Origin of the sequence: Kribbella sp. NPDC050470, assembly GCF_044458365.1 — a bacterium.
GTDB lineage: Bacteria > Actinomycetota > Actinomycetes > Propionibacteriales > Kribbellaceae > Kribbella.
In genome coordinates, this window is the sequence record NZ_JBITHV010000010.1 from 111,125 (window position 1) to 226,110 (window position 114,986).

Annotated in this window: 104 protein-coding genes and 2 pseudogenes (2 of these 106 running past the window's edge); 45 read left to right on the forward strand and 61 right to left on the reverse strand. The window is 69.4% G+C overall.

Annotation, left to right across the window (positions count from 1 at the left end; translation table 11 throughout):
• The 3 genes in view from mnmA to ACIBGM_RS29765 are tightly spaced (at most 48 nt apart) and all read right to left on the reverse strand, a layout consistent with a single transcriptional unit that may run on beyond the window.
• Positions 1-869 carry the 5' portion of a tRNA 2-thiouridine(34) synthase MnmA gene (mnmA, locus tag ACIBGM_RS29755; protein WP_360523953.1) on the reverse strand. The gene continues 226 nt to the left of window position 1, outside the view, so the window shows 869 of its 1,095 coding nt (coding positions 1-869); it begins with the start codon at positions 867-869; the stop codon falls past the left edge of the window.
• Complete coding sequence (locus tag ACIBGM_RS29760; RefSeq protein ID WP_360523956.1) at positions 869-2,071, reverse strand: cysteine desulfurase family protein; 1,203 nt, start codon at positions 2,069-2,071, stop codon at positions 869-871. The genes mnmA and ACIBGM_RS29760 overlap by 1 nt, the downstream gene beginning before the upstream one ends.
• A 48-nt stretch (positions 2,072-2,119) precedes the next feature.
• Entirely contained in the window at positions 2,120-4,708 is a 2,589-nt protein-coding gene (locus tag ACIBGM_RS29765) for an ATP-binding protein (protein WP_396387381.1), read from the reverse strand.
• A gap of 112 nt (positions 4,709-4,820) precedes the next feature.
• Between ACIBGM_RS29765 and ACIBGM_RS29770 the strand changes: the two genes are divergently transcribed.
• The gene (locus ACIBGM_RS29770; RefSeq protein ID WP_396387382.1) at positions 4,821-5,297 is read left to right on the forward strand and encodes a pyridoxamine 5'-phosphate oxidase family protein; all 477 of its coding nucleotides are present in this window, start codon (positions 4,821-4,823) and stop codon (positions 5,295-5,297) included.
• Positions 5,298-5,307: 10 nt separating this feature from the next.
• On the opposite strand, the gene ACIBGM_RS29775 is transcribed toward ACIBGM_RS29770, so the two are convergent.
• The 3 genes from ACIBGM_RS29775 to ACIBGM_RS29785 all read right to left on the reverse strand — a co-directional run bounded on the left by ACIBGM_RS29775 (position 5,308) and on the right by ACIBGM_RS29785 (position 8,066).
• Entirely contained in the window at positions 5,308-6,135 is an 828-nt protein-coding gene (locus tag ACIBGM_RS29775; RefSeq protein ID WP_396387383.1) for an NAD-dependent epimerase/dehydratase family protein, read from the reverse strand.
• Between the two features lie 177 nt (positions 6,136-6,312).
• A complete protein-coding gene (locus ACIBGM_RS29780) occupies positions 6,313-7,269 on the reverse strand; it encodes an electron transfer flavoprotein subunit alpha/FixB family protein (RefSeq protein ID WP_396387384.1) in 957 nt (318 codons plus the stop codon).
• Positions 7,270-7,283: 14 nt separating this feature from the next.
• The gene (locus ACIBGM_RS29785; protein WP_396387385.1) at positions 7,284-8,066 is read right to left on the reverse strand and encodes an electron transfer flavoprotein subunit beta/FixA family protein; all 783 of its coding nucleotides are present in this window, start codon (positions 8,064-8,066) and stop codon (positions 7,284-7,286) included.
• A 192-nt stretch (positions 8,067-8,258) separates the two neighbouring features.
• Between ACIBGM_RS29785 and ACIBGM_RS29790 the strand changes: the two genes are divergently transcribed.
• On the forward strand, positions 8,259-9,005 hold the full coding sequence (locus tag ACIBGM_RS29790; RefSeq protein ID WP_396387386.1) for a class I SAM-dependent methyltransferase: 747 nt from the start codon (positions 8,259-8,261) through the stop codon (positions 9,003-9,005).
• Here the strand turns inward: ACIBGM_RS29790 and ACIBGM_RS29795 are convergent.
• The 9 genes from ACIBGM_RS29795 to ACIBGM_RS29835 all read right to left on the reverse strand — a co-directional run bounded on the left by ACIBGM_RS29795 (position 8,980) and on the right by ACIBGM_RS29835 (position 17,859).
• Complete coding sequence (locus ACIBGM_RS29795) at positions 8,980-10,020, reverse strand: hypothetical protein (RefSeq protein WP_396387387.1); 1,041 nt, start codon at positions 10,018-10,020, stop codon at positions 8,980-8,982. The genes ACIBGM_RS29790 and ACIBGM_RS29795 overlap by 26 nt on opposite strands.
• A complete protein-coding gene (locus tag ACIBGM_RS29800; protein WP_396387388.1) occupies positions 10,013-10,873 on the reverse strand; it encodes an acyltransferase in 861 nt (286 codons plus the stop codon). The genes ACIBGM_RS29795 and ACIBGM_RS29800 overlap by 8 nt, the downstream gene beginning before the upstream one ends.
• 9 nt (positions 10,874-10,882) lie before the next feature.
• The gene (locus ACIBGM_RS29805) at positions 10,883-11,830 is read right to left on the reverse strand and encodes a methyltransferase domain-containing protein (RefSeq protein ID WP_360523983.1); all 948 of its coding nucleotides are present in this window, start codon (positions 11,828-11,830) and stop codon (positions 10,883-10,885) included.
• Complete coding sequence (locus tag ACIBGM_RS29810) at positions 11,830-12,609, reverse strand: enoyl-CoA hydratase/isomerase family protein (RefSeq protein ID WP_396387389.1); 780 nt, start codon at positions 12,607-12,609, stop codon at positions 11,830-11,832. Before ACIBGM_RS29810 ends, ACIBGM_RS29805 begins: the two co-directional genes overlap by 1 nt.
• A 92-nt stretch (positions 12,610-12,701) precedes the next feature.
• Complete coding sequence (locus ACIBGM_RS29815; RefSeq protein ID WP_396387390.1) at positions 12,702-13,739, reverse strand: Gfo/Idh/MocA family protein; 1,038 nt, start codon at positions 13,737-13,739, stop codon at positions 12,702-12,704.
• Positions 13,736-14,758, reverse strand: coding sequence for a Gfo/Idh/MocA family protein (locus tag ACIBGM_RS29820; protein WP_396387391.1), 1,023 nt, complete (start codon positions 14,756-14,758; stop codon positions 13,736-13,738). The genes ACIBGM_RS29815 and ACIBGM_RS29820 overlap by 4 nt, the downstream gene beginning before the upstream one ends.
• 8 nt (positions 14,759-14,766) lie before the next feature.
• Entirely contained in the window at positions 14,767-15,606 is an 840-nt protein-coding gene (locus tag ACIBGM_RS29825; RefSeq protein WP_396387392.1) for a carbohydrate ABC transporter permease, read from the reverse strand.
• Positions 15,599-16,489, reverse strand: coding sequence for a carbohydrate ABC transporter permease (locus ACIBGM_RS29830; RefSeq protein WP_396387393.1), 891 nt, complete (start codon positions 16,487-16,489; stop codon positions 15,599-15,601). The genes ACIBGM_RS29825 and ACIBGM_RS29830 overlap by 8 nt, the downstream gene beginning before the upstream one ends.
• Positions 16,490-16,542: 53 nt before the next feature.
• Entirely contained in the window at positions 16,543-17,859 is a 1,317-nt protein-coding gene (locus ACIBGM_RS29835) for an ABC transporter substrate-binding protein (protein ID WP_396387394.1), read from the reverse strand.
• A 248-nt stretch (positions 17,860-18,107) separates the two neighbouring features.
• Between ACIBGM_RS29835 and glgX the strand changes: the two genes are divergently transcribed.
• The 8 genes from glgX to ACIBGM_RS29875 all read left to right on the forward strand — a co-directional run bounded on the left by glgX (position 18,108) and on the right by ACIBGM_RS29875 (position 25,355).
• On the forward strand, positions 18,108-20,195 hold the full coding sequence (gene glgX / locus ACIBGM_RS29840; RefSeq protein ID WP_396387395.1) for a glycogen debranching protein GlgX: 2,088 nt from the start codon (positions 18,108-18,110) through the stop codon (positions 20,193-20,195).
• Positions 20,196-20,257: 62 nt separating this feature from the next.
• On the forward strand, positions 20,258-21,028 hold the full coding sequence (locus tag ACIBGM_RS29845; protein WP_360524008.1) for an SGNH/GDSL hydrolase family protein: 771 nt from the start codon (positions 20,258-20,260) through the stop codon (positions 21,026-21,028).
• Between the two features lie 27 nt (positions 21,029-21,055).
• Positions 21,056-21,466, forward strand: a complete 411-nt coding sequence (locus ACIBGM_RS29850) for a MarR family transcriptional regulator (RefSeq protein WP_360524011.1) — start codon at positions 21,056-21,058, stop codon at positions 21,464-21,466.
• Positions 21,463-21,858, forward strand: coding sequence for a hypothetical protein (locus ACIBGM_RS29855; protein ID WP_396387396.1), 396 nt, complete (start codon positions 21,463-21,465; stop codon positions 21,856-21,858). The genes ACIBGM_RS29850 and ACIBGM_RS29855 overlap by 4 nt, the downstream gene beginning before the upstream one ends.
• Before the next feature lie 62 nt (positions 21,859-21,920).
• Positions 21,921-22,733: a MerR family transcriptional regulator gene (locus ACIBGM_RS29860; protein ID WP_396387397.1), complete on the forward strand. Its 813-nt coding sequence runs from the start codon at positions 21,921-21,923 to the stop codon at positions 22,731-22,733.
• 12 nt (positions 22,734-22,745) lie between these two features.
• Positions 22,746-23,639 carry a transglutaminase domain-containing protein gene (locus ACIBGM_RS29865; protein ID WP_396387398.1) on the forward strand — a complete coding sequence of 298 codons (894 nt, stop codon included), beginning with the start codon at positions 22,746-22,748 and terminating at the stop codon, positions 23,637-23,639.
• Between the two features lie 817 nt (positions 23,640-24,456).
• On the forward strand, positions 24,457-24,630 hold the full coding sequence (locus tag ACIBGM_RS29870) for a hypothetical protein (protein ID WP_396387399.1): 174 nt from the start codon (positions 24,457-24,459) through the stop codon (positions 24,628-24,630).
• A gap of 194 nt (positions 24,631-24,824) precedes the next feature.
• Complete coding sequence (locus ACIBGM_RS29875; RefSeq protein ID WP_396387400.1) at positions 24,825-25,355, forward strand: hypothetical protein; 531 nt, start codon at positions 24,825-24,827, stop codon at positions 25,353-25,355.
• 220 nt (positions 25,356-25,575) lie between these two features.
• On the opposite strand, the gene glgP is transcribed toward ACIBGM_RS29875, so the two are convergent.
• Positions 25,576-28,173: an alpha-glucan family phosphorylase gene (glgP, locus tag ACIBGM_RS29880; protein ID WP_396387401.1), complete on the reverse strand. Its 2,598-nt coding sequence runs from the start codon at positions 28,171-28,173 to the stop codon at positions 25,576-25,578.
• A 261-nt stretch (positions 28,174-28,434) separates the two neighbouring features.
• On the opposite strand from glgP, the gene ACIBGM_RS29885 reads away from it, so the two are divergent.
• A complete protein-coding gene (locus ACIBGM_RS29885; RefSeq protein WP_360524029.1) occupies positions 28,435-30,423 on the forward strand; it encodes an alpha-1,4-glucan--maltose-1-phosphate maltosyltransferase in 1,989 nt (662 codons plus the stop codon).
• Positions 30,424-30,741: 318 nt separating this feature from the next.
• On the opposite strand, the gene ACIBGM_RS29890 is transcribed toward ACIBGM_RS29885, so the two are convergent.
• Both ACIBGM_RS29890 and ACIBGM_RS29895 read right to left on the reverse strand, forming a co-directional pair.
• Positions 30,742-31,899: a threonine synthase gene (locus ACIBGM_RS29890; protein WP_360524032.1), complete on the reverse strand. Its 1,158-nt coding sequence runs from the start codon at positions 31,897-31,899 to the stop codon at positions 30,742-30,744.
• 11 nt (positions 31,900-31,910) lie between these two features.
• Entirely contained in the window at positions 31,911-32,516 is a 606-nt protein-coding gene (locus ACIBGM_RS29895; RefSeq protein WP_360524035.1) for a winged helix-turn-helix domain-containing protein, read from the reverse strand.
• Between the two features lie 292 nt (positions 32,517-32,808).
• On the opposite strand from ACIBGM_RS29895, the gene ACIBGM_RS29900 reads away from it, so the two are divergent.
• Entirely contained in the window at positions 32,809-37,218 is a 4,410-nt protein-coding gene (locus ACIBGM_RS29900) for a S8 family serine peptidase (protein WP_396387402.1), read from the forward strand.
• A 50-nt stretch (positions 37,219-37,268) separates the two neighbouring features.
• Here the strand turns inward: ACIBGM_RS29900 and ACIBGM_RS29905 are convergent, their stop codons facing one another.
• The 3 genes and pseudogenes from ACIBGM_RS29905 to ACIBGM_RS29915 all read right to left on the reverse strand — a co-directional run.
• Positions 37,269-37,838, reverse strand: coding sequence for a winged helix-turn-helix domain-containing protein (locus ACIBGM_RS29905; protein ID WP_360524041.1), 570 nt, complete (start codon positions 37,836-37,838; stop codon positions 37,269-37,271).
• A 181-nt stretch (positions 37,839-38,019) separates the two neighbouring features.
• Positions 38,020-38,424: a glycosyl hydrolase family 18 protein gene (locus ACIBGM_RS29910; RefSeq protein ID WP_396387583.1), complete on the reverse strand. Its 405-nt coding sequence runs from the start codon at positions 38,422-38,424 to the stop codon at positions 38,020-38,022.
• Between the two features lie 67 nt (positions 38,425-38,491).
• A pseudogene (locus ACIBGM_RS29915) lies at positions 38,492-38,683 on the reverse strand (glycosyl hydrolase family 18 protein); the annotation flags it as partial.
• A 193-nt stretch (positions 38,684-38,876) separates the two neighbouring features.
• On the opposite strand from ACIBGM_RS29915, the gene ACIBGM_RS29920 reads away from it, so the two are divergent.
• From ACIBGM_RS29920 to ACIBGM_RS29955, 8 genes are all read left to right on the forward strand, one after another.
• The gene (locus tag ACIBGM_RS29920) at positions 38,877-39,965 is read left to right on the forward strand and encodes an OmpA family protein (protein ID WP_396387403.1); all 1,089 of its coding nucleotides are present in this window, start codon (positions 38,877-38,879) and stop codon (positions 39,963-39,965) included.
• A gap of 103 nt (positions 39,966-40,068) precedes the next feature.
• On the forward strand, positions 40,069-40,683 hold the full coding sequence (locus ACIBGM_RS29925; RefSeq protein WP_396387404.1) for a hypothetical protein: 615 nt from the start codon (positions 40,069-40,071) through the stop codon (positions 40,681-40,683).
• Between the two features lie 25 nt (positions 40,684-40,708).
• Positions 40,709-40,918 carry a type II toxin-antitoxin system HicB family antitoxin gene (locus ACIBGM_RS29930; RefSeq protein WP_396387405.1) on the forward strand — a complete coding sequence of 70 codons (210 nt, stop codon included), beginning with the start codon at positions 40,709-40,711 and terminating at the stop codon, positions 40,916-40,918.
• Complete coding sequence (locus ACIBGM_RS29935) at positions 40,918-41,307, forward strand: type II toxin-antitoxin system HicA family toxin (protein WP_396387406.1); 390 nt, start codon at positions 40,918-40,920, stop codon at positions 41,305-41,307. Before ACIBGM_RS29930 ends, ACIBGM_RS29935 begins: the two co-directional genes overlap by 1 nt.
• 276 nt (positions 41,308-41,583) lie before the next feature.
• On the forward strand, positions 41,584-43,305 hold the full coding sequence (gene treS, locus ACIBGM_RS29940; protein ID WP_396387407.1) for a maltose alpha-D-glucosyltransferase: 1,722 nt from the start codon (positions 41,584-41,586) through the stop codon (positions 43,303-43,305).
• Positions 43,305-44,717, forward strand: coding sequence for an aminoglycoside phosphotransferase (locus ACIBGM_RS29945; RefSeq protein WP_396387408.1), 1,413 nt, complete (start codon positions 43,305-43,307; stop codon positions 44,715-44,717). The genes treS and ACIBGM_RS29945 overlap by 1 nt, the downstream gene beginning before the upstream one ends.
• 119 nt (positions 44,718-44,836) lie before the next feature.
• On the forward strand, positions 44,837-47,089 hold the full coding sequence (gene glgB / locus ACIBGM_RS29950) for a 1,4-alpha-glucan branching protein GlgB (RefSeq protein ID WP_360524055.1): 2,253 nt from the start codon (positions 44,837-44,839) through the stop codon (positions 47,087-47,089).
• Positions 47,090-47,099: 10 nt separating this feature from the next.
• A complete protein-coding gene (locus ACIBGM_RS29955) occupies positions 47,100-47,975 on the forward strand; it encodes a GNAT family N-acetyltransferase (RefSeq protein WP_360524058.1) in 876 nt (291 codons plus the stop codon).
• Positions 47,976-47,982: 7 nt separating this feature from the next.
• Here ACIBGM_RS29955 and ACIBGM_RS29960 read toward each other — a convergent pair whose 3' ends face one another.
• From ACIBGM_RS29960 to ACIBGM_RS29970, 3 genes are all read right to left on the reverse strand, one after another.
• Positions 47,983-48,810 carry an aminoglycoside phosphotransferase family protein gene (locus ACIBGM_RS29960; protein ID WP_360524061.1) on the reverse strand — a complete coding sequence of 276 codons (828 nt, stop codon included), beginning with the start codon at positions 48,808-48,810 and terminating at the stop codon, positions 47,983-47,985.
• A 42-nt stretch (positions 48,811-48,852) separates the two neighbouring features.
• On the reverse strand, positions 48,853-49,236 hold the full coding sequence (locus ACIBGM_RS29965) for a DUF4870 domain-containing protein (RefSeq protein ID WP_360524064.1): 384 nt from the start codon (positions 49,234-49,236) through the stop codon (positions 48,853-48,855).
• A gap of 274 nt (positions 49,237-49,510) precedes the next feature.
• Positions 49,511-50,650: an MFS transporter gene (locus ACIBGM_RS29970; protein WP_396387409.1), complete on the reverse strand. Its 1,140-nt coding sequence runs from the start codon at positions 50,648-50,650 to the stop codon at positions 49,511-49,513.
• A 169-nt stretch (positions 50,651-50,819) separates the two neighbouring features.
• Here ACIBGM_RS29970 and ACIBGM_RS29975 point away from each other — a divergent pair, with 169 nt between their 5' ends.
• The gene (locus tag ACIBGM_RS29975) at positions 50,820-51,272 is read left to right on the forward strand and encodes a MerR family transcriptional regulator (RefSeq protein WP_396387410.1); all 453 of its coding nucleotides are present in this window, start codon (positions 50,820-50,822) and stop codon (positions 51,270-51,272) included.
• On the opposite strand, the gene ACIBGM_RS29980 is transcribed toward ACIBGM_RS29975, so the two are convergent.
• The 3 genes from ACIBGM_RS29980 to ACIBGM_RS29990 all read right to left on the reverse strand — a co-directional run bounded on the left by ACIBGM_RS29980 (position 51,241) and on the right by ACIBGM_RS29990 (position 53,385).
• Positions 51,241-52,515 (reverse strand): RNA polymerase sigma factor, encoded by a 1,275-nt coding sequence (locus ACIBGM_RS29980; protein ID WP_396387411.1) that lies wholly within the window; start codon positions 52,513-52,515, stop codon positions 51,241-51,243. The two genes, ACIBGM_RS29975 and ACIBGM_RS29980, sit on opposite strands and share 32 nt — an antisense overlap.
• Before the next feature lie 15 nt (positions 52,516-52,530).
• On the reverse strand, positions 52,531-52,902 hold the full coding sequence (locus tag ACIBGM_RS29985) for a YciI family protein (protein ID WP_360524076.1): 372 nt from the start codon (positions 52,900-52,902) through the stop codon (positions 52,531-52,533).
• A gap of 114 nt (positions 52,903-53,016) precedes the next feature.
• Positions 53,017-53,385: an alpha-isopropylmalate synthase regulatory domain-containing protein gene (locus ACIBGM_RS29990; RefSeq protein WP_396387412.1), complete on the reverse strand. Its 369-nt coding sequence runs from the start codon at positions 53,383-53,385 to the stop codon at positions 53,017-53,019.
• 88 nt (positions 53,386-53,473) lie between these two features.
• On the opposite strand from ACIBGM_RS29990, the gene ACIBGM_RS29995 reads away from it, so the two are divergent.
• On the forward strand, positions 53,474-54,913 hold the full coding sequence (locus ACIBGM_RS29995; RefSeq protein ID WP_396387414.1) for a flavin-containing monooxygenase: 1,440 nt from the start codon (positions 53,474-53,476) through the stop codon (positions 54,911-54,913).
• Here the strand turns inward: ACIBGM_RS29995 and ACIBGM_RS30000 are convergent.
• Entirely contained in the window at positions 54,900-56,045 is a 1,146-nt protein-coding gene (locus ACIBGM_RS30000; protein ID WP_396387415.1) for a citrate/2-methylcitrate synthase, read from the reverse strand. The two genes, ACIBGM_RS29995 and ACIBGM_RS30000, sit on opposite strands and share 14 nt — an antisense overlap.
• Before the next feature lie 73 nt (positions 56,046-56,118).
• Here ACIBGM_RS30000 and ACIBGM_RS30005 point away from each other — a divergent pair, with 73 nt between their 5' ends.
• The gene (locus ACIBGM_RS30005; RefSeq protein ID WP_396387416.1) at positions 56,119-57,297 is read left to right on the forward strand and encodes a citrate/2-methylcitrate synthase; all 1,179 of its coding nucleotides are present in this window, start codon (positions 56,119-56,121) and stop codon (positions 57,295-57,297) included.
• Here the strand turns inward: ACIBGM_RS30005 and ACIBGM_RS30010 are convergent.
• The 13 genes from ACIBGM_RS30010 to ACIBGM_RS30070 form a co-directional block, all read right to left on the reverse strand.
• Positions 57,278-58,651, reverse strand: a complete 1,374-nt coding sequence (locus ACIBGM_RS30010; RefSeq protein WP_396387417.1) for a hypothetical protein — start codon at positions 58,649-58,651, stop codon at positions 57,278-57,280. The genes ACIBGM_RS30005 and ACIBGM_RS30010 overlap by 20 nt on opposite strands.
• A 31-nt stretch (positions 58,652-58,682) precedes the next feature.
• Positions 58,683-59,567, reverse strand: coding sequence for a MurR/RpiR family transcriptional regulator (locus ACIBGM_RS30015; RefSeq protein ID WP_360524091.1), 885 nt, complete (start codon positions 59,565-59,567; stop codon positions 58,683-58,685).
• Between the two features lie 120 nt (positions 59,568-59,687).
• Positions 59,688-60,635 carry a tetratricopeptide repeat protein gene (locus ACIBGM_RS30020; RefSeq protein WP_396387418.1) on the reverse strand — a complete coding sequence of 316 codons (948 nt, stop codon included), beginning with the start codon at positions 60,633-60,635 and terminating at the stop codon, positions 59,688-59,690.
• A 25-nt stretch (positions 60,636-60,660) separates the two neighbouring features.
• Positions 60,661-62,334, reverse strand: a complete 1,674-nt coding sequence (locus ACIBGM_RS30025; protein ID WP_396387419.1) for an NAD-binding protein — start codon at positions 62,332-62,334, stop codon at positions 60,661-60,663.
• 76 nt (positions 62,335-62,410) lie between these two features.
• Positions 62,411-64,084, reverse strand: a complete 1,674-nt coding sequence (locus ACIBGM_RS30030; RefSeq protein ID WP_360524100.1) for a methylmalonyl-CoA mutase family protein — start codon at positions 64,082-64,084, stop codon at positions 62,411-62,413.
• A 158-nt stretch (positions 64,085-64,242) separates the two neighbouring features.
• A complete protein-coding gene (locus tag ACIBGM_RS30035; protein WP_360524103.1) occupies positions 64,243-65,871 on the reverse strand; it encodes an ABC transporter ATP-binding protein in 1,629 nt (542 codons plus the stop codon).
• Between the two features lie 115 nt (positions 65,872-65,986).
• Positions 65,987-66,490: a GbsR/MarR family transcriptional regulator gene (locus ACIBGM_RS30040; protein ID WP_396387420.1), complete on the reverse strand. Its 504-nt coding sequence runs from the start codon at positions 66,488-66,490 to the stop codon at positions 65,987-65,989.
• Positions 66,490-67,944: a serine hydrolase domain-containing protein gene (locus tag ACIBGM_RS30045; RefSeq protein WP_396387421.1), complete on the reverse strand. Its 1,455-nt coding sequence runs from the start codon at positions 67,942-67,944 to the stop codon at positions 66,490-66,492. The genes ACIBGM_RS30040 and ACIBGM_RS30045 overlap by 1 nt, the downstream gene beginning before the upstream one ends.
• Positions 67,945-68,826: an ABC transporter permease gene (locus tag ACIBGM_RS30050; RefSeq protein ID WP_396387422.1), complete on the reverse strand. Its 882-nt coding sequence runs from the start codon at positions 68,824-68,826 to the stop codon at positions 67,945-67,947.
• Positions 68,819-69,745 carry an ABC transporter permease gene (locus tag ACIBGM_RS30055; RefSeq protein WP_396387423.1) on the reverse strand — a complete coding sequence of 309 codons (927 nt, stop codon included), beginning with the start codon at positions 69,743-69,745 and terminating at the stop codon, positions 68,819-68,821. The genes ACIBGM_RS30050 and ACIBGM_RS30055 overlap by 8 nt, the downstream gene beginning before the upstream one ends.
• Positions 69,745-71,121 carry a M14 family zinc carboxypeptidase gene (locus tag ACIBGM_RS30060; RefSeq protein WP_360524118.1) on the reverse strand — a complete coding sequence of 459 codons (1,377 nt, stop codon included), beginning with the start codon at positions 71,119-71,121 and terminating at the stop codon, positions 69,745-69,747. Before ACIBGM_RS30060 ends, ACIBGM_RS30055 begins: the two co-directional genes overlap by 1 nt.
• Positions 71,121-72,707, reverse strand: a complete 1,587-nt coding sequence (locus ACIBGM_RS30065; protein WP_360524122.1) for an ABC transporter substrate-binding protein — start codon at positions 72,705-72,707, stop codon at positions 71,121-71,123. Before ACIBGM_RS30065 ends, ACIBGM_RS30060 begins: the two co-directional genes overlap by 1 nt.
• 160 nt (positions 72,708-72,867) lie before the next feature.
• Positions 72,868-73,371, reverse strand: a complete 504-nt coding sequence (locus ACIBGM_RS30070; RefSeq protein ID WP_360524125.1) for a MarR family transcriptional regulator — start codon at positions 73,369-73,371, stop codon at positions 72,868-72,870.
• 32 nt (positions 73,372-73,403) lie between these two features.
• On the opposite strand from ACIBGM_RS30070, the gene ACIBGM_RS30075 reads away from it, so the two are divergent.
• The 4 genes from ACIBGM_RS30075 (at position 73,404) to ACIBGM_RS30090 (ending at position 76,302) form a co-directional block, all read left to right on the forward strand.
• Positions 73,404-73,862 (forward strand): DUF4231 domain-containing protein, encoded by a 459-nt coding sequence (locus ACIBGM_RS30075; protein WP_360524128.1) that lies wholly within the window; start codon positions 73,404-73,406, stop codon positions 73,860-73,862.
• Between the two features lie 33 nt (positions 73,863-73,895).
• Positions 73,896-74,630, forward strand: coding sequence for a maleylpyruvate isomerase family mycothiol-dependent enzyme (locus tag ACIBGM_RS30080; protein ID WP_360524130.1), 735 nt, complete (start codon positions 73,896-73,898; stop codon positions 74,628-74,630).
• Between the two features lie 76 nt (positions 74,631-74,706).
• Complete coding sequence (locus ACIBGM_RS30085) at positions 74,707-75,054, forward strand: YciI family protein (protein ID WP_360524134.1); 348 nt, start codon at positions 74,707-74,709, stop codon at positions 75,052-75,054.
• An 18-nt stretch (positions 75,055-75,072) separates the two neighbouring features.
• Entirely contained in the window at positions 75,073-76,302 is a 1,230-nt protein-coding gene (locus ACIBGM_RS30090) for an RNA polymerase sigma factor (RefSeq protein WP_396387424.1), read from the forward strand.
• Here the strand turns inward: ACIBGM_RS30090 and ACIBGM_RS30095 are convergent.
• From ACIBGM_RS30095 to ACIBGM_RS30115, 5 genes are all read right to left on the reverse strand, one after another.
• Positions 76,299-77,018, reverse strand: coding sequence for a PH domain-containing protein (locus ACIBGM_RS30095; RefSeq protein WP_396387425.1), 720 nt, complete (start codon positions 77,016-77,018; stop codon positions 76,299-76,301). The genes ACIBGM_RS30090 and ACIBGM_RS30095 overlap by 4 nt on opposite strands.
• Positions 77,019-77,106: 88 nt before the next feature.
• Positions 77,107-77,265, reverse strand: a complete 159-nt coding sequence (locus ACIBGM_RS30100) for a hypothetical protein (protein WP_360536758.1) — start codon at positions 77,263-77,265, stop codon at positions 77,107-77,109.
• A gap of 296 nt (positions 77,266-77,561) precedes the next feature.
• On the reverse strand, positions 77,562-78,518 hold the full coding sequence (gene meaB, locus ACIBGM_RS30105) for a methylmalonyl Co-A mutase-associated GTPase MeaB (protein ID WP_360536756.1): 957 nt from the start codon (positions 78,516-78,518) through the stop codon (positions 77,562-77,564).
• A gap of 14 nt (positions 78,519-78,532) precedes the next feature.
• Positions 78,533-79,735, reverse strand: coding sequence for an acetyl-CoA C-acetyltransferase (locus tag ACIBGM_RS30110; RefSeq protein ID WP_396387426.1), 1,203 nt, complete (start codon positions 79,733-79,735; stop codon positions 78,533-78,535).
• Positions 79,736-79,788: 53 nt separating this feature from the next.
• The gene (locus ACIBGM_RS30115; RefSeq protein ID WP_396387427.1) at positions 79,789-81,093 is read right to left on the reverse strand and encodes an AMP-binding protein; all 1,305 of its coding nucleotides are present in this window, start codon (positions 81,091-81,093) and stop codon (positions 79,789-79,791) included.
• 65 nt (positions 81,094-81,158) lie between these two features.
• Between ACIBGM_RS30115 and mce the strand changes: the two genes are divergently transcribed.
• From mce to ACIBGM_RS30140, 5 genes are all read left to right on the forward strand, one after another.
• Complete coding sequence (gene mce / locus ACIBGM_RS30120) at positions 81,159-81,593, forward strand: methylmalonyl-CoA epimerase (RefSeq protein WP_360536750.1); 435 nt, start codon at positions 81,159-81,161, stop codon at positions 81,591-81,593.
• A 138-nt stretch (positions 81,594-81,731) separates the two neighbouring features.
• Positions 81,732-82,634: an anti-sigma factor RsbA family regulatory protein gene (locus tag ACIBGM_RS30125; protein ID WP_396387428.1), complete on the forward strand. Its 903-nt coding sequence runs from the start codon at positions 81,732-81,734 to the stop codon at positions 82,632-82,634.
• A 125-nt stretch (positions 82,635-82,759) separates the two neighbouring features.
• Positions 82,760-84,091, forward strand: a complete 1,332-nt coding sequence (gene ccrA, locus ACIBGM_RS30130; protein ID WP_360536746.1) for a crotonyl-CoA carboxylase/reductase — start codon at positions 82,760-82,762, stop codon at positions 84,089-84,091.
• A gap of 95 nt (positions 84,092-84,186) precedes the next feature.
• On the forward strand, positions 84,187-85,908 hold the full coding sequence (locus ACIBGM_RS30135; protein WP_396387429.1) for a transposase: 1,722 nt from the start codon (positions 84,187-84,189) through the stop codon (positions 85,906-85,908).
• A complete protein-coding gene (locus ACIBGM_RS30140) occupies positions 85,905-87,407 on the forward strand; it encodes an AI-2E family transporter (RefSeq protein WP_396387430.1) in 1,503 nt (500 codons plus the stop codon). Before ACIBGM_RS30135 ends, ACIBGM_RS30140 begins: the two co-directional genes overlap by 4 nt.
• Before the next feature lie 25 nt (positions 87,408-87,432).
• Here ACIBGM_RS30140 and ACIBGM_RS30145 read toward each other — a convergent pair whose 3' ends face one another.
• The 3 genes from ACIBGM_RS30145 to ACIBGM_RS30155 form a co-directional block, all read right to left on the reverse strand.
• Positions 87,433-91,677: a BTAD domain-containing putative transcriptional regulator gene (locus ACIBGM_RS30145; RefSeq protein WP_396387431.1), complete on the reverse strand. Its 4,245-nt coding sequence runs from the start codon at positions 91,675-91,677 to the stop codon at positions 87,433-87,435.
• A 78-nt stretch (positions 91,678-91,755) separates the two neighbouring features.
• On the reverse strand, positions 91,756-92,886 hold the full coding sequence (locus ACIBGM_RS30150) for a HAMP domain-containing sensor histidine kinase (protein WP_360536738.1): 1,131 nt from the start codon (positions 92,884-92,886) through the stop codon (positions 91,756-91,758).
• The gene (locus tag ACIBGM_RS30155; RefSeq protein ID WP_360536736.1) at positions 92,879-93,553 is read right to left on the reverse strand and encodes a response regulator transcription factor; all 675 of its coding nucleotides are present in this window, start codon (positions 93,551-93,553) and stop codon (positions 92,879-92,881) included. The genes ACIBGM_RS30150 and ACIBGM_RS30155 overlap by 8 nt, the downstream gene beginning before the upstream one ends.
• Positions 93,554-93,640: 87 nt before the next feature.
• Here ACIBGM_RS30155 and ACIBGM_RS30160 point away from each other — a divergent pair, with 87 nt between their 5' ends.
• Both ACIBGM_RS30160 and ACIBGM_RS30165 read left to right on the forward strand, forming a co-directional pair.
• Positions 93,641-94,342 carry an ABC transporter ATP-binding protein gene (locus tag ACIBGM_RS30160; protein WP_396387432.1) on the forward strand — a complete coding sequence of 234 codons (702 nt, stop codon included), beginning with the start codon at positions 93,641-93,643 and terminating at the stop codon, positions 94,340-94,342.
• Positions 94,342-96,738: an ABC transporter permease gene (locus tag ACIBGM_RS30165; protein ID WP_396387433.1), complete on the forward strand. Its 2,397-nt coding sequence runs from the start codon at positions 94,342-94,344 to the stop codon at positions 96,736-96,738. Before ACIBGM_RS30160 ends, ACIBGM_RS30165 begins: the two co-directional genes overlap by 1 nt.
• Here ACIBGM_RS30165 and ACIBGM_RS30170 read toward each other — a convergent pair.
• Positions 96,727-97,125, reverse strand: coding sequence for a nuclear transport factor 2 family protein (locus ACIBGM_RS30170; protein WP_360536730.1), 399 nt, complete (start codon positions 97,123-97,125; stop codon positions 96,727-96,729). The genes ACIBGM_RS30165 and ACIBGM_RS30170 overlap by 12 nt on opposite strands.
• Positions 97,126-97,211: 86 nt before the next feature.
• Between ACIBGM_RS30170 and ACIBGM_RS30175 the strand changes: the two genes are divergently transcribed.
• From ACIBGM_RS30175 to ACIBGM_RS30195, 5 genes are all read left to right on the forward strand, one after another.
• Positions 97,212-97,790 carry a TetR/AcrR family transcriptional regulator gene (locus ACIBGM_RS30175; RefSeq protein WP_360536728.1) on the forward strand — a complete coding sequence of 193 codons (579 nt, stop codon included), beginning with the start codon at positions 97,212-97,214 and terminating at the stop codon, positions 97,788-97,790.
• Between the two features lie 34 nt (positions 97,791-97,824).
• The gene (locus tag ACIBGM_RS30180) at positions 97,825-98,163 is read left to right on the forward strand and encodes a YciI family protein (RefSeq protein WP_360536726.1); all 339 of its coding nucleotides are present in this window, start codon (positions 97,825-97,827) and stop codon (positions 98,161-98,163) included.
• A gap of 38 nt (positions 98,164-98,201) precedes the next feature.
• A complete protein-coding gene (locus ACIBGM_RS30185; protein WP_396387434.1) occupies positions 98,202-99,323 on the forward strand; it encodes an RNA polymerase sigma factor in 1,122 nt (373 codons plus the stop codon).
• 72 nt (positions 99,324-99,395) lie between these two features.
• On the forward strand, positions 99,396-99,950 hold the full coding sequence (locus ACIBGM_RS30190) for a YceI family protein (RefSeq protein ID WP_396387435.1): 555 nt from the start codon (positions 99,396-99,398) through the stop codon (positions 99,948-99,950).
• A gap of 11 nt (positions 99,951-99,961) precedes the next feature.
• Positions 99,962-100,390, forward strand: a complete 429-nt coding sequence (locus ACIBGM_RS30195) for an ester cyclase (protein ID WP_396387436.1) — start codon at positions 99,962-99,964, stop codon at positions 100,388-100,390.
• A 212-nt stretch (positions 100,391-100,602) separates the two neighbouring features.
• Here ACIBGM_RS30195 and ACIBGM_RS30200 read toward each other — a convergent pair whose 3' ends face one another.
• The 4 genes from ACIBGM_RS30200 to ACIBGM_RS30215 all read right to left on the reverse strand — a co-directional run bounded on the left by ACIBGM_RS30200 (position 100,603) and on the right by ACIBGM_RS30215 (position 103,702).
• Positions 100,603-101,184, reverse strand: a complete 582-nt coding sequence (locus ACIBGM_RS30200) for a dihydrofolate reductase family protein (RefSeq protein ID WP_396387437.1) — start codon at positions 101,182-101,184, stop codon at positions 100,603-100,605.
• Between the two features lie 66 nt (positions 101,185-101,250).
• Positions 101,251-102,090, reverse strand: a complete 840-nt coding sequence (locus tag ACIBGM_RS30205) for a helix-turn-helix domain-containing protein (protein ID WP_360536716.1) — start codon at positions 102,088-102,090, stop codon at positions 101,251-101,253.
• A gap of 110 nt (positions 102,091-102,200) precedes the next feature.
• Positions 102,201-102,953: a class I SAM-dependent methyltransferase gene (locus ACIBGM_RS30210; protein ID WP_360536714.1), complete on the reverse strand. Its 753-nt coding sequence runs from the start codon at positions 102,951-102,953 to the stop codon at positions 102,201-102,203.
• Between the two features lie 47 nt (positions 102,954-103,000).
• Positions 103,001-103,702 (reverse strand): PIG-L deacetylase family protein, encoded by a 702-nt coding sequence (locus tag ACIBGM_RS30215; RefSeq protein WP_360536713.1) that lies wholly within the window; start codon positions 103,700-103,702, stop codon positions 103,001-103,003.
• 121 nt (positions 103,703-103,823) lie between these two features.
• On the opposite strand from ACIBGM_RS30215, the pseudogene ACIBGM_RS30220 reads away from it, so the two are divergent.
• A pseudogene (locus tag ACIBGM_RS30220) lies at positions 103,824-103,922 on the forward strand (helix-turn-helix domain-containing protein); the annotation flags it as partial.
• A 143-nt stretch (positions 103,923-104,065) separates the two neighbouring features.
• On the opposite strand, the gene ACIBGM_RS30225 reads toward ACIBGM_RS30220, so the two are convergent.
• From ACIBGM_RS30225 to ACIBGM_RS30245, 5 genes are all read right to left on the reverse strand, one after another.
• Positions 104,066-105,031 (reverse strand): GNAT family N-acetyltransferase, encoded by a 966-nt coding sequence (locus ACIBGM_RS30225; RefSeq protein ID WP_396387438.1) that lies wholly within the window; start codon positions 105,029-105,031, stop codon positions 104,066-104,068.
• The gene (locus ACIBGM_RS30230) at positions 105,028-105,402 is read right to left on the reverse strand and encodes a hypothetical protein (RefSeq protein WP_396387585.1); all 375 of its coding nucleotides are present in this window, start codon (positions 105,400-105,402) and stop codon (positions 105,028-105,030) included. Before ACIBGM_RS30230 ends, ACIBGM_RS30225 begins: the two co-directional genes overlap by 4 nt.
• Positions 105,287-105,739, reverse strand: a complete 453-nt coding sequence (locus ACIBGM_RS30235; protein WP_396387439.1) for an exo-beta-N-acetylmuramidase NamZ domain-containing protein — start codon at positions 105,737-105,739, stop codon at positions 105,287-105,289. The genes ACIBGM_RS30230 and ACIBGM_RS30235 overlap by 116 nt, the downstream gene beginning before the upstream one ends.
• 163 nt (positions 105,740-105,902) lie before the next feature.
• Entirely contained in the window at positions 105,903-106,550 is a 648-nt protein-coding gene (locus ACIBGM_RS30240; RefSeq protein ID WP_360536707.1) for a response regulator transcription factor, read from the reverse strand.
• Entirely contained in the window at positions 106,502-107,797 is a 1,296-nt protein-coding gene (locus tag ACIBGM_RS30245) for a sensor histidine kinase (RefSeq protein WP_396387440.1), read from the reverse strand. The genes ACIBGM_RS30240 and ACIBGM_RS30245 overlap by 49 nt, the downstream gene beginning before the upstream one ends.
• 219 nt (positions 107,798-108,016) lie before the next feature.
• Between ACIBGM_RS30245 and ACIBGM_RS30250 the strand changes: the two genes are divergently transcribed.
• The 4 genes from ACIBGM_RS30250 to ACIBGM_RS30265 all read left to right on the forward strand — a co-directional run bounded on the left by ACIBGM_RS30250 (position 108,017) and on the right by ACIBGM_RS30265 (position 111,610).
• Positions 108,017-109,018 (forward strand): fatty acid desaturase family protein, encoded by a 1,002-nt coding sequence (locus ACIBGM_RS30250; RefSeq protein ID WP_396387441.1) that lies wholly within the window; start codon positions 108,017-108,019, stop codon positions 109,016-109,018.
• Between the two features lie 77 nt (positions 109,019-109,095).
• Positions 109,096-110,490 carry a M28 family metallopeptidase gene (locus tag ACIBGM_RS30255; protein WP_396387442.1) on the forward strand — a complete coding sequence of 465 codons (1,395 nt, stop codon included), beginning with the start codon at positions 109,096-109,098 and terminating at the stop codon, positions 110,488-110,490.
• Between the two features lie 48 nt (positions 110,491-110,538).
• Complete coding sequence (locus tag ACIBGM_RS30260; RefSeq protein WP_396387443.1) at positions 110,539-110,832, forward strand: hypothetical protein; 294 nt, start codon at positions 110,539-110,541, stop codon at positions 110,830-110,832.
• A gap of 10 nt (positions 110,833-110,842) precedes the next feature.
• On the forward strand, positions 110,843-111,610 hold the full coding sequence (locus ACIBGM_RS30265; RefSeq protein ID WP_396387444.1) for an alpha/beta fold hydrolase: 768 nt from the start codon (positions 110,843-110,845) through the stop codon (positions 111,608-111,610).
• Between the two features lie 3 nt (positions 111,611-111,613).
• On the opposite strand, the gene ACIBGM_RS30270 is transcribed toward ACIBGM_RS30265, so the two are convergent.
• Positions 111,614-112,600 (reverse strand): hypothetical protein, encoded by a 987-nt coding sequence (locus ACIBGM_RS30270; RefSeq protein ID WP_360533088.1) that lies wholly within the window; start codon positions 112,598-112,600, stop codon positions 111,614-111,616.
• Positions 112,600-113,742 (reverse strand): hypothetical protein, encoded by a 1,143-nt coding sequence (locus ACIBGM_RS30275; protein WP_396387446.1) that lies wholly within the window; start codon positions 113,740-113,742, stop codon positions 112,600-112,602. The genes ACIBGM_RS30270 and ACIBGM_RS30275 overlap by 1 nt, the downstream gene beginning before the upstream one ends.
• 123 nt (positions 113,743-113,865) lie before the next feature.
• Here ACIBGM_RS30275 and ACIBGM_RS30280 point away from each other — a divergent pair, with 123 nt between their 5' ends.
• Positions 113,866-114,986, forward strand: the 5' portion of a protein-coding gene (locus ACIBGM_RS30280) for an Nramp family divalent metal transporter (RefSeq protein ID WP_360533082.1). Its footprint extends 385 nt past the window's final position; only the first 1,121 of its 1,506 coding nucleotides appear in the window; it begins with the start codon at positions 113,866-113,868; its stop codon lies beyond the right edge, outside the window.

Below are 114,986 nucleotides of genomic sequence, written 5' to 3' on the forward strand. Positions count from 1 at the left end.
CACCAGCGCGGCTTGGAGGCGATCAGCCGGGAGGCCGCGAGCTCCTCGCGCGATCCGACGGTCACCGTGCGGTCGACCGGGCTGATGTCCAGGACGAACCGCGGCTTGCCGTCGGCGGCCGGCGTACCGATCTTCAGGCCCTTGCGCTGCCCGACGGTGAACCCGTGTGTGCCCTTGTGCTCGCCCAGCTTGTTGCCCTGCGCGTCGACGATGTCACCGGGCGCCTCGCCGAGGTGCTTGCTGAGGAAGCCCGGAGTGTTGCCGTCGGCAATGAAGCAGATGTCGTGGCTGTCCGGCTTGGCCGCCACCGACAGTCCCAGTCGCTCGGCCTCCGCCCGGACCTCGGTCTTCGGAGTGTCCCCCAGCGGGAAGAACGCGTGCTGCAGCTGCTGCTGCGTGAGGACGCCGAGCACGTACGACTGGTCCTTGGCCGGGTCCACTGCCCGGTGCAGCTCCCGACCTCCGTCCGGCGTGTCCACGATCCGCGCGTAGTGCCCGGTCGCGACCGCGTCGAAGTCCAGCGCCAGCGCCCGCTCCAGTACGGCGCTGAACTTCACCTTCTCGTTGCAGCGCAGGCACGGGTTCGGCGTGCGACCGGCGGCGTACTCGCTGACGAAGTCCTCGACCACGTCGGCGTGGAACCGCTCGGCCAGGTCCCAGACGTAGAACGGGATGCCGATCACGTCCGCGGCCCGGCGGGCGTCACGGGAGTCCTCGATCGTGCAGCAGCCGCGGGCGCCGCTGCGGTACGACTGCGGGTTCCGGCTCAGTGCGAGGTGCACGCCGACCACGTCGTGCCCGGCCTCGGCCATCCGCGCCGCCGCGACGGCGGAGTCGACTCCGCCGGACATGGCTGCGAGTACCCGCATCAGGTGTTCCTTCCCACGTTCTGCAAGCCGGCGGACTTGGCCCGCTCCACCACCGGCACGATGTTGTCCAGGACGGCGTCGATGTCGGCCCGGGTGCTGGTGTGCCCCAGGGTGAACCGGAGCGACCCGCGCGCCCGCTGGTCGTCGTACCCCATGGCCAGGAGGACGTGACTCGGCTCGGCGACGCCGGCGTTGCACGCGGACCCGGTGGAGACCTCGATCCCACGCGCGTCGAGCAGCAGCAACAGCGAGTCACCCTCGCAGCCGCTGAAGGACAAGTGTGCATTGTTGGGCAAGCGGTCCGCCGGGTCCCCGGACAGCTGCGCGCCCTCGACGGTGCTCACGACTCCGCCGATCAGCGCGTCCCGGAGCTCGGTCAGCCTGCGGGCCTCGTCGGCCTGGTGCTTGATTGCGTGCTCCGCCGCGACCGCGAACCCGGCCGTCGCGGGCGCGTCGAGCGTACCGGAGCGTACGTCGCGCTCCTGGCCGCCACCGTGCAGCACCGGCGTCAGCTTGGTCTCCTTGTGGACGACGAGCGCGCCGATGCCGTACGGACCGCCCAGCTTGTGGGCGGACACGGTCAACGCGTCGACGCCGAGCTCGGCGAAGTCCACCGGCACCTGCCCGATCGCCTGCACCGCGTCGGTGTGCACGGGGATCTCGTACTCACGGGCCAGTGCGGCGATCTCGCGGACCGGCTGGATCGTCCCGACCTCGTTGTTCGCCATCATCAACGTGACGAACGACACGCTCTCCGGGTCCTGCTCGACGGCCCGCCGTACGTCGTCCGGCTGCACCCGGCCCAGCTCGTCGACCGGCAGCCACTCGATCTGGGCGCCCTCGTGCTGCGCCAGCCAGACGGCCGGATCGAGTACGGCGTGGTGCTCGATGCCGCTGAGCAGGATCCGGCGGCGGCGCGGGTCCTCGGCCAGGCGGGCCCACCACAGGCCCTTCAGGGCCAGGTTGTCGGCCTCCGTGCCGCCCGAGGTGAACACGACCTCGCTGGGCTGCGCGCCGAGCGCGGCGGCGATCGTCTCGCGGGACTCCTCGACCGTCCGGCGGGCGGCGCGACCGGAGCCGTGCAGGGACGACGCATTGCCGGTCCGCGCGAGGTGATGGCTCATCGCCTCGATCGCCGCCGGCAACATCGGAGTCGTCGCCGCGTGGTCCAGGTACACCGTGCGACGGTCGGAAGCAGTCATATCGGATTCAAGGGTATGTCCGCCGCGGTTGTTCCCGCTCCTCGGGCCTCAGCGGTGGGACAGCAGCCGGAGCGTGTCGGCGTGCTCGAACTGCGCCCCGATCCGCTCGAACTGCTCGGCCGCCTGCTCCAGCGGGGCCCGCTCACCGGTCAGCCGCCCCCTGGCTCGCAGCAGTACGGCATCCGACCAGGCGTTCTCGCTCACGGCACGCTGGAGATACTGCTCGGCGTCCGGGTACCGGAGCGCCGCCGCCAGTTCGGCACCGGAGGCCCACGCGTACGGCGCCCACCACGGCTCGGGGAACTCCTCGAAGGCCTGCTCAACCGATCTGGCCAACGTTGCCGACAGCTGCCCGCTGTCGAGGCGGTGCAGGGCCAGGCGGGCGTCGACGAAGGCTGCACTCGCCATCAGGCCTGGGGAGTCGGCTGCGGTGGAGACCTGGGCGATCTGCAGCGCACGGCCCTGCCAGACGGCGTCCTGACCAGTGCCGAGCAGTCCGTGGGTCAAGGCTGCGCACGAGGCGGCTGAGGCCATCCAGGACCGAGGCGGGCGGCCCGCCGTGGTCCAGCCGTTCCACATGACGTCCGCCGCCTGCACTGCTTCGTCGAACAGCCCGCTGAGGGCGAACGCACGGATCTTGCGCGGGGCCGTGATGTACGGGTGCCCGTGCACCGGGTCGTCCGTCAGCCGTGCGAGTCGGACGGCCTCTGGAAGGTCGCCGACCGACACGGCCGTCGTGGACGCGACATGGAAGGCGTCGGTGATCTCCGCGACTGCCCGCGGCTCGTGATCCGGCAGTGTGGCGGCTAGCTCGAGCCTCTCCTCGGCGGACCGCCGTGCATCGTTGAGTCGGCCGGCGCTGGCGACTGCTACGCCGTACGCGTCCAGAGCGTTCATCAGGTCGAGCGGATCGCCGGCCTTGCGTGCTGCATCGAGCGCTGCCTCCGCTGGGCCGACCTCCTGCCGCGATGCCCAGGCTCGTGCGATCAGGACTGGCACAGTGTCCACGTCCTTGGGGAGCAGGCTGGCGCCGTGGTCCGGCGGGGGCGGCATTGCCTCGTAGCGGTTGAGGATGGTGACCGCATAGGCCAATGCGTCCTGGTGGTTGTTCTCCGCGGCCGATCGCATCATCAGTTGGTAGGCGTGTGCACCGTCCGAGACAGCCAGCGCGGCGTCGGCTGCGTCGCGGAGGTCGTCGTACAGCTGGGTGGCGTCCGAGGCGTGCGCTGCAGCGGTCAGGTAGTGCTCGCGGGCCTCGACGAACCGCTTCCGGGCAAAGGTCAGGTGCGCGAGTCTGCGCGCCAACCGCCGTACGTCGGTGTCGGACCGGCTCACCGCTGCCCGCAGGTCGGCTGTCACCTGGTCGAACTCGCTCTGCCAGTCCTCGTGATGCTCCAGCCGCTCCTCCAGCCGGGCGGCGGTGCTGTCGGCCCAGGCAAGGTGCAGTACGGCGACAGCGTCGTACTCACCGCGTCCCTTGCGTTCGTCCAGCGCGTAGGCGCGGACCGTCTCCAGCATGCGCCACCTGCTCGTGCCGGCGAGCTGAGTCCGGTGCAGCAGGCTCTTGTCGGTCAGTCGGCCGAGCAGATCGCTCACCTCACCGCGACTGCTCGCTGGACTGATCGCTTCTGCTGCGCTCAGGTCGAAGCCGCCGACGAAGACGCCTAGGCGCCGGAAGAGGGCTCGTTCAGCATCGTCGAGGAGGTCGTAGCTCCATCCGATGACCTGCGCCAGCGAGTGGTGTCGCTCGTTGGGCCCGCGTCCGCCGGCGGCGAGCCGCAGTCGATCGTCCAGCGCGGCGAGCAACCCGTCCGGACCCAGCGAGTCGGCGCGGGCGGCAGCAAGCTCGATAGCCAGCGGTACGCCGTCCAGACCGGCGCACAGCTGTGCAGCCACTTCGTCGTCGGCGGCGAACTCTGGTGCCACCCGGTCCCGGAACAGCTGCTCTGCCTCGGACCCGAGCGCCAGCGGCCCCAACTGCACCGATCGCTCCCCCGTCACCCCGATCCGCTCCCGACTGGTCACCAGTACGGCGGTCTGCGGTGCCTGAGCGAGGATGCGGGCAACCAGATCGCCGACGTCCAGCACCAGGTGCTCGCAGTTGTCGAGCACGAGCAGAGTCCGCCCGCGCTGCAGTCGGGCGAACAGTGCGTCGAGGAGCGTGTGCGGGGGCTGCTCGCGTACGCCGAGGGCCTCGGCGACCGCGGCCACGACGAAGCCCGGCCGGACCGGGACCAGGTCGACGACGGCACCGCCGTACGGATAGTTGCCGGCGGCCTCGGCTGCGACGCGTAGGGCCAGCCGCGTCTTGCCGACGCCACCTGGGCCTAGCAGGCTGACCAATCTGTTGGTTTCGAGCGCGGCCAGGAGCTCGGTCTGCTCGTGCTCGCGGCCGACGAACGTCGTACCTGGGCCGGCCAGGGTGGTGAACTCGCGGCTCTCCTGCGTCAGCTCGGCAAGGCCCGCGAGCTCGTGGCGATCGGAGACGCCGTACTTGCGGAGCAGCGAGGAGACGTGGCTCTCGACGGTGCGGACGCTGATGTGGAGCTGCCGCGCGATCTGGGCGTTCGAGCGGCCGCCGGCGAGCGCGGCCAGCACCTCGGCCTCGCGGGCGGACACCTCTGGCGCACCGGTCACGGGCCCATCATGCCCGCTGGTCAGGCCGGTCAGTGGTGGTTCCGTGGCGAGCACGGATGACTTTCGGTGCCGGGGGCTCGCAGGCTGGACGACGTACCCGAAAGGAGCCGACATGGCACAGGAGATCCTCGACCAGCGGGCGACCGCGGTCATCGAGGCGAACAAGTACATGACGCTGGCCACCGTCGACGGCGACGGCCTGCCGTGGGCCACACCGGTCTACTTCACGCCCGATGGGCACGCCGACTTCTACTGGGTCTCGTCACCGGAGGCTGCGCATTCGGTCAACCTCACCCGGAACCCGGACGTCAGCATCGCGATCTTCGACTCCAGCGTCGCCGTCGGCCAGGCCTCGGCCGTCTACCTGCGCGCCCGCGCCGGGCTCGTGCCGGACGACGAGCTCGAACGCTGTGCGGCGTTCTACTCCGCCCGCCTGGCCGGCCTGCGCCACTTCACCGTCGACGAGCTTCGCGCGCCCGCCGACCTCCGCCTCTACCGCGCCCGCGCCACCGAGCACTGGATCCTGGTCCGCGGCCGCGACCCCGAATACGGCACCGGCATCGACTCCCGCCGCCCCGTCTGGACCTGAACCCTGCCAGCTACTCGCGCCAGCGACTGCGGTGCGTCCAGCCGATCACATCGGCGGCCCGGCGGCAGTCGTAGAGGGATGCGGTGGCGGGGAGGTCGGTGCGGATGTCGGTGTCAGGGAGGTACTGGGCGAGGAGCTCGTTGGTGGGTTGGAGCATGCCGGTGTCCTCGGCTGCGATCAGCAGTGCGGCGTAGCGGTCGGACTCCGGGCGCGGGTTGAGGGACAACACGCAGGCACGGGCCGCCTCGGCGAGGTCGACGTACCCCCAGAGGTTGCGGCGGTTGTCCTCGGGCGGCGCCTCGGTGATGTAGCGGCGTACTTCGCCGGGCGTGAGGATCCAGTGGAAGCGCAAGGCGGTGACCTGCATGGCGCGGCGTGCGTACATCTCGCCGGTCCGCTCCAGGACGTCCTTCGTCAGCGCGTAGGGATCGACGTACCGCGGCGGGGTCTCCTCGTCGATCGGCACCTCTGGTACGGCGAGCTCCTCCGGCGACCAGGCCGTCCCGTAGATCGACCCGCTGGACGCAAGCACCGCAGTCCGAATCCCCTGCTTCCACGCCTCCTCGAGCGCGTTGAACGTCGTCATCGAGTTGATGTGCACGAGGTCCGCCGGCGCAATGTTCTCCGGACTGGGAATCGCAGCACAGTGCACGATCGCCTCAACCCCACCCAACGACCGAGCCACCGCCTCCCGATCCAGCAGATCAATCGAGTCCCCGACCGCACCAAGTGCCGGGGAGACGAGGTCGGCCTCGACCACGTCGTGTCCGGCGGCGGACAGTTGGCGGCAGACTTCGCTGCCGAGTTTGCCTCGTGCACCACTCACCCAGATCCGCATCCAGCAGATGCTAGAGGACGTGGTGTCTGGAAATGCGGCGGCCCGGCTCGGGAGGGGACCGGGCCGGGCCGTCGCGGGGGGTCGGAGGTCGAGGGGTTACCTCCGGGTGACCGGCTCCCAGGAGGAAGGCTCCGGTCGGGGTGGCTGGGTCCCGGGGCGGGGACCCAGCGCGGGGGGTCAGGACTTGCGGGCGGTGATCTCCTGGGTGGCGGCCGGGAGGACCTTGTGGAGATCGCCGACCACGCCGAAGTCGACCAGCTCGAAGATCGGGGCTTCCTCGTCCTTGTTGACGGCGACGATGGTCTTCGAGGTCTGCATGCCGGCGCGGTGCTGGATGGCGCCGGAGATGCCGGCCGCGACATACAACTGCGGCGACACCGTCTTGCCGGTCTGGCCGACCTGGTAGGCGTGCGGGTACCAGCCGGAGTCGACGGCGGCGCGGGAGGCGCCGACGGCGGCGCCGAGGGAGTCGGCGAACGCCTCGACCGGGCCGAAGTCACCGCCGGTGCCACGGCCGCCGGACACGATGATCGCGGCCTCGGTCAGCTCCGGGCGGCCGGTCGCCTCGCGCGGCTTGGAGTCGGTGACGCGGGCAGTTTTCGCCACGTCGGAGACCGACACGTCGAACTCCTCCACCTCCGGCGAGGTCTCGGCCGCCTCCGGGGTGGCGGCGTTCGGCTTGACGGTGATGATCGGCGTGCCGTGGGTGACCTTGGCCTGGACCGTGTAGTTGCCGGCGAACACCGACTGCGTGGTGACCGGGCCGCCGTCGCCGGCGGTGACGTCGACGGCGTCGGTGATCAGGCCGGACTCCAGCTTGACCGCCAGCCGGGCGGCGATCTCCTTGCCCTCGGCGTTCGACGAGATCAGGATCGCGGACGGCTCGATCTTGGCCGCGACCTGCTGCAGCGCCTCGGCCTTCGGGGCCACCAGGAACTGGGTCAGCTCCGGGTTGGACAGCGCGATCACCTTGGTCGCGCCGTACTGTCCCAGCGCCGGCAGCGCGTCCTGCACGCCGTCGCCGACGAAGACCGCGACCGGCTCGCCGAGGCGGCGGGCGATGGTGAGGAGCTCAGCGGTGGTCTTGCGGACCTTGCCGGCGGTGTGGTCGACGAGAACCAGAACGTTGGACATGAACTGATCGCCCCTCAGAGGAACTTGTTGGTGGACAGGAACTCGACGAGCTGGGTAGCGCCGCTACCGTCCTCGTCGGTGACGATCGTGCCGGCGGTGCGCGGCGGACGGGCGGTCACCTCGACCACCTCGGTCCACGCCGCGGAGCCGCCCACCTGGTCGGCCGAGAGCTCCAGGTCGGCCAGCGACCAGGTCTGCACCGGCTTCTTCTTCGCGGCCATGATGCCCTTGAACGAGGGGTACCGCGGCTCGTTGGCCTGGTCCGAGACCGAAAGGACCAGCGGCAGCGTGCCCTCGATCGTGTCGCTCGCGGTGTCGCCGTCGCGGCGGATCCGCACGGTCTGACCGTCGACGGTGACCTCGGAGCCCAGCGTCACGGCCGCCAGCCCGAGCCGCTCCGACACCATCGCCGGCACCACACCCATCGAACCGTCGGTCGAGCCCATCCCGAACACGACCAGGTCGGCCTCGAGCTTGGCCAGCGCCTTGGACAGGATCAGCGAGGTGGCCACCGCGTCCGAACCGTGGATCGCGTCGTCGAGCACGTGGACACCGGCGTCGGCGCCCATCTGCAGCCCCTTCTTGACCGCGTCGGCGGCCTGCTCCGGCCCGACGGTCAGCACGGTCACCTCGGCGTCGCCGGCCTCCTTCACGGTCAGCGCGGTCTCGACGGCATATTCGTCCAGCTCGGACAGCAGCCCGTCGACACCGGCGCGGTCCACCGTGTTGTCCTCCGGGCGGAAGCGGCGGTCCGCGGTGGCATCCGGCACGAACTTCGCGCAGACGACGATCTTCATAACGTGTGGGACCCCTTCTGGTTAACGGTCTCTCCCAAGCCTGCCACGGATGTTACTCACGAGAAACATTCTCCCGTGCGAGTCCCATCACACCGTGCTTATCCGAGCCGCGGGGCACAGGACAAGTGGACACGGGTGTGATGTCGGAACACACACCGAACACACTCTGAACCGCGCACTAGGCTGACTCACGTGACCGAGACGTTACCGCTCACCGGCGAGAGAACAGCGCCCGGGATCTGGCACGAGAACTACTGGTTCGCGCGCCACGACGCCGCCTACCGCTGGATCACGGCCAACCTGTCATCGAACAGGACCGGCCGGGTCCTCGACGCCGGCTGCGGCGAGGGGTACGGCGCGGAGCTGCTCCGCCTGGCGGGCGCGGACTCCGTGACCGGTCTCGACTATGAAGATACGACCCTTCGGCACGTCCGCCGGGTTTATCCACAGATCAATGTGGTGCAGGGCAACCTCGTCCAGACCGGCTTCGCCGACACGACCTTCGGCTTCATCACGTCCCTGCAGACGATCGAGCATCTGTGGGAGCAGCCGCGGTTCATCGCGGAGTGCGCGCGCATCCTCCAGCCGGACGGCGTCTTGGTGCTCAGTACGCCGAATCGCCTGACGTTCCCGAGCGGGAACTGGTACCACACCCGCGAACTGACGGCCGCAGAGTTCACCGAACTGCTCGAGCCGCACTTCGAGATCACGCACGCGCTCGGACTTCACCACGGCGCCACGTTGCGCGAGTGGGAGCAGCAGCACGGCCCGTGCGTCGACGCGCAACTGGCCACCGAGCACGACGACTGGGCACCAGAGCTGCGGCAACTGGTGACCGGCACGCGGCACGAAGACTTCGAGATTCGCCCAGGAGACCTGGACGAATCTCTCGATCTGATCCTCGTCGCGAACCCTAGGGGCGAACGAACCGTTCGATGATCTTGCCGGCGATCAGGTAGACCAGCGCCGCGATCCCCCAGTTCACCAGCAGAGTGTTCTTCGCGGTCTCGAGCCGGAACAGGTCCTTGAACGGGCCCACCAGGTCGTGCCCGCGCTCCAGCACCCAGCGCACGATCTCGTTGCTCTGGTTCGTCTGGTCCAGGGCCGTGAACAGCGCACCGAGCGCCAGTACGGCGGCCGCCAGCACCGCGACCAGCCAGATCAGTGAGGCGATCAGGTTCCGCAGCCTCCGCACTCCGGAGCCCACCGAGCTCAGCGCCTGCTTGCCCTTACCCGAAGGGGAAGCCGCTTTGTTGCCCGCCGCACCGGTCTTGGCCGGAGCCGAAGCAGACGAAGCGGCGGACGTGGCCGGAACCTTCGTCACCGGCTTGGTCACCGCGGTCCCCGCCGGATCGTTGGCCCCGGCATCCTTCTCGGCGGCGGCCGAGGCCGCGGCCTTCTCCCGGGCCCGCTGCTCGGCGACGATCTCCGCCGCGGTCTTCGGCCGGGCCGGCTTGGTCACCGTCGCGGTCGACCCGCGGCCGCTCGCCTCGCCCGCGTCGCCACTGCTGCCCTTTGCGTCCGCCGGCGGCTTCACCGCCTTCTCCGCGTCCGCTGCCTTCTCGTCGTGCGTACCCACGTCGTCCATCTCCTCAGCCGGGGTCGGTTCCTCGTCCGCCGCCGTCGCGGTCGTGGCCGGCGGTCTCCTGCGCCGGCTGACCGGGACCGGGCGGGGCGACAGCCTGCGCCGGGCGCCCGCAAGCGGTGCCGGTGCCGCCGTCCTGCCGTCCACTGCCTGCACCTCCGGGTCCAGCCTTCGGTTCACGCCCACGTCCCGAACCGCCGCCGGCGGCTCGGGGCTCTCAAGCGCTTGTTCCAACGTAGCGCTGCCGGGTTCCGTCACGATCGGCACCGGGTCGACCGCGCGGGTCCGCGCCCGGGTGATCGAGTCGTCGGCGGCCGCCTGGTCGAGCAGCGACGGCGCCGGCTGCCCGCTCCCGGTCTGGTCAGCCACGCTGGATCTCCTCTCCGACGGTCAACCGGTCGGCCTCCGGCCGAACGTGGGGGACATAGTGCCCGACTGGTGAGTAACTTGAGAACCCCTCGTCGTCAACTCCCTCACCAGCCGCACTGTCGCCATCACCCTCAGCTTCCCCCGGTACGCCGTTCCTGCTCGGCGGCACCGGATCGCCGCCGGCGAGCAACCGGGCCGCGGTGCGGTCGTTCGCCGCGGCCAGCCCGACCAGGTAGGCCCGGCGGGCCGCGTCGGCGGCGTACCGGGCGGTGCGGTCGGCGACCACCACGGCCGGCACCCCGGCGGCGACGGCGTACGAAGGAATGTTGCCACGGGCAACACTGTTCGCGCCGATCACCACGCCGCGGCCGATGTCGGTTCCGCGGGTGACGGTGACCTTCGTGGCCAGCCAGCAGTCCGGGCCGATCCGGACCGGCGACTTCACCAGGCCCTGGTCCTTGATCGGCAGGTGCAGGTCCTCGGTCTTGTGGTCGAAGTCGCAGATGTAGGTCCAGTCCGCGATTAGCGTGGAGGCGCCGATCTCGACGTCCAGGTAGCAGTTCACCGTGACGTCGCGGGCGAACACCACCTTGTCGCCGATCCGCAGCGTGCCCTCGTGCGCGCGCAGCCGGGTCTCGTCACCGAGATGCACCCACTTGCCGAGCACGATCCGGCCGTGCCCGGGCCGCGCCACGATCTCCAGCTTCTTGCCCAGGAAGACGAATCCCTCGGTGATCACGCCGGGGTGACGCAGCTTGAACCAGGCGAACCGCCAGTAGCGCTTCAGGTAGTACGGCGTCCAAGCCCGATGGCGCACCACCCAGCGCAGATTCGCCGCGGTCAGCAACCGCATCAGAACACCCTACTGCGCGACACCTGTGATCGAGACGTTGTAGTACAGCTCGTCGGGCACGACGGCCGACAGCGCCTTGTCCACCTTCGACAGCTGCAGCCACGACTTGTAGGCGAACATCCGCCACCCGAACCCGAGCTTCTGCTCCGGTACGGCGGCCTCGAACGTCCGGATCGGCCACCCGACCCACGCCGCCAACAGCTCCTCGGTGACCGTTCGTACGTCGGCAGCACCCGCACGGGTCGCCATCCGGGCCAGCGTGTCCGGGTCGAACGTGTGCAGGTCGACCACAGCCTCCAGCGCGGCGGCCCGGGACGACTCGTCGAGCTCCGACTGCGGCCGGCGCCACTCGGCCAGGGCCGGCAGCTTGGTCAGGTTCGTGGTGGCCCACCAGGTGAACCGTGACAACCGCCGGGCCACGTAGTCGCCGTACCGGGTGGGTTCTCCGCAGATGACGAAGCGGCCGCCGGGCTTGAGCACGCGCAGCATCTCGCGGAAGGCGAGCTCGACGTCAGGGATGTGGTGGATGACCGCGTGCCCGATGACGAGGTCGAAGGTGTCGTCGTCGTACGGCAGCTTCTCGGCGTCGGCGACCTTGCCCTCGATCGCGAACCCGAGCGTCTTCGCGTTCTTCTTGGCCGCCTCGACCATGCCCGGGGACAGGTCGGTGACGTGCGCCTCGTCGAGAACGCCCGCCAGCTTGAGGTTCAGCGTGAAGAAGCCGGTGCCGGCGCCGATCTCGAGGGTCTTGCCGTACGGCCAGCCGTCACGTCCGGCGATCGCGACGAACCGGTCGCGGGCGTAGGTGACACAGCGTTCGTCGTACGAGATCGACCACTTCTCGTCGTACGTCGACGCCTCCCAGTCGTGGTAGAGCACCTGGGCGAGCTTGTTGTCGTTCCAGGCCGCCTCCACCTCTTCGGCGGTGGCGGCGGGCTTCTCAGCGGAGGTGGTCATCAGATTCCCTTGAACTCGGCCTTGCCCGGGCCGTTCTCGACGAAGGACTTCATCCCGATGGCGCGGTCCTCGGTCGCGAACAGCGCGGCGAACTGCTGCCGCTCGATCTCCAGCCCGCTGTGCAGGTCGACCCCGAGCCCGGCGTCGATCGCCTCCTTGGCGGCCCGCAGCGCGAGCGCGGCGCCCTTGGCGAACTGCGACGCCCACGCGACCGCTGCGTCGTACACCTCGGCCGCCGGGACGACCTTGTCGACCAGGCCGATCGACAGCGACTCGGCAGCGTCGACGAACCGGCCGGTGTAGATCAGGTCCTTGGCCTTGGACGCGCCGACCAGCCGGGACAGCCGCTGCGTCCCGCCGGCGCCGGGGATGATGCCGAGCAGGATCTCCGGCTGGCCGAGCTTGGCGTCGTCCGCGGCGATCCGGTAGTCCGCGCACAGCGCCAGCTCGCAGCCACCACCCAGGGCGTACCCGGTGATGGCCGCGACCGTCGGCTTCGGGATCGCGGCGACCGCGGACAGCGAGGACTGCAGCGGACCGGAGCGCTTGACCATGTCGGCGTACGACATGTCGGCCATCTCCTTGATGTCCGCGCCGGCCGCGAACACCCGCTCGCCGCCGTAGATCACCACCGCGCGGACCTCGTCGGAGGCCGTCGCCTCCAGCGCGGCGGCCCGGATCTCCTCCTGGACCTGGACGTTCAGCGCGTTCATCTTCGGCCGGTCCAGCCGGATCGTGCCGACACCGTCACTCACGGTGAGGTTGACGAACTCGCCCATCGTCTCGCTCCTAACAGCCTGAGGGGTCCTACCCGCCGGTCACATCCCCGGAACCGTACCGGACCACCATGCGCACTTGTACTGCGGGGAGGCTACAGATCGACCGGTTGACCCGAGACCGCGGACCGCCGCGCCGCGTCCACGATCTGCAGCGTCCGCAGGCCGACCGCACCATCGGGCTGCGGTACGACGGCCGGCGTCGCACCCCGGAGTGCCGGGCCCGACTCGCGGACCGCGTGCAGGAACGTGTGCAGCATCGACTCGTCGAGGTTGCCCCCGATCGCCAGGTACACCTCGCCCGACGCGTCTGTCCCGCCGACATGCGGCAGGAAAGGCTCGATCTCCACCGACCCGTTGGTCCCGGTCACCTGCAACGACACGCCACCCCAGGTCGGACCGTTGTCCGGCACGCTCCAGGAGCAGTCGATGGTTGCCAGCAGCCCGTTGTCGTAGGTGATCGTGACCAGGCCACCGGTCTCCACCTTGACGCCCTTGTCCTGGTGCAGGACGTGGTTCGCAGCCGCATAGACCCGCGTGGCGGAGGCACCACCGGTCAGCCCGTCGATCAGGTCGGCACAGTGCACGGTGTGGTCGACCAGCGCTCCCCCACCGGCCAGCTCGGCGTCGGTGAACCACTGCCGCTGGTCGTACGGGATCTTCCCGTTGTTCGTCCCCAGTACGGCGAACACGTCGCCGAGCCTCCCGGCCTCGACCGAAGCCCGCAGCCGCAGGTACGACGGCGCGAAGCGGACGGGGTAGGCGATCATCAGGATCGCCCCGGCCTCGGCGCACGCGGCCAGCATCGCTTCACCGTCGGCGACCTCGGTGGCCAGTGGCTTCTCGCAGAGCACGTGCGCGCCGACGGCCGCGGCCAGCTCGACCAGCTCGCGGTGGTAGGCGTTCTCGCTGGTCACCACGACGGCATCGGGTCCCCAGTCGAACAGTTCGTCGTACGAGTCGACGTACGCGACACCGTGCTTCTCGGCGAACTCCGCGCCACGTGCTCCGGCGTCCGGTGCGGACGCGCCGTCCGGGTCGGCCGTCAGTACGTCGACGTCCGGCATCGCGCCGAGCAAGGACGCGTACGACGAGGCGTGCGTGTGCGCGAACGAGGCGATCGCGACCTTCATGCCGCTGCTCCCGAGGGGTCGAAGGTGGTCATGTCGATGGTGCGGCCGGTCGCCATGGACGAGCGGGCCGCCTCGGCCAGATAGACCGCGGTTGCGCCGTCGGACGCGAGCACCCGGGGCTCCGGCCCACCGCGCAGCCCCACCGCGAGCTCACGAAGCTGCGTCAGGTACGGGCTCTCCCCCAGCGTCGACGCGGGGATCAGCAGGTCGCCGCCGACGGCGCCGTCCTGCAGTTCCTCGGCGTACCCGGAGTCGGCGTCCGACGAGTACTTCAGCACGCCGGTCGACCCCGCGACCTGGAAGCCGGACTGGAACTTGGTCCCGGTCGCACCCCAGGTCGCGCGACAGTGGCTGATCGCTCCGCTCTCGTGGGTCAGCGTGACGTGCGCGGCCACGTTGACCGGGCTGATCCCGTCCACGGTCGGCGGGTTCTGTACGGCGTACACGCTGGTGACCTCGCCGCACAGCCAACGGGCCTGGTCGAGGTCGTGGACCATCAGGTCCATGATCACGCCGCCGGAGCGGCCCACGTCGCGGTACCACCCGGCACCGGCCGGCGACGACGCCTGGCGGAAGAACCGGGCCACCGCGACGGCACCGATCCGGCCGGCGCCGATCGCGTCGTACGCCGCGCTGTAGGCCGGGAAGTACCGCACGACGTGGGCCGGGTAGACCTTGACGCCGGCCGCAGCGGCGGCAGCGATCACCTCGTGCGAGTCCGCCGCGGTCAGCGTCAGCGGCTTCTCGCAGATCACGTTCCGGCCCGCCTTGATCGCGGCCAGCGCGATCTCCTTGTGCGTCGGCGACGGCGTCACGATGTCAACGAAATCGACGTGCTGCAGCACGCTGTCGAGCGACGGCGCCACCTCCAGCCCGTACTGCTCGGCGAGGTCAGCCGCACCGGCCTCGGAGTGCACCAGGACGCGGGCGCCGAGTGCCTTCCAGGCCGACACGTGCACGTGCGCGATGTTGCCCGCGCCGATCAGGCCGACGGTCAGATCGGCCAACTGTTCCGACATGAGGTCCCTTACTTGAGTCCGGAGAATGCGATGCCTTCGACCACGCGACGCTGCAGCAGCACGAAGATGATCAGGACGGGTGCCATCGCCATCAGCGCCGCTGCCATCATCACACCGGGCGAGATGCTGCCCTGGTAGCCGCTGAGCGTAGCCAGGCCGACCGCGAGCGGCATCTCCTCGGGCGCGGAGGTGACCACCAGCGGCCAGAGCAGGTCCGCCCACGAGGTCAGCACGGTGATGATCGCCAGTGAGATCAGGCCTGGCTTGGCCACCGGCAGCACGACCTTCCAGAAGGTCTGCCACGGGTTGCAGCCGTCCAGCCGGGCGGCCTCCTCGAGCTCGACCGGGATCGACCGGAAGAACTGCATCATCAGGAACGTACCGAACGCGCTGAAGATGCCGGGGGCAACGATGCCGTGGATGCTGTTCAGCCAGCCGAGCTGCTGGATGATCTGGTACTGCGGGATCAGGTAGACCTGGCTGGGCACCATCAGGATGGACAGGATCAGCGCCAGCAGCACGCCCTTGCCCGGGAACCGCATCCGGGCGAACGCGTACCCGGCCATCGAGCACAGCACCAGCTGCCCGACGGTCCGGCCGACGGTGACCGCCACCGACACCCAGAACTGGTCCAGGAACGGCAGCCGCTGGAACACCTCGGTGAAGTTGCGCCACTCCAGGCCCTTCGGCAGCAGGTCCGGCGGGATCGCCTGGATCTCGGCCTGCGTGGAGACGGCCATCTTGAGCTGCCACAGGAACGGGAACATCATCACCAGGCTGCCCAGCGCCAGCAGCACGTGCGCGACCTTGTTGCTGCCCAGCCGCTCGTCCTTCACACCCTTAGTCATAGTTCACCCACCGGCGCTGCAGTCGGAACTGGACGACGGTCAGCAGGCCGACGATCGCGAGGATCAGGATCGCGATGGCGGCGCCGTACCCGCGCTCGTTGTCGACGAACGCGGCGTCGTAGAACAGGAAGACCAGCGACTGCGTCTTCGGCATCACCGGGTTCGTCGGGCCGAGCAGCGCGTACAACTGGTCGAACAGCTGGAACCCGGCGATGGTGGTGATCACCGACAGGAAGAAGATCGACGGCGTCAGCAGCGGCACCGTGATCGAGCGGAACTGCTGCACCGAGCCGGCCCCGTCCAGCGACGCCGCCTCGTACAGCTCGCCCGGAATGCCCTTCAGACCGGCCGACAGCACGATCATGTTGAAGCCGATCGACATCCACAGGCCGAGCAGCGCCACCGCGACCAGCGCGAACCACGGCTCGGTGATCCACGACGGGCCGTCGATCCCGATCACGCCGAGCGCCTGGTTCAGGACGCCGTAGTCCTTGTTGTAGATCAGCCGCCAGACCAGCGAGATCGCGGTCGGCATCGCGACGTACGGCAGGAAGAACAGCGTCCGGTAGACCATCGCGCCGCGCAGGCCGGGGCGGTTCAGCAGGCTGGCGAACAGCACCGCGAGCGGGATGCCGAGCAGCACGATCGCGGTGTAGACGACGGTGTTCAGGATCGCCCGGTAGACATCACCGTCCCCGACCAGGGTGCTGTAGTTCTCCGCGCCGACCCAGGTGCTGCCCCCGAACGGGCCGGTCTCGGTGAAGCTGTCGTACAGCGTCTTGACCAGCGGCCACAGGTAGAAGACCAACACGCCGAGGAACGTCGGCAGCACGAACACCCAGGGCCAGCCGCCCTCACCCGACCGGCGCCGCCGCGGGCGCACCGCCGGCTCGGGACTCCTGGTCCCGGGCCGGCGATCCGTTGTGGTCGCCGAGCTCACTGCTCTTTGCCCAGCGCCTCGTCCATCTTGGTCGCGACGTCCTTGGCGACGTCCGCGATCGGTTTGTCACCGCCGATCGCCGGGGTGAGCTCGTTGATCTCGAGGTTGTTCCAGACCGCGGTGTCCTTGGACACCGGGTACGGCTCGGAGTACTGCTCGGCCGCCTCGATGTAGGTCTTCAGGTTGTACTGCGGCGCCGAGTTCACGAAGTCGGTCTGGGTGCCGGTGAAGGCCGGGTTGGCCGCCCCGAGCTTGGCCTGGACCAGCGCGGCGTCCTTGGTGCCGAGGAAGGCCAGGAACGCGGCCGCTGCCTGCGGGTTCTTCGACTTGGCGCTCATCACGTTGCCGATGCCGTGGATCACCGTCCTGCGCTCGCCGGTCGGCGCCTTCGGGATCGGCACCACGGTGAAGTCGTTCTTGTACGGCGACTTCAGCGCCGCCGACACCACCCAGTTGCCGTTCCACATCATCGCGGCCTTGCCGTCGAAGAACCGGTCCTGGCTCTTGGTCTCGGCGTTCTGCGCGGCCGTCGGGGTGTAGCCGTTCTTCACCATGTCGGACCAGAACTGCAGCGCCTCGACCGACTTCGGGTCGCCGTACCCGGACTTGCCGTCCTTGACCACGAAGCCGCCGTTGCTGAGCATCGCCGGGTAGAAGTCGGCCTGGGTGCCGAGGGTGTCGCCGCTGGCCCAGATGTTCTTCGGGCCGAGCGCGGCCTTCAGCTTGACCGCGGCGGCCTTGTAGTCGTCCCAGGTCCAGTCCGCGGTCGGCGGGGCCACCTTGGCCTCGGCGAACAGGCGCTTGTTGTACCACAGCGCGATCGTGTCGAAGTCCTTCGGAATCCCGTACTGCTTGCCGTCCAGCGAGTACAGCTCGTTCAGCGCCTTCGGGTAGTTGGCCGGGTCGACCTGCTTGGCCCCGTCTTTGTCAGAGGTCAGGCCCTCCAGGGTCGCAAGCTGCTTGTTGGCGGCGAACAGCTGGAAGTTCGGGCCGTTCATCCAGAACACGTCGGGCAGGTTGTCCGAGGAGCCCTGCGTCTTCAGCTTGGTGAAGTACTGGTCGAAGGTGGCCAGCGAGATCGAGACCTTGACGTTCGGGTACTTCTGGTTGAACGCCTTGACGATCTCCTGCATCGCGGGTTGCTGGTTGACGTCCCAGATCGCGTAGGTGATGTCCCCCTTCACCTGCGCCGGGTCGTCGGGGACTTTCGCGTCGGACCCGCCACCGGATCCTCCGTTGTCCCCACAGGCGGCCAGCGAGATGGCCAGTACGGCAGCGGCCAGCACACCGGCCAGCCTGGACGAAAATCGCATTCGGGTGTCTCTCCTCGGCTCCGGCTCGAGAGCGGGAACATGTCGGGGGCAACGACGCCGGCCAGGAGTTGGGCCGGCCACCGAGTCACCTGCAGGGGGTGGGTTCAGGTAACTTAATAACGGTTCGTGCGTTTGTATCATTGCGCAGAGCCGTTCGCAACTACCCTCTCATGAGCACAACCAACATTGTTATCGATAACTCACCCCACACCCGCGCCGTTTTGAGAGGTCTTGTGCAGAATGTGCCGGTGACCGAAGCGACCGCCGCCCCGAGTGCTCTCGACACCGGGCTCCACCTGGGGGCAGTGGTCCAGACCGATGGCACGACCTTCACGCTGTGGGCTCCCGCCGCGGAGCGCGTCGAGCTGGCGCTGATCGCCGACGACGGCAGCCAGCGGAACCTTGATCTGGCCCATACCGGTGAGTTCTGGACCGGCTTCGCGCCCGGAGTGGGCCATGGGCAACGGTACGGCTACCGCGTGCACGGACCGTTCGATCCGTCCCACGGCCTGCGGTTCAACCCGTCCAAGCTGCTGCTCGACCCGTACGCGCGAGCCATCGACGGATCGCTCGACTACTCCAGTCCGCTCATCTACGACTCCTCCGACGGAGACTCCGCCGGCCACGTCCCGGTCGGCGTGGTCGTCGCCGAGTCGGAGCCGCCGCCCCCGATCAGCCGCCCGGTGCACTGGGGCGAGACGGTCATCTACGAACTGCACACCAAGGGGTTCACCAAGCGGCATCCCGACGTACCCGAGCATCAACGCGGGACGTACGCCGGGCTCGCACACCCGTCCGTGATCGCGTACCTCACCGACCTCGGCGTCACCTCGGTCGAGTTGCTGCCGATCCACCACTTCCTCACCGAGCCGGCGATCGCGGCTCGCGGACTGCCGAACTACTGGGGTTACAACAGCCTGGGGTACTTCGCGCCGCACGCGCCGTACGCGTCGTCGGGCTCCCGCGGTGAGCAGGTCGCGGAGTTCAAGGCGATGGTGGCCGCGTTCCATGCCGCGGGCATCGAAGTGATCCTGGACGTGGTCTACAACCACACCGCCGAGGGCGGCTTCGACGGGCCGACGCTGAGCTTCCGCGGGATCGACAACCGGGCGTACTACCGGTTGGGGCACGGCGGGACGACGTACGACGTCACCGGCACCGGCAACTCGGTCGACACCTCGCACCCGCAGGTCCGGCGGCTGATGATGGACTCACTGCGGTACTGGGTCGAGGAGATGGGCGTCGACGGGTTCCGGTTCGACCTGGCGGTGACGCTGATCCGGAACGAACGGCACGAGGTGGACACCGTCGACCACCCGTTTCTGGCCGAGGTCGCGGCGGATCCGGTGCTCGGCCGGGTCAAGCTGATCTCCGAGCCGTGGGACATCGGACCGTTCGGCTACCAGGTCGGCAACTTCGGCACCCCGTGGTCGGAGTGGAACGGCAAGTTCCGCGACAGCGTGCGCGACGTCTGGCGGAACACCTCCGACGGTGTCAAGGACCTCGCCTACCGGCTGTCCGGGTCCAGCGACCTGTACGGCGACGACGGGCGCTACCCGTACGCGTCGATCAACTTCGTCACCGCCCACGACGGGTTCACGCTGCGCGACCTGGTCAGCTACGACCACAAGCACAACGAGGCCAACCACGAGGACAACCGGGACGGCACCGACGACAACCGGTCCTGGAACTGCGGCGTCGAGGGCGAGACCGCCGACCCGGCCGTGATCGCGTTGCGGAAACGGCAGATGGCGAACCTGATGTCCACGCTGATCCTGTCCACCGGCGTGCCGATGCTCACCGCCGGCGACGAGTGCGGCCGGACGCAGCACGGCAACAACAACGCGTACTGCCAGGACAACGAGCTCTCCTGGTTCGACTGGTCGTTGCCCGAGGCCTGGTTCGACCATCTCGAGCTGACGAAGAAGCTGATCGCGTTGCGGGCGGCGCATCCGGTGCTGCGGCAGTGGCACTACTTCTCCGGGCAGCCGGTGATGGAGGGTGGCGGCCGCAAGGACCTGTCCTGGATCGCACCGCACGGCGGCGAGATGACCGAGGCCGACTGGTACGACGGCAACCTCCGGACGATCGGGATGTTCCTGGCCGGTGATGCCCTCCGCGCCACCGACGCCGCCGGCAACGCGCTGACCGACAGCTCGTTCCTCCTCGCCCTGAACGCGACCCCGGAGACCCGTCAGGTCGTCGTACCGGACGCCTCCTGGGCCCCGGCGTACGAGGTGGTCCTCGACACCAGCAACTCGATGGTGACCGAGGTCGAAGCCGGCGCCACCGTCCCGCTCGCCCCTCGCTGCCTGGTGCTGCTGCGCGCGCTCTGAGGGTCGTTAACCTTCCTCCAGTACATTCGTTGGTCACCTTCTGTTCATGTCTGGGGGGACCGATGTTTTTTCTGCGACGTGGGCCGGTTCGCGAACGGACGACGCCGATCGGCGTGCTGCACCGAGCCGTGACCCGCTGGGGTGAGGCTGAGCGGACTCGCTCGCGTTATGCGTTTCAGAAGTGGGTCGACGGGGTGGCGCTGCTTGATGTGCAGGCGCGGACCTACGCGGACTTCTGGCGGCGGCAGAACGAGCAGGCGCTCGCGGCCGAAGGGCCGCTCTGGGTCGTGCTTGGGGACTCGACTGCGCAGGGGCTCGGGGCGTCGTCGCCTTTACATGGGTACGTCGGGCAGGTGCTGAACGCACTGCGTCGGACGGGCAGTCCGTGGCGGGTCGTCAATCTGTCGCGGTCGGGTGCGCAGACTCGGCATGTGCTGGAAGACCAACTGCCGCTGATCGAAGGACTCCGGGCCGATCTGGTCACGTGTGGGATCGGGAACAACGACATCCTCGCCACGCCGCCGCGACGCTTCCGGACGCATCTGCGGTCGGTGATCGACCGGCTCCCGTCGTCGTCGGTGATGATGGACCTGACGGTGCCGGACCGGTTCTGGCGGGTGGGTGGCGTCTGCAGCCCGTACGTCACCGGTATCAACCAGTTCATCAGCACGACCGCAACCGGCCGCGGGCTGACCGTTGCGGAGGTGTCCCGGCATGCTCGTCCGCCGTGGCGCGGCATGCTTGCCCCGGACAGCTTCCACCCCAACAACCTCGGCTACCGCCGGCACGCCGACGCCTTGCTCGCTGCTCTGCCGGCAAACACGCTTGGCTGATACTACGGATCCGGATAATCTGGATCCGTGGAAGATGAGTTGTTGCTGGTCTTGCTGCAGCGGGCCACGCATGTGACGTTGCAGGTGCTGGGGACGGAGCTGGCCGACCTGGGGCTGACGGCTTCCGAGACGAACGTGCTGGCGAACCTGGCCGACGGTCGCGGGCGGACCGTGACGGAGCTGGGGGCTGCGGCGGGCGTGCGGCCGACGACGCTGACCGGCGTATTGGATCGGCTGGAGCAGAAGGGGCAGATCAGGCGAGCGCCGCGGCCGGGTGATCGGCGGGCGGTGGAGATCTCGCTGACCCGGGTTGGTGTGGAGAGCGCGGGGCGGGTGCAGCAGGCCTCCGCGGAGTTGGAAGAGCGGGCGCTGGCTGGGGTTCCGGCTGGTTCGGTGAAGCAGGCACGACGGGTGCTGACGGCGTTGGGGGCGGTATGAGCGAGTTCGACGAGTTGATGGGTGAGGTGATGGCCCGCGCGGACCGGTTCGGTCACCGGGAGCACGTGCAGCTGACGTGGCTCGCCGTACGGCGGTGTGGGACTGCTGCTGCGGTCTCGCTGATCAGCGACGGGATCCAGCAGACGGCGCGGTACGCCGGGGCGCCGCAGAAGTACAACGCAACGGTCAGCCGCGCGTGGGTCGAGCTGACGGCGTACCACATGGGCGAGTCCCCCGGTGAGTCCTTCGACGAGTTGTTGACCCGCAACCCGGGGTTACTCGACAAACGCCTCCTGACCCGCTTCTACAACTCCCGCACGCTCGCCTCCCCCGCTGCCCGACACGGCTGGGTAGAGCCGGACCTGCACGCCTTCCCCACCAGACCGCACTAGCCCCATCCCCACGGGGTGGGATTTCTTTACTTTGCCCCTGGGGCAGGGGGTTTGATGGGCGCGTGTTGACGATCAGCGAGTTCGGCCGCCGTACCGGGCTGTCTCACAAGGCCCTGCGGTTGTACGACGTGTCCGGGCTGCTGCCACCCGCGCAGGTCGACCCGTCCAACGGGTACCGGCTGTACGGCGAGGAGCAGCTCGAGCGGGCGCGTCGGATCAGCGTGCTGCGGCAGCTGGACATGCCGCTCACCACGATCGCCGAAGTACTGGCGGGATCGGACGAGGAGGGCCTCATCCGCCTGGACCGGTGGTGGGCGGCCGAGGAGGCGACGACCGCGGCCCGGCGGGCGACGCTCGAGTACCTCCGGGACCGCCTCTCACGATCGGGTACGCCCGGTCTGTCACCCCGGCCGGTGCTGACACGCGCCGTACCGGAGACGAAGATCGCGACGATCCGGGACGACACCGACCAGCAGTCGCTGATCGGCGTGATCGTGACCTCGACCGACACCATCCGCCGGTACCTCACCGACGCCGGCGCGACGCTGACCGGCGAGTCGTGGGTGATCTACCACGGCCCGGTAACGCCGGAGTCCGAGGCGACCGTCGAGGTGTGCGTGCCGTTCGAGGGGCTGGTGGATCCGTCCGGGCCGATCGCGATCCGGGTCGAGCCGGCGCACCGGGAGGCGTACTGCACGATCACGATGGACGAGTGCGCGTACCCCCGGATCATGCTCGCCTACGACCTGGTCACCGACTGGGTCCGTACGTCGCGCGCCGCAACCGCCGGCCCACCGCGTGAGGTCTATCGGCCCGACTGTCACCTGATTCCACGCGACCAGCCGGCCGTCGACATCGCCCAGCCCATTCTCTGAGGGAGTTTTTTGATGGACTACGCCGTACAGACCCCGTACAGCGACCCGGGTGCACACGCGCACCTGTACGACGCTTTGCCGGACGACGTCGCCGGGATCGCCGCGGTGGTCCGCAACCTGGTGATCCACTACCGCGGCGGCGGGATCGAGTTCACCGGCGAGCGGCTCGCCGAGATCGACCACCGGTGGGTCTCGTCGATGCTGACCACCGACCAGAACCGCAACGGCACCGCGCTCGCCGAACCCCGCGAGCCGTTCGACCGGATCGTCGGCTGCTGCCGCGACTTCACCCTGCTGACCGTGTCGGCCCTTCGGCACAAAGGGATTCCGGCCCGCAGCCGGATCGGGTTCGGCGACTACTTCCGCGACGGCTACCACCACGACCACGTCGTCGCCGAGTACTGGAACGGCGACCGCTGGGTGATGATCGACGCCCAGCTCGACCCCGCCGGCGACCACAAGTTCGACCTGCAGGACATGCCGCGCGGCCCGTTCCTGAAGGCGCCACGCGGGCCGTTCCTGTCGGCGGCAGAGGTCTGGCTCGGGGTGCGCTCCGGCGACCTCGACGAGTCTCTCTTCGGCATCGGAGCCGAGTCGCCCATCGGCGGCGGCTGGTTCATCCGCAACTACGTCCACTACCAACTCGCCCACCTCCAAGGCGACGAGCTCCTGCTCTGGGACAACTGGGGCACGATGACCGACACCCTCGACGGCGCCGACATCACCCTCACCGACCAGATCGCCACCCTCTTGATTGCCTCCGACAACGAAGACGAAACCGCCACCAAGGAGCTGACCGAGCGCTACCGATCCAACCCCGACCTGCACCCCACCGGCCGCTCCTACATAACCTCCCCCACCGGTGCCCCCCACACGTGGGTAGACCTAGTACGCCCAGCGGCGTAGTCCACACTCGCGACCGCCGAGCGCGGCATGCTCGGCCACAGCCGGGGGCGGCACACTCGGACCACCGAGGCCGCGCACTCCGACCGACCGCCCGGGGTGGCGCACCCCCACCACCGGCGCCGCGCACTCCGACCGACCGCACGGGGTGCCGCACTCGGCCGACCGCACGGTGCGGCGTACTGCGGCGACCCGGGGGCCGACGTGCTCCGGGGCCGAGGTGCTCCGGCGACGGCCGGAGTGGTGTGCGCGCGCCACCGCCGGAGTGGTGTGCTCTGCCCGCGGCCGAGGGTGTGCACACCTTCTGGGGACCTGGAACAGATGGTGACCTGTTCAAGCACCCCAGTTGGTGTTCGACCCCACGCCTGACGGCTGCAACTCTTCGGCAGTACGACGTTCGTCGTACTCCGGCGACCACCGGGGCCGACGTGCTCCGACGACGGCCGCGAGCACGCTCTGCAATCAGCGGCGCACACCTCGGCAACCACCCGAGGCGACGCTTTCCGGCGACCACCGGGGCTCGCGTGCTCCGGGGCCGACGTGCTACGGCGCAGGCCGGAGTGGTGTGCTCGGGCGACGGCCGCGAGCGTGCTGGGCCAGCGGCGACGCACCCCGGCAACCACCCGAGGCGACGCTTTCCGGCGACCACCGGGGCTCGCCTGCTCCGGGGCCGATGTGCTCCGGGGACTGCCGAGTGGTGCTCTGGCGACCGCCTGAGTGGTGTGCTCGGCCGGCGGACTGGGGAGTGAACACCTTCTGGGGACCTGGAACAGGTGGTGACCTGTTCAAACACCCCAGTTGGTGTTCAATCCCACGCCTGGTGGCTGCAACTCTTCGGCAGTACGACGTCCGTCGTACTCCGGCGACCGTTGGGGCCGAGGTGCTCCGGGGCCGACGTGGACCGGCGACTGCCGGAGCGGTGTGCTCGGACCACGGCCGGAGTGGTGTGCTCGGGCGACTGCCGGAGGTGTGCTCGGCCGGCGGCCGGGTGTGAACACCTTCTAGGGACCTGGAACAGATGGTGAGTTGTTCAAACACCCCGGTTGGTGTTCAATCCCACGCCTGTGGCTGCAAACTCTTCGGCAGTACGACGTCCGTCGTACGGCGGGTGTCTCCGTCGGGCCGACGCGTGGGGTGGGCCCGTCGCTCAGGATCTAGGTAAGTGATCCGAGCTGACGGGAGAGGGAGATGAGTAGCGCGGCAATGCAGGGCTCGACCACGGCGGCGCAGCCGTGGCGGCTGGGCGGCAGGACACGGAAGGCCGTGCTGGTGCTGCACATCGCGTCCGTCGGCTCCTGGCTGGGCATCGATGTGGTGATGGCAGTCCTGACCTTCACCGCCCTCGGTACCGACAGCGAGAGCACGAAGATCCTGTGCTTCCGGGTGCTGGAACTGGTGACGGTCTGGCCGATGACGGTGTCCGGCCTGACCTGCCTCGTGACCGGGGTGCTGCTGGCAGTTGGCAGCAAGTACGGCCTGACGAAGTACTGGTGGGTCGTCGTGAAGCTGTTCCTCAATCTGCTCCTGAGCAGCCTGGTCCTGCTCTCACTACGCCCAGGCGTAGCCGAGATCGCCGACCGCGCCGGAGCAGGAGACGTCGGCATCCCCCTCGGCGACATGATCTATCCCCCGATCGTCTCGCCGACGTTGCTGATGTTCGCGGTCATCCTCTCGGTCTTCAAACCCTGGGGCCTACTACGCAAGAAGAACCGCCGGTAACGAGCACACCTAGTACGACGACGGCCCCGAAGCAAACGGCTTCGGGGCCGTGCCTCCTTTGCGACGTACGCGGACGAGCCGGTCCCCCAAGCCGCGCGCCTGCTCGTCACAGTGCAGCAGGCGCGAGCACGCGACGTAGGAGCGGGCGTAGCGGCGCCTGGGAAGGACGTGCGTGGGAAAGTAGTAGGCCCCGCCTGGTGAGGCAGGCGGGGCCTGGGTGTTAGAACTCGGAGCCGGCAGGCAGGTCCGGGGTGGACGGGTCCTCCGGGTCGGAGGGGCCGGCGGCGAGGCCAAGTTCGGCCGGGCTCGCCAGTCCCTTGTGCTTCGGGACGACGCGGACGGTGTAGCCGAAGGGGCCGGTGCGGTCGAGCTTCAGCTCGCCTTCGTAGCGGTGCCGGTTGCCGTCGTACGTCTCCGCCAGCGACAGCGACGCCCGGACCGGCTCCTTGATCTCGTCGTTGGAGTCGACCCGGCCGTGCATCACCTCGACGTCGATGTCTGCCGGCGCGAGGTCGCCCAGCGCCGCGAAGGCGCGGATCCCGACGGTCGTTCCAAGCTGCGGTACGTCGCCCAGGCCCTGCAGCTCCACGTGGTCGACGCGGATCTGCGGCCAGGCCGCCCGGACCTTCTTCTTCCACGCGGCCAGCTCGCGCGCACCGTCGTACGTCGCGTTGAGAGAGCGCGAAGACAGCGCGGACGGGACGTACAGGCGCTCGACGTAGTCGCGGACCATCCGGGTGGCGAGCACCTTCGGGCCGAGCTCCTTGATCGTGTGCCGCAGCATCTCGATCCAGCGGCTCGGCACGTCGCCGTCGTAGAAGCGCGGCGCGACCTGCTTCTCGATCAGGTCGTACAGCGCGTGCGCCTCGAGGTCGTCACGCCGGTCGGTGTCCTCGATGCCCTCGGCGGACGGGATCGCCCAGCCGAACTCGTCGTCGTACCACTCGTCCCACCACCCGTCGCGGATGGACAGGTTCAGCGCGCCGTTCAGCGCCGCCTTCATGCCGGACGTGCCGCACGCCTCGTAGGGACGGAGCGGGTTGTTCAGCCAGACGTCGCAGCCCGGGTACATCGGCTGCGCCAGCGCGATGTCGTAGTCGGGGACGAACACGATCCGGTGCCGGATCTCCGGGTCGTCGGCGAACCGGACCATCTCCTGGATGAGCTTCTTGCCGCCCTCGTCGTGCGGGTGCGCCTTGCCCGCGATGACGATCTGGATCGGCCGCTCGGGGTGCGTCAGCAGCGCCTTCAGGCGGGCCGGGTCGCTCAGCATCAGCGTCAGCCGCTTGTACGACGGAACGCGCCGGGCGAACCCGACGGTCAGGACGTCCGGGTCGAGGATCGAGTCGACCCAGCCGAGCTCGGCCTCGGACGCGCCACGGTTCAGCCAGGACTGCCGGACCCGGGCCCGGGTGTCGTCGATGAACCGCTGCCGCAGCAGCCGCTTGGTCTCCCAGATCTGCGCGTCGGTGGTCTTGTCCAGACCGGCGAAGATCCCGTCGGTGTCCGCGGTGTCGGTGGTCGCCAGCGTGAGGTCATTGATCTCCCGCGCCACCCACGTCGGCGCGTGCACGCCGTTCGTGATCGAGGTGATCGGTACGTCGGACGCGTCGAAGCTCGGCCACAGTCCGGCGAACATCCCCCGGCTGACCACGCCGTGGAGCTTGGACACGCCGTTGGCGCGCTGGGCGAGCCGCAGACCCATGATCGCCATGTTGAAGACGCCGGAGTCGCCGCCCTCGAAGTCCTCGGCCCCGAGCTCGAGGATCCGCTCGATCGGGACCCCTTCGCCGAACGCGTCCGGCGAGAAGTGCTGCTGGATCAGCTCGACCGGGAACCTGTCGATCCCGGCCGGCACCGGGGTGTGGGTGGTGAACACGGTGCCGCCGCGGGCCACCTCGAGCGCGGTGTCGAAGTCGAGGCCCTCGTTGGCGGCGAGCTCGCGGATCCGCTCGATGCCGAGGAAGCCGGCGTGGCCCTCGTTGGTGTGGAACACCTCGGGCGCCGGGTGGCCGGAGATCCGGCAGAAGGTGCGGACGGCGCGGACACCGCCGACGCCGAGGAGCAGCTCCTGGAGCAGCCGGTGCTCGGTCGTGCCCCCGTACAGCCGGTCGGTCACCTCGCGCTCGGCGGGCTCGTTCTCCTCCATGTCGGAGTCGAGCATCAGCAGCGGCACGCGGCCGACCTGGGCGACCCAGATCTGCGCGCGGAGCTCACGGTTGCCGGGCAGCGTCAGGGTGACGGTGGCCGGTGCGTCGCCGTCGCGGAGCAGGCTGATCGGCAGCCCGTCCGGGTCGACCAGCGGGTACCGCTCCTGCTGCCAGCCCTCGCGGTTCAGCGACTGGGCGAAGTACCCGTGCCGGTACAGGAGGCCGACACCGATCAGCGGTACGGCGAGGTCGCTGGCCGCCTTGAGGTGGTCACCGGCCAGGATGCCGAGACCGCCGGAGTACTGCGGCAGCACGTGGGTGATGCCGAACTCCGGGGAGAAGTAGGCCACCGAGCTGACCGGGGAGCCGGCTTCGGTCTGGAACCAGCGGTCGTCGGTCACGTAGCCGTTCAGGTCGGCTACGGCCAGCTCCAGCCGGCGCAGGAAGGCGTGGTCGTTGGCCAGCTCGTCGAGCCGGGCCGCCGGGACCTCACCGAGAAGCTTGACCGGGTCACCGCCGGTGCTCCGCCACAGCTGCGGGTCGACGGCCTCGAAGACGTCCTGCGTCTCCGGGTGCCAGGCCCAGCGGAGGTTGTTCACCAGGGTGCCCAACCCGGTCAGCGGCTCGGGCAGGACAGGGCGGACGGAGAATCGTCGTATCGCTCGCACCGGGACACCGTACCGGCCCTTGCGGTGCGAGGCACCCTCGGGATGCATCGATCTTGCAACGCAGGCAAGATTTTGCAGAGACTTTTCCAGCCCTCGGTCACCTGGGGTCCACGCTGTGGACCGAACCGTGACCACGACATGTAACCAGTCGTCGGTGGGAACCGCTAACGTCAGTCCTGAAGTTGTCCAGATATCGTCCGCATCCGCCGAATCCGCAATCCGGCGGATCTTGATTTGAGCCAGGGAAGGTTCGTCTACGCCATGACTGGGCGCATCCCGATCACCGACGTCACCCCGACCGTCGACGCCGGAGCGTATCCGGCCAAGGCAGCGGTCGGCGAGACCTTCACCATCGCGGCAACGGTCTTCCGCGAAGGCCATGACGCGGTGAACGCGAACGTCGTGCTGACCTCGCCGGGTGGGCAGACCAGACGGATGCTGATGACCCCGGTCGGTCAGGGCAGCGACCGCTGGACCGTCGACGTGACGCTGCAGGAGCAGGGCGCGTGGACGTTCGCGGTCGAGGGCTGGAGCGACCCGTACGGGACCTGGCGGCACAACGCCGAGATCAAGGTGCCGGCCGGCCTGGACGTCGACCTGATGTTCGCCGAGGGCGCCGCGTTCTTCGACCGCGCGGCCGCCGGCGTGCCCCCCGCCGTACGTGCCGACCGGGCCACGCTGGGCGACGCCGCGCAGGCGCTGGCCAACGGCGCGTTGCCGCCCGAGGCGCGGCTGGCCGCGGGCATCTCGCCGCAGGTCCGGTCCGCGCTCGGGCGCTACCCGGTGCGTGAGCTGATCACCTCGTCGGAGACTTTCCCGGTGTGGGTCGACCGGCAGCGCGCACTCTTCGGCAGCTGGTACGAGTTCTTCCCGCGGTCGGAGGGAGCGTCGTACGACGAGGAGACCGGGCAGTGGAAGTCCGGCACGTTCCGGACCGCCGCCAAGCGGTTGGACGCGGTCGCGGGGATGGGCTTCGACATCCTCTACGTGCCGCCGATCCACCCGATCGGCCACTCGTTCCGCAAGGGCCCGAACAACACCCTCGACCCGAAGCCGGGTGACCCCGGCTCGCCGTGGGCGATCGGCTCCGAGGACGGCGGCCACGACGCGATCCACCCCGAGCTCGGCACCTTCGAGGACTTCGCGTACTTCGTCGGCCGGGCCCGCGAGGTCGGGCTCGAGGTCGCCATCGACCTGGCACTGCAGGCGTCACCGGACCACCCGTGGGTGAAGGAGCACCCGAAGTGGTTCAGCGTCCGCGCGGACGGCTCGATCGCGTACGCCGAGAACCCGCCGAAGAAGTACCAGGACATCTACCCGATCAACTTCGACAACGACCCCGAGGGCATCTACGCCGAGGTGCTGCGGATCGTCAAGCTGTGGATCTCGCACGGGGTGACCGTGTTCCGGGTCGACAACCCGCACACCAAGCCGGTCAACTTCTGGGAGTACCTGCTCGGTGAGATCCGCAAGACCGACCCGGACGTGGTGTTCCTGTCCGAGGCGTTCACCCGGCGGCCGATGATGCGCGAGCTGGCCAAGGTCGGCTTCCACCAGTCCTACACCTACTTCACCTGGCGCAACGAGAAGTGGGAGCTGGAGGAGTACCTGCAGGAGCTGACCCAGGAGACCGCGCACTTCCTGCGGCCGAACTTCTTCGTCAACACGCCCGACATCCTCACCGCCTACCTGCAGTACGGCGGCCCGGGCGCGTTCAAGATCCGGGCGGCGATCGCGGCGACCTCGTCACCGACCTGGGGTGTGTACGCCGGGTACGAGCTGTTCGAGCACGTCGCGCTGCGGCCGGGCTCGGAGGAGTACCTGGACACCGAGAAGTTCCAGCTCCGGCCGCGGGACTGGGACGCCGCTGCCGCCGAGGGGCGCACGCTGGCGCCGTACCTGACGCTGCTGAACAACATCCGCCGCCGTCACCCCGCTCTGCAGCAGCTGCGCAACCTGTCGCTGCACACGGTCGAGGACGAGGCGATCATGTGCTACTCCAAGCGGATCACCGCGCCGGACGGGCACAGCGACACACTCATCGTCGTGGTGAACACCGACCCGCACTCGGTCCGCGAGTCGATGGTCCACCTCGACATGGCCGCACTCGGCATGCGCCCCGAGGACACCTTCACCGTGTACGACGAGATCAGCGGAGCCACCTGGCGCTGGGGCCAGCAGAACTACATCAAACTCGACCCCAACGGCGAACCAGCCCACATCCTCGCCGTCCGCCGCGGCCAGGCCTGACCCACGCGGCGTGTTGCGAGCTGTCGCTCGCGCTCGACGGCGCGGCCGGCGCCTTCGCCGAGTCAACTGAACTGACGGGCGCATGGGACTGCGGTGTGCCGCGAGCCGACCTCCCCGCGAGAGCCGACGGACTGCGGAATGAACGGAGGCGCGGCGCGGATCCCAACCTGACCCGCGGCGTGAGATCCTCGCCCCCACAACAAGGGGGCGAGGATGTCGGTTCTGGATCGGATACCCGCGGAGACCCGCCGGAGGACGGGGTGGATCCTGCTCCGGCTCACGCCGGGACGTGGGACCGACCACATGCGCGGGGCTGGATCAGAGCGGGACGGTTTCTGGGTATTTGAGGCCGAGGCCGGTGTTGAGGGCGACTACCTGGTCGTCGGGGTGGATCCAGTTGGAGTCGCGGAGGCGTCGTACAGCGGCGAAAGTGGCAGCGCCTTCGGGGCAGATGAAGGTGCCTTCCAGGCGGGCGAGCAGGTGTTGTTCGGCCAGGATGGATTCGTCGTCGACGGCAACGGCGCAGCCGTCGGTGTCCGCGATCGCTTGCAGGACGAGGAAATCGCCGAGCGCCTTCGGGACCGTGATGCCGAAGGCAATGGTTTGGGCGTCCGGCCACGGCTCGCTCTCGGGCAGGCCCTTCTCGTACGCCTGCACGATCGGCGCACAGCCGGTCGACTGTACGGCGACCAGTCGCGGCAACGGCCCGTCGACCCAGCCGAGCTCGCGAAGCTCGACCAGCGCCTTCCAGATCCCGATGATGCCGACCCCGCCACCGGTCGGGTAAAGGATCACGTCGGGCATCCGCCAGCCGAGCTGCTCGGCGATCTCGAGGCCCATCGTCTTCTTGCCCTCGATCCGGTAGGGCTCCTTCAGCGTCGAGACGTCGAAGTACCCCTCCTGCTCGCGGATGTACGCCGCCGCGTCGCCGATCAGCCCGTCGACCAGGTGCAGCCGCGCGCCGACCACCTTCACCTCGCGCCGGCAGATCTCCGGAGCCGCGACCGGCATCGCGATCAACGCCTCCATCCCGGCGCGGGCGGCGTACGCGGCCCACGACGACCCCGCGTTCCCGTTGGTCGGCATCGCGATCCGCCGTACGCCGACCTCGTACGCGCGAGACACGCCGACCGCCGCGCCACGGGCCTTGAAGGTGCCGGTCGGGATCAGTCCCTCGTCCTTCATCAGCAACCGGTCGACCCCGACCTCGCGCCCGTACCGCGGCAGCGGCAGCAGCGGCGTCATCCCCTCCCCCAGGGTCACCACGTTCTCCGGCGCCCGCACCGGCAACAGTTCGTGGTACCGCCACAGATCCGGCGGCCGCGCGGCCAGCTCGTCCTTGGTCAGCGTCACCGCACGTACGTCGTACCGCGCCAGCAACGGTGATCCGCACGGGCACAGCCCGATCACCTGATCGGCGTCGCGCACGGTCCCGCACCGCGGGCATTCGAGGTGGCTCAGCGCTGAGAACGTCACAGCTGCTGAAACTACCCCGCCCGCAGGTTGGTGATCGCCGGCCGTTGGTGATCGGTGAGCCGGAACCCGATCCCGCGGACCGCGTCGATGGTGACCGTGGTGCCGAGGTCGTCGAGTTTGCGGCGCAGCCGCTTCACCACCGAGTGGATGTCGGCGGTGCCGCGCAGGTGCCGGTTTCGCCAGACGGTCTGGTGCAGCGCGTCGTACGTCCAGACCCGCAGCGGCGCCGACATCAGCCGGCTGAGCAGGTCGTGCTCGAGCTCGGTGAGCTGGACCTCGCGGTCGCGCCACTGGGCGACCGCGCGCAGCCGGTCGATGGTCAGCACGTCGGCGTCGGGGTCGCCGTCGGTCGCCTTCGCGGACGTCGCGTCGACCTCGACGGGCTCGGGCGGCTCGGGCTGTTCGGGGGCCGGCGGTGGTTGCCGGCCGGGGACCAGCAGCCGGCGCAGTTCGTCCAGGCTGGACACGAGGAGCAGCGGCGCGACGTCGTCGACACGTTCGGCGAGCCGGACACGGTCTTCCGGTGAGGCCGCCACCGCGATCAGCAGTGGGAAAGCCTTCCGGTCGGACGTGGTCAGATCGACGTCCGCTGGGGCGGGGACACGGGCGGTGACCATCTGATCACGATGTCAACCTCTGCCTTGGATCGTCAACGAACTGCCAACCTTTGACTACTTTGCCTGGATCGGTGCGACGGTTAGTCACATCTTGCTTACGAAGTGTGCTTGTTACCACGTTGTTCTGACACATAAGGTCCACGTCAGGCTCGCGGTGTCACATGCCGCGACCTGGGGGGCACGCAGCGTTCGCGCCACGGACCAACCGCCCGTGCGGACCGCGGCCTGCACCTCTGCACCAGATGACTCGGGGGAGTCGACTCGGGGTCGTTACGAGTGAGGGGCTGCAGAGATGTCACATCAACGAAGAAGGGGCCTGGCCAGATCCCTGGTCGGCGCCCTGGCGACGGTGGCCGTCGTCGCGACCGGGATGGCCGCCGCCGGCCAGGCCCAGGCCGCACCGCCCACCAAGCCCGAACAGGCGGCGAGCAAGATCAAGCCGGACCTGAAGGCCAAGCTGGACGGCAAGGACGCGAAGGCCGCGACCGACTACTGGGTCCGGTTCGCCGCCAAGGCCGACCTGACCGCCGCCAGCCGGATCACCGACTGGAACGAGCGCGGCACCGCAGTCGCGGCGGCGCTGAAGAAGACCGCGGCCGACAGCCAGGTCAAGGTGCGCGCCGAACTGGACGCGCAGAAGGTCAAGTACCAGTCGTTCTGGGGCACCAACGCGATCCGGATCAACAGCGGCACGCTCGAGCTGGCCCAGAAGCTGGCCGGCCACGCCGAGGTCGAGGGGCTGTACAACCCGGTCGCGATCGAGGTGCCGCCGGTGACGCCGGGCGAGCAGAACCACGAGATCAACGCGCTCGAGTGGGGTATCGCCAACATCAACGCCGACGACGTCTGGTCGCAGTACGGCGACAAGGGCGCGGGCATCGTCATCGCCAACATCGACACCGGGGTGCAGTACGACCACCCGGCGCTGGTGAACAGCTACCGCGGCAAGAACGCCGACGGGACGTTCGACCACAACTACAACTGGTTCGACGCGGCCGGCACCTCGCCGACCGCACCGTCCGACGGCAACGGCCACGGCACCCACACGATGGGCACCATGGTCGGCGACGACGGCGCGGGCAACCAGATCGGCGTCGCGCCGGCGGTCAAGTGGATCGCCGCGAACGGCTGCTGCCCGAGCGACGCGGCCCTGATCAACTCCGGTCAGTGGATGCTCGAGCCGACCGACCTCAACGGGCAGAACCCGGACGCCAGCAAGCGGCCGGACATCATCAACAACTCGTGGGGTTCGCAGCTGCCCTCCAACGACCCGTTCATGGAGGACATCACCAACGCCTGGAAGGCGTCCGGCATCTTCGGCGCGTGGGCGAACGGCAACAGCGGTTCGCTCGGCTGCCAGAGCAGCGGATCGCCGGGCTCCCTGGCCAGCAACTACTCGGTCGGGGCCTACGACATCAACAACAACATCGCGTCGTTCTCCGGCCGTGGTGTCGGCCAGAACAACATGATCAAGCCGAACATCTCGGCCCCGGGTGTGAACGTCCGGTCCAGCCTGCCGGGCAGCACCTACGGCAACTTCAACGGGACGTCGATGGCCACCCCGCACCTCGCGGGCGCCGTCGCCCTGCTGTGGTCGGCCGCGCCGGCGCTGAAGAGTGACGTCGACGCGACCCGCGCGCTGCTGAACAGCACCGCGATCGACAAGGCCGACGCCCAGTGCGGTGGTACGGCGGAGAACAACAACGTCTACGGCCAGGGCCGTCTGGACGCGCTGGCTCTGCTGAACGCCGCTCCGATCGGTGACACCGGCACCCTGGCCGGCACGGTGACCGCGGCGACCGGCGGCTCCCCGCTGGCCGGCGCGAGCGTGACGGTGAAGGCCGACGGCCAGCCCGACCGCGTCCTCACCACCAGCAGCACCGGCGCCTTCTCGTCGGTCCTGCCGGCCGGCAGCTACAACCTGACCGTGGCGTCGTTCGGGTACGTGACCCAGACCGACACCGCCACGATCACCACCGGCGCCACCACCACGAAGAACTACGCCCTGGCCAGCGCTCCGCAGGTCAACGTCGGCGGCACCATCTCGGACGGCTCCGGCCACGGCTGGCCGCTGTACGCGAAGGTGAGCGTCGAGGGTCCGGGCGGCGTGTTCGACTACACCACCCCGACCAACGGCCGGTTCAGCCTGCAGGTGCCGTCCAGCGCGGCGTACACGCTGAAGGTCGTGGCGCAGTACCCGGGGTACCAGACGGTCAGTGAGCCGATCACGGTCGGCACCGGCAACCTGACCAAGAACATCGCGGTCCCGGTCCGCACCGACGCCTGCAGCACGGCGCCCGGCTACAGGTACGGCTCCGACGGCGTCTACGAGACGTTCGAGTCCGGCGCCACGCCGAGTGGCTGGACCGTCGTCGACAACAAGGGCAACGGCCAGGTCTGGAAGTTCGACGACCCGGGCAACCGGGGCAACCTGTCCGGCGGTGGCGGCAAGTTCGCGATCATCGACAGCGACGAGTACGGCGGCGGTGGCCAGCAGGACACCTCGCTGGTCAGCCCGGTCGTGGACCTGACCTCGGTCACCGCTCCGGTGATCCGGTTCAACCAGGACCTGAACTACCTCGGTGGCGAGAAGGCCGACGTCGACCTGTCGATCGACGGTGGCGCCACCTGGACCACCGTGCTCGCCCAGGCCGCGGACGTCCGCGGTGTCAAGGAGATCGCGATCCCGCAGGCGGCCGGCCAGTCCGCCGTACAGGTCCGGTTCCACTACTACAACGCGCAGTACGAGTGGTGGTGGATCGTCGACAACGTGCTGATCGGCAGTCAGGTCACCTGTGAGCCGACCGGCGGCGGCATCGTCGTCGGCAACGTGAAGGACGCCAACACCAACGGCGCCGTGAACGGTGCGGTCGTCACCCGCGACGGCAACGCCGCGGAGACCGCCACCACCGTGGCGACGCCGGAGGACACCGGCCTGGCCGACGGCTTCTACTGGCTGTACTCCTCGGAGTCCGGCGCGCAGGGCTTCACCGCGAAGGCCGGCAACTACGTCAGCTCGCAGCAGAGCGTGAACGTGGAGGCCGACTGGACCACGGCAGCCGACTACACGCTGGCGGCCGGCAAGCTGGCCGTCACCCCGGGCAGCGTCTCCGGCAACCTGAAGCTGCCCACCGGCAAGGTGACCAAGTCGTTCACCGTGACCAACACGGGCGGCGCGCCGGTCGAGGTGAAGTTCGGTGAGCGTGACGGCGGCTTCGTGCTGCAGAACGCGAACGGCACCACCACCAGTAAGACCCAGGTGCTGACCAGCACCGGTGCCCCGCTGCAGCGGCTCGAGGTCCCGACCTCGTTCGGCAGCAAGCTGTCGGGCAAGATGGCCGGCTCGCCGGCCGTCGCGAAGCCGCTCGCGGCTCCGTGGACCGACATCGCCGACTACCCGTCGACCGTGATGGACAACCGGGTGGTCAACCTCGAGGGCAAGCTCTACTCGATTGCCGGTGGCAACGGTAGTGCGTCGACCGGGAACAGCTACGTGTACGACCCGGCCACGCTCGCCTGGACCGCCATCGCCCCGCTCCCGGGTGCTCGCAACGCCATCACCGTCGGCGTCGTGGGCGGCAAGATCATCGCCAGCTCCGGCTGGGGCGCCTCCGGTCCGGCCGCGGACACCTGGTCGTACGACCCGGCCGCCAACGCCTGGACCGCAGTTGCCCCGAACCCGGCTCCGCGGGCTGCGGCCGGTCAGGCTGTCGTCGACGGCAAGCTGTACGCCGTCGGTGGCTGCACGACCTCCAGCTGCCTCCCGATGAGCAACAGCGTCGTGCGGTACGACGCGACGGCGAACAGCTGGGAGACGCTGCCGAACTACCCGAAGTCGGTCGCCTTCGCCTCCTGCGGCGCCATCGACGGCAAGCTGTACTGCGCCGGTGGCAACGATGGCTCGACCTCGGAGAAGTCGGCGTACGTCTACGACCCGGGCACCAACGCCTGGTCTCCGATCGCCCAGGCCCCGGCTGACCACTGGGCGGCGTCGTACGCCGTCGCCGGTGGCAAGCTGCTGGTCGTCGGCGGTGTCCAGGCCGGCGCGGTGACCAACGCCGGTATGGCGTACGACCCGGCGGTCGACGCCTGGTCGGCGCTGCCGAACGCCAACCTGCCGCGGTACCGCGGTGGCGCGGCGTGCGGCTTCTACAAGGTCGGCGGTTCCTCCGGTGGCTTCACCGCCACGGTGGACAGCGAGGCCCTGCCGGGTCTCGAGGACTGCGCCGAGTCGTCGGCGGACGTGAGCTGGCTGTCCATCGACAAGACCGAGGCCACGCTGGCCCCGGGCGCGTCGACGACGGTCAAGGTCACGCTCACGGCGAGTGTGGACCAGCCGGGTACCTACAGCGGCTCGGTCACGATCGGCGAGAACACGCCGTACCAGGTCGCCCCGGTGGGCGTGACGATGAACGTCACCCCGCCGACCACCTGGAGCAAGCTGCAGGGCACCGTCACGGGCGTCAGCTCGACCGGTGTCACGGCTCCGCTCCCGGGGGCGATCGTGCAGGTCGACTCGTGGGCCCAGTCCTACACCTTCATCACCGATGACGACGGCAAGTACGCCTACTGGCTGGACCGTCGCAACAACCCGCTCACCCTGATCGCCGCCAAGGACGGCTACAAGCCCCAAACCCGCACCACCCGCCTGCTCGTAGGCGAGCCGGTCACCGAGGACTTCGCACTGAAGTCCATCAGGTAGCCGACGGACCAAGGGCCGGCCCCACTCGGATCTTCCGGGTGGGGCCGGTTCTACGCGGTCGGGAGAAGGTGGAAGCCGACGCCGCGGACGGCGTGGATGGTCACTGTGGCGCCCAGGTTGGCCAGCTTCTGGCGGAGGCGCTTCACGACCGAGTGGATGTGGGAGCCGTGGCCGAGGTGCTCGTTGCCCCAGACGGCGTGGTGCAGGCGCTGGTAGGTCCAGACCCGGCCGGGCTCCTCGACCAGGCAGTGCAGGAAGTCGTGCTCCAGCCGGGTCAGTGGCACCTCGCGGTCCTTCCAGCGCACGACCCGCCGGTCCACGTCCAGGTAGAGCTCGGCGTCGGCCGCCGGCGGGCGCGCTGCCTCGATCTGGGCAAGGGAGGCAGTCACGGTCACCGACTCGGCACCAAGATGCTCAGCACCGGGCAGCACGGCGGGCGTCAGTACGACGGGTCCCGCGGGCGAATCCAGCGCGGTCAGCTCGAGGAACGCCCGCGCCTGGTCCGCGCTGGACACCAGCAACAACGCCTCCGCACCCCCGAGCAGCCGGACGAGTTGCACCCGCTCGGCCGTGGACGTGGCCACCCCGATGATCAACGACGAGTCCGACGACCTCTCCATCAGAGTCCCCTCCTGGTCAAACGCCAGGCACAAGTACCTTTTACGACGCGAAGTAAGTCAAGAGATTCCCCGCACCCTGGGCTGGCACAAATGCGACCTGTCCGAGACAGGACAAACGCAAGAGTGCGCCCGGGCCGCCGCGGGGAACGGCGCGGCGGACCCGGACGCAGTACCGGGAGGGTCAGCCGACGGTCTTGACCGCGGTGATCAGGGTGCCGTTGGAGGTGTCACCGGACAGCTCCCAGAAGAAGGCTCCGCCCAGTCCCTGCTGGTTCGCGTACGTCATCTTGCTGCGGATCGTGGCGGGGGTGTCGTAGCCCCACCACTGTCCGTTGCAGAACGCGTACGCCGTACCGCCGACTGTCCCGGTCGACGGGCAGCGGGTCGAGATCAGCTTGTAGTCCTCGATGCCGGCCTCGTACTTTCCCGGCGCCGCGCCGGTCGCCCGGCCGCCCGGCGCCGCCTGGGTGACCCCGGTCCAACCGCGGCCGGAGAACCCGATCCCGAGCAGCAGCTTCGAGGCCGGGATGCCCTTCGACTTCAGCTTCTGGATCGCCGCGTCGCTGTGGAACCCGGCGGTCGGGATCCCGCTGGTCGATCCCGTCGAACACGTCGGCCCAGCGCGGGTCCTCGACCAGGCTGTAGCAGGAGTTCGCGAATGCGGTCGGGTTCTTGGCCGCCTCGGTGAAGCCGCCGGACCAGGTCCAGCCGCCGAACGACCAGACCACCTTGATGTTCGGGAACTCGCGCTTCAGCTTGCGCAACTGGTTGAAGTTGCCGCGCAGCGCGCCGGTGTCCCAGGTGTCGGCCACGCCGTCGACCGACGACGCCGCGTCGTAGAACATGTGCGTGCCTCCTTGGGGCGGAAGAGGACTGTCCGCACACTACCGAGCACGTCGGGTTAAGAAAAGAATAAACCTGAATAAAAATGATCCCGTGATCATCGCGACGCTCCCTGGACCAGGCGTGCAGACTGCGCGCCGCGCGGAGTAATGTCCTCGCGCACGGTCACTCTTGACCGCATCCGACGGAGGAACAGTGCCCGGACTCGTTCGGCGGCCGATCGTCGTCTGGCTGCTCGCGGCCCTCGCCGTACCCGTGTTGCTCACGGCTGTGCTCATTCCGGCCAAGGCGGGCACCACCGAGGACGATCTCCGGGACCGGTCGATCGCGGCGCTGCAGGCGCGCGGGATCAACGGCGCCGAGGTCGACGTGGACGGTCGGGACGCGACCGTCGCCGTACCGGCCGGGGTCGATCCGGCGCTCGTCGAGGAAGTGGTCGCCGGCGTCGAGGGCGTGCGCGCCGTCCAGGTCGAGGGCGGTACGCCGTCCCCGACCGCCACCGAGGCTCCGGTCGAGGAGGCTGCGGTCGCGCCGTTCGAGGTCGGCCGGACCGACAACTCGATCCGGGTCCGGGCCGCGGTCAAGAACCAGGCCGTCAAGGACGCGATCGCCGCGCAGGTCGACAGGGTGCTCGGCGAGGACCGCGAGTTCGACGACCGGACCACGATCGACCCGGCGACCGGCCTGGCCGACGCGACCGCGCTCGGGGCGCTCATCCACGCGCTCGCGATCGGGAACGGCGATGCGTCGGTGCGCTACGACGGCACCACGATCACGCTGACCGGGAAGGTTCCGGACCAGGCCACCAAGGCGACCGTCGCGCGGGCGGCGGCGAAGGCGGTCCCCGGTGCGGTGATCGCGGACCAACTGCAGACGCCGGCGCCGCCGAAGAGCGAACTGAGCGAGGCGTGCCGGACGTTCCAGAGCCGGCTGTCGGAGTTCGGCCGGCAGCACACGATCATCTTCCTGTCCGGGACGTCGATCGTGAACAGTGCCTCCAGGCCGACCGTGGTCAAGGCCGCGGCGCTGCTGAAGTCGTGCCCGACGGCGCGGGTCGAGATCGCCGGCCACACCGACAATCTCGGCTCCCCCGCCAGCAGCCTGCCGCTGTCCGAGCGGCGCGCGGCCGCGCTCAAGGCGATGCTCGTGCGGCTGGGGGTAGCCCAGAGCCGGCTGCTCGCGCATGGGTACGGCGAGGCCTTCCCGGTCGCCTCCAACAGCACCCCGGCCGGCCGAATCGCCAACCGCCGGGCCGAGCTACGAGCCTTGCAAGGGACCTCATGAGTTGGCTGATCGCACAGACCTGGATTCTGTTGCTGGGGGCGTTCGTGCTCGGCAGCGCGAGCGCGTGGGTGCTGCACCGCCTGGTCTCGAGAGGGGCGCGCTGATGAGTTGGCTGCTGCGCCACAACTGGCTGTGGTCCCTGCTCGCCTTCCTGCTCGGCGCGGTGATCACCTGGTTCCTGCTGGCACGGCGTGAGCAGGCCCCGCCGGCCGTGGCCGAGGTGCCGGTGCAGGAGAGGGAAGAGGTCCTCGTCGGCGCAAGCGTCGGCGCGGACAGCACGTCGGACACCCGGTCGGATATCAGGCCGGAGACTAGGCCGGACACCAGGCCGGACACCAGGGCGGCTCCGGTGACCGAGGGACGGCGGGAACCGGAGCCCACGTTCAGTCGGCGGATGGACGCCGAGCGGGTGGCCGAGCCGACCCTGTTCGACGACGCGCCCGCGGACGACACAGGCGCGACCGAGCCGCAGGTGCAGGACGTAGTACCTCCCGGACGGTACGGTGAGGGCTCGGCCGACGCGGTGCCGCACCAAGGTCCGCCGGACGGGTTCACCATCAAGGGCAACGCCCAGTCGATGCTGTTCCACACCCCCGACTCGCCGTACTACGGCCGGACCAAACCCGAGGTCTGGTTCCGCTCCGAGTCCGACGCCGAACGCGCCGGCTTCACCAAGTACACCCGCCGCCCCCGCAAGTCGGCCAACCCCCACGACTGATCCCCTCGCCGAGGAGTATGTGACTGTGAAACACGAGGTCACCGTCCCGATCACCGTCGAGCAGGACGAAAACGGCGTCTGGTGCGCGCACGCTCAACTGCGGCACGGTGTCGGGGCCAACGGCGAAGGCGCGACAGCGGAAGAGGCTGTGGAGGATCTCCGCGAGGCGCTCACCGGCCTGATCGAGGTCGTCGGCGTCCCCGAGACGATCACCGTGACCGTCGAGACCCCCTGATGGGGTCGGAACCGTCGCTCACGGGCAGCGAGGTCGTCGCTCTGCTCCAGAAGAACCACTACTTCAGGGTCGCGCGGGTCAAGGGCAGCCACCACATCATGGTGCACAAGGACGGCCGCGCGACGACGGTGGCCGTGCACGCCGGCAGGGACGTTCCCAAGGGGACCATGGGAAGCATCTTGCGGGACGTCGGCCTGGAGTCGGTCAACGACCTGAAGAAGAAGGCGCCGCGACCCGCCGCCGATCTTGACAAGAGCGCTGATGCGGCTCGGAGCGGGGTGGCAGACGCGCGTGGGGCGCCGGGTGCGAAAGGCACCCGCGGGCGGGCCGGTGGGCGACGGCGGTCGGGGTCTGCTGCGCGGGAGAACAAGGGGCGAACGCCGCGCTGACGGAGTGCTCAGGGCCGGACCGGATAGGGCGATGAGGCACCTATTTGCTTGTATTGGCGGGCGGGCGTCACACTGTGCGCAACGCCTGGCCGGAAGCCGCCCACCCCATGGCGTCACCACATCACCCGGACGTCTGACCGGAAACATCGTGTGGTCTTCTTTTACGAACCCCGAGACGGGGTATGGGAGACGAGTGCACGCCCGGGAAAGTCCACCCACGCTGCCGCCACGATCCGTGGCGGCAGGCCGTAGTACCGCTAGGTTTGGAGACACCCGATGGAGGTGAGCGTGACCGACATGCTGCCGGAGCAGCACCACGGACTGACGAAGAGTGACCCGCTGTGGTTCAAGCGGGCCGTCTTCTACGAGGTCCTCGTGCGGTCCTTCAAGGACTCAAACGCCGACGGCATCGGCGACCTGCAGGGCCTGACCGAGAAACTCGACTACCTCGAGTGGCTCGGGGTGGACTGTCTCTGGTTACCCCCGTTCTACCCGTCGCCGCTGCGCGACGGCGGCTACGACATCTCCGACTACACCGGAGTGATGCCCGAGGTCGGCACGATCGCCGACTTCGCCGCGTTCATGGAGGCCGCGCACGCGCGCGGGATCCGGATCATCGTCGACTTCGTGATGAACCACACCTCCGACCAGCACCCCTGGTTCCAGGCGTCCCGGGAGGACCCGGACGGCCCGTACGGCGACTTCTACGTGTGGTCCGACACCGACGACAAGTACTCCGACGCCCGGATCATCTTCGTCGACACCGAGTCGTCGAACTGGACCTGGGACCCGGTCCGCGGCCAGTACTTCTGGCACCGGTTCTACTCCAACCAGCCCGACCTGAACTTCGAGAACCCGGCCGTCGGCGACGCGATGATCGAGGCGCTGAAGTTCTGGCTCGACCTCGGCGTGGACGGTTTCCGGCTGGACGCGGTGCCGTACCTGTTCGAGACCGAGGGCACCAACTGCGAGAACCTGCCGCGCACCCACGAGTTCCTCAAGCGGGTCCGCAAGGAGGTGGACGCGAACTACACCGACCGCGTCCTGCTCTGCGAGGCGAACCAGTGGCCGGCCGACGTGGTGGAGTACTTCGGTGACCGGTCGTCCGGCGGTGACGAGTGCCAGATGGCGTTCCACTTCCCGGTGATGCCGCGCATCTTCATGGGGGTACGGCGCGAGTCGCGGTTCCCGATCTCGGAGATCCTGGCCCAGACCCCGGAGATCCCGGACACCTGCCAGTGGGGCATCTTCCTGCGCAACCACGACGAGCTCACGCTCGAGATGGTCAGCGACGAGGACCGCGACTACATGTGGGGCGAGTACGCGCAGGACCCGCGGATGAAGGCCAACATCGGCATCCGCCGGCGGCTGGCCCCGCTGCTGGACAACGACGTGAACAAGATGGAGCTGTTCACCGCGCTGCTGCTCAGCCTGCCCGGCTCGCCGATCCTGTACTACGGCGACGAGATCGGGATGGGCGACAACATCTGGCTCGGCGACCGCGACGGCGTCCGGACCCCGATGCAGTGGTCGCCGGACCGCAACGCGTCGTTCTCCACCGCGACACCGGGCAAGCTCAGCCTGCCGGTCATCATGGACCCGGTCTACGGCTACCAGGCGGTGAACGTCGAGGCCGAGATGGAGAACGCCTCGTCGCTGCTGCACTGGACCCGGCGGATGATCCAGACCCGCAAGCAGCACCCGTGTTTCGGCATGGGTACCTTCACAGACCTGGGGGGCTCCAACCCCAGCGTGCTGTCGTACGTCCGCGAGTTCGGTGACGACGTGGTGCTGTGCGTGAACAACCTGTCGAGGTTCCCGCAGCCGATCGAGCTGGACCTGCGCCAGTGGCAGGGCGTGGAGCCGGTCGAGCTGCTCGGTGGTGTGCACTTCCCGACCATCGGCGAGTTGCCCTACCTTTTGACGCTCGGAGCGCACGGTTTCTACTGGTTCCGGCTGCCGGTGCACAAGCCGGCTGACCACGAGGAGAGCATGTAGTGACTTCCCATCTGGACCAGGTCCAGTCCTTCTGCGCGAGCCAGCGGTGGTTCGGTGAGAAGGGACACGACGTCCATGTCGACGCGATGGCCGCCTCCGTGTGGCTGTCCGGCGCGGACGCCTGGCCCGCGGTCCGGATCGGATTCGTCTACTGTTCCGGTCCGCCCGGGTCGGACATCCCGATCCGGGTGTACCAGCTGCCGCTCAGCTACCACCGCGAACCGGTCGAGAACCTCGGCCACGCGCTGGTCGGCGAGTGGGTCGAGCAGGACCTCGGCGACACCGAGGTCTGGGTGTACGACGCCCTGCACGACAAGGAGGCCACGCCGTACTGGCTGGACGGCCTCACGCACGGACGGCAGCTGGACGGGCTGGAGTTCCATCCCGTCCACGCTCCGGAGCACGCGACCGTCGTACCGGAGGACTCGCAGTCGCTGGTGCTGACGGTGGAGCAGAGCAACACGTCGCTGGTGTTCGGCGACGTGGCGCTGCTGAAGGTGTTCCGCCGGCTCGAGCCGGGCAGCAACCCCGGCGTCGAGATCGAGTCGGCGCTCACCGAGTCGGGGTCGGAGCTCGTCCCGGAGGTGCTCGGCTCGGCGCGTGGCAGCTGGCCGCGCGCGGGCGGCGGGACCGACTCCGGTGAGCTGGCGATGATGACGGCGTTCCAGAAGAACGCGACCGACGGGTGGTCGTTCGCGATGTCGTCGGTGCGGGACCTGTACGCCGAGGCGGACCTGCACGCCGAGGAGGTCGGCGGTGACTTCGCGGCCGAGTCGCACCGGCTCGGCGCGAGCACGGCGCAGGTGCACTCGGAGCTGGCCAAGGCGCTCGGCACCGACGTCTGGGAGGCCTCCAAGCTGGTCGAGCACGCCGCGGCGATGCGGCGCCGGCTGGACGCGGCGGCCGCGGCGATCCCCCAGCTGGCGCCGTACGCGCCCGGTCTGACCCGGGCGTTCGACGCGCTCGCGGCGTACGACCAGCCGGTCACGGTGCAGCGGATCCACGGTGACTTCCACCTGGGCCAGGTACTGCGCACGATCGACGGCTGGAAGCTGATCGACTTCGAGGGTGAGCCGGCCAAGTCGCTGGTCGAGCGGCGAGCGCTGGACACACCGATCAAGGACATCTCCGGGATGCTGCGGTCGTTCGACTACGCAGCCCGGTCGCTGCTGGCCGACCACCTGGGCGACCAGCAGATCGCCTACCGGGCAGCCGAGTGGGCGAGCCGGAACCAGCAGGCCTTCTGCGACGGGTACGCCGAGGTCGCGGGCACGGACCCGCGGCAGCAAGGGGTGCTGCTGAGCGCGTTCCTGGCCGACAAGCTGGTGTACGAGACGCTGTACGAGGCCCGCAACCGGCCGTCCTGGCTGCCGATCCCGCTGGCCGCGGCCGCCCAGTTGGCCGAACAGTAATCCCCCAAAATCTGCGCCCCACCGTCCGGACAGCGCTCGCGGGCTGACTTTGTGTACGTCGGGCATCGACGGGTACGGGGGTTCGGTAGATGGCCGAGTGATCGGGCAGGATGGGGTTCATGGGATCGAGTGAGCGGGATGCCGGGCCGGCGGTGGAGGCTTTCGAGCAGCCGGTGGTCGCGGCAGACAAGCCTGTGGTGACAGCGGTTCCGGTCGATCGGACCGCGCTGGAGCGACTGGTCGGCGGGACGTTCCACGATCCTCACCAGGTGCTCGGGCCGCATCTCGGCGAGAGCGGTGTCACGGTCCGGGTGCTGCGCCCGTTCGCCCAGTCCGTGTCGGTGCTGTACGACGACCAGCGGCTGGAGCTCCGGCACGAGTTCGAAGGCGTCTGGGTCGGCGTGCTCGACCTCGACAAGGTGCCCGACTACCGCCTCGAGGTGCGCTACACCGACGGACCGGCGATCGAGCTGGACGACCCGTATCGCTACCTGCCGTCGCTCGGCGAGGTCGATCTGCACCTGATCGGCGAAGGCCGGCACGAGCAGCTGTGGACCGTGCTCGGCGCGCACGTCCGCCGGTACGACGGCCCGTCCGGGACAGTCACCGGGACGTCGTTCGCCGTCTGGGCGCCGAATGCGCAAGGCATCCGGCTCACCGCGGACTTCAACTTCTGGGACGGCCGGGCGCATCCGCTGCGGTCGCTGGGTTCCTCCGGCGTGTGGGAGCTGTTCGTGCCGGGCGTCGGCGCGGGCACGCGGTACAAGTTCGACATCTGCGGGCGCGACGGCGTCTGGCGGCAGAAGGCCGACCCGATGGCGAACCTGGCCGAGACTCCCCCGGCGAACGCGTCCGTCGTGCACGAGTCGTCGTACGAGTGGGACGACGCCGCGTGGCTGGAGCGCCGTACGGCATCACACGCCTACGCCGAGCCGATGAGCGTGTACGAGGTGCACCTCGGCTCCTGGCGCAAGGGCAGGTCCTACCGGGAGCTGGCCGACGAGCTCGTTGCCTACGTCAACGACATGGGGTTCACCCACGTCGAGCTGATGCCGGTGATGGAGCACCCGTTCGGCGGTTCGTGGGGCTACCAGGTGACGTCGTACTTCGCCCCGACGTCGCGGTTCGGCGACCCGGACGAGTTCCGCCACCTGGTCGACAAGCTGCACCAGGCCGGGATCGGCGTGATCGTCGACTGGGTGCCGGCACACTTCCCGAAGGACGCCTGGGCGCTGGCGCGCTTCGACGGCACGCCGCTGTACGAACACCCGGACCCGCGGCGCGGCGAGCAGCCGGACTGGGGCACGCTGGTGTTCGACTTCGGCCGGCCGCAGGTGCGCAACTTCCTGGTCGCGAACGCGATCTACTGGGCCGAGGAGTTCCACATCGACGGCCTCCGGGTGGACGCGGTCGCGTCGATGCTCTACCTCGACTACTCCCGCAACGAGGGCGAGTGGGTGCCGAACCAGTACGGCGGCCGCGAGAACCTGGAGGCGGTGTCGTTCCTCCAGGAGATGAACGCGACGCTCTACAAGCGGGTTCCCGGCGTGATCACCGTCGCCGAGGAGTCCACCTCGTGGCCCGGCGTCACCCGGGCGACGCACCTGGGCGGGCTCGGCTTCGGGTTCAAGTGGAACATGGGCTGGATGAACGACTCGCTGCGCTACCTGGAGCACGAGCCGGTCCACCGGCAGTACCACCACCACGAGCTGACGTTCTCGATGATGTACGCCTACTCGGAGAACTTCGTGCTCCCGCTGTCGCACGACGAGGTTGTGCACGGCAAGGGTTCGCTGCTGCGGAAGATGCCCGGCGACCGCTGGCAGCAGCTGGCGAACCTGCGCGCGTACCTGGCGATGATGTGGGCGCACCCGGGCAAGCAGCTGCTGTTCATGGGCTGCGAGTTCGGCCAGGAGTCGGAGTGGTCCGAGAAGGGCGAGCTCGACTGGTGGCTGCTGGACCACGCCGACCACCGCGGCCTGCAGCAGCTGGTCCGCGACCTGAACGGCGTCTACCGCGAGACCGCGGCGCTGTGGCGGACCGACCACGCGCCGGAGAAGTTCACCTGGATCGACGCCAACGACGCCGGCAACAACGTGTTCTCCTTCGTCCGGTACGGCGACGAGGGCGAACCGACGATCGCGTGCATCACGAACCTCTCCGCCATACCGCACTACGGCTACCGCCTGGGTCTCCCGTATGGCGGCCAGTGGCAGGAGGCGGTGAACACCGACGCCGACACGTACGGCGGTTCCGGGGTCGGCAACTTCGGCAGCGTCACCGCCGACGGCCCGAGCTGGCACGGCATGGAGACCAGCACCGAGCTGACCGTCCCACCCCTGGCAACGGTGTACTTGCGCCACACCGGGTAGCGTTCACGGGGTGACCGCCGTTTCCCCGCTGACCGATGGTGAGTTGACGCTGCGCGTGGCGCGGCAGGATCAGCAGGCGGTGACCTTCGACGTCGAGCGCGACGGCCCGGTGGGCACTGTCGAGGTACGGCGGACTACTCCGGGTGTCGGCCTGGTCACCTGGGCGATGGACGGCGGCCCGGAGACCGCGCAACGAGCGGTCCGGCTGGTGTCCGAGTACGCCTTCGACGAGCTCGGCCTGGAGCGGCTGCAGGTCGAGGTGGACCCCGAGATCCACGCGTCGGCCCGGGTCGCGATCCGGTCCGGCTACCGGCGCGAGGGGATCCTGCGTGGCGCCGCCCTGGTCGAGGACGAGCGCCGGGACGTGGCCATCTACGGGATGCGCAGGGACGACCCGCGCCCGGACACGCTGACCGGCTGGACGGCTCTGATGGACTCCGCGCTGCCGAAGAAGCGGGTCATCGCGCACGTCGTCGTACGGGACACCGGTGGCCGGGTGCTGCTGTGCCAGGTCAGCTACAAGAAGGACCTGGAGCTGCCCGGCGGCGTGGTCGAGCCGGACGAGGATCCGGCGGCCGGGGCGTCCCGGGAGATGGAAGAGGAGATCGGGGTCGCCTTGCCGCTGGTCGGCGTACTCGCGATCGACTGGTTGCCGCGGTGGGAGGGCTGGGGCGACGCCGTCGAGATCCTGTACGACGGCGGTGTCCACGACCCGTCGCTGATCGACACCCTGCAGCCGGACGGCTTCGAGATCCGCAGCGTGGCCTGGCACGAGCCGGACGCTCTCGCCGGGCTGGTGTCGCCGCTGAACGCGCGTCGGCTGCCGTCGGTCCTCGCCAAGCCGACGATCCTGCACAACCTGCGCGACGGACTGCCGATCAGCTAGACACGGCCTACGCCAGCCGGTTGAGGTTGCCGACGCACCAGGCGTAGTGACCGTCGCCTGCGTCGGCGTCGTAGATGGTCGCGGTCGTGATGGCGTAGGCCGCCCGGTACAGGTACATCCGCTCGCGGTCGTGCCCGAGCGTCTCGAAGCGGTCGAGCAGCAGGTTGTCGAGGCGCTGCGCGTCCGGGCCGTACATGTCGAAGAAACCGGCGGCCAGCGCGGCGTCGAAGGTGTTGTCACCGGCTGTCGTGTAGAAGCCCCAGTCCAGTACGGCGGCAGTCCGCGGTCCGTCCATCAGCAGGTTCGGCGGGCAGATGTCACCGTGGACGACGCTCAGCCGATCCGGCTCGATCGTCGCCAGGCGGGTGGTCACACTTTCGAGGCGCTCGTCGAAGTCGGGGACGTCGCGCTTGAGGTGATGGTGGGACTCGGCGCCGCGACGCCGTACCAGGGCTGCCAGCGCCTCGCCCCAGGACAGGTCATCGCGCCAGAACGGCTGGTTGAGCACGGGCAGCGCCTTGCTCGCGGGACCGGCTGTCGTCGTGCCGAGCGCCTCGACCACGGCAACGAACGCATCGAGCGCCTGCTCCTCGGTCAGTCCGGCGTCATGGAGCGCCGTACCGGTCAGCTTGTCCTCGACGCTGACGGCCAGGCCCTCGCCGTCCGCGCTGATCTCGCGGATCCGCGGCGTACGGAACGGGAGCGGCGGCAACTCGTCGAGGAACGCCTGCAGCGGGCGTACGTCGTCCGGCCGCCGGTCGAACCAGGTCTTGCGCACCCGGCCGTCACCGAGGTCGTAGACGGCGCCTTCCATCCCCTGGCCGATCAGCTCCACCCGGGGAACTCTGCCAAACCCGGTCCGCCCGGGCCAACCGGATTAGCGCACCAGGCGGATGGTCAGCGGGTAGCGGTACTCGCGGCCGCTGGACGCGGCCATCGTGGCCAGGACGATCACCACCAGCGCCGCGATCGCGCCGATCAGCACCAGCGGGATGATGATCAGCACGCCCAGGCCGAACGTGATCAGGATCAGGATCACCGCCACCGCGGTGTAGATCAGCAACGACAGCTGGAAGTTCAGCGACTCCAGCGCGTGCCGCCGGACGAAGTCGGACCGGTAGCGGTACACCAGCCAGATCACCAGCGGGCACAGGAACCCCATCGCGAACCAGGCCGCGACCAACACCCCGACGTGGGCCACCATCCCCCACGTCCGCTCTTCCGAGGCCGACAACGGCGGCCCGGCTCCAGGCGCACTCATCGGTTTGATGGCGTGGAACCCCGTCCTTCACGGCGGGGAGGAAACGCCATCTCCCTCCCTTCAGGTTTTGTCGGTTCAGCCAGCTAATGTCTCCACCGGTTGCGATAGCCAAGCAACCGGTACTTGCAGGACCAGTAGCAACCGCGGCCGGGCGGGCCGTGGCAGCGCGGGGAGCCTTCTTGCGCAGTAAGGCAGGGCTGTGAACCGCGAACCTCAACCCACAAGGGTTGGAATCCCCCTGCCTTCCAGGTGGTGGGAGGACGTCAAACTCCAGTCAAGCACGCCCAGCACGCCCCGTCACCGATTCCTTTTCGGCGGCGGGGCAGGTTGCATGCCTGAGGAGGGCCAGGGCGAGGATCGCGAGCCCTAGGCCGACGACCGGCCACCAGACTCGGTGCTCGGCCGCCGTGAACGCTCGCGGGCCGGCCGACACGGTGGATCCGATGATCGCGCCGGCGACGGCTACGCCGACGGTGGTGCCGGTCTGGCGGGCCGCCGAGGCGACGGAGGCGGCCAGGCCGGCCATCGAGGTGGGCATGCCGGAGACCGCCGAGTTGGTGATCGGCGGGTTGACCGTGCCGAGGAAGATGCCGAAGAGCAGGTAGACGGCGAGCACGATCGGCAGCGGAGTGGTCGCGCCGATCCAGAGCGATGCGCCGGCGCCCAGGGCGAGCGCCGTACCGGCCACTGCCAGTGGCAGCCGCGGACCTCGGCTGCCAACGATGCGGCCGGTGAATGGGGAGAGGACCATGATCAGAGCGCCGACCGGAAGCAGGCAGAGCCCGGCGGTGAGTGCCTGCAGGCCGCGGATGTCCTGCAGGTAGAGCGTGGTGACGAACAGGAACGCGCCGAAACCGCACAGCGCGAAGAGCGCGATCAGGATCGCCGAACTGAAGGGGATGCTGCGGAACAGGTGCAACTCCAGCAACGGATCCGCTCGACGCGGTTCGTAGACGAGCAGGCCCACTGCCGCGAGTACGGCGAGGAGCAGCAGGCCGACGATCACCGGGGACGTCCAGCCCAGACTGCCCGCCTCGATGATCGCGTAGACGACGCTGCCGAGGAGCAGGATCACCAACAGTTGACCGATCGGGTCGACTCGACGTCCGCGGGCAGCCCGGGACTCCGGCACGAACAGAGCCGTGCAGACGATCGCTGCCGCGACGATCGGCAGGTTCACCCAGAACACCGCCCGCCACCCGAACCCGTCGACCAGCGCACCACCCAGAATCGGCCCCAGCGCCAATGCCAACCCGGACATCGCACCGAACACCCCGATCGCGCGCGCCCGTTCCGCCCGATCCGTGAACGTCGTGGCCACGATCGCCATCGCCACCGGATTCAGCATCGTGCCGCCGACCGCCTGCAGCGCCCGCGCCCCACTCCAGCCCGGAGATCGAGGCGTCGAGGTCACTCCGGATCGACGGCAACGCCACGTTGACGATGGAGATGTCCATCACCACCACGACGATGCTGGCGCAGCAAATCGCCAGCACCCCCTGCCGACGCCGTCGACTCAGCTCATCGGACGCAGCCACTGGGACCGCTGGAGCACTCATAACCACGACGCTAGGATTTAGAGCGTGCTCGAAGTCAACCAACCTGTTCCTGAGGCCGGCGTGAGCATTGCCGAGGCGGCTCGGCGGACCGGGGTGAGCGTGCACACCCTGCGGTACTACGAGCGCGCCGGGCTGGTGGTCACCACGGTGGACCGAACGGCCGGCAACCGCCGTCGCTACCGGCAACTCGACCTGGACTGGATCAACGTCTGCACCCGCCTCCGCGCGACCGGCATGCCGATCCGGACCATCCGTGCGTACGCCGACCTCGTGTCCGCCGGCCGGGGCAACGAGAAGGACCGCCTGGAGCTCCTCGAGACCCACCGCGCCGAGGTCCTCGCGAAACTCGCCGAACTCCAGGACAACCTCGAACTCATCGACCACAAGATCGACGTCTACCGGGGCCGTCTCCAAGCCGGCACCGCCGACAGCCTCTGGGCAGGCGTCAGTCCGGCAGACCAGTCAAGCGGTGGCTGAGGAAGCGCCGTTCGGTCTCGTTTGCCGTCAACGTGATCGCCAGGCGGTACGCGTCAGCTGCTTCGGCCGCCCGGCCGAGCCGAGCCAGAACATCGGCGCGGGCCGCAGGCAGGTAGGCGTAGGACTTGAGCGCAGGCTCGTTGCTGAGGGCATCTAGTTCGGCGAGGACGCGATCCAGGTCGGCGCCTGGCACGAGACTGCGCGCGGCGGCCCGGTTGAGCGCGACGATGGGCGTCGGCCAGCTGATCATCATCGCGTCGTACATCCGCACGACCTGACCCCAGTCAGTCTTCTCCCACGACGGCGCGGTCACGTGCAGACCTGCCACCGCTGCCTGCAGCGCGAATCTCCCCTGTCCCCGCTCCAGCGCGGCCGTCGCCCGCGACACACCTTCCGCCAGCAGCCGGATGTCCCACCGCGACCGGTCCTGATCCGCGAGCAGCACCAGCTCCCCGTCCTCGCTCACCCGCGCGTCCCCCCGCGCCTCCGTCATCAACAGCAATCCCAGCAACGCCTGCGGCTCTGCCTCGTCCGGCATCAACCGCACTAGCATCCGCGCCAACTCCACAGCCCGCCCGGTCAGATCCGTCCGCGTCAACTCGGACCCGGCCGCCACATGCCCAGCCGTATAGACCAGATGCACCACCGTCAGTACGGCGTCCAGCCGCGCCGGCAGCTCCTCGTCGGCCGGGATCCGGTACGGGATCGAGGCCGCTGCGATCTTCTTCTTCGCCCGGGTGATCCGCGCCGCCGCCGTCGGCTCGCTGATCAGCAGGACGGCCGCCACCTCACGCGTGGTCAGGCCGCAGATCAGCCGCAACGTCAACGCCACCTGCGAGTCCCGGACCAGTGCCGGGTGGCAGCAGGTGAAGACCAGACGGAGCGGATCCGTCGGCTGCTCCACGTCGTCCGGCGCGACCGGATCCTCGACCAGCAACGGAAGCTTCCGCCGCAGGTTCGTCTCCCGCCGCATCCGGTCGAGCGCGAGCCGCCGCGCGACCGTGGTCAGCCAGCCACCCGGGTTGGCGGGGATGCCGTCCGGCCAGGTCCGCAACGCCTGGACGAACGCGTCCTGTGTGCAGTCCTCGGCCAGGTCCAGATCCCGCGTCAGCCGCACCACCGACACCAGCACCGTGGACCAGCTCTCCCGGTGCGCCCTGTCCACCACGCGGGCCACCTCGACCGGCGCAGGCGGGTACGCCGACGGCGGGAGGTCCGTCGGGGTACCCGGCTGCAGCGCCATGTCGATCCGGCGGGGTCAGGCCGGCGGCTGGGCGTCGCCCGAGGTGGGCATCACGGGGCGGACCTCGACGTTCCCCGACGGGCAGATCTTGGCCAGCTCGAGCGCCTGGTCCAGGTCGCGGGCCTCGATCACGTAGAAGCCGCCGAGCGCCTCCTTGGTCTCGATGAACGGCCCGTCGGTGACCAGCGGCTCGGCACCCTCGCGCTGCCGCACCGTGCTCGCGGTGCTCGACCGCTCCAGCGCCTCCCCTCCCAGGATCCGCGCCCCGGCCTTCTCCACGGCCTCGGTGAACGCGCCGTGCAGCTTCATCGACTGCTGCCACTCCTCCGGCGTGATGTTGTCGTACCACTCTTCGCTGTCGAACAGCAGGAACACGTACTGCGCCATCTCCGGCTCCCTCGTGTAGGGCTTGTACTGAACATCTTGCTGACGATCGACAACCAGCGGAATCGACAACACCAGGACAGAACTTTCCCAGCAGATCCCGCTGTCCGGCGGGGCTCAGCCTCGTGGCGGCCGCTCTGCGTTGTACTGGTTCAGGGCCGCGACCAGCGCCAGCCCGGCGGCCTCCACGACATCGGTGGACGACGCCCGGACCGCAACCCTGCGGCGCGGCAGCTCGACCTCGAGCTCGACCTCTCCGACCGCCTCGCTGCCCGGGCCGACCGAGTACGCCCGGAACGCGACTACCCGTGCCTCCACGCCGGTTGCCTGCGAGATCGAACTGCATACCGCGTCGATCAGCCCGGTGCCCGCCCCCTCGGCATGCACAGGTTCTCCGGACCGGGAGAGCTGCACGGTGGCGCGCGGCCCGTCCTGCGTGCCCCCGGAGTACGTGATGGCGTCGAGCCGCCAGCTGTTGGACGTCATGCGATCCCCCTCGATGTCCAGCAACGCCAGGGTACTCCTTCCCGTACTGTTGACCAGGTACTCAACACCGCGGCCCGGGAGGCTTTTCGTGGAGCACTTGGACGTGCTTGTCGTGGGGGCCGGGTTGTCCGGGATCGGGGCCGGGTACCGGCTTCAGACGCAGAGTCCGGGGCGGTCGTACGCGATTCTGGAGGCTCGGGACAGCATCGGGGGGACCTGGGATCTGTTTCGGTATCCGGGGGTGCGGTCGGACTCGGACATGTTCACGCTGGGGTTTCCGTTCCATCCGTGGAAGGCGGCCAAGGCGATCGCCGACGGGCCGTCGATCCTGGAGTATCTGCACGAGACTGCGGCTGCCTACGGCATCGACGAGCACATCCGGTTCGGCGAGCGCGTCGTACGGGCGTCGTGGTCGTCGGCGGATGCGCAGTGGACTGTCGAGACGACCAAGGCGTCGTACACGTGCTCGTTCCTCTACGTCTGCAGCGGGTACTACGACTACGAGTCGGGCTATGTGGTCGACTTCCCGGGGCAGAGTGAGTTCCAGGGCCAGGTGGTGCATCCGCAGCAATGGCCGGAGGACCTGGACTACTCGGGCAAGCGAGTGGTCGTGATCGGCAGCGGCGCAACGGCTGTGACGCTCGTGCCGGCCATGGCGAGTACGGCGGAGCACGTGACGATGCTGCAGCGCTCACCGAGCTACGTCGCGTCGAGACCGGCCCACGACGCGTTGTCGGACCGGCTGCGCGCCGTACTGCCGGAGAAGCTTGCGCACCGGTTGATCCGGGGCAAGAACGTTGCCTTCAGCTCCGCGGTCTACAGCGCGTTCCGGCGGTGGCCGGCGCATGCCGCGCGGTTCCTGAACAGCACAGTGGCCAAGCAACTGCCGGAGTCGATCCCTGCGGATCCGCACTTCACCCCGCGCTACAAGCCCTGGGACCAGCGGCTGTGCCTGGTCCCGGACGCGGACCTGTTCAAGGTACTGCGCAAGGGCTCGGCCACTGTGGTCACCGACGAGATCGAGACCTTCACGCCGACCGGTCTGCGACTGCGGTCCGGCCAGGAGCTCGCGGCCGATGTGGTCGTCACCGCGACCGGACTGCGCATGGTTGCACTGGGCAAGATCCAGCTGAAAATCGACGGGCGGGCGGTGGACCCACACGACACGTTCGTCTACAAGGGGATGATGCTGAGCGGCGTACCGAACCTCGCCTGGTGCATCGGCTACACCAACAACTCCTGGACCCTTCGCTCGGACCTGACGTCGCAGTACGTCTGCCGCCTGCTCAACCACCTGACCGCCACCGGCACGAGCATCTGCGTGCCCGAGATCGACCAGTCCGAGTACGACGCCCCGCGCCGCCCGGTCGTCGACCTCTCCTCCGGCTACATCCAGCGCGCCGCGTCCATCCTCCCCCGCCAAGGCAGCCACGGCCCGTGGCGCCTCCGCCAGAACTACCCCCGCGACCTGGTCCTGCTGCGCTTCGGCCCGATCACGGACGAGGCCATGCACTTCAAGCCTGCGTGACTGGGACCGGCGGCTGGGGGCCGACGTACGTCGCGATGGGACGGATGATCTTGGGGTCGGTGGACTGCTCGAGGATGTTGGCGGACCAGCCGATGACGCGGCTGACGGCGAAGGTCGGGGTGAACATCGCGCGCGGCAGACCGCAGAGCTCCATCACCACGCCGGCGTAGAACTCCACGTTGGCGTAGAGGTTGCGGCCGGGCTTGAGCTCGGCGAGTACGTCGACGATGCGCTGCTCGACCGTGGTGGCGAAGTCCACCAGGTCCCCGCCCAGGCCGCGGGCGATGTCGCGCAGCATCAGCGAGCGCGGGTCCTCGGTCCGGTAGACCGCGTGCCCGAAGCCCATGATCCGGTCCCCCGCCGACACCTTGGCGCGCACCCAGGCGTCGATCCGGTCCGGGCTGCCGATCTCGTCCAGGCTGGCCAGCGCGCGGTCCGGCGCGCCGCCGTGCAGCGGACCGGAGAAGGCCCCGATCGCCCCGGCGATGGCGGACACCACGTCGGCGCCGGTCGACGCGATCACCCGGGCGGTGAACGTCGACGCGTTGAACCCGTGGTCAACCGTGGCGACGAGGTAGTGCTCGATCGCGGCGGACTGTACGGCGGTCGGCTCGACACCGCTCACCAGATAGAGCCAGTTCGCCGCGGCGTTGAGGTCGGCGCGCGGCTCCAGCGGCTCCTGCCCCTCCCGGAGGCGGTACAGCGCGGCCAGGATCGTCGGCGTCACTGCGCAGACCAGCATCGCGTCGGCCTTCCGCCGTACCGGATCCGCGTCCCACAGCGGCGGGAGACGCCGTACGGCGGCCAGGAGCGACAGGACGGTGCGGAGACCGGCCAGCGGGTTGAACACCGGGCCGGCGGACGCGATCGCGGGCAGTACGGCGCGAACCTCGTCCGGGAGCACCCGCAGTGGCGCCAACTCGGCGACGAAGTGGTCGCGCTCGGCCGCGGTCGGGAGGCGGCCCTCGAACATCAAGAACCAGACGTCTTCGAGCGTCTTCGACTTGGCGAGGTCGATCGCCGAGTACTGGCGGTAGTGGTAGAACCCCTCGTCACCGCGGACGTCGCCGAGGGTCGTCTCGGTGACGACGACGTTGCGCAGACCGGGCGGAACATTGATCGTGGTTGACATATCTTCAGAGTTGACAGGTGATCAATGATTGTCAATATTGATCCAGTCAATGTGAAGCTCGGAGGAGCGCTGGATGGGCCCGCAGAGTGACGAGAATTACCTGACGACGGCGGAGGTCGCCCGGCGGCTGAAGGTGAAGCCGGAGACGATCTATGCGTACGTGAGCCGCGGGGTGCTGACGAGTGTGCGGGCTCGGGGGCGGCGCGGCAGCTTGTTCGCGGCGGCAGACGTCGAGCGGCTGGCGAGCAGGTCGGTGGAGCACTCCGGGGTGGTCGAGCAGATCGAGTCCGAGCTGACGTTGTTGAAGGACGACGAGCTGTACTACCGCGGGCATTCGGCGCGCGAGCTCGCGACCAGCCAGACGGTCGAGGCGGTGGCGCACCTGCTGTGGACCGGTGAGCTGACCGATCGGCCGCCGTTCGCCGTGTCGCGGGACTCGGTGCTGCTGGCCAGGTCCGCGATGAACGTGCTGCCGGACACGGCGCGGCTGACGGACCGGCTGCGGGTCGCGGTCGCCGCGCTGGGGGCTGCTGATCCCCTGCGGTTCGACCTCACACCACAGTCGGTGGTTGGGGCCGCGGAGCAGCTGATCGGCGTCCTGGTCGCCGCACTCCCCGGGCCAGTCGTAGCCGAGCGCTCGCTCGGCGCCCGCCTATGGCCAAAGCTGTCCCGGCAACCCCCGCCGTCTTCGGAAGGGCCGGAGGTGCTGGACGCTGCGTTGATTTTGCTGGCTGATCATGGGCTGGCGGTGTCGACGGTTGCGGCTCGGGTGGCGGCTAGTGCTCGGGCGAATCTGTATGCGGTGGTGTCGGCTGGGCTTGGCGCCTTGGACGGGCAGTACCACGGTGCGGCGCCGACGTTGGCGTACGAGTTTCTCGCCAAGGCGCAGCGGGATCCGCTGCGGGCGTTGTCCGACCAGCTCCGGTCGGGTGAGCCGGTGCCCGGCTTCGGGCACCGGATCTACCAGGGCCGCGATCCGCGCGCCGAGGTATTGCTGAGCCTGCTCGGCGATCACCCGATCGTGGAGACGATCCAGGTGCTCAGCGCGCGGCTGCCGGCCTTCCCGAACAGCGATCTGGCCATCGCCGCGATGATGCACGCCTTCGAGTTCCGGGCAGATGCCGGCGACGCGTTGTTCGCGCTCGCGCGGATCGTCGGTTGGACCGCGCACGCGCTGGAGGAGTACGCGGCGCCGGCTCTGCGGTTCCGGGCTCTCGGCGTCTACACCGGGGTCAGCGGGCTTGAAGCTTGAGCAGGGTGGCCGCGCCGGGCGCCAGCTTGAGCGGGATCGGCTTGACGCTGCGAGGGGCATAGGTCTGGGTGCGGGGGTCGAAGACTCCGACCGAAGCGACGCCACCCACGTTCGGCGTGACCGTGGTCCGAGCTTCGAGAGTGTGCGAGCGGTTGGCGACCAGCACCCACCGATCGGCCGAGCCGTCCCGCGCCGCGAACGTCCCCAGCACCGCAGCTGATCCGGAGACCTCGGAGATCAACCCGGTTGGCGTGAACCCGACCGTCCCGTTCGGCAGCGGCGTCTCGTTGGCGTGCACGACGGACTCCGACACGAGCGGCTTGAGCTCCCGCCCGACCTGATGGAGCCAGGTGGTGTTGACCGTGCGCGCAGCGGCGTACCGGGGTGTTCGGCGACCGTCGACGGTGATCAGCGCCGGCCCGAATCCTTCGCCACGCGCCGCCTCCGGAGTCCAGTAGGTGAAGTACTGGATGCCCTTCGCGCCGTAGGCCAGGCTGATGTTGACCTGCCAGAGCAGCTCGGCCGCGGTCGGCTCCCGATGGTTGTCGTAGGCAAGGGTCTGGATGAACACCCAGGACGGGATGTCGCCGTGCAGGGCGGCGTCGCGGACGATCGCCCAGTTGTGGAAGTAGTTCCCGTCCTCGCGCCCCCCGGACAGCAGCGGGTACCGGTCGAACGAGATCAGCGACGGCTTGACCACGTCGACGAAGCTGCGGTAGTACGCCGGGTCGTCGGATGGGAAGAGGTTGATGTACGGCAGCAGCTGCGGAGCCAGCTCACGGGACACCGCGACCGCGCGCGCCAGCGTGCCGAACCAGCCGGCGCCCGGCTCGTCGTACAGGTTGAAACCGGCCAGCGACGAGAACGGGCCGTAGGCGTCCCGGGCGCGGATGTAGAGCGCCTGCGCCTCCGCCGGGGTGACGCTGAGGAAGTCGGCCGGGTTGTCCGAGATCGAGAACCAGCGGGACATGTTCCGGATCTGGATGTCGTCCGAGATCAGCATCTGCAGCCCGGCGGTGCGGGCCAGGCCGAGCTGGTACTGGAAGATGTTGCCGTCGCCGGCGTAGTTGCCGGAGATGACGAAGTCGAAGCCGGCCGCCTTGATCTCGGCGTACCGCTCGGCGGTGCTCGCGTACGGGTGCGGCGGCCAGAACAACCCGATCGGGAACTCCGGCCCACCGGTCAGCGGCAGGTCGCCGGGCGAAGGAATCGCAGCAACGGCAGCGGCCGCGCCACCAGCGGCGGTGCCGGCAGCTGAAGCGGCGGATGAGGTGGCGGCGGTCAGGGCGCTGGCTCCGGCGCCGAGCAGCAAGGCGCGACGGCTGGGACCAAGGATGCGATGGGGGCTCTGCATGGTTCTCCTCACGGGCGGGTGGGACGAAAGCTCAGGGCCGTTTGCGATGCGACGCGACCGCCTCGGCCGTCGCGTCGAAGGCCTGTTCGGCCAGCGGGTAGTCGCGTTGCGCAACCCCGAGATAGAGGGCGTCGAGCACGAGCATCTGGACATGGCGGGCCGACATCCCGCCGGTCCGGAACGTGACGTCACGAGCAGCAGTCAGCAGTACGACGTCCGCGCACAACGCCAGCGGCGACCGCGGATAGTTGGTCACGGCAACAGTCGTCGCACCGCCACGCCCGGCGCGCTGCAACGGCTCCAGCACCTCGACCGTCTCGCCGCTGTGCGAGATGCCGATCGCGACATCCCCGGGTCCGAGCAGGGCCGCACTCGTCAACGCGTTGTGCACGTCGCTCCACGTGCTGGCCGCGCGGTCGATCCGGTGCAGCCGCAACCGCAGGTCCTCGGCGACCGACGCCGACCCCGACACGGCGTACATGTCGATCCGCCGCGCGTCCGAGATCGCCTGCACCGCCCGGCCGAGCGCGCCCACGTCGATCGACGCGACCGTGTCCTCGAGCGCGCGGGTGTCGGCCTGCAGCAGGGTGCGCAGTACGTCGTCCAGCGAGTCGTCCGGCCCGACCTCGGCGCCGGTCCCCCGCTCCCAGCTGCTGCTCGTCCGTCCGGTCTCGGCCGCGAGGGCCAGCCGGAGCTCGGCGTACCCGGACAGCCCGAGCGCGAGGCAGAACCGGGTCACGCTCGGCAGCGACGTCCCACAGCGGGCGGCGAGCTGGCCGATCGTGGACGACGCGACGCCGGCCGGGTCACGCAGGACCTCGGTCGCGATCCGGGCCTGGGCCGGGCTGAGCGCCGGCAGCAACCCGTTGATCCGGGCTTCCAGGCGGGGCGACGCGACCGCAACGCTGATGCTCATGTGAATAATTCTCAAACCGGGGGAACGAGAATTGCAAGAGTTCACACCCGGCCGGGACCGGACACACGAAAAGACCCCCTCGGCCACCGAGGCCGAGGGGGTCGATCGCAAGCCCGAACGTCAGAACAAGGCAGCCATCAACCGCCGGCGAGCCTTGACCACGCGCTCGTCGTCGGCGCCGACGACCTCGAAGAGCTCCAGCAGGTGCAGCCGGACGGCGTTGCGCTCGTCGCCGGCGGTCACCTGGATGGTCTTGATCAGCCGGTTGAAGGCGTCCTCGACGTGACCGCCCATGAGGTCGACATCGGCGACGAGCTGCTGCGCCTCGACGTCCTCGGGGTTGTCGGCCGCGCGGGTCCGGACGTCCGCCGGGACGTCCTGAGTGCGCTTGACCAGCTGGACCCGGGCCAGGCCGGACTTCGCCTCGGCGTCGTTCGGGGTCTCCTTCAGCAGCTCCTCGTACGCCGCGATCGCGCCGTCCAGGTCACCTGCGCCGACCGCGTTCTCCGCGGCCTCGTACCGCGGGTTCGGCGCCGGCTCGTCCTCCTCCGGCGCTTCCGCGGCCGGGCCGACCGGGTCGGCGCGGCCGGTGATGCCGTTCGCGACCGCCACCTGGAGCAGCTGGTCGAAGTACTGCCGCACCTCCGCCTCCGCGGGCGCGCCCTGGAACAGCGGGACCACCTGACCCCGCAGTACGGCGATCACCAGCGGAACCGACTGCACACCGACCGCCTGGGCCAGCTGCGGGTTCGCGTCGATGTCGATCCGCGCCAACAGGAACTTGCCGGCGTACTCGGTGGCGAGCCGGGCCAGCATCTGGCTGAGCGCGGTCGACGCCTGGGACCGCGGCGACCAGAACTCGACCACCACCGGGACCTGGAGCGACTGCTCGATCACGTCGGCCTGGAAGGTCGGCTCGCTCACGTTCAGCACGTACGAGCCCGCGGGGCCGCCAGCGGGCGGCGCACCGGCCGGAGCACCCGGCGCGGCGGGACCACCCGGCGCCGGAGGCCTGCGCAGGGACGACAGATCGATCGCCCCGGGACGGGAGAAGTTCGACTGACTCACGACTGCCCTCGCATTCCGTTCACGTTCACGGGTCCATCCTCCCCGACGCGCCTGAAGGCTGCTGCGCCCGGGTCGCCAGGAGCAGGCGAGCCAGGCCGCTGCGGGTGCCTGCGACGGCGATCCGGTCGCCCGGGCGGAGCACCTCGCCCTTCACCGAAGGGGACCAGTCCCAGGTGGTCCCGTCCTGGCGGGCCAGGACCCGCAGGCCGCCCGCCTCGTCCAGCTCGCCCAGCCGCAGCCCGCCTGCGACCGACCCCGGCTCCACGGTGACCTCGGTGAGCAGCAGGACGCGGCGACCGGCCGGCACGGTGACCTGGCTGCGCCGGTTCGCCACCGCCGCCGCGATCGCCGGCGCGACCAGCATCGACACCGACCGGCTGTGCCCGAGTCCGAGTCGTCGCTCGACCCGCTGGGCCAGGTCGTGGTCGAACATCCGCATCGTGATCCGCGCCTCCGGGTTCAGGTCGCGGACGACCATCGCGGACTCCAGGTTGGTGATGTCGCCGTTGGTGATCGCCAGCACCGACTGAGCCCGCTGGGCGCCGGCCGACCGCAGCGTCTCTTCGTTGCTGCTGTCCCCGATCACCACCGGGATCCGCAACCGATGTGCCGTCTGTACGCCGGGCGCGTCCTCGTCGTGCTCGACCCCGACCACCGCGACACCACGCTCGGCCAGGATCTCGAGCACGCGCGCACCGACCGTGCCGAGACCGCAGACGACGACATGGTTGCGCGGCCGGCCGCGCACGCCGCCGATCACCCGCGACAGCCTGGCCCCGATCAACGAGTCGACGACGACCGCGGTCAGCAGCGCCATCAGCACGATGCCGGTCAGCTGCACCAGGACCGCGGCCACCTTGGCCCACGGCTCCGCGCTGGAGAACGCTTCGTCCTCGATCCCCGCCGACGTCACGGCGCCGGCGGCCAGGTAGAGCGCCCGCCACCAGTCGATGTTCGGGTTCGCGATGTAGTGGGTCAGCACCGTCCCGCTGACCACGAGGAACGTCATCACCGCGGCGATCCGCCGTACCCGGCGGTCGAAGACGTCGCGCATCGCCATCAGCCAGCCGGCCCGTCGTACGTCCTTGGTCCGCCAGACGCTGCGGACGCCGGTGCCGAGCACGATGTCGCCGGTCGGGTCGTCGCTGAAGGCCGGCAACAACTCCGGGGTCGCCGACGACGTGGTGTCGGCGAGTACGGCGAGATGCGGATCCCGGATCAGGTCCGCCTGACCCGCGACCAACCGGCGACCGCCGAGGTCGAGCCAGGTCAGCTCGTCGTCCTCCAACGCGTCCGACACGAACGCCGGCGCCGCGAGCGACGGCCCCGAGATCACCACGCAGTCCCCGAGCAGGCTGTGCAACTGCGCACCCAGCCGAGGATTGACCATCTGTACGACGATGCGCAGGTCCGGATCCATGTCCCGCGCAGTCAGCGCAGTGTGGACGTTGTGCACGTCGTCGTTGTCCAGCAGCACCAGGGCGCGCGCGGTCGACGGCTTGCCGTCCTTCGCGTCGACACCGGCCCGCCGCAGCAACGCCTCGCTGATCACGCGGACGCCGAGCACGTTCGCGCCGAGCTCACCGATCCGTTCGTAGTGCCGGGACGCCGGGTTGACGATCGCGGTGACCTGCTCGCCGGAGCCGACCAACTCGGTGACGACCCGCAGCATCGTGCGGTCCGAACCGCAGACGACCACGCTCCGCTCGTCGAGCGACGCGGTGGCCGTTGCGGTGGTGGGCCGAGTGTCGGTGGTGGATTCTGCCGGCGCCTCCTCAGAAGCGGGCGGGCTCTCGGTACTCGCCCCAGAGTTCCCGAAGAACGTGACAGATTTCCCCCATCGTGGCCTCCGCACGCGCCGCCTCCAGCATGGGTTCGATGAGGTTGCCGGTCCCTCTGGCCGCCTCGACCAGCGCGGCTAGCGTACGACGGACGCGGTCCTCGTCGCGGTGCGCCTTGCGCGCCGCGAGCACCCGGCACTGCTCGATCTCGACCTCGTGGCTGACCCGGAGGATGGACAGCTCACCGGAGACCGTGTCGGTCAGGGTGTTCACCCCGACGATCTTCTTTTCGCCCTTCTCCAGCTTCTGCTGGTACTCGAACGCGGCGTCGGCGATCTCGGCCATGAACCAGCCGTCCTCGATGCCGCGCAGGATGCCGCCGGTCATCGAGCCGTCCGGGCTCATCTCCTTGATCCGGGCAAAGATCTCCTCGGCCTCGGCCTCGATCGCGTCGGTGAGCGCCTCGACGTACCAGGAGCCGCCGAGCGGGTCGGCGACGTTGGTCACGCCGACCTCTTCCATCAGCACCGACTGGGTGCGCAGCGCGATCTCGGCCGACTCCGCGGTCGGCAGCGCGAGCGTCTCGTCGAGCGCGTTGGTGTGCAGCGAGTTCGTCCCGCCCAGCACGGCAGCGAGCGCCTCGACCGCGGTCCGTACGACGTTGTTGTACGGCTGCTGGGCGGTCAGTGACACGCCCGCGGTCTGGGTGTGGAAGCGCAACGACTGCGCCTTCTCGGTGCGCGCGCCGTACACGTCCCGCAGCCAGCGGGCCCAGATCCGCCGGGCCGCGCGGAACTTCGCGATCTCCTCGAAGAAGTCCAGGTGGCTGTCGAAGAAGAACGACAGGCCGGGCGCGAACACGTCGACGTCGAGCCCCCGCGACAGCCCGAGCTCGACGTACCCGAACCCGTCGGCGAGCGTGTAGGCCAGCTCCTGCGCGGCCGTCGAGCCGGCCTCGCGGATGTGGTACCCGGAGACGCTGAGCGGCTTGTACGCCGGGATGGTGGTCGCGCAGTACTCCATCAGGTCGCCGATCAGGCGCAGGTGCGGCTCCGGCGGGAACAGCCACTCCTTCTGCGCGATGTACTCCTTGAAGATGTCGGTCTGCAGCGTCCCGTTGAGCTTGGTCAGGTCGGCGCCCTGCCGCTCGGCCGCGACCAGGTACATCACGAACGCCGGTACGGCGGGGCCGGAGATCGTCATCGAGGTGGTGACGTCCTGCAGCGGGATGTCCTTGAACAGCCGGTCCATGTCGGCGGCGGAGTCGATCGCGACGCCGCAGTGGCCGACCTCGCCGAGCGACTTCGGGTCGTCGGAGTCGCGGCCCATCAGCGTCGGCATGTCGAAGGCGACCGACAGGCCGCCGCCACCGCCGTTCAGGATCATCTTGTAGCGCTCGTTGGTCTGCTCGGCGTTGCCGAAGCCGGCGAACTGCCGGATCGTCCAGGTCCGGCCGCGGTAACCGGTCGGGTACAGGCCGCGGGTGAACGGGAACTCCCCCGGCCAGCCGATCCGCTCCATCCGCGGGTCGTCGACCCCCTCGGGCGGTCCGTAGACGGGCGCGACCTCGGTACCGGAGAGCGTGGTGAAGTCCGCCTCCCGCTTGCGTGCGGCGTCGTACCGCTGCTGCCACCGGCTCCGGCCGGCGGCGATCTGCTCGGCATCCATCAGTCAGACCTCCTCGGGAACTGGTCCCAAAATACTAGGACGTCCAACTATTTCCAACCGCGGGCGGTCTGCCAAGCCATCACAATCGCGCGCCAACGGCGCGCCGCCGCGGGCCCCGGTGCGGAGTAGCGGGTTGTGATGGCCTGGGCGTCCGGCCTCTACCCAGCCAGCCGCAACCCTCGCCGGCGCGACTGCTCGCGCGGATCCGGGACGGGCGCGGCCTGCAGGAGGCGGGTCGTGTAGGGGTCCTGCGGGTTGCGCAGGACCGACTCCCGCGGGCCCTGCTCGACGAGCGTGCCGCGGCTCATCACGGCGACCCGGTCGCAGACCTGGTCGACCACGGCGAGGTCGTGGCTGATGAACAGGCAGGCGAAGTGCAGGCGCTCCTGGATCGAGCGGAACAGCTCCAGCACGGTCGCCTGGACGGAGACGTCGAGCGCCGAGGTCGGCTCGTCGGCGATCAGCAACGCCGGGTCCAGTGAGATCGCCCGGGCGATCGAGACCCGCTGCCGTTGGCCTCCGGACAGCTCGTGCGGATACCGGCCGGCCCACGCCGGCGGCAGCTCGACACTGTCCAGCAACTCCTCGACCCGCCCGCGCAACTCCGCACCCCGGACGCCGCGATGCACGGCCAGCGGCTCACCGATCGACTGCCCGATCGTGGCCCGCGGGTTCAGCGAGCCGGCCGGGTTCTGGAACACCACCCCGATCCGCGACCGCGTCTGCCGCAGTACGGCGGACGACGCCGACGACAACGCCTGCCCGGCCACCCTGACCTCGCCGCTCGTGATCGGGGCGAGCCCGAGCACCGACTTGCCGATCGTGGACTTCCCCGACCCCGACTCCCCCACCAGCCCGGTGATCTCGCCGGGCGTGAGGACGAGATCGACGTGGTCGACCGCGCGGACCGTGCGGCCCCGGCGACCGCGGTACTCGACGACGAGATCGTCGATCACCAGCGCAGGCACTTCGCGGACGACGTCGACCGGCTTGGCGTCGTCGCGCACTCCGCCCCGCGGGACGGCATCGAGGAGCGCCCGCGTGTACGGCTGCGACGGCCGGTCGAACAGCTCGTGCACGCCCGCGGTCTCGACCACCGAACCCTTGCGCATGACAACGACCCGGTCCGCCACGTCGGCGACCACGCCCATGTCGTGGGTGATGATCATGATCGAGCCGGAGATCTTCGACCGCATCGCGAGCAGTACGTCGAGCACCTCCTGCTGGACGGTCACGTCGAGCGCCGTGGTCGGCTCGTCCGCGATCAGCAGCTCCGGGTCGCAGGCGACCGCGATCGCGATCATCACCCGTTGGCACTGCCCGCCGGACAGCTGGTGCGGGTAGTACTTCAGCCGCGACTCGGGGATCTCGACCAGCTGCAGCAGCTCGACAGCGCGAGCCTGCGCCTCGGAACGGGACAGCCCGGGCTGGTGCGCCCGGATCATCTCGACCAACTGCGACCCGATCGTGAACACCGGGTCGAGCGCGCCGACCGGGTCCTGGAAGATCATCGCGATCCGCCGGCCGCGCAACGCGGTCAGCTCGGCCTTCGACATCGACAGCACGTCCTCGCCGCCGAACACGATCCGCCCGCCGACGGTCGCGTTCGACGGCAGCAGCCCGAGCGCGGCCAGCGAAGTGACGCTCTTGCCCGACCCCGACTCCCCGACGACCGCGAGCACCTCGCCCGGCCGGACCTCGAAACTCACCCGATCCACCGCACGCTGCGTCGTACCGCCAACGGTGAAGTCGACGGTCAAGTCCTCGAAGCGCAGGACGCCGGTCATGGGGCCTCCCGGCCTGGACTGAGGAGCGGAGGGAGCGAAGCGACTGGAGTGACGAGGGAAGGCCGGGAGTTCCAGCCCCATGACCCGCCGCGCGGCAGCGCGGCATTCAACAGAGTCACTCGCCCTCCTTGGCGTCCAGTTTGTCGCGGTACTCCTGCCAGTCGGCGAGCATTTTGCGGTGGTACGACGTCAGCCACTCGAAGTAGTTGCGCGCGTACCGCAGCCGCTTGCGCGGACCCGGCATGTCGTCGGGCAGCTCGTCGAGCATGTCCGAGAACAGCTGTTGCTGCTTGCCCAGCGACCGCCGCTCACCGGCCAGGAAGCTGCCCCAGATGTCGTCCTCGACCTTGAAGTAGTGGTTCCGGTCCCCGGGTACGGCGTGCCGCGCGATGAACCCGAGGTCGATCAGCCGGCGGGTCGTGCTCGAGATCGAGCCGGCACTCGCCGCCAGCGCCCGGGCCAGCTCGGCCGACGACACGTACGGCTTGTTGCTCACCATCAGGTAGCCGAGCACGCGGCCCTCCATCCGCGGCGACCCCGCGAGCTCCCGGATCAGCGCGAACTGCTCGACGAAGTCGACCCGCCGTGAGTCCTCTTCCCACGCATCGTCGTCGACCATCACGACCTCCTCGCCAGCTCGTGCACGTCGGCGGCCGCGATCTGGGCCGACCGCCGGGCCCGGAACGCCTCGACCGGCCAGCGGGACACCCCGCCGTACCGGACGTGCGACGGCTGCCCGTCGGCGTCCCAGGTGTACTCCACCTTCTCGCCACTCGAGCCGAAACCGGCGGCAGGCACCACGGCCAGCGTGTCCTCGTCGATGACCTGGAGCTCCTCGTAGCTCTCGACCGGGTCCGGCGCGGCCGGGAAGTACGCGACCAGCCGGCCGCCGAGCAGCGCGATGCTGACCACGCCCATCAGGCTCGCGAACGTCCCGCAGAACCGGCGCCCGTCGATGTCGCTCGGGACCGCGGTGCCTGCCGGAGGCTTCGCCGCCAGGTCGAGCAGCTTCACCACGCCGGTCGCAAGCGTCCCGGCCGGGCCGCCGATGCAGTTGGTCAGCACGGACACCACGAGCTGGTCGACGGGATCGATGAACGTGCGGGTGATGTGGCCCGGGTACCCGCCGCTATGGCCGACCAGCCGCCGGTCGCCGACCTTGACGATGTCCATGCCCAGCCCGTAGCGCCCGATCTCGTTGCCGTGGGCGTTGATCAGGCTCTCGTCGCGCTGCACCAGCCGCTTGCTCGCGTCGGTCAGCAACTGCTCGGCGCCGAAGTAGTGCGCGGCGCCGTACGTCGTCAGGTCCTCGGCGGTGGAGTAGAAGCCGGTGGCCGCGGCCATGGCGCGGGTGTCGACGTGCGGGATGGTCTCGCGTACGTCGACGCCGTCGAGCAGACCGGTGTGGCCGGCGGCGTACTCACCGGCGCGCTGCGGGTCCCACTCCGCGCCGGTGTTGGTCAGGCCGAGCCGGCTGGTGATGTTGGCCTCGACGTAGTCGCCGTACGACAGGCCGCTCGCGGACTCGATCACCAGGCCGAGCAGCGAGTAGCCGATGTTGGTGTACTTGAAGTGCTCGTTGCGCTCGAAGACCTGGCCGTCGGACACGCACAGCGCGATCAGCGCCTCCCGGTCCGGGAAGTGGTCCATCAGCTGCCAGTAGTCCTTGTCCACACCGTCGCGGATCACGCCGCCCTGGTGGCCGAGCAGCTCCCGCACGGTGACCGGGCCGAGTGCGCTGCCGGCAAGCTCCGCGACGTACGAGTCGACCGGGTCGTCCAGCCGGACCTTGCCCTGCTCGACGAGCTGCAGGATCGAGCTCGCGGTGAAGGTCTTCGAGTGCGAGGCGATCCGGAACAGGTGGTCGGTGCGCAGCGGCGTCCCGGCGACCTCGTCGCTGAAGCCGAGCGCGGTCGACAGCACCACCTCGTCGCCGACGCGCACAGCGGCCTGCACGCCCGGCGTGCGGAAGTAGTTGCGCTGGTACTCGAGCCAGCTCTGCAGGGCGGGTGCGGCTTCCCGGGCGGTGTGGATGTCGAGCAAGGCGGCGTCCGTTCTGTGGTGGGTGGTCATTCAGGAGCGTCCCTTCGGGTTCACCGCGTCGCGCAGCACGTCGCCGAGGGTGATCAGGCTCAGTACGGTCGCGGCGAGGAAGATGCCCGGATAGATCAAAGTGTGCGGTGCCTGCTGGAACCGCGACTGCGCGGTGGCCAGTTGCAGGCCCCACGAGATCGACGGCGCCCGCAGCCCGAGGCCGAGGAAGGTCAGGGTGGACTCGGCGACGATGACACCGCCGACGGTCAGCGTGGCAACCGCGAGCACCGGGCCGATCGAGTTCGGCAGCACGTAGTGGGTGAGGATCCGGCTGACCGGGAACCCCATCGCCTTCGCGGCCTGGACGTACTCGGCGTCCCTCGTCGCGCGGACCGTCGTACGGACCATCCGGGCCAGCGCCGGCCAGGAGAACAGGGCGAGAACGAGCGAGACTGACAGCACCGAGCGCTCACCGAGGCTGTTCAGTACGACGATCGCGCCGAGCAGGAACGGGAAGCCGAGGAACACGTCGGTGAGCCGGGCCAGCACCGAGTCCGTCCAGCCGCCGACGTACCCGGCCACGGTCCCGATCAGCACGGCGATGGCGAGCGCGATCAGCGTGCAGAACAGGCCGACCGACAACGACGCGCGGGCGCCGTGCACGACGTTCGCGTACACGTCACACCCCTGCAGATCCTGGCCGAACAGGTGTCCCGGCGACGACGGACGCGCGCTCGCGGAGATGTCGCACGCCCGCGGATCCACCTGGCTGAACAGGCCCGGGAACAAGGCGAGCAGGACGAGTACGACGAGCACCGTCAGCGGCACCCAGAACAGCACCCGGCGGCGGACAGTCGCCCAGACACCGCGACCGGCCAGCGCGTCCTCTTCGACGGACTGCGCGAGTACCTGATCAGTCATGGCGGATCCTCGGATCGAGCAGCGAGTTGAGCAGGTCGACGACCACGCTGGTGACCAGGAAGATCAGGATCAGCGCGGTCGCGATCCCGACCACGGTCGGTCCCTCGTGCACCCGGATCGACTGGAACAGCAGTTGGCCGACCCCCGGCAGGTTGAAGATCCCCTCGGTCACCACGGCACCGCCGAGCAACGCGCCGAGGTCGATGGCCAGGTAGGTCAGCACCGGGATCGACGAGTTCCGCAGGACGTGCACACCGATGACGCGGCGCCGGGTCAGGCCCTTCGCCCACAGCGCCCGGACGAAGTCCGAGCTCATCGTCTCGACCACGCTCCCCCGCGTCAGCCGGGCGACCGCGGCCAGGCCGTAGATCGCGAGAACCGTTGCCGGCAGCAAATACGAGCCGGGCCAGCCGTCGTTGACGCCTGCGATCGGGAACAGCGACAGCTTCACGCCGAACACCAGCTGCGCCGTCACCGCCATCACGAAGATCGGCACCGAGGTGATCAGGATGGTCATGATCAGCACGCCGCGGTCGATCCAGGTGTTCTTCCGCAGCCCGGCCAGCAAGCCGAGGCCGACGCCAAGGACCACCTGGATCACCCATGCCGTCAGCGCCAGCCGGATCGTCACCGGCCAGCGGTCCGCCAGCCGCTCGGCCACCGAGCGGCCGCGGAAGTCGACGCCGAGGTCGCCGGTCACCAGGTTGCCGAGATAGCGCAGGTACTGCGACCAGAGCGGGTCGTTCAGGTGGTACAGCTCCCGGATCCGCTCGACGACCGCCGGCGACAACGGCTGGTCGCCACCGAGGCTCGAGATCGGGTCGCCGGGCAACGCGAAGACGGCGGCGTAGATCGCGAACGTGACGCCGAAGAACACCAGCACGAGCTCGACGAGCCGCCTGATCGTGAAGCGCAGCATCAGCCCGCCTCTCGCCGTACGGCGTTCAGCAGGGCGAGCGTGGCGGCGTACTGGACCCCGACGAGGTGCTTGATCGGGACGGTCCGCAGGTCCTGGTCGAGTGTCGCGGCCTCGTCCTGCCACTCGCGGTAGGACTCCCGCAGTCGCCGGCCGAGCGGGTGCAGCGCCGCGTGCGCGCTGCCTCGGGCGATCTCGCCGTCGATGGCGCGGACGAGCATTCCGCCGTACCGCAGCCGGAAGGAGCGGTTGATGTCGAACAGGCCGAAGACCTCCGCGACCGTCGCGCGCCGGGCCGGGTCGAGGTCCTCGGCCCGCCGCCGTTCGCGATCCGGCCGCCTGAGCAGGTACGGCATGAACGACGCGACCGCCCGGACCAGCTGTGAGTCGTCCGACAGGTACGGCCGCGCCGCCTGGAAGACGTCGTCGATCACCAGCAGGTCCTTCTCGAGCTCGTCCGCCGCATTCATCAGCACCTGCTGGTACGGCGAGTCCGTCTCCGTCTCGTCGTCGACCGCCGGATGCGTCCAGTACGGCAGCTCGGCGACCAGGCTCACCGTGCCATGGCGTTCCGCGTAGGCGGCCGACGAGCTGCCGGCCTCGTTCGGCGTCGGCAGCCCCAGCCGCTCGGCATAGTCGTACGACGCCTTGGCGGAGATCATCTCGAACACCGCCGGGCCGAGCGGACGGGCGACGGGCGTCTCGGGCTCACCGAGATCGAGCGGCAGATCGAAGGACGCGGCGATGGCGTGCAACTCGTCGACGAAGCCCTCGATGTCCCTGGTGACGTAGTAGTACACGCCGCCGAGCTCGGTGTTGTGCAGCGAGGCCGCGATCACCGGTTTCAGCTCGTCGATCACCCGCATCAGCGCGAACGCCTCGGGCATCACCTGGTCGAAGTAGGCGTCCTTGTACTGGAACGGGAACGACCACTCGACCTGCTCGGCCGGCGCCGGGCGGTAGAAGTGTTCGCCGTAGTGCACCCGGTTGAACCGGCCGTCGAACCAGCCCTCGTTCAGCCGGGTCCCGTCGGGGTCGATGCAGCCGATGATGTTCCAGCGGCACCCGGCGCGCAGGTCCGGGTCGGCGACCAGGTCCTCGGCGAGCTGGATCGCGGTCCAGAACCCGATCGGCTCGTTCGGGTGCACGCCGGCGTAGACGAGCGCCTGGTCGGGACCATCGCCGACGGAGTACATCGTGATCGGCTCGCCGAGTCGCGACGTCCCTATCCGGCGCTTGGTCACCAGGCCGGGGTGGTTGCCTGCAAGCTCGTCCAGCCGGTCCGCGATCTCGTCGGCACCCGGGAAGTGGTCGAGGTCGGGGACGCGGTGGGCCCGCTCCAGGATCTCCCGGAGCGGGCCGCCGTCGGTTGCCTTCATCAACTGTCCGCCAGGGTGGTGTTCTCGAGCTCGACGGCGCCGGCGCCCTCGGACAGCTTCGCGATCCGGTCCGAGGTGGCGTAGGCGTACTTCTCGAAGAACATCGGCGGCGCCGGGAAGTCCTTCAGGATCGCCTTCTGCACCTCGACGTACCCCTCGATCGCCTTCTGCTGGTCGACCTGCGCGTCGGCCTTCGCGAGCAACTGCTCGACCTCCGGGGTGTAGTACGGGATGCAGTTCGTGCAGCCGCCTGCCTTGGTGTAGAAGGACCGCAGAGTGTTCTGCTGGCTGGCGTAGAGCGCGCCCCAGCGGGAGAAGTACGGTCCGGTGAGCTTCTTCTCGGTGCGCAGCTTCTGGAACTCGGGGAAGTCGGTCGTCGGGGTCGCGGTGACGTCCTTGATCCCGAGGTTCTGCCGGAGCTGGTTGGCGTAGGCGTTGTACAGGTCGTCGAGGCCCGCACCGCCCGGGTACCGGATCTCCATCTTTCCGGAGAAGCCGCCGGCGTCGGCCAGCAACTGCTTGGCCTTCGTGGGGTTGAAGGTGCAGAGCTCCCCGCAGAGACCGGTCGGGGTGCCCGGCTCGCCCGGCGGGGTCAGCGCGCTGGCCGGTTCCCAGATGCCGCCGTAGATCACGTCGCTGACGGCCTTGCGGTCGATCGCCATCGAGATCGCCTGCCGGACCCGGACGTCGGCGTAGCGCTTATCGTACAGCGGCAGGCCGAGGTAGTTCATGCCGAGGCCCTGGAAGACGTAGGCGCGGTCGCCGAAGTCCTTCTTCACCTGCGCCATCCGGCTGGCCGGCACGAACAGGATGTCGGTGTTGCCGGCCTGGACGTCGGTGTAGGCAGTCGTCATGTCGGTGTAGGGCTTGAAGGAGATCTCGTCGACACTCGGCTTCGGGCCCTGGTAGTTCGCGTACGCCTTGACCGTCACCGGCTCGTTCTCCCGGTAGCTGTCGACGATCTCGAACGGGCCGTTGCCGACCGGCTTCTTCCCGAACCCGTCGAGGTCGGCGTACGCCGCCTCGGGCAGCGGGAAGAACCCGGTCTGCGCCTGGGACAGCTGGGTCGGGAACTGGCCGTCGGGGCTCTTCAGCGTGACGGTGAAGGTCAGCTCGTCGACCACCTCGAGGCCGGACATCTGGGTGGTCGTGGGCTTGCCACTGGCCGGATTGAGGGCGTCGTACCCGGCGATGTTGACCAGCTGGCCGCTGTTCTCCCAGGCGTTCGGGCCGTAGGCGACGGTGTTCCAGGCCTTCACGTAGCTCTCGGCGGTCACCTTCTCGCCGTTGTGGAAGGTCCAGCCCGGGCGCAGCTTGATGGTCCAGTGCACCGCGTCGGTGGACTTCACCGACTCGGCGTTCAGGTAGGTCAGCGAACCGTCGGCCTTGACGAAGGTGAGGCCCGAGAACAGCGCCCTGACCTGCGGGAACGCGATCGTCTGCCGGCCCGGGTTCAGGGTCACCGGGTCGTCGACGGCGTACGAGATCGCTCTGGTCCCGCTCTCGGCCGACCCGCCGGACCCGCCTCCGGAGCAGCCGGTGACCGCGAGGGCGCCGGCGAGGAGAACGGCAGCAACACGCTTCATGGGGTCCTCCAGGGGACTTCGCGGCCGTGGGGGCCGGCCGGGTTCTCCCGATCCTGGAACACGAGGTGGATGCCTGGCAATAGGGAAGCTTGGGAAGTTTCAGTATCGAATGAACTTTTAGCCTGCGCGTAACACAAGGTGTCCGCGGAGTGGACAGCTGTCAGGTGAAGTCGCCGGCGCTGTGCCGCAGCGGCTCGAGGACGGACCAGAGCATCTTGAGCTGCTCGTCGGTCAGGCCGGACAGGGCGAAGTCGGCGGCGACCAGGTCCGCGGTGGCGCGTTCGACCAGCTCGCGGCCCTCGGGCGTGATCTCGCACAGCACCGCGCGGCCGTCGTCCGGGTGCGGTTCGCGGGTCACCAGTCCGGCTGCCTCCAGCCGCCGTACGATCGAGGTCACCGAGGTCGGGTGCACCTGCAGGCGCTCGCCCATCTTGCCCAGCGGCAACGACCCGCGCCGGGAGAAGGTGAGCAGCACCAGCGCCTCGAACCGGGCGAACGTCAGCCCGTGCTTGCGCAGGATGTCGTCGAGCTCACCGATGACGATCTGCTGGGCCCGCATCAGCGACGTGACGGCCCGCATCTGCTCGACCGCGCCCCACCGCCGGCCCCACTGCCGCGACGCCTCGTCAATCGGATCGAACGGCAACGCCCTCTTCCTCGCCATGAGCCGAAGATTAGCTCCACACTAGGCAGACCATGGCGAATCTCAGGGCGAAACTCAGGCATTCGGACTTCCCCGACCTAGGCAACGACTCCCCCGCCGAGCAACTGATCAGTGTGCGGTTCCACTGGTACTTCCGGCACGCGCGGCAGGCCCGGATCGCCTACCGCGCACTCGGCACCCTGCAGTTGCTCGCGGCCCTCGTCATCGCGATCTCGGTCGCCATCTCCGCCCCCACCTGGCTGGCGCCGGCCCTCGGCGGCGTGATCGCCCTGGCCGAGGGCATCCGCACCCTGTTCGGGTACCGGGACACCTATCCGACCTACACCCGCACCGCCCAGCACCTCCGCAACGAGGCCTGGCTCTACGCCCAGCACGCCGGTCGCTACGCGAAATCCGAGGACCCGGTCCGCCTGCTCGCCGAGCGCGTGGTCGAGATCAGCCAGGAGGAGACCGCCGACTGGGAGGCCGCCTTCAAGACCCGCACCATCTGATATCTGTCCGCGGCGGCTGTCATGCTCTGGCGTATGACGCAGGCGGAGTTCTACCTCGGGCAGTTGCGAGCCGAGTCGACGCGGCTGGGTGAGGTCGCGCGGATGGGGCTGGAGGCCGCGGTGCCGAGTTGCCCCGGGTGGACGGTCGAGTCGGTGGTGCGGCACGTGGCCACGGTGTACCTGCACAAGGTGGAGGTGTTGCGGCTCGGCGCCCTGCCGGACCCATGGCCGCCGGACTTCGGTGCGCGGGATGCGCTCGAGTTGTACGACGAAGCACGCGGGGCGATCGTGGACGCCCTGGTCGCGGCCGGGACCGAGCGGGAGACGTGGACCTTCAACCCGGACGACAAGACCTCCGGGTTCTGGTTCCGGCGAATGGCGCTGGAGAGTGTGGTGCACCGGATCGACGTCGAGCAGGCGAACGACGTGGTCACGCCGATCGACCCCGAGTTGGCGCTCGACGGTATCGACGAGTTGCTCTACCCCAACCTGGGCGGGCCGTGGTGGGAGGAGGGCGACACCGAGCACCCAGTCGACGCCGCCGTACGGATCACCGCCGATGGACGGTCCTGGACGGTGCGCGCGGATGCCACGAGCGTCGCGGTGAGCCAGGGGACCGACGGTGAGGTGGCGGCCGAGGTCTTCGGGTCGGCCGATGCCGTGTTCCTGTGGTTGTGGGGGCGGCTGGACGCGGCTGTGATCCAGTCCGCCGGCGACGAGGGCGTCGTACGGGACTTTCGGGCGCGGGTGGCGGAGTGCACGACCTGAGCGGTGTCCTGTTCCGGGGTGGCTGTTCGTTCCCTTGTCGAAGGACCAGAGTGGTCCTGGCAGAAGGAGGCCTCCGATGGCGCAGTACCTGGCACTGACCTACACACCGGACGTCGACTGGTGGGCGCCCGAGCACGCGAGTGAGCTGGCGGAGTACCGGCAGTTCGGGGTGGACCACGAGGGCAGCATCAAGGCGAGTGCCGTGCTGCATCCGACGCCGACGGCAACCGTCGTACGGGTGGAGGGTGCCCGCGGCGGGAAGGTCGTCACGACCGACGGGCCGTACGCCGAGACGAAGGAAGCGCTGACCGGCTACTACCTGATCGAGGCCGACGACCTGGAGCAGGCGGTGGCGATCGCGGCGCAGATCCCGGCCGCGTGGAACGGCGCCGTCGAGGTCCGGCCGGTCATCAACGCCAAGTAGCCGGCAAGTAGTCCGGCCGTGTCCGACGACGCGCTCGCCGAGACGATCCGGATCGAGGGCACGCGGATTATCGCGACCCTGATCCGGACCGTCGGCGACGTGCAGCTCGCCGAGGACGCCGTCCAGGAAGCGACCCTGGCGGCCCTCGGCGCCTGGCCGGTGACCGGGGTGCCGCCCGAGCCCCGCGCCTGGCTGACCGTGACCGCGCGACGGAAGGCGATCGACATGATCCGCCGCGAACGCGCCCGCCCGGGCAAGGAACGCGACGGGCTCGAACTGCTGGAGCTCAGCCAGTCGGACGGGTTCGTACCCGACAGCGTGGTGCAGGACGACCTGCTCCGCCTGATCTTCACCTGCTGTCACCCAACGCTGTCGCCGCCGACCCGGGTCGCACTCGCCCTGCGCACTCTCTGCGGCCTGTCCCCCGCGCAGATCGCGGGCGTCCTCCTGACGACCGAGGTCGCCACGACCAAACGCCTCACCCGCGCCCGGCAGAAGATCGCGGCCGCCCACATCCCGTACCGCGTGCCACCCGAGGACGAGCTACCCGACCGCCTCCCGGCCGTCTGCGCAGTGATCCACAGCCTCTACACTGCCGGCCACGCGCCGATCGAGGGCGAGACCGCGTACGACGTCGACGTCTGCGCCGAGGCGATCCGCCTCGCCGAACTGCTGCACGAACTACTGCCCGAGCAGTCGATGCCCACCGCCGTACTGGCACTGCTGCTCCTCACCGAGGCCCGCCGCCCGGCCCGGCTCGACGAGGCCGGCGAAGTCGTCACGCTCGACCAGCAGGACCGCTCGCGCTGGGACCCGGACCTGATCGCCCGCGGCGTCGCCATGCTCAACGACTCGCTGGAGCGGTCGAACCGCCAGGCCGACCCCTACCAGTTGCAGGCCGCGATCGCCGCCGAGCACGCCCGCGTCCCGAGCTACGCGGCCACCGACTGGCGCGAGATCCTCCGGCTGTACGACCTGCTCGTGTCGATCGCCCCGAGTACGTCGGCGCACCTCGCCCACGCTGTTGCGGCCGCCGAGGCCGACGGCACCGCGGCCGGGCTAGCGCTGCTCGACGGACTCCCTGCGAGCCCGCGCTGGCACGCCGTACGCGCGGAACTCCTCGCTCGCGATCACAGGTACGCCGAAGCCGCCGACGAACTCACTCAGGCACTCACCGGACCGGCCACCGATCCGGAACGGACCCACCGCGAACGGCGGCGGCGGATCTTCCTGGAGAAGTCCGGCTAGTCGCGGTCCTCGTCGGTCCAGTTGCCGCGCTCGCTGTTGAAGATCGACTTGCTGCCGGAGCCGGCCACCGGGCGGGACTGGGACTGGTGAGTCTGCGCTGGGGCCACCGTCGTGGTGACCTCCTGCGCGGAGTCCATCCCGATCGGACCGGTGCCGTCGTCGTCGGAGTCGTCGTCGCCCTGCACCACGTCGACGCTCGCGGACGCGCGCAGACCGGTGCGCTGGATGACCCGCTGGATGGTCAGGTCCCGGTCGTCCGGGCGGCTGACCCACCGGATCTCCCGGAAGCCCTGGTCCTGCGCCGCGGACTCGAAGACGAAGTGGCCGTAGCCGAAGATCCGCCCGACGATCGGCTTCTGCAGGGTGATGTCCAGGACGCGCGCGATCGGCGTGGTCGCGACGGTCTGGGAGAAGACGCCGCGGATCCGCATGACCCGCATGTTCGTGACCACGAACCGGTCCCGGTGGTGGGTGAGGAACTGCCAGAAGGCGTGCATCAGCAGGATCAGCACGATCGCCAGCACCACCTGGGTGCCGCCGATCGAGTCGGTCACCAGCGCCACCAGCAGGGCGGTCGCCAGCACCACCTCGAGCATCGGCACCGTGAAGACCACCCAGTGCTGCCGGACCTCGTCGATGACGACTTCGCCCTCGTCCGAGATCAGATGGCGCCGGACCTTCGGATCGAAGATCCGGAACAGGCCTATTCCGGCCATCCGCTCACTCCCCTGTCACGCTGTTGTGTGACCCCGTACAGCCAAGTGTCCCGCACGAGGGCTCGTCGCGGGACACTCCGGCGGCAGATCAGCTGAACAGCGCACTCAGGAAGGTGATCACGCTCTCGAATGCGTCACCGACGGCCGAGAACGCGCCGCCCACCGCGTCGGCTGCGTTTGCCGGCTGAGTGAACAGATAGAAAGCCGCAAAGGCGATGACCGACCAGATCAACAGCTTCTTCGGCATGTCACCACTCCTCGTTCGCAACCACTTCGGTCGACTGTGTTTGGATTTGTATCACGGACCGTCACCAATTGTCACTGACTGAACACAGCCCACCGCACAATGCTCACCAGCTACAAGTCCCATTCTGTAACGGATTCGGGGGCATGGCAGCAACCGGCGCGCCGCCGTGAGACGCGGATCGCGCCGTTGCGGGGAAATCTCCCCGGATCTGCCCGAATTCGGAACTCATGTCACTCCTATCACACCAGACGACACAATGTGACAGAGTGTGGTCGAGTGTTGCAGCTCGTGCCCCATCACAGCGCCGCGATGAGCTCGTCGGCGGCCGTGTACGGGTCCGTGTTCCCCTCGGCCACCTTGGCGGCCAGCACGTCCAGCCGGGCGTCGCCGTGCAGGTGCGCGAACCGGGACCGCAGCGCCGTCATCGCGATCGCCTCGATCTCGTCCCGGGCCCGGCTCCGGCGGCGCTCGTCCAGGACGCCGTTGGATGCCATCCAGGCCAGCCGGTCCTCGATCGCGGCCACCACCTCGGCGACCCCCTCGTTGCGTGAGGCAACGGTCTTGAGGATCGGCGGCGACCACGCGCCTTCGGGCCGCTCGGCCAGCGCCAGCATCGCCCGCAGGTCCCGGGTGACGGCCTGGACGCCGTCCCGATCGGCCTTGTTCACAACGTAGATGTCGCCCACCTCGAGGATGCCGGCCTTCGCCGCCTGGATCCCGTCGCCCATCCCCGGCGCCAGCAGCACCAGCGTCGTGTCGGCCATCCCGGCGATCTCCACCTCGGACTGACCGACCCCGACGGTCTCCACCAGGACGACGTCGAACCCGGCCGCGTCGAGCACCCGCAACGCCTGCGGCGTCGACCACGCCAGGCCGCCGAGATGCCCGCGGGACGCCATCGACCGGATGAACACCCCGGCATCCGTCGCGTGGTCCTGCATCCGCACCCGGTCGCCCAGCAATGCGCCGCCGGAGAACGGCGACGACGGGTCGACCGCGAGCACGCCGACCCGCTTCCCGGTCTCCCGGTACGCCGAGACCAGCGCCGACGTCGACGTGGACTTGCCGACCCCCGGGGAGCCGGTGATCCCGACGATGTGCGCGTTCCCGGCGTACGGCGACAGCGCCGCCATCACCTCGCGGAGCAGCGGCGACTCGTCCTCGACCAGCGAGATCAGCCGGGCGACGGCCCGGGAGTCACCCTCCCGGGCTCGCTCGACCAGTTCGCCGACCGGGGCGGTCCGTCGTGGCATCAGCCCTCTCGCAGTCAGCGCCGGGGTACCCGCACGATCAGGGCGTCACCCTGACCGCCACCGCCGCACAGGGCCGCGGCGCCGACGCCGCCGCCACGACGCCCGAGCTCCAGCGCGAGGTGCAGCACGAGGCGGGCGCCGGACATGCCGATCGGGTGGCCGAGGGCGATCGCGCCGCCGTTCACGTTGACCTTGTCGACGTCGACCTGGAGCTCCCGCGCGGACGCGATGCCGACCGCGGCGAAGGCCTCGTTGATCTCGATCAGGTCGAGCGCGGACGGCTCGATGCCCTCCTTCTGGCAGGCCTTGACGATCGCGTTCGCCGGCTGGCTCTGCAGCGACGAGTCCGGTCCGGCGACCGAGCCGTGGGCGCCGATCTCGGCGATCCAGCTCAGCCCGAGCTCCTCGGCCTTCGCCTTGCTCATCACGACCACGGCGCAGCCGCCGTCGGAGATCTGCGAGGCCGAGCCGGCGGTGATCGTGCCGTCCTTGCCGAAGGCCGGCCGCAGCTTGGCCAGGGACTCGGCCGAGGTGTCGCTGCGGACACCTTCGTCGCTGTCGACCACGATCGGGTCGCCCTTGCGCTGCGGCACCTCGACCGGGACCACCTCGTCGGCGAAGACGCCGTTCTTCCAGCCGGCCGCGGCCAACTGGTGCGAGCGGGCGCTGAACTCGTCCTGCTCCTCGCGGCTGAGCTTCAGGCCCTCGTTGTTCGCCTGGTCGGTGAGCGCGCCCATCGCCTGGTCGGTGAAGGCGTCCCAGAGGCCGTCGAACGCCATCGAGTCGACCAACGGCACATCGCCGTACTTGAAGCCCTCGCGGGACTTCGGCAGCAGGTGCGGGGAGTTCGTCATCGACTCCATGCCGCCGGCCACGACGAGGTCGTACTCACCGGCGCGGATCAGCTGGTCGGCCAGGGCGATCGCGTTCAGGCCGGACAGGCAGACCTTGTTGATCGTGATGGCCGGGATGTTCATCGGAATGCCGGCCTTGACCGCGGCCTGGCGGGCGGTGATCTGGCCGCCGCCGGCCTGCAGCACCTGGCCCATGATCACGTACTCGACCTGGTCCGGCGCGACGCCGGCCTTGTCCAGTGCGCCCTTGATCGCGAACCCGCCGAGCTCGGCGCCGGTGAAGCCCTTGAGGCCACCCAGCAGCCGCCCGATCGGGGTCCGCGCGCCGGCGACTATGACGGTGTGGTTCCGCGTGTCAGACATGCTGTCACGATACCTGCGACGGCACTGGTACGCCCCTGGTCCGACCCTGTCGATCAGGTCACACGCGGCGCGGGTTTGCCGGTCGACGTGATCGGCAGCTCATCGGTGAAAAGGATCCACCGCGGCACCTTCGCCGGCGTCAGCCGGGACCGCGCGTAGGCCACCAACTCCGGGCCCTCCACCGGGTCCCGCCGGACGACGTCCGCCCGCAGCAGGGCGCCGTACTCGTCGTCGGGTACGCCGACCACGCGGGCGTCGGCCACGGCCGGGTGCGTGAGCAACGCGTTCTCCACCTCGACCGGGAAGACGTTCTCCCCGCCGGTGACGATCAGATCGTCGGCCCGGCCGTCGACGAAGTACCGCCCGGCGGAGTCGCGATGCCCGAGATCGCCGGAATCCGCCGGAGTCCCCGCCAGCCGGCCGCCGACGTGCAGCCGACCGATGTCGCCGGCGGGCAGCGTTCGGCCCTCGTCGTCAAGGACCGCGAGTTGTACGCCGGCCGCCGGCCGGCCGATCGTGCCCGGCGCCTCGCGCAGATCCATCGGGGTGGCGAGCGTCGCCCAGCCCAGCTCGCTGGATCCGTAGAGGTTGAACAGCATCGGTCCGAAGGCTCTCGTCAGCCGCTCCGCCACGGCCGGATGCAACTGCCCGGCACCACTGACGACAGCGCTGAGGGGTACCTCGACCCCGGTCCGCGCGACCTTCGACAGGATCGGCGGTACGCCGGTCAGCAGAGCGCCTGGGTGGTCGCGCAGGAAGTCCGCGACCTCGTCGGGATGGAAACGGCGCCGGACGACGACCGGCATCCCGAAGGCCAGCCCCAACGCCAGGAACCCGACCCCGAAACCGTGGAAGAAGGGCTGGGTGACGACCAGCGGAACCCCGTGCTGCAAGGGCAAACGTCGCACCAGGGTCGCGATCGGGACGGCTTGTGACACGGCCACCTTCCGCTCGACGACCTTCGGCGTACCCGTGCTGCCGGATGTCATCACGACCACCTGACCCCGGCGCCCGGCGCGGTGCTTGCCCACGTCGACGGCTGGTCCGCGGGGGTCGGCCAGGACGACGTCCGCGTTGGCGCGCAGGCCGGAGACGACGGCGGCGACGAAGGATCGGCCGTTGGGCTCGCGGACCACGACGCGCTCGCCGTCGGTCGGGTTGTGGGTCAGCTCTTCGAGGTCGGCGTACGTGAGCGGGCCGTCGTCGTCGATCAGCGCGACCTCGTCGGGATGGTTGCGGGCGGCAAGCTTCGTGAGGGTGGCCAGCGTCAGGCCGTGGGCGCGGAAGGCGCCGGGCGCGCGCCAGGGCCGCACGGCCGCCAGCAGCCGGCCGAGACCGATGGGTACGTCCCCCGCCACAGACTCAGTGTCGCATCGGCCACTTTTGGTTGGAATCGCGTGGACTGCTGGGCCACGCTGGCGCTATGGACCACCTCGCCGCCACCAAGACCCTGTTCGAAGCGATCGACCACGTGGGCATCGCCGTGGCCGACTTCGACGAGGCCGTCCGGTACTACGCCGACGTCTTCGGGATGACCGTCGCGCACGAAGAGGTCAACGAGGAGCAGGGCGTCCGGGAGGCGATGCTGTCGGTCGGCGACTCGGGGTCGTCGATCCAGCTGCTGGCGCCACTGTCGGAGGCGTCGCCGATCGCGAAGTTCCTCGACCAGCGCGGGCCCGGCATCCAGCAACTGGCCTACCGGGTGCGCGACCTCGACGCGGTGTCGGCCACGCTGCGCGAGCGCGGCGCGCGGCTGCTGTACGACGAGCCGAAGCGGGGCACGGCCGGGTCGCGGGTGAACTTCATCCACCCGAAGTCGGCCGGCGGCGTCCTGGTCGAGCTCGTCGAGCCCGCCTGACGCTTTGCGTGACCACGGCGGCGCTCTCGGTGTCGCTCGGCAAAGCTGAGGAAACCTCACCGTTACCGCCGTCCCACACCGGGTGACGGCACGCGCCGACACACTGCTGAGTGGCGTTTCGCGGACTACGCTGTTCGGGTGCTGAGGGACAGCGCCACCGACTCTCTGGACGGTGTGCCGACGGGGTTCCAGCACGACGCCTTCGTCTACACGTCGGACGAGGAGTTCGTGCGACTCGCGACACCTTTCGTCCACGACGGCCTGGCAACGGGTGCGGCGATAGTCGCGGCCCTGTCGCCTGCCCGGATCGCCTTGCTGAGCGCGGCACTCGGGCCCACGGGCAAGCAGGTCGGCTTCGTCGACATCACCGAGGCCGGCCGCAACCCGGCCCGGCTGATCCCGCTGTGGCGCGAGGCGCTCGAGCAGAACCCGGGCCGCCCGGTCCGCGGCCTCGGCGAGCCGGCCTACCCGGGCCGGACCGAGGCAGAGTACGACGAGGCCGTGCTGCACGAGGCGCTGATCGACATCGCGTTCGCCGCCGACAAGGACCTCCGGCTGCTCTGTCCGTACCAGGCCTCGGTCGGTATCGACCCGACCGCCACCCACTCAGGCGCGGAAGCCCTTGCGGACAAGACGTTCCGTACGGCGCTGAGCGACGTACCGGATCGGGCCGAGCGCTGGGAGTTCGGGCTGGCCGACCTCGGGCACGTCCGGCAGTGGATGACCGCGCAGGCGTCGTCGTACGGGGTGTCGCAGGACCGGCTGGAAGACCTGGCGCTCGCGCTGCACGAGATCTGCACGAACAGCATCCGGTTCGGCGGCGGCCGCGGGACGCTGTCGGTGTGGATCGCGGACGGGGCGCTGATCTGCGACGTGGCCGACGGCGGCCGGATCGACGACCTGCTGGTCGGCCGGGTGCTGCCACCGCTCGACGGGCTCGGCGGACGCGGTGTCTGGCTGGCCAACCAGCTCTGCGACCTGGTCCAGCTGCGGTCCGGCGACGGCTTCACGCAGGTGCGTCTGCACACGCGCCTTCGGTGATAAGACCACTGACAACGGTGGACTGAAAAAGTGACGGTCGTCTCGTTGTGTCACAACCCACAGCGGGACGTGCATACTCAGCGGTAAGTTCCGCTCACCCAGGCCGCCGCTGCAGGAGGTACGACGTGAAGCAGATCCTCGAAGCGATTCTGTCCGGTGACACCGCCGCCGTCGGTGCGCTCGACGTACCGGACCACTACCGCGGCATCACCGTGCACGCCGACGAGGCGACCATGTTCGAGGGTCTGGACAGCAAGGAGAAGGACCCGCGCAAGAGCCTGCACCTCGACGACGTCCCGACCCCCGAGCTCGGCCCGGGCGAGGCGCTGGTCGCGGTGATGGCGAGCGCGATCAACTACAACACCGTCTGGACCTCGATCTTCGAGCCGGTGTCGACGTTCGCGTTCCTGAAGCGGTACGGGAAGCTGTCGCCGCTGACCGCCCGGCACGACCTGCCGTACCACGTGGTCGGCTCCGACCTGGCGGGCGTCGTACTGCGGACCGGTCCGGGCGTGAACGCGTGGAAGCCCGGCGACGAGGTGGTGGCGCACTGCCTGTCGGTCGAGCTCGAGTCGCCGGACGGGCACAACGACACGATGCTCGACTCCGAGCAGCGGATCTGGGGCTTCGAGACCAACTTCGGCGGGCTGGCCGAGCTCGCGCTGGTGAAGTCGAACCAGCTGATGCCCAAGCCCGAGCACCTGACCTGGGAGGAGGCAGCGTCCCCGGGGCTGGTGAACAGCACGGCGTACCGGCAACTGGTCTCCGCGAACGGCGCGAACATGAAGCAGGGCGACGTCGTACTGATCTGGGGCGCGTCCGGCGGGCTCGGCTCCTACGCGACCCAGTTCGCGCTGAACGGCGGGGCGATCCCGGTCTGCGTGGTGTCGTCGCCGGAGAAGGCGGAGATCTGCCGGGCGATGGGTGCGGAGCTGATCATCGACCGGTCGGCCGAGGGGTACCGGTTCTGGAAGGACGAGGTGACCCAGGACCAGAAGGAGTGGAAGCGGTTCGGGGCCCGGATCCGGGAGCTGACCGGTGGCGACGACCCGGACATCGTGTTCGAGCACCCGGGGCGGGAGACGTTCGGGGCGTCGGTGTACGTCGCCCGGCGCGGCGGCACGATCGTGACCTGCGCGTCGACGTCGGGGTTCATGCACGAGTACGACAACCGGTATTTGTGGATGAACCTGAAACGGATCATCGGCTCCCATTTCGCCAACTACCGCGAGGCCTGGGAGGCCAACCGGTTGATTGCCAAGGGCATGGTCCATCCGACGGTCAGCAAGGTGTACCCGCTGGAGGACACCGCCCAGGCCGCGTACGACGTGCACCGCAACCTGCACCAGGGCAAGGTCGGCGTGCTCACCCTGGCCCCGTCCGAGGGCCTCGGCGTACGGGACCCGGAACTGCGCGAGAAGCACGCGGCGGCCATTAATCGCTTCCGTAACAGGTAGTTCTCCCCAGGCACCCGATTGGCTGGTTACGTCCTCGTTCTGACAGGCTTAAGGTGGGGGATTCACGCTGAGCCGCCAGAAGGGAATCTCGGGAAATGCCTGACGAGTCGAGCCTGCCGTTCTTCGACCGTACGGCGACCGCGGCCGGGGGCTTCCCGGTCAGCCGTCGCGGGTACGACAAGCAGGCCGTGGACGACTACGTCCGCGCGCTGGAAATGCAACTCGTCGAGGCACGCAACCGGGCCGACCAGCTCCAGGCCAGCGTCGCGCCGATGCAGCGGCAGCTCGAGGAGACCCGGCGGCAGCTGGAGGCGAGCGCCAACCCGTCGTACGCCGGTCTCGGCGACCGGGCGGCGCAGATCCTCCGGCTCGCCCAGGACCAGGCCTCCGAGGCGCTCGAGGAGGCTCGCCGGGAGGCCGACGAGCTGCGGGCCACCGCGGCCAAGGAGGCGGCGTCTGCCCGGGCGACCGGCGAGCGTGAGGCCGAGGACATCCGCTCGGTCGCGCTGAACGAGGCGGACAGCATGCGCCGGACGGCCGAGGGTGACGCGGCGGAGCTGCGCCGTACCGCGGAGACCGAGGGCGCCGAGGTGCTGCAGACCGCGCGGCGCAAGGCCGAGCAGCTGATGCTGACCGCCGAGTCCCAGGCCAGCACGCTGAAGAACGGCGCTCTGCACGAGGCGGAGAAGATCCGGACCGCGATCCAGCGGGAGTCCGCCGCGCTGCGGGCCCGGCTGGCCGACGAGCGCGAGCAGCAGGCCAAGGAGCTGGCCGACAAGCACCAGCAGATCGCGGCCGACACCGAGAACCTGACCACCCAGATGCGCGAGGCCGCCGAGGCCTCGGAGCGGCGCGTCGCGGAGGCGACCGAGCAGGCCCGCAAGATCCGCGCCGAGGCCGAGGAGTCGGCCGAGCGGACCATCGCCCGGGCCCGGCGCGAGTCCGAGCAGCTGCTCACCACCGCGCGGACGCGGTCCGACGCCGAGCTGACCAACGCCGCCGACGAGGCCGAGCGGTCCCGGACCATCGTCGCCCGGGAGACCGAGCGGCTGGCCAAGCGCCGCGACGGCATCCTGACCCAGATCGCCGGGCTGAACGAGATCGCCAGCAACATCGCCCGCCAGGCCGCCGAGCTCGACTCCGAGACGGCCGCGCCCGCGTACGTGACCCCCTTCGGCCGCCCCGAGGCCACTCCCCCGGCAGCACCCGCCGCGCCGGCGTCGGCTGCACCGAGCGGCTTCGCGGCGCCCGCCGAGACGGTGGCGCCGGCCGGCAGCCCGTTCGCGCCCCGGGAGTCCGTGCCGCCGGCGGAGGCCGACGCCCCGACCAGCCCGTTCGCGCCGCGGGACAGCGCGTTCTCCACGCCCAGCGTGCTGCCGAAGGCGGACGAGGACGAGGCGCCGGCCGACAGCCCGTTCGCGCCGAAGCCTGCTGCCTCGTCGTACGACGAGGACGAGGACGGCCCGTTCACCGGGTCCAGCCCGTTCGTGGGCGCCGGCGCGGGTGACGCGCGGGTGGACGAGACCCGGATCGACACCGGGCTGCGGGTGGACACCAAGGTCGCCGAGGAGCTCACCAGCAAGTCCGCCGGCGGCCCCGGGGACGACGACGAGGAGCCGGTCGACTCCACCAAGATCGACGAGTTCCGGCTGAGTGACCTCGACGACGAGGAGACTTCGGTGCAGGCCGCATCGCCTTCCGAGGACGAAACTGTCGACGACAAGGCAGTCGACGACACGGAAGACGATGACCCGGCCGACGACGAGAAGACCGACGAGGCCGCAGCCGGCTCGCGATCCCCGAAGGACAAGATGTGACGCCACCCGGCGACGAAAACTCCACAGCGACGCCCGACCGGGACCTCGCGGAGGCCACCCGCGAGGCCCAGGCCGCCGCCGCCGAAGCGGAAGCCGCCGCCGACCAGGCCGAGCAGGCGGCGCGTGAAGCCGACCGCTCCGCCGACTCTGCTGACCACTCTGCCTGTGAAGCCGACGACTCGGCCGGCGAGGCCGAGGGGTCGGCGGACCAGGCCGGCGTCTCCGCCAACCGCTCCGAGGCCTCGGCCGAGAAGGCAGACGCCTCCGCCGACGACGCCGAAGTCTCCGCGAAATCCGCCGACGAGTCCGAAGCCGATGCGGAAACCGCCGCGAAGGCCGCCAACGAGTCCGAGGCCCAGGCCGAGGCGGCGGCAGGCAAGGCCGACAAGGCGGATGACGACGACCTGGCCAACGAGCTGCTGATCGAGGAGCGGCACCCGGACGTCGGCATGGGCCTGCCCGGCCCGCCGCTGCGGCGCTCGAACCCGTTCATGTTCGGCTTCTTCGCAGCTCTCGGCGTGCTGGTCGCCTGGGGCCTGTGGAACGCCCTCGGCCAGGCCCGCTCCGTCCTCATCCTGCTGCTGGTCTCGATGTTCATCGCCGTCGGCCTGAACCCGCTCGTCGAGTGGTTCATGCGCCGCGGCCTGAAGCGCGGCCTGTCCGTCGGTGTCGTGTTCCTGCTGATGATCCTCGCGGTGGCCGGCGTCGGCTTCGCGATCGTCCCGGTCGTCACCGACCAGATCAACAGCCTGATCAGGAACGCCCCCGAGTATCTCGATCTGCTGACCAAGTCGAGGACCCTCAACGAGCTCAACGACCGCTACCAGTTCATCCAGAAGGCCCAGGACTACATCCAGGACCCGGCCCTGGCGCAGCGTGCGTTCGGCGGCATCCTCGGCGTCGGCCGGGTGGTCGCGAACGCTCTCTTCTCCGGCTTCACGATCCTGATCCTGACGCTGTACTTCCTGGCCTCACTGCCGTCGGTCAAGCGGGCGGCGTACAGCCTGGTCCCGGCCAGCCGCCGGACCCGGGTCAGCATCCTCGGCGACGAGGTCCTCAGCCGGGTCGGCGGCTACGTCAGCGGCCAGTTCATGGTCGCCGCGTGCGCCGGCTTCTTCATGTTCGTCTTCCTGCAGGTCGCCGGCCTGCGCGAGTACGCGCTGGCGCTGGCGATCGTGGTGATGTTCACCGCGTTCATCCCGATGGTCGGTGGCCTGATCGGCGTCGTCATCGTCGCCCTGATCGGCTTCACCAGCGGCCTGTGGATCGGCGTCGCCTGCCTCGCCTACGGCATCATCTACCAGCAGATCGAGAACTACGTCATCGCTCCCCGCATCATGCGCCGAGCCGTCGACATCCCCGGCGCCGTCACCGTCATCGCCGCCCTCCTCGGCGGCGCCCTCCTAGGCGTGGTAGGCGCCCTCCTGGCCATCCCCACCGCCGCCGCCGTCCTCCTCATCATCCGAGAAGTCTGGGTCCGCAAAGCCGACGACTCCTGACAAACCGATCGAGCAGACGGGCACGTCAGGGGCAGGTCTGCTGGTACGGACGGCCGGCGAAGGCTTGGGTCCACTCGTCGGCCGTCAGTTTGCGGCCCGCCATCGTGCACGCGTAGGCGATCGTCTTCTCCGGGTCGATGTCCCACTGATGGATCTTCCCGTCGTACGACGAGATCGTGACGGTACCGTCCGTCAGGAAGGCCGGCGAGACCGCGTGCGGCTCGCCCTCGGCAGCGACCGACACGGTGCCGAGCGATGCGAGGGTCCGGGTGTCCCACACACTGACTGTCCCGTCGACGGCTCCGGAAACGATCCTGCTGCCGTCCGGCGAGAAACGGACGGCGAGACCCTGGTCGGTGTGTTCGGTGGTCGCCGCGCGCTTGACCGTGCCCGATCGGACATCGATCAGAACGACATCGCCTCCGGTCCCGGTGCCGGCAACGAGGTCCCCGCCCGGCGAGAAGGTCGCGTGGTTGAGGCGTAGCGGGACGTCTCCCTCCGAGACGATCTCCCCCGTTCCGGTGTCCATGAGCCGCCACCGCTGCCGATCACCGGACATGAGGTCTTCGAGGATCACGATCAGCCGGCCGTCCGCAGACGAGGCCATACAGCAGGTCGCCGGCACGTAGGTGGTCTTGCCGGTGGACCACAACTCCTCGTCGTTCGGCTTGAGTGCCGGATCGAAGTACATGACGCGCTCCCACCCACCGATGGCAATCTGCCGCCCGTTGTCGACGTACGCGATCGAGAACACTTCGACATTCGCGCGGTCCGGAAGGTCGTCGACCGTCTTGACCACCGCACCCTTCAGGGCGTCGACGACTCGCAGCGACGACCCGTCGTGGACGACCACCTGGGTGCCGTTCGGATGCCAGGCCATCGGCGTCTGCCGCCCCACAGGCCAGTCGAGATCCAGCTGGACCGGCGGTGTGACCGTGCCCGCGGCGTGGTCGGCAACTCTCATCCAGGTGGCGTCGCCTTCCCGCCACAGGTATGCGGTCCGTTGCCCGTTGTCGGAGGCAAGGACATCGGCGTACTGACGCACCGGGACGGCTGTGGTCGAACGAACGTGGCGGTGCCGGCCTGCAAGGTCGTAGCTGCGCAGGACGCCGTCGTCACCACCGGTGTACAGGGTTTGCGAGTCCGGGCCGAAGCCGACGGCCCACGGCACTTCGGCGGTCCTGATCGTGTGCCGTCGGGTCCCACTGGCCACATCCCAGACGACTGCATCGCCACCGGACTCGGTCGTCGCGAGCAGCTTGCCGTCCGGCGAGAACGCGAGGCCGCGGGCTGGGTCCGATCGAGTGGGCAGCACGCGGACGACTGCGCCTGTTCGCGCGTCGGCCAACGCCGCGGACGGCCAGTTGTCGCCGGCCTCGTTGTATGCGAGCAGTTCACCATTCCTCGAGAGGTCGAAGCCCGGCTCAACGAACGTGTCTTGATGCTGCCACTTCAGCCTGCGTGTCCGCACGTCGTAGGCGCCGAGCGGCCAGGCGGTGTAGAGGGTTCCGCCGTCGGGACTCAGCTCGATGCCCATAGGGTTGTCGCGCAGGACCACTGTGCGCGGCGCGCGGTCGACGGCGGTGAGATCCCAGATCATGGCCAGCCCGGTCGGGGGCGAGAAGCTGTTCTCGACCGACGACCGCTCGACCCGCATGCCCGCGGCGAGGTAGCGACCATCCGCGCTGAAGGCCAGGGCAGTCAAGGCGAGCGGGACGAAACCCTCGAGCTTCGGCTGTGGCGCCACTGGTTCCAGCGTGTCGGCCTTCAACAACCGAACCGGCCAGTCGGGAGCGAAAGGAACGCCTGCCGGGTCGAACGCGATCACAGCCAACAGACTCCCATCGGGACTGAACTGTGGCCGGGCGAAGGCTTCCTTGCCGGGCGGCATCGGCCCGAAGCTGTGCGACGCGAGCACTCGTCCGGATTCGGCGTCGTAGAGGTGGAAGGTCGCCCTGCTGTCGCCGGAGACGATCCGGCTGCCGTCAGGTGACACGTCGATGGTCTCGGTCCGGCCGGACACCGACGGTATGGACCGGGTCAGGAGGGGCCGCTTGTTCATCACGGTCACCAGGTTGGCCCGAGTTTCCGCGGAGTCGTCGAAACGCGCGGCCTGTACGGCGAGCAGGAGTGACAGGCTGATGTCGTCGGTCAGCAGCGAGCGAGCCGAAGCCTGACGGGCCAGGTCGTTGATCGCGGCTTGTTCCAGGCGGTCGGCCTGACGTACCGCGACCAGACCCGCGATCAGCGCGCCCACCAGAAGCAGAGCCGCAGCGGCGAGAGCGCCACGCAACCGGCGATTGATCTTCCGCTCCTGACGGGCTTGGTCCTCGGCCGCCCGCAACTCTCGTTCGGACAGTCGTTTGCTCGCGGCCAGGAACTCCTCTTCGACAGCTGTCAACGTTGGTGCCGCCCGCTCGCGCCAATCCAAGGCCTTGGCCAGCCGAACACCTCGGTAGAGCTCGCTGTCGGCTCGGCCGACGGTGTTCCAGGAATCGGCCGCGATCGCCAGGTGATGCAGGATTCGCTGACCGTCGAGGTCGTCATCGAGCCACCCGCGCAGGCGTGGCCATGCGCGAACCAGAGACTCGTGAGCCAGTTCTACGGCACCCGCATCACTCGTCACCAACCTCGACGCCACCAACCGGTCGAGCATGGTGTCGTCCTCGGGACGGGAGATCACGAGCCGCCGTGGCATCCGGCTTCGTACCGGCTCTCCCTCCGGGCCGGGGGCTACGAGCCGCAGCAGAAGATCGCGCAGAACCGCACGCTCGCCCGGCGACGCCTGTTCATGCACCTGTTCGGCCGACTGCGCGACCGCACCCCGAATTCCGCCTGACGCGTTGTACCCGGCGACCGTCAGCGTGCGGCCCTCCCGGCGCCGCCAGGTCTCGCGCAGGGCGTGTGACATCAGGGGCAGGGCGCCCGGCTGATCGGCCACGTCGTTGACCACCAGATCGACCAGACCGGGTTCGACGACCAGCGAAGCCAGCCGCGCCGGCTCCTCCACGGCGGACCGCAGGGCAGGACGTGTCAGACCGGACAACAAGTAGAGCCCACGCTCGACGACTCGCGCGAATCCGGCGTTGGAGGAGACATCCGGCAGCCGATCGGCGCGGATCGACATGATCAGCGGCGCCACGGCCTGGTGGGAGTTGAGCGCTGCCAAGAATGCCTCCCGCTCGGCATCGTCGTGGCACAGCGTGAAGACCTCTTCCAACTGATCCACCAGCAAAACGGGCGCCGAGCCGGTTGTGGGCAAGGCCGCCGCGAGCGCGGCGACCGGATGCGGTCCTGGTGTCATGACGACGACCCGCTGACCGTCACGCCGCAACGCTGCGGCAACACCGGCACGGACCAACGATGACTTGCCACAACCCGACGGTCCGGCGACGGCCAGCACCGAGTTCTCGGTCAAGATTCGAAGGCATGCCGCGATGTCGGCGTCTCGCCCGAAGAAGCCGTCCGCGTCGTCGACGTCGTACGGCCGCAGACCGGGATAGGGGCACACCGGGCTCGGTTCCGGCAACGGGCTTTGGACTGTCAACGCCGGGTCCTGGCGCAGGATCGCCTGCTCCAACGCGTCGATCTCCGGGCTGGGGTCCAGGCCGAGCTCGCGGTTCAGCGCACCACGCAGCCGTTGGATCGTGCGCAACGCCTCCCCCTGACGGCCGGCCTGGTACTGCGCAGTCGCGAGCAGAACCCAACGACGCTCACGCAGCGGATCCTCGGAGACCAGCGCCTGGGCCTTCGCCATCACCTGGTCGTGCTGGCCCGATCGCAGGGCCGACTCGACGTACAACTCCTCGGCCGCCTGGCGCAACTCAGTCAGCCGCGACACCTCGATCCGGGCCGGGTCCCAACCGTCCAGCTCGGTCAGCGGCCGACCGCGCCAAAGTGTCAGCGCGTCCGCGAGTACCAGGCCTGATCGCTCGGGTTCGCCCGCCGCGAGCAGACCGCGGGCGCGGACCACTGCGCGATCGAATCGCTGCGAATCGATCTCATCGAGCGGAACAGCCAGGCGGTAGCCGGGTGGCGCAGTCTCGATCGCATGTGTGCCAAGGACCTTGCGAAGCCGGACGACACAGCCCTGGACCACCTTCGGCCAGGAGGCCGGCAGCCGCTCGCCCCACAGGACGTGGGCAAGCTGATCGGCGCTGACCACATCGCCGGGATGTACCGCCAGCGCTGCCAGTACGACCCGGTCGCGGCGGGCGAGGGCCTTCTGATCCCCCTCGATCGTCAGCGGGCCGAGAACAGCGATACCCACCTCTCGACTGTCCGTCCGTCGGCCCAGAGCGTCAACCGGCCTGATACCGGCTTGATACCGGGCTGGTCTCGACCGGCTTCAGCGGCGCAGCTTCTCGGTTTCGGCTGTCTGGGTGGCAGGTACGGCGGGGAGGTGGACTGTTACTTGGAGGCCGCCGGTGGGGCGGGGGGTTAGGGAGAGGGTGCCGTCGTGGGCTTGGGTGATGCTTTTGACGATGGCCAGGCCCAGGCCTACGCCGGCGTGGTCGGTGCGGACGCGTTCTGTGCCGCGTTGGAACGGCTCGACGAGGGTGGAGAGGAGTTGGGGGGCCAGGTTCTCGCCGGCGTTTTCCACGGTGAGCGCCACGGTGTCGGGGTGGACGGTGGTCGTGACCCGAACCGTGCCTTGTGAGGGCAGGTTGTGGACGATCGCGTTGTGGACGAGGTTCGTGGTCAGCTGCAGCAGGAGTGCGTGGGAGCCGATGGTGGGGGTCAGGTCGCCCGAGGTCTCGATGGTGAGCCCGCGTTGTTCTGCGAGTGGGAGGAGAGTCTCGACGGCTTCCTCCGCCAGCAGGGACAGGTCGACGCGTTCGCGGGTGAAGGCCCGGCGGTCGGCGCGGCTGAGCAGGAGCAACGCCTCGGTGAGGTCGATCGCTCGGGTGTTGACGGCGTACAGGCGCTCGACGAGCTCGTCGGTGTTGCGGTTGCGGTCGTTGCGGGCGACGTCGAGCAGTGCCTGCGTGATCGCGAGTGGGGTGCGCAGTTCGTGGGAGGCGTTGGCTGCGAATCTCCGCTGTGCGGCGACATGTGCTTCGAGCTGACCGAGCATGCCGTCGAAGGCGTCGGCGAGCTCGCGGAACTCGTCCTTGTGGCCTTCCAGCTCGATCCGGTGGGCCAGCGACCCGGTGGCGGCCTTGCGGGTGGCGTCGGTGATGCGAGTCAGCGGCGCGAGCATGCGGCCGGCGAGCAGCCACCCGCCGACGAGACCGAACACCAGCAGGATCGCCATCACCGCGGCTGCCCGTGGAGCGAACTCGCGCAGCAGGGTGGACCGGACGGGGAAGACACCTGGAGTGGTGGCTTCCGGGACCACGAGCATCGCCCGGTCGGGGACGTACCGCAGGAGAAAGAGCCACACGGCGCCGAGCAGCAAGGCGCCGGCCAGCATCAGGAACCCGGCGTAGCTGAGGGTGAGCTTGAGGCGAACGCTGAAGCCAGGTTGCCTATCCACGGTCCCCTCCGGTGTCGATGCGGTACCCGACGCCGGCCACGGTCGCGATGACCCACGGCTCGCCGAGCCGTTTGCGCAGCGCCGAAACGGTGATGCGTACGGCGTTGGTGAACGGGTCGGCGTTCTCGTCCCAGGCCCGTTCCAGCAGCTCCTCGGCGCTGACAACCCCACCCTCGGCAGCGACGAGAACTTCGAGTACGGCGAACTGCTTCCGGGTCAATGCGACGTACCGGCCCTCGCGGTAGACCTCCCGCCGAAACGGGTCCAGCCGCAGGCCCGCGATCTCCCACACCGGCGGCCGGTTGTGGGCGCGCCGGCGGTCGAGTGCTCTGAGCCTGAGCACGAGCTCCTGCAGTGCGAAGGGCTTCGTCAGGTAGTCGTCGGCGCCGAGCTCGAACCCGGAGGCCTTGTCGTCGAGCCGGTCGGCAGCGGTCAGCATCAGGATCGGCATACCGCTGCCGGAGGCAACGATCCGCTTGGCGATCTCGTCACCGGACGGGCCGGGGATGTCCCGGTCGAGTACGGCGATGTCGTAGGCGTTGACGCTCAGCAGCTCCAGCGCGGTGTCACCGTCACCGGCGATGTCGGACGCGATCGCCTCCAGGCGCAGGCCATCGCGGATGGCCGCTGCCATGTCGGGTTCGTCCTCGACGACCAACACACGCACGCCATCGATGCTACGGGCCCACACATATCGCCCGCATATCGAAATCCTCGTACGCGCTGGCAACACCGCGCTCCCTTGGCTTCAGCCATGCCTGCCACCACCACCCAGCAAGCCACTCAACTAGCCGCCAGCGCCCGGGGTCTGACCAAGACCTACGGCCGAGGCGAGGCCGAGGTGCATGCGCTGCGCGGCGTCGACCTCGACCTGCCCCGCGGCCGGTTCACCGCGATCATGGGGCCGAGCGGCTCGGGCAAGTCCACGCTGATGCACTGCCTGGCCGGACTCGACCAGGCCAGCACCGGCACTGTCACGGTGGCCGGCGCCGACCTCGGATCACTCGACGACGACGCGCTCACGACGTTCCGGCGCGATCATGTCGGCTTCGTGTTCCAGTCGTTCAACCTGCTGCCGATGCTCACCGCGCTGCAGAACATCGTGCTCCCGCTCGAGCTGGGCGGTCGCCGGATCGACGAGGCGACGCGGGAGCGAGCCCAGGCGCTCGCCGATGCCCTCGGCGTGGCCGACAGGCTCAGCCACCTGCCCGCGGAGCTGTCCGGCGGCCAGCAGCAGCGGGTCGCCATCGCTCGCGCCCTGATCACCCAGCCGGACCTGCTGTTCGCCGACGAGCCCACCGGAAACCTGGACAGCGCCACGTCGGCAGAGGTGCTGGGGCACCTGCGCCGGTCGGCCGGCGAGCTCGGCCAGACGGTCGTGATGGTCACCCACGATCGGGACGCTGCGACGTACGCCGACGACGTGGTCACCATGCAGGACGGGCGGATCGCCTGATGGGCACCGTCTTGCTCGCGTCCCTGCGCACCCACCTCCGCAGGTACGTCGCAGCGGCGACCGCAGTCATCGTCGGAGTCGCTTTCGTCGTCGTGGTCGGCGTACTCACGTCCGGAGCACGGAGTGGACTCATGGCCGGCTTCGGAGCGCCGTTCCGCAACGCCGACCACGTGGTGTCCAAGATCGGTACGAACGCCGCGATCGAGCTCGCCGAGCGGCGCGGCGACAACGCGTCCGTCATCGGCCGAGCCCTGCTGCTGATGCGCGCGGGCGGCCGCCCGTACCCCGGGACAGCCGTTGGTCCGATCGCCCCCTCGGCGGAGCTGCGCTGGCAGAGGCTCAGCTCGGGCCGTTTCCCGGCCGGCAAGGGCGAGGCGGCCGTGGACGTGTGGGTCGCGCAGGCCCGGGAGATCTCGATCGGCGACCGCATCCGGATCGGCGAGGGCAGCACTGCGACCGAACTGACAGTGGTCGGCGTCGTGGAATCACCCTCGAGCACGGCCCAGGCCTCGGTGTACGTCACCTTGCCGCAGATGCTGCAGTGGCGCGACCATCAGTCGCTCTCGCTGGGCCGGGTGGCGGTGCGCGGGGAGGTAGGCCCGCTCCCGCCGGGCGCGCTGGTGCAGTCACCGGAGGCGTTCGTCGACGAGGCGCAGACCGAGCTCAACAACGGCGTCGACACGATGTCGCTGATGCTGCTGCTGTTCGCCGCCATCGCGCTCTTCGTCTCGGTCCTGGTCATCGCGAACACGTTCTCCATCCTGTTCGCGCAGCGCCTGCGCGACTTCGCGCTGCTGCGTTGCGTCGGTGCGACCCGGCGGCAGGTGGTGCGATCGGTACGGCGTGAGGCCGCCGCCGTCGGCGTATTCGCGTCGCTGACCGGCATGCTGGTCGGTGTCGGTCTCGGCTACGGGCTCGTCGCCCTGATCAACGCGGTCGCGCCCGCTACCCCGATGGGCGCTCCCGCGCTGCCCGCGCTCTGGCTGTTGGGCGGGTTCGCTGCCGGTCTGATGGTCACCATGCTTGCGTCCTGGTTACCGACCCGGCGTGTGGTGCGGGTGAGCCCACTTGCGGCACTGCGCCCGGATGCGGCTGTCGACGTACGCACGGCCGCCGGTGTGGTGCGGCTGGCGCTCGCCGCACTCCTCCTGCTCACCGGGCTGACCCTGCTCGGGGTTGCGATGAACCAGCACAGTACGGCGCTCATGGTGGCGGGCGGCGGATCGGTGTTCACCGCCGTACTCCTCTTCGGGCCGGTGCTCGTCCCCCGACTGATCCGGATCGCCGGCTTGCTCCTCGGCCCCGCCGGACGGCTGGCCACCAACAACGCCATGCGCAATCCGCGCCGGACCGCCGCCACGACTGCCTCGCTCCTGGTCGGCGTCACGCTGACAACCGCCGTACTCACCGGGCTGGCCACGTGGCGCACGGCGATGGATGAGGAACGCGGGAGGCGGCACCCCCTCGATGCCGCGCTCACCTCGCCCGACAAGCCGGTCGCCGCCGATCTCCTCGAACGGGTACGTCGTACAACCGGTGTGGAACAAGCCATTTCCGTCGACGGCGCCATGGCCCAGGTGGCCGGGCTCCCTGAGCCACTCCTGGTCGTCACTGCGCCGACCGCGGAGCAGGTGACCCGCGATGGCGGAGCGTTCGCCCGGTTGGAGCCCGGGCAGATCAGACTCGACTACGCCTCCTTTCGCAAGGGCCTCGGCGTTCGTCCCGGTGACCGGGTCACAGTGCGGGTCGGCAAACGGCAAGCTCAGCTGGAAGTTGCCGCCGGCATCGGTTGGGGCCGGACGGGCGTGGTCGCGCCCGCGACGCTGGCGAGTCTCGCCGACTCCGCCGCGCCGCATGCCATCTGGATTCGCGCGTCTCCTGATGCCGACCCGGGACGACTCGTCGGTGACCTGGACGAGTTGGCGGATCCGGTCGGCGCACGGGTCGACAACGAGTTGCAGGCCCGGGAATCGGAGGAGCAGCAGTTGCGAGTCCTGACCTGGTCGGTGCTCGGTCTGCTCGGCATCGCCGTAGTGATCGCCTTGATCGGGATCGCGAACACCCTCGGGCTCTCCGTCCTCGAGCGTGCCCGTGAGCACGCGATGCTGCGCGCACTCGGGCTCACCCGAAGGCAACTGCGCCGGATGCTGGCGGCCGAGGCCGTGCTGCTGTCCGTGGTGGCCGCAGTGCTCGGCACGGTGATCGGCGTCGGGTTCGCCTGGGTCGGCTACGAGACGTTCGTGAAGGACGTCCTCAAGGCCGCCACCATGCAACTCCCGTGGCTCTCACTCGGCGTCGTCGTACTCATCGCCGCTCTGGCTGGGCTCCTCGCCGCTGTCCTCCCGGCTCGCCGGGCCGCCCGTGTGACTCCGGCCGCCGGACTGTCACTCGACTGAGTCGTCCATGGCGGCGAGCGGGACCTCACCGGGGGTCTTGCTGTAGGCGAGTGCTTCGACGATCTTCCCGTCGCGGACCCGCACCAGGTTCACGCCGCGCACGGATTCCGCGAGAGCCTCGCCGAAGTGGTAGCGAAACCGGATCGTCGCGTTGTCGCCCGCAACCACCACGTCCTCCACCTCGAACTGGGTGCTGCGGTCCTCGGCCAGCGCCCGCCAGAAGGTCAGGTTCGCCTCGCGGCCTTCGTACCGGGCGCCGTTGGGAGCCGGCTGGATCGCCTCCATGACGCAGTCCTCGGCGACCAGGTCGTCCAGCGCGGCGGGGTCGTGGTTGACGAACACGTGGTTGAAGCGGTCGATCGTCTCGGCCGTGGTGCGGTGGGTCATGACATCCTCCTTAGATAGATCGATCGGTCTACTCTGACCATATAGACCGGTTGATCTACTGGCAACCCCATGGCACGCTGACTTTCATGGAACCCCGCTCCACCAGTCGTCCGCGTGAACGCCTCCTGACCGCCGCCAGGGAGCTGACCTACCGGTACGGCGTCGCCGTCGGCGTCGACGCCATCCTCAAGGAGGCCAAAGTCGCCCGGCGCTCGCTGTACGAGCACTTCGGCGGGAAGGACGGGCTGATAGCCGAGGTGCTGCGGGAGACGACGGCCGAGGACGAGGAGCTCTACCGCCGCACCATGGAAGCCGCCGGCGACGACCCGTCCGCTCGCCTGCTGGCAGTCTTCGACATGCTCGACGGAGTCATCGACGACCCCAGCTTCCGCGGCTGCCGCTACCTCTCCGCCGACCTCGCGCTGGCCGACCCCGACCACCCGGCGCACGCCATCACGCGCGAGTACCGCGAACACCTCCACGGACTCTTCGAGGCCGAACTCGTCAAACTCGGCCACCCACACCCGCCAGCCGCCGCCGACCAACTCCTGCTCCTCGTCGACGGAACCCTCGCAGCCGGAGCCACCAGACCCAACACCACCCCAGCCCGCCTGGCCCACCAACTCGCCGAACAAATCGTCGGCTCGGTGGTGTCCCCGGCGTGAGGGGTTGTTCGTCGTACTGGGTGAGGAGGTTGGGATGCGGTTTGCGTTGATGATCTACACGGAGCCTGGGTACGACGAGGGGCTGTCCGAGGCGGAGCGGGACGAGGTGGTGGCGGAGTACTCGGTGTTGTTCGGGGAAGGGCAGTGTGTGGCGGCGGCTCGGTTGCAGCCGGTGGAGATGGCTACGTGCGTGCGGGTCGAGGGTGGGCGGACGTTGATGACGGACGGGCCGTTTGCCGACACCAAGGAGGTGCTCGGCGGGTTCTGCCTGCTGGAGGCGGCGAACCTGGACGAGGCGGTCGAGTTGGCGGCGCGGTTCCCGGCGGTGCGGCTGGGCGGGACCGTCGAGATCAGGCCGGTGGTGCAGGGCTGACCGCGCTGGAGCAGGTCTTTCGGGACGAGTGGGGCCGGGTGCTGGCCACGCTGGTCGGGTTCCTCGGCGACTTCGACCGGGCCGAGGAGGCGGCGCAGGAGGCGTTCGCGCTCGCCGCGCAGCGCTGGCCCGACCACGGTACGCCGGACAACCCGGGCGCCTGGCTGACCACGACGGCCCGCAACCGGGCGATCGACCGGATCCGCCGGGACCGCACCCTGGCCGAGAAGATCCAGTTGCTACCGGCAACCGAGGTCGTGATGGACGAGTACGAAGAGACCGTGTTCAAGGACGAGCGGCTGGAGCTGATCTTCACCTGCTGCCACCCGGCGCTGGCGCTGGATGGCCAGGTGGCGCTCACGCTGCGGGCGCTCGGCGGACTGCAGACCGCGGACATCGCGCGGGCGTTCCTGGTGTCCGAGGAGACCATGAAGCGCCGGCTGACGCGTGCCAAGGCGAAGATCAAGGCGACCGGCATCCCGTTCGCGGTGCCCGCCGAACGCCTGTTGCCCGATCGCCTCGATGCTGTGCTGGCCGTCATCTACCTGATCTACAACGAGGGTTACAGCGGCCGCATCGATCTCGGCGCCGAGGCGATCAGCCTGGGCCGAGTGCTGGTCGAGCTGATGCCGGACCAGCCGGAGGCGCACGGGCTGCTCGCGCTGATGATGATCCACCACGCCCGCCGGCAGGCCCGGTACGCCGGCGACGACATCGTCCTGCTCGAAGATCAGGACCGTTCGCTGTGGGGCCAGGACCAGATCGACCAGGGTCGCGCAGTACTCGACCGAGCCATCGCGTTGGGAGGTCGCGGCGCGTACGTCGTACAGGCGGCGATCGCGTCGTTGCAGACGCGGGAGCAGATCGACTGGCCGCAGGTCGCCGAACTGTACCGGCGACTGGCCGAGCTCACCGGCTCACTGGTCGTCGAGCTCAACGGGGCCGTTGCCGTTGCGCAGGCCGGCGATCCCGTTGCTGCTCTCGAGGCTGTCGATCGCCTGGATCTGGACGGCTACCTCTACTTTCACTCGACCCGCGGGGAGCTTCTCCGGCGGCTCGGACGTGATGCTGACGCGCGTACGGCGTACCTGCGTGCACTCGACCTGGCCACCTCGACGCCGGAGCGGCGGTTCCTGACGCGGCGGCTGGAAGAACTCTGAAGCCGGCTGTCCCCAGGGCGCGGCCTCGTTCGTCGCCTGGATGTGAGCGACCCCAACATCCAGGGAGAAACCATGACAGTCGCCGTCGCGATCCCCAACTACCTGACCGGCACGTGGAAGGTCGACCCGGCGCACTCCGAGGTCGGCTTCAGCGTCCGGCACCTGATGCTCAGCAAGGTGCGCGGCCGATTCACGACGTACGACGTGACGATCGTGACCGCAGCGGATCCGCTGGAGTCGTCGGTCGAGGCGCGGATCGATCTCGCGTCCGTTGACACCGGCAACGAAATGCGCGACGACCACCTGCGCTCGGCCGACTACTTCGAGGCCGAGAGGTTTCCGGCGATGACGTATCGGTCGTCCGGCGTACGTCGTACTGCCGACGGCTGGATCGTGGACGGTGAGCTCACGGTGCACGGCGTCACGCGGCGAGTGCCGTTGGAGGTGGAAGTGGGTGGGTTCGGGCCGGATCCGTTCGGTGGGTATCGGGCTGGGTTCTCGGCTTCTGCGCAGATCAGCCGGCGGGAGTTCGGCATCGACCTCGACGTGCCGCTGGACGGCGGCGGGGTCGCCGTCGGCGACAAAGTGACCATCAACCTCGAGATCCAGGCTGTCCTGGAGAAGTAGGAGCTCTTCACATGTCTACTGCAGAACGCAACAAAGCGACCTTCCGCCGACTGCACGGCGCGATGAACTCGCGGGACCCGGAGCTGATCTCGAAGGCGCTCGACGAGGCGCTCGCACCGGACGTGCAGCTCAGCACGCCGCTCCCGGTCGACGGGACTGGCGCGGAGGCTCAGAAGCAGGTCTGGGCGATGCTCCTGCGGGCGTTCCCCGACCTGCACGTCGAGATCGAGGACCTGATCGCCGAAGACGACAAAGTGGTCTGCCGCAACACCGTCACCGGGACGCACCTGGGCGACTACATGGGCGTCCCCGCCACCGGTCGCCAGATCACGTGGAACGAGATCTTCATCTTCCGCTTCACCAACGACCAAATCACCGAAACCCACGGCGTAGTCAACATAGCCACCCAAATGCGCCAACTGGGCCTACTCCCGGGGTAACCCCTACCCACGCGGTCGACCCACACGCGGCCTGTCCCACGCGGCGCTACGCCCGCTCCTCCGTCGCGTGCTCGCCACCGCTCCCACCCACCCGATCCACGCGCTTACCGCGCTTCCTCAACCGCCCGTGGTCGCACCGGATCCCGGTCCGTCGGACGGCACCAGTCGTTTGTCCGGCGGCCGGACCCGGTCGTCGTCGGACCCAGATCGGGTCAACGGCGCACCTGATAGCGCAGGTGGAGCACCCGGTTGCCCTGGATCACCGCGTCAGGGTCCTCCAGCAGGTGTTGCGCGTCGACCGACCCGAAGTAGCGCTTGCCGGAACCGAACACCACGGGTACGACGTCCATGCGCACCTCGTCGACAAGACCCGCGGCAAGCGCCTGGCCGCCGACGTCGCCGGCGGCGACCTCGACAACGCGGTCACCCGCAAGCTCCTGCGCCTTGGCCACGGCTGTCTCGACGCTGTCGACGAAGTGAAACGGCGCCTCGGGATCCCAGCCCTCGGGCTGCGGCCGGTGCGTCACGACGACCACGTGGTCGACCCCGCTCGGAGGCGTCCCGTCCCAGCCGTCCGTCACGTCGAAGACGTGGCGGCCGGCGATTGTCACCCCGATCTGGTCCCAGTACTCCCGGACGTAGTCGGCGGACGTCTGCGACACCTTCAACACGCCGCTCTCGTCCAACGGGACGTCACCGCTGGTCAACCAGTCGAACAGCGGTCCGGGCTGGTCCTTCTCGTCCGCGATGAAGCCGTCCACCGACACCGAGGCGTACATAACCACCTTGCCCACGTTGCTCTCCTCTGCTTTGGGGTGTCCCCAAATTAACGTGTCGTGGGCTGTTGCTCTTGTAAGAAATCAATCGGCCGGCAGCGGCCAGCCCTCCAGCACGTGGCCGGGATGTTCGCGGAGGAATCGCCGCCGGACTTCGACGTACCGGGTCGGCGTGAGCCCGGTGAACGCCCGGAACTCGTGGCCGAAGTGAGCCTGGTCGAAGTAGCCTGCGCCACCGGCGAGGTCGGCCCAGTCGATCGGTCCGGCGGGGTCGATCGCCAAGACGGTGGCGGCGAAGCGGTGGCTGCGGGCCAGCCGCTTGGGCGTGACGCCGATGAGCTCCTTGAATCGGTGTGCCAGATGAGTGCTGCTGACGCCGGCTGCCACGCTCAGGTCGCCGATCGCAACCTCCCCGCCGGTCGCCGCGATGACGCTACTCGTATGGCGGACCAGCCCGAGGCCGGCGGTCTCGCACAGCCGTCGCATCAGCTCCTCCTCGAGCCGCGTCAGCATCTCGCGCGGTCCGTCCGCCGTGGCCAGCCGGTCTCGCAACTCAGCAGTGGCGGGCCGGCCCCAGACCTGCTCTACCGTCAGCGGCCGGTCACACAGCTCGGCCGCAGGCATCGCCAGGAAGGGCGCCAGCCCCCACGGCTTGAAGTGCACACCGACGGACCGGGACCGGAGTGGGTAGCCGAACTCCCACGCGCGGGTGGGCATGGTGACCACGCAGCCGTCGGCGTACTCGGCCGTCTCGATGTCGGTGCCGGCGCGGATGCGGAACGGCGGCCCGAGGTTCACGATGAGCAGCGCCACCGGCGCCGCTGGCAGCGTCAGCCGGGCGTACGGCGGCGCACCCTCCAGGTAGTAGAGGTCGTCGATCAGCCCGTCCAGCGGCGGTCGCGGCACTCTGGACACGTACTCCATGCCCACAGGATCGCCGACGCCGCGCCGGCAGCGCGCGCCGGGATGGTCCAGCCGCGCTGCGGCCCCTCGGCAACCAGCTGCCGGATGACCTCCATCACCCTCGCCTTCGATCAGGCGGACTCGCAGATGCAGAGTTGAAGCGGCGTATCCCCGGCAAATGGTCGACCGGACCAGTCGCCGAAGCGCTCGACGAGCCGGAGGCCGCCGAGCGAGACGAGCAGCGGCAGCTCCTGCGGGAAGATGCTCCTGATTTCGAGCGGTGCGACGACGAAGTCGGCCTCGGAGTCACTCGAGAGGTACCACGTCCCGCGGGTAACCTGCGCGGACGCATCGTAGGTCTCAGCGACATCGACGCTGACCTTGCCACGGTCAGGATCCAAGAACGACAACGACTCCCGGGTACGCCGCACGCCATCGGCTTCGGCAAGGAGGCGCATGCTCGGGTTGAACACATCGAAGACGAAGCGTGCTCCAGGTGCCAGGTGTCTTCGAACCGACCGGAAGCAGCTCACCAGATCCTCGGCCTCATGCAGATGCAGCAGAGAATTGGCTGTGATGAACACGAAGTCGAAGGTGCGGCCCAGATCGAAGGCCCGCATGTCGCCCTGCATCCATTCCACCGCTACACCGCGCTCGTTCGCCTTACGCTGAGCCTCAGCCAGCATGTCTGGCGAGAAGTCCAAGCCGACGCACGGATGCCCGTCGGACGCGATCGGGATCAGCTTTTGCCCGGTGCCGCACCCGAGCTCCAACACCCGCCCGCGTTGCCGATTGGCCTCGGCACGGTAGAAGTCGACTGCCGGGCCGCCGCCCGGGAACATCAGGTCGTACAGCCTCGCGTGCGAGTAGAACGCTCCACTCATCAAGCCGCCTCCTTTCCGACTCACCCGCAGTTTGCGCGTGGGGAAGGTTACGGGCTGAGTTTGGTGATTTCGGGGGTGGGGGTGCTGTGGAAGGCGCAGGCTCGGGGGTAGCCGGCTAGGCAGCCTCGGGTGGTCATGAGGGCTGTGTAGTAGTCGATGTAGCGGAAGCCGTAGGTTTCGCCGCGGGCGAAGGCCTGGTGGCGGATGGCGGAGATCCAGCGATAGAAGGCTTCGTCGGGGATGGGGACGTACATCGTGGGTTGGAAGCCTTCCATGTCTTCCCAGTTCTCGGCGTGCAGGAAGGTGCGGACCGAGTGGCGCGCGCCGTCGACTCCTTCGGACGGGTCCATGGGGAGGCCAGCCAGGAAGCGGGCGCGTTCGGTGAGTTTGGCGGCATGCTCGTGGTCGCGGTGGATGCTGTGCTTCCAGTGCGTGATCAGGGTGTCCGGTTGTTTCTCGCGGATGATCGCGGCCAGCTCGGTCGCGACGTTGTCGGTGTCGGGGAGGAAGCCGTCGCTGTGGTCGAGGACGATGAAGTCGGCGCCGATCGCGGTGGCGAACGCCTCGCCCTCGGCGATCTTCTGCACCTTGTACTCCGACGGCGTCATCCGCGGGTGGCCGCGCTCGCCGGGGGTGAGCGCGATGATGGTCGCGTTCGCGCCTTCCAGCACGAGTTTGGCCAGCATGGGCCCGGCAGTCAGGTCCATGTCGCCGATGTGCGCTCCGACGGCGAGCACTGTTCTGGTCACAAGCAAGTCCTCACTTCGGTCGTCGCGCCGAGGCCCGCTCGTCGTCCAGGGTGGAGACACACAGCGCTTCCCTCCTTTCGAGAATCGGGAACTGTCGGTCACGGCTGATTGGGTGTGCAACATGTCCCGGTTCCGGCTGTATCCGACTCCCGCGCAGCAGACAGCCTTGCTGCTTCAGTGCGGGCATGCCCGATACGTGTGGAACCTGGCGCTCGAGCAGTGGTCGATGTGGACCTCCGACAGAGGAGCGACGCCTAGCTTTACTTGCCGCCGTCTCCCGAGCCCTCGCCACTCGAGCAGGCGGCGGCAGAAGCGATCAGAGCAGCGGCGACCGCCAGCCGAACGCCTTGAACGATGCGCATGTCAGTCCTTCCCGTCGGCCGGGACCAAGGGCGCCCGGAGGATGGTGAACGTGCGGGTGATGGTGAATCCGGTCTTGAGATAGAGCTGGCCGGCCGCGGACTGCTCGCCGGTCCAGAGGAACCACGCGCTGTGCGCGCCGAGCCCGGCCATCCGCTCCAGCGTCAGGTGCAGCAGCACCTTGCCGAGCCCGGTGCCGCGCGACTCCGGCAGCACCCCGAACGGCCCGAACCGGTCGATGACACCTTCGTAGGTGCCGTGCATCGCCCACCCCAGCAGGCGATCGCCGGGATCACGCGCAACCACGATCCGCTCCAGCGGCAGCCCGGTGACGACGGCTTCCCGGATCGCCCGCGCCCAGTCCGGGTTGAACTCGTCGCCCGCGATGGTGATCAGCGAGGTGAGCTCGTCGCCGCTCGGCGTCCCGAAGCTGTAGCCGTCGGCCGTCAGCCCGGCGAGCTGCGCACGAACCTCGGCAGGAATCTCGTACCCGACCAGGCTCCGGTCCATCGCGACCGCGTCGTACCGCCGCTCGAAACCCAGCGCCGACAGCAGCCTCAGGGCATCCGGGTAGCGGGCGGCGTCGAGGCCGGGCAGGAAGTAGTTCGGTGTGTACGACGAGAAGAACGCCTCGGACCGCCCGTGCGACCGGAGCCAGTCCAGCGCCGCCGTGAGCAACGCGCGGCCGAGTCCGCGACCGCGATGGTCGGGATGCACGAAGAAGAACGGGATCCACCCGGCCGACGGCTCGAGGTCAGCGCCGGATGCCGCGACCAGCCGACGTACGGCGTACGCCGCCCCGACCACCTGGTCGTCGACGACGGCGACCTGCAGGCCGGCGGGATCGAAATTCCGGTCGAGCAGGAACAGGTCGCGGAATCGCTGGTACCCGATCGGATCCGCCGGCGCCGCCGCGGTCCACGCCTCGGCCAGGGACGGCCCGTCGCCGACCTGGAATGACCTGATCATCGCGAGGTCCCTTCGTAGAGCAGTACGCCGGGTCGCACCCAGTCGAGCGTTGCCGCAGGCAACAGCGCGAGCGGGTCCTCACCGGCTTCGAGTGCCTTGCGCAACGAGTCCGAGCCCCACAACAGGTCGAGGGACGGCAGCAGTTGCAGGTCGTCCGGGTACAGCTGCCGGACCACCTGCAGCATCTCCAGCGCCGTACGCACCGGCTCGTACGTCGTCCGGTCGACGACATGCAACTGGACACCGGGCACGGCCTCACCGGCGTACTTGCTGAACACAGGCTCGAACCAGGTACGACGGAAGACGACGCCAGGCAGCCCGAAGTCGCGCAACGTGGGGACGAACCGCTCGTCGAGGAACGGAGCGCCGATGGTCGTGAACGGCCGGGTCGTCCCGCGCCCCTCGCTGAGGTTGGTGCCTTCGAGGCGCGCGCCCGACGAAGCTCTCGAAGCCCGGCTGCAGCAGCGGACCCTCCACCCGCAGCCCGCCGAGCGGGTTCGGCCGATCCAGGACGACGAACCGCTTCCCGAGCCGCGTGGCCGCCTGGAGGCAGTCGTACATCGTCCAGATGTAGGTGTAGAACCGCGTGCCGATGTCCTGGATGTCGAACAGCAGCACGCCGGTGAAGTTCGTGATCAGCCCGAGGCGCCCGTCGCCCACCAGCCCCGGCTCGCCGGCCAGACGCTCCGCGCCGGTCCGGACTGCCATCGCCACCACCACCCAGTTCGTGGATCCTGCAACTGGGTAGAAAACTTACCGAGACATTCAGGCGATGGTCAATGGATTACAGACAAACGTTTACCCGAGCAGCTCCGCTCAACGGTGCAGCGTGGCGAAGTACTCGGCCTCCCCCACTACCGACGGTGAGGGATCAGCGGGAGGACAAGTAGGTCAGGACGGCCATCACGCGGCGGTTGTCGTCCTCCGACGGGGGCAGGTCGAGCTTGGCGAAGATGTTGTTGGTGTGCTTGCTGACCGCCTTCTCGGTGACGAACAGCGCGTTCGCGATCGCGGCGTTCGAGCGGCCCTCGGCCATCAGTCCCAGCACCTCGGCCTCCCGCGGGGTGAGCCGGCCGACCGGCTCGTCCCGGGTGTTGCGGGCCAGCAGTTGGCCGATCACTTCCGGGTCCATCGCGGTCCCGCCGGCAGCCACCCGCCGTACCGAGTCCAGGAACTCGGCGACGTTCGAGACCCGGTCCTTGAGCAGGTAGCCGACCGCGCCGCCACCGCCGGTGAGCAGCTCGCGGGCGTACAGCTGCTCGACGTACTGCGACAGCACGAGGATCGGCAGGCCGGGCACCTGGCGGCGGGCCTCGATCGCGGCCTTCAGGCCCTCGTCGGTGAAGGTGGGCGGCAGCCGTACGTCGACAACGGCCACGTCCGGCCGGTGCTCCACCAGCGCGGGCACCAGCCGGGGACCGTTGTCGACTGCCTCGACGACCTCGAAGTCGTGCGCCTCCAGCAGGCGGATCAGGCCGTCCCGGAGGAGGGCGTGGTCTTCAGCGATGAGGACTCGCAAGGTAGCTCCATGATCACGGTGGTCGGCCCGGCCGTCGGACTGACCACGGTCAACGTACCGTCGAAGGCGGCCAGCCGCCGCTCGATACCGTACAGACCGCCACCGGGCTTGATCACCGCGCCTCCGATGCCGTCGTCACCGACCAGGAGATGCAGCTTCTCGTGCTCGTGCGTGATCTGGATCCAGGCGTTCGTCGCGGCCGAGTACTTCACCGCGTTCGCGAGTGCCTCGGCCACCGCGAAGTACGCCGCCGACTCGACCGGCGCGGGTGGCCGGCCGGGGACGTCGAAGGTGACGTCGACCTTGAACGGGCAGGACAGTGCGAGGGCCTTGACCGCGCCCTCCAGCCCGCGGTCGGCGAGCACCGGCGGGTGGATGCCACGGACCAGGTCGCGCAGCTCGGACAGCGCCGTACTGGCCGACAGGCGGGCCTCGGTCAGCAGCGCCGCGGCCTGCTCGGGGTCGCGGTTGACCATCTCCTCGGCCATGCCCAGGTTCATGCTGAGCGCGGCCAGCCGGGCCTGGGCGCCGTCGTGCAGGTCGCGCTCGATCCGGCGCAGCTCGGCCGCCTGGGTGTCGACGGTCTCGGCGCGGGACTCGGCCAGCTCCCGGACCCGGAGCGCGAGCTTGGCGCTCTCGGTCGGGCCGAGCAGCGAGCGGGCCATGAACGCGTTCGCCTTCAGCAGCCGCTCACCGGCCGCCATCCAGATCATGAACGCGATCAGCGCGACCGGCATGACCAGGAAGCTGGTCCAGAAGTTCACCGTGACCAGCCCGCCGAACGGCTCGGTGAAAACGCCTTCCGGCGTCACGCCGACCAGCAGCGGGTAGACCAGGTAGAACAGGCCGGCCAGGAACAGTACGGCGGACAGCAGGTTCAGCGTGAACCCGATGGTCGCGTTCACGATCAGCCAGATGACGTCGCGCCAGGTGGCCGGGTCGGTCAGCGTGGTGCGCAGCCACATCAGGATGCCGGGCATCGGCGGCTTCTTGTACGGGCGCGGGATCCGCTCGCCGGCGAAGCCGGCCAGCATGGTCCGGTGGCAGTTCGCGAACCAGCGGGTGGCCGGGACGAACGCGAGCAGCATCGGGATCCCGACCCACACCGCGATCAGCGGCACGGCCACCACGTTGAGCACGAAGAAGGCGATCCCGAGCTCGGCCAGGATCGCGAGGAACAGCGCGATCCACGGCTGCGCGAGTTTCGGGTACCGCATCGGCGGCGCCTGGGTGGCAACAGTGGTCATGGCTCCATCATGACTGAGCGTAAGACCCGGGGCGGTGGTGTTAGGCCCACTCTCTTCGGGGAACTGTCTCCCCGACGAGTTCGGGTCTTAGCACTCATGTTTTCTGCCATTAGGGCGATGAGGCTTGATGCCGTACGCTGGCCGCGGCTGTACGCCCAGGCCTCCCACCGCTCTGAGATGAGGACCTGAATGGCTCAGCCCATGGTTTCCGCTACTGCCGTGTCCAAAGGCAGTGACTTCGCACCGCTGCTGCGCGAGATCAAGGCAGCCGGCTTGCTGGAACGGCGTACGGCGGCCTACGCCATGGCGATCGGGATCAACGTCGCGCTGCTGGCCGCGACCTGGGCCGGAGTGGCGCTCCTGGGCGGCTCGTGGTGGGTGCTGCTCCTGGCGATCCCGCTGGCCGTCCTGACCACCAGGGCGGCCTTCTTCGGCCATGACGCCGGCCACCAGCAGATCTCGGGCTCCCGCAAGCTGCACGACTGGATCGGCATGCTGCACGGCAACCTGCTGTGCGGGATGAGCTACGGCTGGTGGAACGACAAGCACAACCGCCACCACGCGAACCCGAACCACACCGACAAGGACCCGGACGTCGGCGAGGGCGTGCTGGTCTGGACGCTCGAACAGGCCGAGGGCCGGACCGGCCTGTACGGCTGGCTGACCCGCAACCAGGCGCGGATCTTCTTCCCGCTGCTCACCCTGGAGGGCTTCAACCTCAAGGTGTCCAGCATCACGTTCCTGCTCGGCCGCCCGCGCCGCGAGGCCCGGCTCGAGCTCGGCCTGATCGCCGCCCACCTGCTGCTGTACTTCAGCGCGCTGTTCCTGCTCATGTCGCCGGGCCAGGCGGTGCTGTTCGCGCTGATCCACCACATGGTCTTCGGCCTGCACCTGGGCAGCGTGTTCGCGCCGAACCACAAGGGCATGGAGATGCCCGGCGCCGACACCAACTGGGGCCACCTGGAGAAGCAGGTGCTGACGTCGCGCAACGTGAACGGCGGTCTGGTCACCGACTGGATGATGGGCGGGCTCAACTACCAGATCGAGCACCACCTGTTCCCGAGCATGCCGCGCGCCAACCTGCGGGCCGCGCAGCCGATCGTCCGGACGTACTGCGAGCGGATCGGCATGCCGTACCTGAGCACCGGCCTGATCGAGTCCTACCGGATGGGCCTGCAGCACATGCACGAGGTGGGCGAGGAACTCAGGGATCAGCGCTAGGCCACGCCCTAGGCGAGCTGTCGCGGATCGATTACGGTCTGGGGTCTCGGGGCCGCCCACCTTGTGAGGAGACCTGCATGACCGACAGATCCGGTCTGAGTCGCCGTGGACTGCTCGGCGCCGTCGCCGGCGTCACCGCCGCCACCGCGCTGCCCGCCGTACCGGCGTGGGGAGCCGACGACCTGCGGCCCGGCGCAGTGAACCGCCCGGCACTGGACAGGTACGACCGGCAGATCGTCTCCGGCCTGTCCTCGGAGAAGGCGCTGCGCCACCTGCAAGTGCTGTCCGAGCACATCGGGCCGCGGATCGGTGGCACCCAGAGCGAGAAGCGGGCGGCCGACTACATCGCCGGCCAGCTCGACAAGTACGGCTACCACACCCGGCTGGAGCCGTTCCCGGTCGCGGACAAGTTCACCGCGCAGATCGAGGACGTCCGCGGCATCCTGCCGGACGACCTGTGCTGGCAGGCGGGCGCCGCTCCGGCCGGCAAGCTCGACGTCACGGTCGAGGGACCGGTGCGGGACGTCGGACCCGCGACGGCTCCGGTCTGGCCGGCCGACGTCGCCGGCTCGATCGTAATCACCGACGACACCGCGGCCGCACGCCAGGCCGTCGTCACGGAGGCCGCGGCGCGCGGAGCGGTGGCCGTCATCCTGCTGCCGGCCGACCAGGTGTACCCGCGCCGGGCCGCGGCGTTCTCGCCGTCCACCGGCCTCACCGCGGCCGCGATCCCGGTGATCGGGGTCGCCCAGGTGCAGAAGCGGCTGATCCGCGAGGCGCTCGCCGTGGTGACCTCGCTGCCGCTGCGGGTCAGCACCACCTCGCACCGCGGGCTGATCTCGAACAACGTGATCGGCGAGCGGCGCGGCAAGGCCGGCGCGAACGCGCCGATCGTGGTGGTCAGCGGGCACTACGACTCGGTCATCGGCGCGCCGGGCGCGAACGACGACGGCTCCGGCACCGTGCTCACCATGGAGCTGGCCCGCGTGTTCAGCCGGCTCCCGACCAACGCGACGCTGCGGTTCGCGCTGTGGGGCTCGGAGGAGCAGGGCTTGATCGGGTCGCGGTACCACGTGGCGCAGCTGGACCAGGCCCAGCGGGACCGGCACGCGGCGGTGTTCCAGAACGACATGGTCGCGACCAGCTGGGACCCGGCGATCACCTACTGGCTGCTGTCCTTCACCGGTCTGGCGAACACGGCGACGGACGCGGTCCGGGCGGCCGGGGTGCGGCTCGGGTACGACCCGCGGATGGTCGGCCCGGTCCAGCGTGGCGCGTCCGACCACCAGTCGTTCCAGGAGGTCGGCATCGCGTCGGCCAACTTCTCCTGGCGCGGCGAGATCTCGCCGGCGTTCCTCGAGCCGCCGTACCACTCGCCGGAGGACACGATCGCGAAGAACGTCAGCCTGGAGCGGCTGCAGGTCTCGATGGAGCTGATCGGCACCGCCGCGTACGCCGTCGCCCGCGGCTGACGGCCTAGGCCGGGGTGACGTGGCTCATACGGCTAGCCTTGAAGGGCTATGTCGCGCCGGAAGCCTTCCAAGTGGCAGCGGCCGGTCAACGACCGGCCGCTGCTTGGTGGTTCCCAGACCCGCCAAGCACGGTCCGACGGTGACTGGATTGTGCGGCAGGTGTCCGGGTCCTCGTCGAGCAAGGCGTACCGCTGCCCGGGATGCGACCAGCTGATCCCGCCGGCCACGCCGCATGTCGTGGTCTGGCCGGAGAACCCCAGCCTGCTCGCCGCGATCGGCGGCGCCCAGTCCCTCGACGAGCGACGCCACTGGCACTCCGCCTGCTGGCAACGCCGCCGCTGAGAGGTTGTTGATGAAGCTTCCGGTGACGTCGTACGGCGAGAGTGGCACGCCGGTCGTGGTCATGCACGGCCTGTTCGGCTCCGGGCGGAACTGGATGACCGCGGCCCGGCGGCTGTCCGGCGAGCACCGCGTGTTCGCGTTCGACCTGCGCAACCACGGCACCTCGCCGCACACCGGCACGATGAGCTACCCGGAGATGGCCGACGACGTCCGCGAGACGATCGAATCCCTCGGCATCGGGCCGGTCGCGCTGGTCGGCCACTCGATGGGCGGCAAGACCGCGATGCTCACCGCGCTCCAGCACCCGTCGGTCGTGCAGCGGCTGGTCGTGGTCGACGCGGCGCCGGTGGCCTACCCGCCGGCCTTCGTCGAGTACGCCAAGGCGATGCGCGACGCCGACCTGTCGAACGTCCAGCGCCGCGCCGACGTGGACGCTCAACTCGCCGAAGCGGTCCAGACCCCCGGTACTCGCGCGTTCCTGCTGCAGAACCTGATCCTCGACCAGGCCGGGGCCCGGTGGCGGCCCAACCTCCCGGTGATCGAGGCCGCGCTGCCGGCGATCTCCGGCTGGCCGGCCGAGGCGGAGGGCCGCAGCTACGAAGGCCCGACCCTCTTCATCTACGGCGGCAAGTCGGACTACGTCCAGCAGGACCACCGCGCCACGATCGCGTCGTACTTCCCCCACGTCCAGTACGCCGAGGTCGCCGAGGCCGGCCACTGGGTGCACGCCGAGCGCCTCGACGACTTCCTCGCCGTACTGACGCCCTTCCTGACCTAAGGCCTAGCCGTAGGTTCGCACGAGCTCGCGGAGCCAGTGCTCGATGTGGACGACCCACGCGGCGCACTCGATCTCGTCCGCGTGTTCCAGCAGCCGGTGCCAGGACACCAGCCGGTGCACCGTGTGCAGCGGTTCGGCGATCTCGAGCTCGCGGCGCAGCACGTCCAGCGGCGCCAGGTCCGACCACTCCTCGAGGTACGTCGTCACGACCTCGTCGTCGACGTCCTCCCGCACACTCCCGATCGTCGCGAACGGGTGACCCCACACCGCATCACCGAAGTCGAAGAACCGGAACGGACCGGCCGGATCGGGCCGGAAGACGTTCCGCGCGTGCAGATCGTTCTGATCGAGAGCCATCGGTACGGCGCCCGGCAGCAGCTTCTCCACCCCGGACAAGGTGTCGGCTGCCCGCCGTACGCCGTCAAGCGTCGCCTGACCGGGACGCAGCGGGTGATCGTCGGCGAGGTCCGCGAACCAGTCCGCCACGTGGTGCACGGCGCCGGGCAGGTGAGCCGGGGCGAGTGACGTGAGCCCGCTGGCGAGCAGTGCGCTCTCCACGGGGACGCTGTCGCGCTGAAGGGCCGCGTACTCGACGACGAGCCGGCTCCAGGCAACGTCGTCTTCGTCGAGCGTCGGTCCCTGGTCGGCGGTCAGAAACCAGCCGCGCTCCGGCTCGATCGCGAGCGGGGCGACGACGTGCTGCGGCAGCGCCTCGGCCATCGCACCCACGAGCGCGGCCTCGAACGCCTGGCCGGGGTTGTTCTCCTTGAACCAGTACAGCCCGTGGTCGGTCGGGTAGCACCAGACGGCTGCCCAGAAGCGGATCTTGTACGGCACCGGCGCACCGGTGACGGCAGTCCCTGCCAGTTGCTCCCGCACCCACGCGTCCGCTTCGGCAATCCAGGCGTCGCCGGTCCAGCGCCGTACCCACTGCCCTTCGGCGTCGGGCAGCAACGACCGCGGAAGCGGTGCGCGCCTCTGCTCGATCATCAGCCCAGCGTAGGTCTCCGCTTCGGGACCAGCACGCAAATTACGGCGACGGCCAGCAGGACGGCGGCCGCGACGAGCAGAGTGCTGACCGGTCGGGGCGGGTCGAAGGCCGGCTCGGTCGCGGCGGCGGCCAGGCAGGTGAGCAGCGTCAGGCCGAGCAGCCCGGTGGTCATCGCGCCCAGCCGTGCCATCAGGGCACCGGCCGACAGGTCGAAACCGCGACCGGTGAAGCGGAGACCGCGTTGGCTGGACTGACCCGCGTACTGGCCCCAGTCGTCGAGGACATGACGCGGGATGCTGATCCGCTCGAGGTTCGCCAGGCCGCGGGTGAGCGACTCCGGGGTCAGCGGCTGGTCGTCGTACAGGACCAGGGCGGTGCTCGCGATCGCCAGCGAGACGGGGCGAGCGTCGAGCAGCGCCTGCATGGTGCGCGGATGGAGGACGGCGGTCAGGTACCGCGCCTCGTTGCCGATGACATCGAAACTGCGGTTGAACTCGGCGCTCTCCAGCGTGATGTCGGACCGGGACAGCCCACCTGGCCGGACCTCCATCGGCGGCAGGGCCGCGGGCAGCCGCGGCGCGACGAACACCGACAACCGACGCCGACGGCACAACAGCCCGTGCCACTGCAGCCACCGCACCTCGAACGCGGTCCCATTCGGAGTCTGTACGGCGTTCCGCACACTCCACGCCCGCCCGACCGGCAACGGCAGCGGCGGCAGGTCCAGCTCCCGCGGTTCGAGCATTCGCCACCCGTTGCGCTGGGCAACGTCCTTCAGCGCTCGCGACGTCGCCTGCGGCCACGAGTACACGAGCACCACCGCGGCAAGGACGAGAATCGCCAGCAACGGCAGTACGGCGATCACGATCGCCGGCCCCGCGTCGTACGCGGACCAGACCAGCCGGACCAGTACGGCGCCGACCGCGGCCAACGCGATCCACCGAGCGACCGTCGCCGTACCGGAGGAGATCCGGAGCAGCACCCACGCCACCGGAAGCACCAGGACCGCGACGAGGAACATCAACGAGGACCAGCCCGGCCACTCCGCCCCGATGACCCCCGGCATCCCGATCAGCCCGATCCCGGTGAACACCAGCAACAGCGTCGCGCAGACCCCAACCAGGTCCCGCTGATACCTCATCCTCCGCATGCCCCGGCAGTCTTCCAGAGCACCGGTGCACTAGGGCTTGCCAACCCCCGCATCGCGCGTGACGATCGGGTCAACAGGACGTTCGCCCCCGTCCGAGGCCAGAGGAGAAGGACAATGGCCGACATCGCTCAGTCAGAGCAGAACTACCCACTCGGCGTCAGCCGCCCCGATCTCGCGGTGCAGGACCTGCCAACGCCGGAGGAGGTCTTCAAGATCAAGCGCCTCGGCGCCCGCGAACTGATCCAGTTCGCCATCGGCCCGAGCCTGATCGCCCTCGGCATCTCCATCGGCAGCGGCGAGTGGCTGCTCGGCCCGCTGAGCGTCGGCCAGTACGGGTTCGTCGGGGTCGGCTGGATCATCACGGTGTCCGCCTTGCTGCAAACGTTCTACAACGTCGAGTGCGCCCGGTACGTCGTGGCCACCGGCGAGGTGCCCGTGATCGGTTGGGGCCGGGTGCCGCCGGGCTGGCTCCTCTGGGTGCCGGCCTCGGTGTTCCTGGTCATCTTCGCGTTCATCGCCGGCGGCTGGGCCGCGTCGGCCGGACAGGGTGTGTACGCACTCGTGCACGGCCGGACCGCCCCCAGCACCGACGCCGAGGAACCCAGGATCTACGCGATCCTGCTGCTGATCCTGGTGTTCGCGATCACCGCGGCGGCACGCCGGATCAGCCGCGCGCTGGAGCTCGCGAACTGGGTGATGATCAGCGTGATCCTCCTGACCCTGCTGATCGTCGACATCGTCCTGGTCCCGGGCCGGATCTGGTGGGACGGAATCAGCGGTTTCTTCACCCCGGCCGCACCACCGGACGGGATCTCCGCGACGCAGCTCGGCGCGTTGGCCGGCTTCACCGCACTCGCGTCGGGCCTGAACTGGTACGTGCTCGGGCACTACCGGGACAAGGGCTACGGCATGGGACACCGGGCCGGCTACCTCGCCGGGATGCGCGGCGAGCGCAAGCAGGTGCTCGCCAGCGGCGTCACCTTCCCCGACGACGAGAAGAACCGCGGCCTGTGGCGGCGGTGGTACCGGCTGCTGCTGACCGACATGTGGGCGGTCTTCTTCGCCGGCGCGATGCTCGGCATGCTGCTGCCGACCATCCTGATGACCCGGGCGGTCGAGCTCAGCGGCGAGGGGCCGACCTCGGCCACGGTGCCGACGTTCGTGGCCGACGTACTGAACGACGAGTACGGCAGCTTCGTCTTCTACCTCATTCTGCTGATCGGCGTGCTGATCCT

Coding starts and splice junctions, on each gene's coding strand:
- ACIBGM_RS30205 (WP_360536716.1), bottom strand. CDS start 102,090: ATGGAGTACGTGTCCAGAGTGCCGCGACCGCCGCTGGACGGGCTGATC.
- ACIBGM_RS30235 (WP_396387439.1), bottom strand. CDS start 105,739: ATGGCAGTCCGGACCGGCGCGGAGCGTCTGGCCGGCGAGCCGGGGCTG.
- treS (WP_396387407.1), top strand. CDS start 41,584: ATGGAGGTGAGCGTGACCGACATGCTGCCGGAGCAGCACCACGGACTG.
- ACIBGM_RS30055 (WP_396387423.1), bottom strand. CDS start 69,745: ATGCTGCGCTTCACGATCAGGCGGCTCGTCGAGCTCGTGCTGGTGTTC.
- ACIBGM_RS30225 (WP_396387438.1), bottom strand. CDS start 105,031: ATGATCAGGTCATTCCAGGTCGGCGACGGGCCGTCCCTGGCCGAGGCG.
- ACIBGM_RS30100 (WP_360536758.1), bottom strand. CDS start 77,265: ATGCCGAAGAAGCTGTTGATCTGGTCGGTCATCGCCTTTGCGGCTTTC.
- ACIBGM_RS30060 (WP_360524118.1), bottom strand. CDS start 71,121: ATGAAGGCAACCGACGGCGGCCCGCTCCGGGAGATCCTGGAGCGGGCC.
- ACIBGM_RS30170 (WP_360536730.1), bottom strand. CDS start 97,125: ATGACCCACCGCACCACGGCCGAGACGATCGACCGCTTCAACCACGTG.
- ACIBGM_RS30030 (WP_360524100.1), bottom strand. CDS start 64,084: ATGGATGCCGAGCAGATCGCCGCCGGCCGGAGCCGGTGGCAGCAGCGG.
- ACIBGM_RS30015 (WP_360524091.1), bottom strand. CDS start 59,567: ATGAGCATCAGCGTTGCGGTCGCGTCGCCCCGCCTGGAAGCCCGGATC.
- ACIBGM_RS29990 (WP_396387412.1), bottom strand. CDS start 53,385: ATGACGTCCAACAGCTGGCGGCTCGACGCCATCACGTACTCCGGGGGC.
- ACIBGM_RS30135 (WP_396387429.1), top strand. CDS start 84,187: ATGCCTGACGAGTCGAGCCTGCCGTTCTTCGACCGTACGGCGACCGCG.
- ACIBGM_RS30175 (WP_360536728.1), top strand. CDS start 97,212: ATGGAACCCCGCTCCACCAGTCGTCCGCGTGAACGCCTCCTGACCGCC.
- ACIBGM_RS29780 (WP_396387384.1), bottom strand. CDS start 7,269: ATGTCCAACGTTCTGGTTCTCGTCGACCACACCGCCGGCAAGGTCCGC.
- ACIBGM_RS30180 (WP_360536726.1), top strand. CDS start 97,825: ATGCGGTTTGCGTTGATGATCTACACGGAGCCTGGGTACGACGAGGGG.
- ACIBGM_RS30010 (WP_396387417.1), bottom strand. CDS start 58,651: ATGCAGAGCCCCCATCGCATCCTTGGTCCCAGCCGTCGCGCCTTGCTG.
- ACIBGM_RS29980 (WP_396387411.1), bottom strand. CDS start 52,515: ATGGCGCTGCAGCCGGGTACCCCGACGGACCTCCCGCCGTCGGCGTAC.
- ACIBGM_RS30005 (WP_396387416.1), top strand. CDS start 56,119: ATGGGCCCGCAGAGTGACGAGAATTACCTGACGACGGCGGAGGTCGCC.
- ACIBGM_RS30210 (WP_360536714.1), bottom strand. CDS start 102,953: ATGAGTGGAGCGTTCTACTCGCACGCGAGGCTGTACGACCTGATGTTC.
- ACIBGM_RS29800 (WP_396387388.1), bottom strand. CDS start 10,873: ATGCGGTTGCTGACCGCGGCGAATCTGCGCTGGGTGGTGCGCCATCGG.
- ACIBGM_RS30000 (WP_396387415.1), bottom strand. CDS start 56,045: ATGTCAACCACGATCAATGTTCCGCCCGGTCTGCGCAACGTCGTCGTC.
- ACIBGM_RS29845 (WP_360524008.1), top strand. CDS start 20,258: ATGTTTTTTCTGCGACGTGGGCCGGTTCGCGAACGGACGACGCCGATC.
- ACIBGM_RS30195 (WP_396387436.1), top strand. CDS start 99,962: ATGTCTACTGCAGAACGCAACAAAGCGACCTTCCGCCGACTGCACGGC.
- ACIBGM_RS30070 (WP_360524125.1), bottom strand. CDS start 73,371: ATGGCGAGGAAGAGGGCGTTGCCGTTCGATCCGATTGACGAGGCGTCG.
- ACIBGM_RS29785 (WP_396387385.1), bottom strand. CDS start 8,066: ATGAAGATCGTCGTCTGCGCGAAGTTCGTGCCGGATGCCACCGCGGAC.
- glgB (WP_360524055.1), top strand. CDS start 44,837: ATGGGATCGAGTGAGCGGGATGCCGGGCCGGCGGTGGAGGCTTTCGAG.
- ACIBGM_RS30095 (WP_396387425.1), bottom strand. CDS start 77,018: ATGGCCGGAATAGGCCTGTTCCGGATCTTCGATCCGAAGGTCCGGCGC.
- ACIBGM_RS30035 (WP_360524103.1), bottom strand. CDS start 65,871: ATGACCGGCGTCCTGCGCTTCGAGGACTTGACCGTCGACTTCACCGTT.
- ACIBGM_RS29820 (WP_396387391.1), bottom strand. CDS start 14,758: ATGTCGGAACAGTTGGCCGATCTGACCGTCGGCCTGATCGGCGCGGGC.
- ACIBGM_RS30265 (WP_396387444.1), top strand. CDS start 110,843: ATGAAGCTTCCGGTGACGTCGTACGGCGAGAGTGGCACGCCGGTCGTG.
- ACIBGM_RS29935 (WP_396387406.1), top strand. CDS start 40,918: ATGGGGTCGGAACCGTCGCTCACGGGCAGCGAGGTCGTCGCTCTGCTC.
- ACIBGM_RS29895 (WP_360524035.1), bottom strand. CDS start 32,516: ATGGTCACCGCCCGTGTCCCCGCCCCAGCGGACGTCGATCTGACCACG.
- meaB (WP_360536756.1), bottom strand. CDS start 78,518: ATGCCACGACGGACCGCCCCGGTCGGCGAACTGGTCGAGCGAGCCCGG.
- ACIBGM_RS30065 (WP_360524122.1), bottom strand. CDS start 72,707: ATGAAGCGTGTTGCTGCCGTTCTCCTCGCCGGCGCCCTCGCGGTCACC.
- ACIBGM_RS30245 (WP_396387440.1), bottom strand. CDS start 107,797: ATGACCACTGTTGCCACCCAGGCGCCGCCGATGCGGTACCCGAAACTC.
- ACIBGM_RS29900 (WP_396387402.1), top strand. CDS start 32,809: ATGTCACATCAACGAAGAAGGGGCCTGGCCAGATCCCTGGTCGGCGCC.
- ACIBGM_RS30050 (WP_396387422.1), bottom strand. CDS start 68,826: ATGACTGATCAGGTACTCGCGCAGTCCGTCGAAGAGGACGCGCTGGCC.
- ACIBGM_RS30110 (WP_396387426.1), bottom strand. CDS start 79,735: ATGTCTGACACGCGGAACCACACCGTCATAGTCGCCGGCGCGCGGACC.
- ACIBGM_RS29805 (WP_360523983.1), bottom strand. CDS start 11,830: ATGACCACCTCCGCTGAGAAGCCCGCCGCCACCGCCGAAGAGGTGGAG.
- ACIBGM_RS29885 (WP_360524029.1), top strand. CDS start 28,435: ATGACTGGGCGCATCCCGATCACCGACGTCACCCCGACCGTCGACGCC.
- ACIBGM_RS29925 (WP_396387404.1), top strand. CDS start 40,069: ATGAGTTGGCTGCTGCGCCACAACTGGCTGTGGTCCCTGCTCGCCTTC.
- ACIBGM_RS30275 (WP_396387446.1), bottom strand. CDS start 113,742: ATGAGGTATCAGCGGGACCTGGTTGGGGTCTGCGCGACGCTGTTGCTG.
- mce (WP_360536750.1), top strand. CDS start 81,159: ATGGACCACCTCGCCGCCACCAAGACCCTGTTCGAAGCGATCGACCAC.
- ACIBGM_RS30190 (WP_396387435.1), top strand. CDS start 99,396: ATGACAGTCGCCGTCGCGATCCCCAACTACCTGACCGGCACGTGGAAG.
- ACIBGM_RS29865 (WP_396387398.1), top strand. CDS start 22,746: ATGGACTACGCCGTACAGACCCCGTACAGCGACCCGGGTGCACACGCG.
- ACIBGM_RS30255 (WP_396387442.1), top strand. CDS start 109,096: ATGACCGACAGATCCGGTCTGAGTCGCCGTGGACTGCTCGGCGCCGTC.
- ACIBGM_RS30080 (WP_360524130.1), top strand. CDS start 73,896: ATGACGCAGGCGGAGTTCTACCTCGGGCAGTTGCGAGCCGAGTCGACG.
- ACIBGM_RS30040 (WP_396387420.1), bottom strand. CDS start 66,490: ATGGTCGACGACGATGCGTGGGAAGAGGACTCACGGCGGGTCGACTTC.
- ACIBGM_RS30165 (WP_396387433.1), top strand. CDS start 94,342: ATGGGCACCGTCTTGCTCGCGTCCCTGCGCACCCACCTCCGCAGGTAC.
- ACIBGM_RS30160 (WP_396387432.1), top strand. CDS start 93,641: ATGCCTGCCACCACCACCCAGCAAGCCACTCAACTAGCCGCCAGCGCC.
- ACIBGM_RS29775 (WP_396387383.1), bottom strand. CDS start 6,135: ATGCGGATCTGGGTGAGTGGTGCACGAGGCAAACTCGGCAGCGAAGTC.
- ACIBGM_RS29855 (WP_396387396.1), top strand. CDS start 21,463: ATGAGCGAGTTCGACGAGTTGATGGGTGAGGTGATGGCCCGCGCGGAC.
- ACIBGM_RS29810 (WP_396387389.1), bottom strand. CDS start 12,609: ATGGGCGAGTTCGTCAACCTCACCGTGAGTGACGGTGTCGGCACGATC.
- ACIBGM_RS29770 (WP_396387382.1), top strand. CDS start 4,821: ATGGCACAGGAGATCCTCGACCAGCGGGCGACCGCGGTCATCGAGGCG.
- ACIBGM_RS29985 (WP_360524076.1), bottom strand. CDS start 52,902: ATGGCGCAGTACGTGTTCCTGCTGTTCGACAGCGAAGAGTGGTACGAC.
- ACIBGM_RS30045 (WP_396387421.1), bottom strand. CDS start 67,944: ATGACCACCCACCACAGAACGGACGCCGCCTTGCTCGACATCCACACC.
- ACIBGM_RS30270 (WP_360533088.1), bottom strand. CDS start 112,600: ATGATCGAGCAGAGGCGCGCACCGCTTCCGCGGTCGTTGCTGCCCGAC.
- ACIBGM_RS29835 (WP_396387394.1), bottom strand. CDS start 17,859: ATGCGATTTTCGTCCAGGCTGGCCGGTGTGCTGGCCGCTGCCGTACTG.
- ACIBGM_RS30085 (WP_360524134.1), top strand. CDS start 74,707: ATGGCGCAGTACCTGGCACTGACCTACACACCGGACGTCGACTGGTGG.
- ACIBGM_RS29905 (WP_360524041.1), bottom strand. CDS start 37,838: ATGGAGAGGTCGTCGGACTCGTCGTTGATCATCGGGGTGGCCACGTCC.
- ACIBGM_RS29760 (WP_360523956.1), bottom strand. CDS start 2,071: ATGACTGCTTCCGACCGTCGCACGGTGTACCTGGACCACGCGGCGACG.
- ACIBGM_RS30075 (WP_360524128.1), top strand. CDS start 73,404: ATGGCGAATCTCAGGGCGAAACTCAGGCATTCGGACTTCCCCGACCTA.
- ACIBGM_RS29825 (WP_396387392.1), bottom strand. CDS start 15,606: ATGACTAAGGGTGTGAAGGACGAGCGGCTGGGCAGCAACAAGGTCGCG.
- ACIBGM_RS29815 (WP_396387390.1), bottom strand. CDS start 13,739: ATGAAGGTCGCGATCGCCTCGTTCGCGCACACGCACGCCTCGTCGTAC.
- ACIBGM_RS30260 (WP_396387443.1), top strand. CDS start 110,539: ATGTCGCGCCGGAAGCCTTCCAAGTGGCAGCGGCCGGTCAACGACCGG.
- ACIBGM_RS29965 (WP_360524064.1), bottom strand. CDS start 49,236: ATGAGTGCGCCTGGAGCCGGGCCGCCGTTGTCGGCCTCGGAAGAGCGG.
- ACIBGM_RS29875 (WP_396387400.1), top strand. CDS start 24,825: ATGAGTAGCGCGGCAATGCAGGGCTCGACCACGGCGGCGCAGCCGTGG.